The organism is Pedobacter sp. WC2501 (genome assembly GCF_052682415.1).
On sequence record NZ_JBQZFI010000001.1, the window covers coordinates 2823338 to 2938680 of the forward strand.

The 115343-nt window shown below is 38.5% G+C and carries 89 protein-coding genes, 1 tRNA gene and 1 pseudogene (1 of these 91 cut by a window edge); 60 read left to right on the plus strand and 31 right to left on the minus strand.

The features are described 5' to 3' along the window. The first annotated feature begins 1218 nt into the window (after positions 1-1218). From ACUN24_RS12205 to ACUN24_RS12215, 3 genes are all read left to right on the plus strand, one after another. On the plus strand, positions 1219-1797 hold the full coding sequence (locus tag ACUN24_RS12205; RefSeq protein WP_445562725.1) for an Imm43 family immunity protein: 579 nt from the start codon (positions 1219-1221) through the stop codon (positions 1795-1797). A 595-nt stretch (positions 1798-2392) separates the two neighbouring features. Then, a complete protein-coding gene (locus ACUN24_RS12210) occupies positions 2393-2881 on the plus strand; it encodes a hypothetical protein (protein WP_445562726.1) in 489 nt (162 codons plus the stop codon). 431 nt (positions 2882-3312) lie between these two features. Further along, the gene (locus tag ACUN24_RS12215) at positions 3313-4320 is read left to right on the plus strand and encodes a hypothetical protein (RefSeq protein WP_445562727.1); all 1008 of its coding nucleotides are present in this window, start codon (positions 3313-3315) and stop codon (positions 4318-4320) included. A 220-nt stretch (positions 4321-4540) separates the two neighbouring features. Here the strand turns inward: ACUN24_RS12215 and ACUN24_RS12220 are convergent, their stop codons facing one another. Together ACUN24_RS12220 and ACUN24_RS12225 are read right to left on the minus strand one after the other, a co-directional pair. Next, on the minus strand, positions 4541-4822 hold the full coding sequence (locus ACUN24_RS12220) for a hypothetical protein (RefSeq protein ID WP_445562728.1): 282 nt from the start codon (positions 4820-4822) through the stop codon (positions 4541-4543). A gap of 25 nt (positions 4823-4847) precedes the next feature. Beyond that, positions 4848-5516 (minus strand): suppressor of fused domain protein, encoded by a 669-nt coding sequence (locus ACUN24_RS12225; protein ID WP_445562729.1) that lies wholly within the window; start codon positions 5514-5516, stop codon positions 4848-4850. A 175-nt stretch (positions 5517-5691) separates the two neighbouring features. On the opposite strand from ACUN24_RS12225, the pseudogene ACUN24_RS12230 reads away from it, so the two are divergent. The 8 genes and pseudogenes from ACUN24_RS12230 to ACUN24_RS12265 form a co-directional block, all read left to right on the plus strand. Continuing rightward, positions 5692-5851 (plus strand): annotated as a pseudogene (locus ACUN24_RS12230) (IS982 family transposase); the annotation flags it as partial. Positions 5852-6058: 207 nt separating this feature from the next. Beyond that, positions 6059-6601 (plus strand): hypothetical protein, encoded by a 543-nt coding sequence (locus ACUN24_RS12235; protein WP_445562730.1) that lies wholly within the window; start codon positions 6059-6061, stop codon positions 6599-6601. 217 nt (positions 6602-6818) lie between these two features. Next, complete coding sequence (locus ACUN24_RS12240; protein WP_445562731.1) at positions 6819-7028, plus strand: hypothetical protein; 210 nt, start codon at positions 6819-6821, stop codon at positions 7026-7028. A gap of 62 nt (positions 7029-7090) precedes the next feature. Then, a tRNA-Ile gene (locus ACUN24_RS12245) sits at positions 7091-7198 on the plus strand. 405 nt (positions 7199-7603) lie between these two features. Beyond that, on the plus strand, positions 7604-8077 hold the full coding sequence (locus ACUN24_RS12250) for an RNA polymerase sigma factor (protein WP_445562732.1): 474 nt from the start codon (positions 7604-7606) through the stop codon (positions 8075-8077). Then, positions 8061-8651, plus strand: a complete 591-nt coding sequence (locus tag ACUN24_RS12255; protein WP_445562733.1) for a hypothetical protein — start codon at positions 8061-8063, stop codon at positions 8649-8651. Before ACUN24_RS12250 ends, ACUN24_RS12255 begins: the two co-directional genes overlap by 17 nt. Before the next feature lie 2 nt (positions 8652-8653). Then, positions 8654-8875 carry a hypothetical protein gene (locus tag ACUN24_RS12260; protein ID WP_445562734.1) on the plus strand — a complete coding sequence of 74 codons (222 nt, stop codon included), beginning with the start codon at positions 8654-8656 and terminating at the stop codon, positions 8873-8875. Positions 8876-9375: 500 nt separating this feature from the next. Further along, positions 9376-10590 (plus strand): alpha/beta hydrolase-fold protein, encoded by a 1215-nt coding sequence (locus tag ACUN24_RS12265; RefSeq protein WP_445562735.1) that lies wholly within the window; start codon positions 9376-9378, stop codon positions 10588-10590. A gap of 720 nt (positions 10591-11310) precedes the next feature. Here the strand turns inward: ACUN24_RS12265 and ACUN24_RS12270 are convergent. The 4 genes from ACUN24_RS12270 to ACUN24_RS12285 form a co-directional block, all read right to left on the minus strand. Continuing rightward, positions 11311-12804, minus strand: coding sequence for a S41 family peptidase (locus ACUN24_RS12270; RefSeq protein WP_445562736.1), 1494 nt, complete (start codon positions 12802-12804; stop codon positions 11311-11313). A gap of 63 nt (positions 12805-12867) precedes the next feature. Then, positions 12868-14052, minus strand: a complete 1185-nt coding sequence (locus ACUN24_RS12275) for an AraC family transcriptional regulator (protein ID WP_315422074.1) — start codon at positions 14050-14052, stop codon at positions 12868-12870. Positions 14053-14444: 392 nt separating this feature from the next. After that, positions 14445-14855 carry a DUF1348 family protein gene (locus ACUN24_RS12280; protein ID WP_445562737.1) on the minus strand — a complete coding sequence of 137 codons (411 nt, stop codon included), beginning with the start codon at positions 14853-14855 and terminating at the stop codon, positions 14445-14447. Positions 14856-15329: 474 nt separating this feature from the next. Further along, the gene (locus ACUN24_RS12285; RefSeq protein ID WP_445562738.1) at positions 15330-16298 is read right to left on the minus strand and encodes an alpha/beta fold hydrolase; all 969 of its coding nucleotides are present in this window, start codon (positions 16296-16298) and stop codon (positions 15330-15332) included. A 48-nt stretch (positions 16299-16346) separates the two neighbouring features. On the opposite strand from ACUN24_RS12285, the gene ACUN24_RS12290 reads away from it, so the two are divergent. Genes ACUN24_RS12290 through ACUN24_RS12300 form a run of 3 tightly spaced genes read left to right on the plus strand, consistent with a single transcriptional unit; the run spans position 16347 to position 18273 of the window. Further along, positions 16347-17270 carry a LysR family transcriptional regulator gene (locus ACUN24_RS12290; RefSeq protein ID WP_445562739.1) on the plus strand — a complete coding sequence of 308 codons (924 nt, stop codon included), beginning with the start codon at positions 16347-16349 and terminating at the stop codon, positions 17268-17270. A 49-nt stretch (positions 17271-17319) separates the two neighbouring features. Continuing rightward, the gene (locus ACUN24_RS12295; RefSeq protein WP_445562740.1) at positions 17320-17493 is read left to right on the plus strand and encodes a hypothetical protein; all 174 of its coding nucleotides are present in this window, start codon (positions 17320-17322) and stop codon (positions 17491-17493) included. 60 nt (positions 17494-17553) lie between these two features. Continuing rightward, the gene (locus tag ACUN24_RS12300) at positions 17554-18273 is read left to right on the plus strand and encodes a DKNYY domain-containing protein (RefSeq protein WP_445562741.1); all 720 of its coding nucleotides are present in this window, start codon (positions 17554-17556) and stop codon (positions 18271-18273) included. Positions 18274-18424: 151 nt separating this feature from the next. On the opposite strand, the gene ACUN24_RS12305 is transcribed toward ACUN24_RS12300, so the two are convergent. Then, positions 18425-18931 carry a GNAT family N-acetyltransferase gene (locus tag ACUN24_RS12305; protein ID WP_445562742.1) on the minus strand — a complete coding sequence of 169 codons (507 nt, stop codon included), beginning with the start codon at positions 18929-18931 and terminating at the stop codon, positions 18425-18427. Between the two features lie 204 nt (positions 18932-19135). On the opposite strand from ACUN24_RS12305, the gene ACUN24_RS12310 reads away from it, so the two are divergent. The 9 genes from ACUN24_RS12310 to ACUN24_RS12350 all read left to right on the plus strand — a co-directional run bounded on the left by ACUN24_RS12310 (position 19136) and on the right by ACUN24_RS12350 (position 31693). Continuing rightward, entirely contained in the window at positions 19136-20308 is a 1173-nt protein-coding gene (locus ACUN24_RS12310) for a serine hydrolase domain-containing protein (protein ID WP_445562743.1), read from the plus strand. A 313-nt stretch (positions 20309-20621) separates the two neighbouring features. After that, positions 20622-21248, plus strand: a complete 627-nt coding sequence (locus tag ACUN24_RS12315) for a hypothetical protein (RefSeq protein WP_445562744.1) — start codon at positions 20622-20624, stop codon at positions 21246-21248. Positions 21249-21477: 229 nt separating this feature from the next. After that, positions 21478-21915: a hypothetical protein gene (locus ACUN24_RS12320; protein ID WP_445562745.1), complete on the plus strand. Its 438-nt coding sequence runs from the start codon at positions 21478-21480 to the stop codon at positions 21913-21915. 150 nt (positions 21916-22065) lie between these two features. Then, complete coding sequence (locus ACUN24_RS12325; protein ID WP_445562746.1) at positions 22066-22626, plus strand: RNA polymerase sigma-70 factor; 561 nt, start codon at positions 22066-22068, stop codon at positions 22624-22626. A 77-nt stretch (positions 22627-22703) separates the two neighbouring features. Next, positions 22704-23879: a FecR family protein gene (locus ACUN24_RS12330; RefSeq protein WP_445562747.1), complete on the plus strand. Its 1176-nt coding sequence runs from the start codon at positions 22704-22706 to the stop codon at positions 23877-23879. A 258-nt stretch (positions 23880-24137) separates the two neighbouring features. Next, positions 24138-27650 (plus strand): SusC/RagA family TonB-linked outer membrane protein, encoded by a 3513-nt coding sequence (locus ACUN24_RS12335; RefSeq protein ID WP_445562748.1) that lies wholly within the window; start codon positions 24138-24140, stop codon positions 27648-27650. A gap of 52 nt (positions 27651-27702) precedes the next feature. Beyond that, positions 27703-29118: a RagB/SusD family nutrient uptake outer membrane protein gene (locus ACUN24_RS12340; protein WP_445562749.1), complete on the plus strand. Its 1416-nt coding sequence runs from the start codon at positions 27703-27705 to the stop codon at positions 29116-29118. A gap of 60 nt (positions 29119-29178) precedes the next feature. Beyond that, a complete protein-coding gene (locus ACUN24_RS12345; protein ID WP_445562750.1) occupies positions 29179-30297 on the plus strand; it encodes a redoxin domain-containing protein in 1119 nt (372 codons plus the stop codon). A 331-nt stretch (positions 30298-30628) separates the two neighbouring features. After that, complete coding sequence (locus ACUN24_RS12350; protein WP_445562751.1) at positions 30629-31693, plus strand: alpha/beta hydrolase family protein; 1065 nt, start codon at positions 30629-30631, stop codon at positions 31691-31693. A 683-nt stretch (positions 31694-32376) separates the two neighbouring features. On the opposite strand, the gene ACUN24_RS12355 is transcribed toward ACUN24_RS12350, so the two are convergent. Together ACUN24_RS12355 and ACUN24_RS12360 are read right to left on the minus strand one after the other, a co-directional pair. Beyond that, a complete protein-coding gene (locus ACUN24_RS12355; protein ID WP_445562752.1) occupies positions 32377-33354 on the minus strand; it encodes a S41 family peptidase in 978 nt (325 codons plus the stop codon). A gap of 798 nt (positions 33355-34152) precedes the next feature. Beyond that, positions 34153-34341, minus strand: a complete 189-nt coding sequence (locus ACUN24_RS12360; protein WP_315423258.1) for a hypothetical protein — start codon at positions 34339-34341, stop codon at positions 34153-34155. A 173-nt stretch (positions 34342-34514) separates the two neighbouring features. On the opposite strand from ACUN24_RS12360, the gene ACUN24_RS12365 reads away from it, so the two are divergent. Next, entirely contained in the window at positions 34515-35351 is an 837-nt protein-coding gene (locus ACUN24_RS12365; protein ID WP_445562753.1) for a helix-turn-helix domain-containing protein, read from the plus strand. Positions 35352-35585: 234 nt separating this feature from the next. After that, on the plus strand, positions 35586-36767 hold the full coding sequence (locus ACUN24_RS12370) for an IS4 family transposase (RefSeq protein WP_445565136.1): 1182 nt from the start codon (positions 35586-35588) through the stop codon (positions 36765-36767). 92 nt (positions 36768-36859) lie between these two features. On the opposite strand, the gene ACUN24_RS12375 is transcribed toward ACUN24_RS12370, so the two are convergent. From ACUN24_RS12375 to ACUN24_RS12385, 3 genes are all read right to left on the minus strand, one after another. Then, positions 36860-39556 carry an outer membrane beta-barrel protein gene (locus ACUN24_RS12375; RefSeq protein WP_445562754.1) on the minus strand — a complete coding sequence of 899 codons (2697 nt, stop codon included), beginning with the start codon at positions 39554-39556 and terminating at the stop codon, positions 36860-36862. Positions 39557-39566: 10 nt separating this feature from the next. Then, positions 39567-40592, minus strand: a complete 1026-nt coding sequence (locus ACUN24_RS12380) for a FecR family protein (RefSeq protein WP_445562755.1) — start codon at positions 40590-40592, stop codon at positions 39567-39569. Between the two features lie 92 nt (positions 40593-40684). Next, positions 40685-41299 carry an RNA polymerase sigma factor gene (locus tag ACUN24_RS12385; RefSeq protein ID WP_445562756.1) on the minus strand — a complete coding sequence of 205 codons (615 nt, stop codon included), beginning with the start codon at positions 41297-41299 and terminating at the stop codon, positions 40685-40687. Between the two features lie 450 nt (positions 41300-41749). Here ACUN24_RS12385 and ACUN24_RS12390 point away from each other — a divergent pair, with 450 nt between their 5' ends. Then, the gene (locus ACUN24_RS12390) at positions 41750-42286 is read left to right on the plus strand and encodes an RNA polymerase sigma-70 factor (protein ID WP_445562757.1); all 537 of its coding nucleotides are present in this window, start codon (positions 41750-41752) and stop codon (positions 42284-42286) included. A gap of 949 nt (positions 42287-43235) precedes the next feature. On the opposite strand, the gene ACUN24_RS12395 is transcribed toward ACUN24_RS12390, so the two are convergent. Further along, entirely contained in the window at positions 43236-43388 is a 153-nt protein-coding gene (locus ACUN24_RS12395) for a hypothetical protein (RefSeq protein WP_445562758.1), read from the minus strand. 287 nt (positions 43389-43675) lie between these two features. On the opposite strand from ACUN24_RS12395, the gene ACUN24_RS12400 reads away from it, so the two are divergent. The 4 genes from ACUN24_RS12400 (at position 43676) to ACUN24_RS12415 (ending at position 50638) form a co-directional block, all read left to right on the plus strand. Further along, positions 43676-44635, plus strand: a complete 960-nt coding sequence (locus tag ACUN24_RS12400; protein WP_445562759.1) for a FecR family protein — start codon at positions 43676-43678, stop codon at positions 44633-44635. Positions 44636-44734: 99 nt separating this feature from the next. Next, positions 44735-47326: a TonB-dependent siderophore receptor gene (locus ACUN24_RS12405; protein WP_445562760.1), complete on the plus strand. Its 2592-nt coding sequence runs from the start codon at positions 44735-44737 to the stop codon at positions 47324-47326. A gap of 50 nt (positions 47327-47376) precedes the next feature. Further along, a complete protein-coding gene (locus ACUN24_RS12410) occupies positions 47377-48516 on the plus strand; it encodes a PepSY-associated TM helix domain-containing protein (protein WP_445562761.1) in 1140 nt (379 codons plus the stop codon). Between the two features lie 178 nt (positions 48517-48694). Continuing rightward, positions 48695-50638: an ATP-binding protein gene (locus tag ACUN24_RS12415; protein ID WP_445562762.1), complete on the plus strand. Its 1944-nt coding sequence runs from the start codon at positions 48695-48697 to the stop codon at positions 50636-50638. A 439-nt stretch (positions 50639-51077) separates the two neighbouring features. On the opposite strand, the gene ACUN24_RS12420 is transcribed toward ACUN24_RS12415, so the two are convergent. The 8 genes from ACUN24_RS12420 to ACUN24_RS12455 form a co-directional block, all read right to left on the minus strand. Continuing rightward, positions 51078-52595 (minus strand): glycoside hydrolase family 32 protein, encoded by a 1518-nt coding sequence (locus ACUN24_RS12420; RefSeq protein ID WP_445562763.1) that lies wholly within the window; start codon positions 52593-52595, stop codon positions 51078-51080. A gap of 36 nt (positions 52596-52631) precedes the next feature. Beyond that, entirely contained in the window at positions 52632-54590 is a 1959-nt protein-coding gene (locus ACUN24_RS12425; RefSeq protein WP_445562764.1) for a glycoside hydrolase family 32 protein, read from the minus strand. An 11-nt stretch (positions 54591-54601) separates the two neighbouring features. Beyond that, a complete protein-coding gene (locus ACUN24_RS12430; RefSeq protein WP_445562765.1) occupies positions 54602-56161 on the minus strand; it encodes a glycoside hydrolase domain-containing protein in 1560 nt (519 codons plus the stop codon). A gap of 25 nt (positions 56162-56186) precedes the next feature. After that, positions 56187-57563, minus strand: a complete 1377-nt coding sequence (locus ACUN24_RS12435; RefSeq protein WP_445562766.1) for a DUF4960 domain-containing protein — start codon at positions 57561-57563, stop codon at positions 56187-56189. A 19-nt stretch (positions 57564-57582) separates the two neighbouring features. Next, positions 57583-59280 carry a RagB/SusD family nutrient uptake outer membrane protein gene (locus ACUN24_RS12440; protein ID WP_445562767.1) on the minus strand — a complete coding sequence of 566 codons (1698 nt, stop codon included), beginning with the start codon at positions 59278-59280 and terminating at the stop codon, positions 57583-57585. Between the two features lie 17 nt (positions 59281-59297). Continuing rightward, entirely contained in the window at positions 59298-62369 is a 3072-nt protein-coding gene (locus ACUN24_RS12445; protein WP_445562768.1) for a SusC/RagA family TonB-linked outer membrane protein, read from the minus strand. 78 nt (positions 62370-62447) lie between these two features. Beyond that, positions 62448-63398, minus strand: coding sequence for a carbohydrate kinase family protein (locus tag ACUN24_RS12450; protein WP_445562769.1), 951 nt, complete (start codon positions 63396-63398; stop codon positions 62448-62450). A gap of 16 nt (positions 63399-63414) precedes the next feature. Continuing rightward, a complete protein-coding gene (locus tag ACUN24_RS12455) occupies positions 63415-64749 on the minus strand; it encodes a sugar porter family MFS transporter (protein WP_445562770.1) in 1335 nt (444 codons plus the stop codon). A 253-nt stretch (positions 64750-65002) separates the two neighbouring features. Between ACUN24_RS12455 and ACUN24_RS12460 the strand changes: the two genes are divergently transcribed. Together ACUN24_RS12460 and ACUN24_RS12465 are read left to right on the plus strand one after the other, a co-directional pair. Continuing rightward, entirely contained in the window at positions 65003-67798 is a 2796-nt protein-coding gene (locus ACUN24_RS12460; RefSeq protein ID WP_445562771.1) for a substrate-binding domain-containing protein, read from the plus strand. A gap of 185 nt (positions 67799-67983) precedes the next feature. Continuing rightward, a complete protein-coding gene (locus ACUN24_RS12465) occupies positions 67984-69960 on the plus strand; it encodes a PAS domain S-box protein (RefSeq protein WP_445562772.1) in 1977 nt (658 codons plus the stop codon). A 697-nt stretch (positions 69961-70657) separates the two neighbouring features. Here the strand turns inward: ACUN24_RS12465 and ACUN24_RS12470 are convergent. Then, positions 70658-71545, minus strand: a complete 888-nt coding sequence (locus ACUN24_RS12470) for a helix-turn-helix domain-containing protein (RefSeq protein ID WP_445562773.1) — start codon at positions 71543-71545, stop codon at positions 70658-70660. A 211-nt stretch (positions 71546-71756) separates the two neighbouring features. Between ACUN24_RS12470 and ACUN24_RS12475 the strand changes: the two genes are divergently transcribed. Together ACUN24_RS12475 and ACUN24_RS12480 are read left to right on the plus strand one after the other, a co-directional pair. Beyond that, entirely contained in the window at positions 71757-73274 is a 1518-nt protein-coding gene (locus ACUN24_RS12475) for an alpha-L-fucosidase (protein WP_445562774.1), read from the plus strand. A 113-nt stretch (positions 73275-73387) separates the two neighbouring features. After that, complete coding sequence (locus ACUN24_RS12480) at positions 73388-73723, plus strand: L-rhamnose mutarotase (protein ID WP_132394810.1); 336 nt, start codon at positions 73388-73390, stop codon at positions 73721-73723. 161 nt (positions 73724-73884) lie between these two features. On the opposite strand, the gene ACUN24_RS12485 is transcribed toward ACUN24_RS12480, so the two are convergent. Beyond that, the gene (locus ACUN24_RS12485) at positions 73885-74778 is read right to left on the minus strand and encodes a winged helix-turn-helix domain-containing protein (RefSeq protein WP_445562775.1); all 894 of its coding nucleotides are present in this window, start codon (positions 74776-74778) and stop codon (positions 73885-73887) included. A gap of 181 nt (positions 74779-74959) precedes the next feature. Here ACUN24_RS12485 and ACUN24_RS12490 point away from each other — a divergent pair, with 181 nt between their 5' ends. The 5 genes from ACUN24_RS12490 (at position 74960) to ACUN24_RS12510 (ending at position 77810) form a co-directional block, all read left to right on the plus strand. Continuing rightward, complete coding sequence (locus ACUN24_RS12490) at positions 74960-75499, plus strand: hypothetical protein (protein ID WP_445562776.1); 540 nt, start codon at positions 74960-74962, stop codon at positions 75497-75499. Positions 75500-75893: 394 nt separating this feature from the next. Continuing rightward, complete coding sequence (locus tag ACUN24_RS12495) at positions 75894-76157, plus strand: hypothetical protein (RefSeq protein WP_445562777.1); 264 nt, start codon at positions 75894-75896, stop codon at positions 76155-76157. Continuing rightward, entirely contained in the window at positions 76157-76897 is a 741-nt protein-coding gene (locus tag ACUN24_RS12500) for a DUF3667 domain-containing protein (protein ID WP_445562778.1), read from the plus strand. Before ACUN24_RS12495 ends, ACUN24_RS12500 begins: the two co-directional genes overlap by 1 nt. Positions 76898-76976: 79 nt before the next feature. Next, positions 76977-77444: a ribosomal protein L7/L12 gene (locus ACUN24_RS12505; protein ID WP_445562779.1), complete on the plus strand. Its 468-nt coding sequence runs from the start codon at positions 76977-76979 to the stop codon at positions 77442-77444. 90 nt (positions 77445-77534) lie between these two features. Then, the gene (locus ACUN24_RS12510) at positions 77535-77810 is read left to right on the plus strand and encodes a hypothetical protein (RefSeq protein WP_445562780.1); all 276 of its coding nucleotides are present in this window, start codon (positions 77535-77537) and stop codon (positions 77808-77810) included. A 475-nt stretch (positions 77811-78285) separates the two neighbouring features. Here the strand turns inward: ACUN24_RS12510 and ACUN24_RS12515 are convergent, their stop codons facing one another. Further along, a complete protein-coding gene (locus ACUN24_RS12515; protein WP_445562781.1) occupies positions 78286-78753 on the minus strand; it encodes an Lrp/AsnC family transcriptional regulator in 468 nt (155 codons plus the stop codon). A 322-nt stretch (positions 78754-79075) separates the two neighbouring features. On the opposite strand from ACUN24_RS12515, the gene serC reads away from it, so the two are divergent. The 4 genes from serC to ACUN24_RS12535 all read left to right on the plus strand — a co-directional run bounded on the left by serC (position 79076) and on the right by ACUN24_RS12535 (position 82449). Then, positions 79076-80173, plus strand: coding sequence for a 3-phosphoserine/phosphohydroxythreonine transaminase (gene serC, locus ACUN24_RS12520; protein ID WP_445562782.1), 1098 nt, complete (start codon positions 79076-79078; stop codon positions 80171-80173). A gap of 11 nt (positions 80174-80184) precedes the next feature. Beyond that, a complete protein-coding gene (locus ACUN24_RS12525) occupies positions 80185-81306 on the plus strand; it encodes a DUF1015 family protein (protein ID WP_445562783.1) in 1122 nt (373 codons plus the stop codon). Positions 81307-81331: 25 nt separating this feature from the next. Further along, positions 81332-81478, plus strand: coding sequence for a hypothetical protein (locus tag ACUN24_RS12530; RefSeq protein WP_445562784.1), 147 nt, complete (start codon positions 81332-81334; stop codon positions 81476-81478). Between the two features lie 179 nt (positions 81479-81657). Beyond that, the gene (locus tag ACUN24_RS12535; protein WP_445562785.1) at positions 81658-82449 is read left to right on the plus strand and encodes a lacto-N-biose phosphorylase central domain-containing protein; all 792 of its coding nucleotides are present in this window, start codon (positions 81658-81660) and stop codon (positions 82447-82449) included. 4 nt (positions 82450-82453) lie between these two features. On the opposite strand, the gene ACUN24_RS12540 is transcribed toward ACUN24_RS12535, so the two are convergent. Then, a complete protein-coding gene (locus ACUN24_RS12540; RefSeq protein WP_445562786.1) occupies positions 82454-83014 on the minus strand; it encodes a DUF1543 domain-containing protein in 561 nt (186 codons plus the stop codon). Positions 83015-83498: 484 nt separating this feature from the next. Here ACUN24_RS12540 and ACUN24_RS12545 point away from each other — a divergent pair, with 484 nt between their 5' ends. Beyond that, positions 83499-85202: an FAD/NAD(P)-binding protein gene (locus tag ACUN24_RS12545; protein ID WP_445562787.1), complete on the plus strand. Its 1704-nt coding sequence runs from the start codon at positions 83499-83501 to the stop codon at positions 85200-85202. A gap of 10 nt (positions 85203-85212) precedes the next feature. Here ACUN24_RS12545 and ACUN24_RS12550 read toward each other — a convergent pair whose 3' ends face one another. The 5 genes from ACUN24_RS12550 to ACUN24_RS12570 form a co-directional block, all read right to left on the minus strand. Continuing rightward, positions 85213-85839, minus strand: a complete 627-nt coding sequence (locus ACUN24_RS12550) for a M23 family metallopeptidase (protein WP_445562788.1) — start codon at positions 85837-85839, stop codon at positions 85213-85215. 261 nt (positions 85840-86100) lie between these two features. Further along, a complete protein-coding gene (locus ACUN24_RS12555; protein ID WP_445562789.1) occupies positions 86101-87912 on the minus strand; it encodes an IucA/IucC family protein in 1812 nt (603 codons plus the stop codon). A gap of 205 nt (positions 87913-88117) precedes the next feature. After that, positions 88118-89458: a lysine N(6)-hydroxylase/L-ornithine N(5)-oxygenase family protein gene (locus ACUN24_RS12560; protein WP_445562790.1), complete on the minus strand. Its 1341-nt coding sequence runs from the start codon at positions 89456-89458 to the stop codon at positions 88118-88120. Further along, positions 89458-91917, minus strand: coding sequence for a GNAT family N-acetyltransferase (locus tag ACUN24_RS12565; RefSeq protein ID WP_445562791.1), 2460 nt, complete (start codon positions 91915-91917; stop codon positions 89458-89460). The genes ACUN24_RS12560 and ACUN24_RS12565 overlap by 1 nt, the downstream gene beginning before the upstream one ends. Then, positions 91862-93403: a pyridoxal phosphate-dependent decarboxylase family protein gene (locus ACUN24_RS12570; RefSeq protein WP_445562792.1), complete on the minus strand. Its 1542-nt coding sequence runs from the start codon at positions 93401-93403 to the stop codon at positions 91862-91864. Before ACUN24_RS12570 ends, ACUN24_RS12565 begins: the two co-directional genes overlap by 56 nt. A gap of 340 nt (positions 93404-93743) precedes the next feature. Here ACUN24_RS12570 and ACUN24_RS12575 point away from each other — a divergent pair, with 340 nt between their 5' ends. After that, positions 93744-96179, plus strand: coding sequence for a TonB-dependent receptor (locus tag ACUN24_RS12575; RefSeq protein ID WP_445562793.1), 2436 nt, complete (start codon positions 93744-93746; stop codon positions 96177-96179). Positions 96180-96322: 143 nt separating this feature from the next. On the opposite strand, the gene ACUN24_RS12580 is transcribed toward ACUN24_RS12575, so the two are convergent. Then, a complete protein-coding gene (locus ACUN24_RS12580; protein WP_445562794.1) occupies positions 96323-97543 on the minus strand; it encodes a metallophosphoesterase in 1221 nt (406 codons plus the stop codon). Between the two features lie 268 nt (positions 97544-97811). Here ACUN24_RS12580 and ACUN24_RS12585 point away from each other — a divergent pair, with 268 nt between their 5' ends. The 15 genes from ACUN24_RS12585 to ACUN24_RS12655 form a co-directional block, all read left to right on the plus strand. After that, entirely contained in the window at positions 97812-98258 is a 447-nt protein-coding gene (locus ACUN24_RS12585) for an RrF2 family transcriptional regulator (protein ID WP_029275042.1), read from the plus strand. A 1181-nt stretch (positions 98259-99439) separates the two neighbouring features. Then, a complete protein-coding gene (locus ACUN24_RS12590) occupies positions 99440-101530 on the plus strand; it encodes a nitrite reductase (RefSeq protein ID WP_445562795.1) in 2091 nt (696 codons plus the stop codon). 103 nt (positions 101531-101633) lie between these two features. Next, on the plus strand, positions 101634-102404 hold the full coding sequence (cobA, locus tag ACUN24_RS12595) for a uroporphyrinogen-III C-methyltransferase (protein WP_445562796.1): 771 nt from the start codon (positions 101634-101636) through the stop codon (positions 102402-102404). Then, positions 102388-103899, plus strand: a complete 1512-nt coding sequence (locus ACUN24_RS12600; protein ID WP_445562797.1) for a TSUP family transporter — start codon at positions 102388-102390, stop codon at positions 103897-103899. Before cobA (ACUN24_RS12595) ends, ACUN24_RS12600 begins: the two co-directional genes overlap by 17 nt. 2 nt (positions 103900-103901) lie before the next feature. After that, on the plus strand, positions 103902-104600 hold the full coding sequence (locus tag ACUN24_RS12605) for a phosphoadenylyl-sulfate reductase (protein ID WP_445562798.1): 699 nt from the start codon (positions 103902-103904) through the stop codon (positions 104598-104600). Positions 104601-104765: 165 nt separating this feature from the next. Next, positions 104766-105671, plus strand: a complete 906-nt coding sequence (gene cysD / locus ACUN24_RS12610; protein ID WP_132401205.1) for a sulfate adenylyltransferase subunit CysD — start codon at positions 104766-104768, stop codon at positions 105669-105671. 185 nt (positions 105672-105856) lie between these two features. After that, positions 105857-107107, plus strand: a complete 1251-nt coding sequence (locus tag ACUN24_RS12615; protein WP_445562799.1) for a sulfate adenylyltransferase subunit 1 — start codon at positions 105857-105859, stop codon at positions 107105-107107. A 284-nt stretch (positions 107108-107391) separates the two neighbouring features. Continuing rightward, positions 107392-107811, plus strand: coding sequence for an SRPBCC family protein (locus ACUN24_RS12620; protein WP_445562800.1), 420 nt, complete (start codon positions 107392-107394; stop codon positions 107809-107811). 1 nt (position 107812) lies between these two features. Next, on the plus strand, positions 107813-108250 hold the full coding sequence (locus tag ACUN24_RS12625; RefSeq protein WP_445562801.1) for an EVE domain-containing protein: 438 nt from the start codon (positions 107813-107815) through the stop codon (positions 108248-108250). Then, on the plus strand, positions 108240-108692 hold the full coding sequence (locus ACUN24_RS12630) for a MarR family transcriptional regulator (RefSeq protein WP_132401193.1): 453 nt from the start codon (positions 108240-108242) through the stop codon (positions 108690-108692). The genes ACUN24_RS12625 and ACUN24_RS12630 overlap by 11 nt, the downstream gene beginning before the upstream one ends. 77 nt (positions 108693-108769) lie before the next feature. Beyond that, positions 108770-109234: a hypothetical protein gene (locus ACUN24_RS12635; RefSeq protein WP_445562802.1), complete on the plus strand. Its 465-nt coding sequence runs from the start codon at positions 108770-108772 to the stop codon at positions 109232-109234. Between the two features lie 204 nt (positions 109235-109438). Further along, a complete protein-coding gene (gene cobA / locus ACUN24_RS12640) occupies positions 109439-110233 on the plus strand; it encodes a uroporphyrinogen-III C-methyltransferase (protein ID WP_193422344.1) in 795 nt (264 codons plus the stop codon). Between the two features lie 591 nt (positions 110234-110824). After that, positions 110825-112237 (plus strand): glycogen synthase, encoded by a 1413-nt coding sequence (locus ACUN24_RS12645; RefSeq protein WP_445562803.1) that lies wholly within the window; start codon positions 110825-110827, stop codon positions 112235-112237. A gap of 8 nt (positions 112238-112245) precedes the next feature. Then, complete coding sequence (locus tag ACUN24_RS12650; protein WP_445562804.1) at positions 112246-113514, plus strand: glucose-1-phosphate adenylyltransferase; 1269 nt, start codon at positions 112246-112248, stop codon at positions 113512-113514. Between the two features lie 542 nt (positions 113515-114056). Beyond that, positions 114057-115343, plus strand: the 5' portion of a protein-coding gene (locus ACUN24_RS12655; protein ID WP_445562805.1) for a glycoside hydrolase family 15 protein. The gene runs 498 nt beyond the window's last position; 1287 of the gene's 1785 nt are visible here — the first part of the coding sequence; it begins with the start codon at positions 114057-114059; its stop codon lies beyond the right edge, outside the window.

Genomic DNA, 115343 nt, shown 5'->3' on the forward strand with positions numbered 1-115343 from the left:
ATAGATCTAATTATTTGTTTATTAGGGTTTTGTATGATGCTCATTCTGATAGAGCGCACCAAACAATCTTTCTCACTATTCCCTCGTTATTTAATAAGTTTCTGGGAGGTAGGACTTAGGAATTTTATAGTTTGCAAAGTCGCTTACTTTTATTCTGCTGACCTTCGCCTTTTTCCTAGATTCTCATAAACTCATTCCATTAATCAAATGAAATATTTAATTTTTGATATTGAGTTTTTGATAATTTGAATTACAGAAAATTTGGGCATTAAATTACTATCAATTAAAATGTCAAGTTTTTCGGTTCAAAGTTTCCCGCTGAAGGTTTTTTTTTAACTATTACTTCTAGAATTTTAGGCTCATTCATATGAATCCTTTCAGCTTTAAATCATTTACTATCGGTTCTATAAGTAATAAAACGCTTTTAAATATTGAAAGTACTCCCGCTGATCGGTACTAACCGGGCTCAAGCCCAAAACGTTAAAGGGTTGCTCATTAAAAAGCAACCCTTTTTTTGATTTTCAGTATGTTATCGTTACACGTTGCGTCAATAAAAGCGGTTCTAAACATATCATCACCCCATACCAGATTATCTTTGAACACCCCTCTAATTAGCATATGCTTCTGTGTGATGTTGCTCTTCTCATAGATTTCATAAAGATTAAGCTTCATAAAAGCAGTGTTGGATTATGATGGTCGTTTCGCCTAGAGAAAACCGAAAAGGAGATGTTCTAATACCTTAAAATCAAAAATTATATTTCTTATTCTGATGTGTTTTTTAAAGTGGGCTGATTTGCTGTAAATCGTGTGCTGGAAGGCCATTTTTCTTGCAAAACCATCTTCTGTGCAGGATTGGCTGATCAGATGCAGGAAAGATTGATTGGAAAATGAAGGGAAGGAATCTGGGAAGATTGATATATTTGACTCAGTCTTTACGATTCCATCAAGACCGGATGGTAAAAGCCGGGTGCACAGTTTGGAATGAAATCTGGCGCACACTTTTAGCGAAATCTCCATATTTACCAAAAGATGCAGGTGGATATCCTACTAGAAGCCAACATAATGGTTGGAATAAACCTATAATGCTGATATGAGGTAAAAATTGAACGACATCCACGATATAGGACAAGCTGAAGGTTGGAATAAAAAGCAATACTCTGATGCAATAGAAAATTTAAGAGCAGGAACACGGCAAGATTTAAGAAAACGAAAAATTAAATGTCATTAAATATTATGTATTATGAATTAAGTGAATTTTATAAAAGAGATGTATATTTCTTATATGATGAAGAAAACAATATTCAGATTCGAGAGTTTGAAAAAGGAATTAAAATTGATGTTGAAAAAGAATTACTTTATCGAGTCGATAAAATAGATGAATATCTTTCTGAATATGATATTTTGCCCACTTTCAATGCACCTTTAGTCAGTTTGAAGTTTATTAGTTTATTTAAGGATTTAGAAAATCACGAAATTCAATTCATAAATGTTACAATTATTGATGATAAAGGAAATATAAATAAAGACTTTTATTTACTAAATGTTTTAAGGGTTTTACCTTGTATGGATACGGAAAAATCAATTGTTGAGGAAAAAAAATATGGTTCAGCAAGTGTTATGACTATAAAAAAACTATATCTAATACCAAATTCGTTAAATAATTTTTTAATAGTTAGAATGGAAGAAAAAAAATCTTACATAATAGTAACAGAAGAATTTAAAAAACGATGCGAAGAAGCAGGTTTAAAAGGAGTTGACTTTATAGAAGAAGGACACAGTATTTATACAGATATTTAATCCTAAAAATTTCTCAGTTCAACTTTAATGTGTGTACTAGACTTGTTCCGGGCAGAGCTGGAGCTATTGCTTTGATCACACAGGCAGAATTCGATTTTCCATCTAATGACCTTCAAAATATCCTTGGCAGAAAAATTAAAACAGTGAGAGCGTTTTGGATTAGCATACGGGCTTTAAATTAATGATCTCAATTTAAAAGCCTTCAAGGCAGGTATTACGGAGGTAATTCAAATATGCTGGTTTCCTATAAAAGATTTCTAAGAAGCAGGCGAACCATGACCCGTATTGTTACCGAGGATGGTCAAACAAAAGAGAAGACTATTGACGGCCTGTCAGATAGCGGTCTCCATAATCACATGCGTGACCTGCGTACGCTCTTCAATGCCGCCTGTAATAAGTATAATAACAAGACTTGGGCATTTAAAAAATCAAACATTATCCGTTTAAAAAGTATAAAGTCGGCTCCGCTCCACTTACCAGAAAAAGAAACAGTAGTTTGGAGGAAGTCAGAGCGATAAGGGATTGCGTAACTAAAGCAGGAAGCCGGGCTGAATTAGCAAAAGAAATTTATATGCTTTCATTCTATTTATGAGGAATGAATGCAATAGACTTTTATCATTTAACAAGAAAAGATATTAGGAACGGACGAAATGACTACAACCGGGTCAAAACACAAGGGCGAAGAAAGGACAATGCGTTTATCAGTATCAAGATTATTGAAGAAGCTGGGCCTTTGTTAGAAAAGTATATTGAAAAGCTATCGGTACGTTATTCAACCTACGGTGTTTTGGATACAGCTTTAAGCCAAGGCATGAAGCAGCTGAGAAAGCTTACAGGTATTACCGGAGCTACAATTTACTGGGCCAGGCATACATTTGCAACTGTGGCACGGAATGCATGCCGTATAAGTAAGGATGATGTTGCATTAGCTCTGAACCATGTGGATGATGAACACCGCACAACGGACATCTATATTGAAAAAGATTGGAGTATCGTTGATGAAGTACAGATTAAAGTCATCGGCCTATTAAGAAGATTCGATATGAAGACGGCTTCAAAAAAAGAAGGAAGCATCACTAAATAAAGCTGCGTAAAATTGAAACCCGCATGGTTTAGTTTTTGGACCATGCAGGTTTATCAACTATTGAAACCTTAAATTTGATTATCATGAAAAATCTGATCTTATTTTTCCTGACTTGCATTATTGCTACCGGAGCATTTCTGTCGGGTACCACTATGAAAAATCCCCTGCCAGCTTTTATTGTCGGATTCAGAGTTTGGATGTTATTTCTTTACCGGCTCGGACGAAACAAAAAAGGCTGAGTTCAATGTAGCGTTTTCAGCAATTTAATCGTATAAATAGTGGCCGGGAGGATGTTCTCAAGGACACCTTTTTCATGCGCGACAAATAAATTTTAACAAAATTAATTATTTCATAGTAGTGACAGACACCAAATGCCGATGAGTGGGAGTCAACTTAAAATATTAAATACTTTTACCTAAGCTCAATATAATATGCAAGCAAAAACAGTATTGACAGTTTTATTAATAACGGTTGGAATAGCAGTCCAATCATGTAAACGTAATAACCCAGTTGTTCCAAAAGGCGAGCAAACCGTTCCGAAAATTGAAGATATTTTGAACGGAAATGATCAAAATCTGATCAACCTACTGAATAAGGTACGGGGAAGCGTTGGAAGACGTGGCCCCGGATCAAAAACAATTTGGAGTAGAAAAAACGATTATGGCTTGGGACTTTATATAAGCGCCAACCATGTTTATAACATATCCGGATGGAATTCCCGAAACGCCAAATTCTTTGACTTATCGTCCGAAAACATGGGCATTTTTGAAACATCGCAACTTCCTCCGACTAATGGAGGTATCGATTTAGGTAATACACTGGTGGCAGATTTCCCCTTCATTCATTTTGATATTTCTTCCGGTGCCACTAATACGACCATACTGCCGGCAGAAGATTTTTATCTAGGAATAATTGATAATCAACGAACTCCGCAAGGTCCTTTTCCGAAATACCCTGAACTTGTTAAAACGTCTGAACCATTGCAACTATACGATCCCGAGCATAGGACAACAGCAACCCAAACATGGAATACCGCTATGGCAGGCGAAAAAGTCATTGCAGTTGGTTATCCTCAGGATGATATCAACTACCCTAACGGAGCAGTAGCTTATGGAAAAATATTATCCGATAAAGAAGCAGCGGAAGCAATCCAAAAATTGAAGATTGCAGGCGATGTCGAAGGAGATATCCCGTATAATGCGAGTGCCGAATTCTTTATAGAAGCGCAATCGATCGCTGGAATGAGCGGAGGGGGCATATTTAATTCTGAGGGGCAATTATTGGGAATTATGGTGAGAGGAAGCGATAAGGAAGGTGCCCCCAAAATCATAAGAGGAGTAAAAATATCTTATATTAAAGCTGTCTTAACAGAGTTTTATAATGGTTTATCCCAAGTAGACAAGATCAAAGTAAGCCCATTTATAAGGGGCGAATTATGATAAATCGGCAGATTTAACCAAGGTAAGCTGCAACCTCCTAAATACAGGGTATTTCAGATGTCTGCCAAAATTGACATCTTTGAATACCAAGGAAAAACATACGCTATAAAGTGCATAACAAAATAGAATGGCTACTATGCCAATGATTACAAATCCTTTAAGATTGCCATAATCTGGATAAAGAATTAAGTTTCCGTTTAGTTGTTCAAATTTATTGCGTTTAGACATTGGCATTTCTATTGAAATTTTTAATTAATTTAAAAACGGTATAACTTCCTGCAAAAGCAAATGCAACATCTGCCAGAAGTGCTAAAAAGTCGAAATCTGTACTTGTACCGCCTTGTTGTGTTGCCAAATTGTATCCACTAACTTTAGTGTAAAATTTTAAAGGAAAACCGTATTGGTCTGCGCCGTCGGCATCATAACTTAAGCTTAAAGTGAACCAAGTGATTATGCCAAAAAGTGATATTCCTCCTAATAAAATTTTATAGCTATTTTTCATGTTTTCATGCTGAACAATGTGGTAATTAAGCTAACAAGTTTCCTCTTTTATTATCAAAAACCTCCTTGCCATTTTTCTCAATCAATTTATCTAGTAAAGCATTATATCCATTTGCAATTTTATACTCAAGCTCGTCTTTATAAAGAGGAAAAACGCTGTAAATATTTATAGTTTCTTCGGCTGTTTTAATTTCGGTAAATTCTTCATCAAAAGTTACGGAAGGCAAAATAACCAAACCTACATAATCAGTATCTCCGCTATAGGGTTCCATGTCAGTAGTGGCTTGTAAAGTATGGCCAATAGCCAGCCATGTATCGTAATGATGCGGAAAACGAGCGGTTTCTTTAAGCATTCCTATTATCCAATCATTCTCGTTTTCGCCCGGAAATATTTTACCAAACTCAATGGCTTTAGGTAATAAAATCATCAACTCGGCAAATGTGTAAATTTCAGGGTTTTCTACGCCGTCTGGAACAGTCATTTCCAACAAACTCATGCCCGAAGTTAAAAGGATGTTAAAGCTATGTTTTGCTGAATTGATCAAATAAACATCCAAATGAAAATCTGGCGATACCATTTCATGAAAAACAGTAATTTCATCTGATTTATAAAATTTGTCTAAGTGATTTGCAATTGCTTCTCCGTGGTTGTCAAAATATGTTCTGTTGCGAAACTTTTCGTAAAATTCGTTCATATCAGTTCATTTGAATAAGCTGTTTTATTAAATAAATATATTAAATTTTAAGCTCACAATTGAGGATTTCCAGAATTCGCTGGGAATAATTAACTCAGGTTGCGTATTAAAAAAGGTGAAAAGTAAGCATCAAAAAAGGGAAATTTGGTTTACCACAACTAAAAAACTCATGATGATGATGACCAAAGATAAAATTAGTAGGAATATTTTGTTTTATAGATGATTTGTTGAAAACGAGTAGCCATCATGGAGATAGCCGAAGGCAGGTAAGTGACAGCGAGATCATCACAACGGCGCTTGTGTCATCTTTGTACTTTGGGACCCATCAGGTTAGAAAGCTCCATGCGGTGACTTTCGAAGGTTGGCTGTTGAGACTCTGTTTATATTCGCTTTTACTTTAAATAAGATAACACCTAACTAACAACTTGAGTTAATTAAATATTTGTGGCGAATTACTTTTTATTCGCCACCTTAAAATTTATAGATTTTAATATTGAACATGATTAGGTAATTGCCAAATAAATAATTCTTAAATTGACCCTATGAAAAAAGTATTTCAAAGTATTGCTGTACTTGTATTTTTATTCACATCCTGTAATTATTCGCCTAGTAAAAAGCAGGAAAGCGTTTTATATGAAAAAGACGGCTTAACTTTTCAATTTCCAGCACATTGGAAAGTAGAAAAAGATAAGCCAATAGATGGTGTTGCCAAAAGTAGATTCATCACTATCATTAATCATAAAATTATAAGAGGTCAAGAATTCATTATAATTACTGCATCGGATAGTACTGGAACTTTAAAAGAAACATTGGATAATCTCATCAAGCAATCAGAAATTAGTTATACCAGCGGAAATATTGAGTTTGGGGTATTAGATGAAGCCAAAGAATTTAAAATTGGTTCGCAAAAAGTACTTCGTCAAAATTTCGAAACCAATCAAAATAATACTTCAAATAGGGGGATTTTTAGTGTTTTTAATTCTGCTGGCAAAACATTTTCTTTTACAAGTATGGCTGAGGCAACTAATATAATAGCGCATACTGCCATTGTAGATTCTGTGATTAAATCGCTGAAAATCAAATAGCTATTCGCCCTGTTTAAAGTCTTTGTAATAAAAATCTTTGTCGGCTTCCAAGTCTGGCGCAAGCATCCCGCTTTTGACTAATTTTTTAAAAAAAACAAACAATCATATAAATATTGATTTCCGGAGCAGAAGATTTAACTAATGGAAATCAGTTTGCAGAAATATCTACGGAATTACTATTTTACATTTGTAATTTATTTAACAATCACCAAATGCCATGAGGCTTAATCTAAATTTCATTCTTCTTTTTATTATTACCTGCTTTACCGCCTACGGCCAAAGACCTGCAGATGATAAAATTGCTGGGTATTATATGTCGAAAAAAACGGGCAATATGGTGTTTACCAATAGTAAAGATGAAGCTAAATACTACCTCTTTAATAACAAAGGAAAGTTAATTAAAACCCGTAAATCAGCAGTGCTTTAATAGTACGGAAATATTTACTATTCCTAAAAGCATAACGGAGCAAAATTGTGGTTTCAAAAACAGTCCGTAATTGCGTTGTTAGGTCATAAAAGAATATTTATTCCTAATAAGGACGGTAAGTTAGAAGACTCATAATCTTTTGGTCCCTGGTTCGAGCCCAGGTGGGCCCACAAACCCTCTTTACAGCCCGTAAAGAGGGTTTTTTTTTCTACTTGAAAATTAATCGGCCTAAATATTAGTTTAAAAGCTGTTTTTTGATTCGAGCCCATTGAGGTTTTTTAGTTTTAGATCCATTCAATTGCTGATTATTTATTGTAGATAGGTTTATTACTAGACGTTCAGAAGAGAACAATGCTATATAAGCAATTCTATTTAAAAGGTGTATTCGAACGGATATAAAATTGAATTTCTTAAAACGACCGTTTTTTGATAGAGCAGTACTTTTGTAAAATTCCTTTTTGATAACTATCGAAACGATTAACCTGCACTCATTATATTGATTGTAACATTCCATATAGTGTCGTATCTAACCCGACATAAAATGAAGGCAATTGTATTAGCCAGGAAGTAAAACAATGTTTGAGGAAATATATAACCGCTACGCTTCGCAAATATTCCGGGTGTGTCTAGGGTATACAAATGACGCTGATCAGGCTAAAGATTTGGTACAGGAGACTTTTATCTCCGTGTGGAAAAATCTACCTAGTTTCCGTTACCATTCAGAGATCAGTACTTGGATATTCAGGATCGCTACCAATAACTGCCTTCGTGCTCTGGAAGTTGCGAAGCGGATGCCTACTGCAGAACTTCCTTATAATTTAGCAGAAACATTGGAGGAGTCGCCAGAGGAAAAACTTAAACTGTTATATAGGTGTATTTCGGAACTGGAAGAAACAGACCGTATTATCATCTCTCTGGAATTGGAGGGGTTGCCACAGACAGGAATTGCTGCCGTTGTAGGCCTGAGCCACGGAAATGTAAGAGTAAAAATTCATAGGATAAAAGAAAAATTAACTCAAAAATTTCATGAATATGGACAATTTAGATGATTTGAAAACTGTGTGGCACACCGCAAAAACGGATAAATTACCTACTTCAAAGGAAATGCTAAAATTAATTGGCACTTTTCGGAATCAGAAGTTGAGGAATAAGTGGTTAATGATTATTTCATGTTTACTATTCTCAAGTTTAATAATTGCTGTACTATTTTTTGTCAGTTTTAAGGAGATTACGACTTATATTGGTGGTGGATTAATGGTTATCTCAGGACTTTTGGTAGCTGCCACGAATATAAGATCCATCAAACGGTTTAAACACCTTGATAACTGTAGTAATCTGGAATTTATTGAGTTCATAGAGCAAACCCGTCAGAACCAGATTTATTATTATAAGAAAACAATGGTTAGAGTAGTTTTGCTGTGCTCGGTTGGTTGGCTGATGTACTTATACGAGTTTATTTCAAAGTATCCTATTTGGCTTTTTGCTATATATAGTATAGCGATTATCTATCTGGCTTTTTTATGGTTTATAATACGCCCACGGTCGTTTAATAAAGATGCTGCTAAGTTAGTGGCCACTCGTGAAAAAATGGAAACTATATTACAACAACTTAAAAATAAATAAATATGAAACGTAACACTATTCCCAAATCTGCAATGGTTTATCTTATCATAGGTTTAATGTTCACAAGCCTTACTCCAATCATCAGCCGATATTATCCAATACCTGATCTATATAAAGGATTTATCACGGGCTTAGGACTCATGATTGAGGTTATTGGAATAATTAAACTTCAGCGCTATAAGAAAGATCGTATTTGCTTAGCATCTAATACTAAAGATTCTTAATAAGATTTCTTTAAATAAATAGTGAGGTAGACTATATCAATATCGCCTCTTATTTAAGACCTTAAAGTTAGTCAACGATATTATTAGCTTTTGCTGAATAGAATGCCTTTAGAATTTATAGCTAAAAGAAAAATAACGATCTGGATTGATTCCTTTGTTTTTTGAGACAAGATTATATAATTGCTATCCCAAATAGCCTATTATAAAACCACCGTGGCTGTTGCATAAGGGGGATGTTCATTATACAACTTCTTAAAATATGTTTTTTTATGAATGATTATGATAAACTCATTCCATTGTTCAAATCAGATTTTTAGTTTTTGATAATTTGCGTTACATATAAACGAAGGTATTCGTGTAAACTATTTTCATTATTCCACCGTTTTAAAAATCACTTAATTTAAAGCTGAAGTTAACATTACGACAAAATAGATGGTATTGGATATATTTGCATTTTAAAGGTCTTAACGCATAAATTTAAATACCACATATTCTACAACATGAAATCATTCTACTGTTCTTTTATTTTTCTCTTATTTTCTTTTTATGTTCAAGGCCAAGAAGACAATCGCTTTACTACCGGATTTTCGGAAACAATATCTTCTAAAATATTAGGGGAAAATCGTGAAATCTTAATACACATTCCTAAAAGTAACGGAGGAAATAAAATCAAAGACAGAGGTAATTACCCCGTGATATATTTGTTGGATGGAGCTGAAAATTTCAACAGTGTTGTAAGTATTACCGAGCACATGGAAGAATCAAGCCTCTGTCCTCCGATGATTGTAGTTGGAATCGTGAATTCAAATAGAATGAGCGATTTAACAACTGGTACCGATAAAGATATGCCTAAGCAATTTCTTGGTAATGGTGAAAAGTTCATGTCTTTTGTCGAGAAAGAACTTATTCCTCATATCAATTCAAATTATCCAACTACAACATATAAAACATTTATTGGCCATTCAGTGGGAGGCTTAACGGTAATCAATACGTTACTTCATAACCCTGATCTATTTAATTCATATGTTTGCCTTGATGGAGCGTTGTGGTGGAATAATGCTAAAATTGTAAAAGAAGCGACAACAAATTTAACCACTAATAATTACCAAGGAAAAACGTTGTTTATGGCTATGGCCAATCGTTTGGAAAGAGGGATTGATACGCTAAGTGTACAAAAAGACACAAGCGAGAATACAGATCTTATTCGTGCCAATTTAAAATTCATTAAAGAACTTCAAAAAGCTCAAAGGAACCAGTTGCGATACAGGTACAAATTTTATGAAGATGACAACCATCCTTCGGTTAGATTGATTGGAGAATATGATGCGCTTCGATTTATCTTTGACTTTTACAAGCTCAAGATTTACGACAGTGAATTAGAAAATCCAAATTTTAGATTAGATTCTTTATTAGTTACGCATTATAGCAAAGTTTCCAAGCAAATGGGTTATGTTGTGAAACCCGCTGAAAGCCAGGTTAATAATTTTGGATACCAGATGATGGCTGGTAAACAATTTAAGAAAGCGGAGTCTTTATTTAAACTCAATATTATCAACAATCCTAACAGTGGTAATTGTTACGATTCTATTGGTGATTTCTATCTTGGAACCGGAAATAAAGCAAAAGCGATCGAATCTTTCAAAAAGGCTTTAACGCTAAAAGATATTCCCGAAAGCAAAGCAAAACTTGAAAAATTATTGAATAACAAGAATTAAATAAAATAACAGGGTCAATTAAAAAGTTGACCCTGTTATTTCGGTACTCTTCTGAAGCTCTTAAAGTAATAGGATAGATAAAAACATGCTTGTAATCGTCATCGAAATTGATTTGGCAAGAAGAAACAAGTATCTATCATTAACCCTCATTATTTGATAATCAAGTTGGCTTTAAAATATTAGGGTTATATTCTTTATATGACATCTTGAAACATATTTTTTATGACTGATTATCATGAACTCATTCCATTATTCAAATCAGAATTTTAATTTTTGATAATGAGTTTCTGATAATTTGCGTTACACAAAAACGAGGGATTAAATTTAATCCGAAAATCCTAATCAGAAATCTTAGCTATACATTTGAAATAGCTAAGGTTTTCTGAATAATCTTATTAATTTCGATGTTAGGTTTCTATATTAAATATAGGAATAAGGGCGATTGTAGCAACTCCACTATGGCGGGCGGGCCTTTTTATTGATTTACCCTGACCAGGGTTTAGTGATTGCTGTAACCACCAATCTGGGTAATGCGCAGTTTGGTGAAAAGAAACTTGAAAAATTGGCAGATCTTTTTATCAAATAATAAAAATCACCTATTTATAACGATATTGATTTATCTGGGGCGTGCTCAAAATTTCACCAGGCGCCATAGATGCAGTTTTTGACCATTTGGGTGGATCAAGCTTTGCCAGATTTTTTGGCCTGCTTGCAATCTGTTTATTTTAACAATGAAAGGCGACGTATAATATAATTTAATTGTGGATCTACTCCATTTGCAATATCACTTACCTTGGTTTTGACTGTTATCTCGGGTTTTATGCCTTCATCTTTTCTTTGTTTAGTGGGCGATTGATAGATTATTGGAATATCTACTTCAATACCAGAAGATGGTAGATACAAGAAAAAAAATTGCCCTCCATTGATTCCTTGTTTAGTTCCTCCGGTAGCCTCGCCAACCAACTTCGCATATTTGTTTTCCTGTAAAATATCTGCCATAAAAAAAGAGCTCGAACTGTTAGTTGCATTTATTAATAGATATACCTGACCAGCAAAATGGTTTTGATTTGGTATAATGGATTCGGTTGAACCAGTGTTTTTTTTGTAGTACAAGCTTGCTTTGGTTCTATTATAATCAGAAGCTAGTTTAGGCCTTTTAAAAGACGGATCCCAAGTTTGCAGGTATGGCATTAAGCTATCTGAAACTTTCAGGAACCTAAAATAACGCCTTATTGTATGATGAGCGGGATGGGTTATTAGATAGCTAATCACCTTATTGCGCACATCATCGTCCCCGCCTTCATTATCTCTAATGTCTACAATTAATTTGGATGCTCTTATATTTTTCAATTTAATAAAAATGCTATCCAGACAGTATTCATAATTTTTATCCCATCCCTTAGTTGTGAAGTCGCGAATTTTCAAATAGCCACATTGCGGTGAGAGCACCGAAAAGCTAGCAGTTGGTTGCATGGATTCTGTTTCAAAACGAGCCTGGTATCTTTCTTGCCTCACTTGTTTACTAATCATGTGTAAAGAATACTTAATCACTTCATCCTTGTTAAAAGGTTTCACCGCCACTTCATCATAGTCAGACGATGAATGCTTAGCAAAGAACAGTGGGAAATAAATATCGAATAATGCGTATCTATCTTTATTAGCTAAATAGGGAGATATGCCAATATTATCCAGTTTTTTGTTCAATCCGTGCTTTCCATCTGAACGGCTAACGGTTAACAATGAATCAATAATTTCTGCGGTTGGTCGGCCATTTATGCTAATTACCTCATCCCCGGCCTTTATCTTGCCATGTTCTGATAGATTGTGAGTCACGATTATTTTTTTATTGATAACTTTAAAGAGTAGGGGTATTACAAGTTCAGAGTTTAACTGGGAGGATAGAGCCTTTTTTTGGTTATATGGATTCAAATAAGTATGACCACACTTCAGTTTGGCAGTCAGTTGAGAAAGTTTTATATAGTATTCGCTGACACTGAGTGGCTTGTTAGTTTGTATTTTAATTTCTTTAAAATATCGATCCAGTTGTAATTTCTTAAGGTAGCGGTAAGTTCCAGGATGAAGTGATGTGAGCGCAGAGTTTAATATTGCTAAGTCTGAATGCATTTGACTTATGGTAAGCAGCATCTGCTTTTCCTGGCTGTATGATATAGTTGTCCACATCAGACATAGGATAAGTGTATATGTTTTAATCATAGAAGCAAAAGTTGTTTAAAAAGTTTAACTCATCGCTTCAAATCATATATTGATACTAATTAACTAAGATTTTTCCAGGCTTTTAATATATTCCAAGGGTGTTTTTCCCATTTGTTTTTTGAAGGCACGGTTAAATGTCGCCTTGGAATTAAATCCACTATCCAATGCAATCCCCAGTAGTGTGATTTTTTTGTGCTCCTGGTCGTCAATCTTAGAGAGAACTTCTTTTATCCGATACCCGTTTATAAAATCATTGAAGTTAAGGTTATAGCCCGCATTGATCACCCTGGAAAGAATACCGGAATTCAACGTCATCATGGATGCAAGCTGATTTAAAGTGAGTTCTGATATCAGGTAGGGCTTCTGCTGATCCAGCAGCTTGGTGAGTTCGCTCATACGTACAGGTAAATCTAAAAACACCTTGGGCTCATATGACTGATCATCTTCAATCTTTGCTCTTTGGGTAAAATACAAAGCTGGTTTAGTTGCTACCTGAAACATGTAACCTTTTATTCCCAGATAGTAGACCAATACCCCTAAGAACATATAACTGTACCAATCTGCCTTGTAAGATAGAGGAGTAACCCAATTTATCAATTGATATATAAACATCAAAACCAGCCCTGTACCTAATGCCAAAAGTATATTCCTAAGCCAAACAAAATCCAGGTTTTCCAATGAAGAAAGGTTTTGAACTGCGTATTGCTTATACGCGTAGAAAGATTTGAAGGTTAGTAATAGATAATATACAAACGAGCCGTAGCTTATTAGATTAAAAAGCATCGTTTTGTCAATCTCAGCCAATGGTCCCTTGGTACCGAATTGAGTATAGAGGTTTTTTGGAAATGGGAAATACAGGATATAATCTATTGATAATTTACCAAGAATAACTGCCGCCCAGATTATAGGGAGCCAGATATGATTGGCATGTTTCTTTTTAAACTTAAAATTTTGGTTGGTAGCAGATAAAAAATAAAAGTAAATCAATGGGCCTATTAGACAGATTGTATTAAAAGGGAAATAGAACATGAAACTGGTATAGGTATCATGCGAATCGTACCAACCAGCAAAACCAAGCATCCAAAAAGCTATCTTTATGCCTATCATCAAAAGGATAATGCCCAAAAGTAGATTGGATATCTTGAATTTATCTCCCGTTTTACAAATCAACAGTATTCCGAACAAAACAGCTTGCGAAAAGGGCAATAACAAAAATGCGCTGTAGATGTTGAATTCAAATGCCATCATAAACTTTCTCTTGTAAAGATATATATATGAAACTGATCTTTAAAAAGTGTAAACGTATTTATTCTTTTCCTCATTATTTGATAATCAATTAGGTCTGAAGATCTCAGGGGTATATCCCTTATACGACTTCTTAGAGCATATTTTTTATAACTGATTATCATAAACCCATTCCATTATTGAAATCTGAATTTTACTTTTTGATAATGAATCTTTGATAATTTGCGCTATATCAAAAACGAAGGATTGAATGTAATCCAAAACTCTAATCAGAAATCTTAGTTATATCATTTGAAATAGCTCAAAAATGGTTATCTCAGATCATTAGTTTGATATGAAACTGGCAAGGCGCTAACAATATACCAGCGCCTTTTAAACATTGGTGTTTATCTATTTTATAGCATTCGATCTTTTTCATCAATGGCCAGATCATTGATGCTTGCGAACCGTTTCTCCATTAGCCCGAATTTATCAAATTCCCAAAGCTCATTACCAAAGCTGCGGAACCATTGCCCTTGATGGTTATGCCATTCATATTCAAAGCGAACTGCTATACGGCTGTCGGTAAATGCCCAAAGTTCTTTTTTAAGCTTGTATCCAAGTTCATTCTTCCATTTTTTTGCTAAAAATACTTTGACTTCTTCACGGCCCGAAATAAATTCCGACCGATTGCGCCATTCTGTATCGAGGGTATAAGCCGTGCATACTACTTCAGGATTGCGGCTATTCCATGCTTGCTCTGCAAGCATAACTTTCTTCACCGCGGAATCGTAGTTAAACGGTGGTACTGGGTTTTTAATTTCCATCAATTATTTGATTTATTTGTTATTTGAAAAAAAGAGGCCGTCTCATAAATACGAATGTCATCCTGAGGAGTAATTATTTCATAAAATCAATATAAAAGACAGATTAGGCTGCGCGAGATCGTCATTCCCAACTCGATTGGGAACCACGGAGTGCTCATGAATGCCTTTGAAATAAGGGAAACTTATGAATAATCGTAATGCAAGCGCTTTAAGATTCCCGCATGCGCGGGAATGACGGCCGTGCTAATGGATTCTGTCTATGGTACCTTGTCGAAGGATTTGTAAAACTACCTTAAGGGAGCGTTTCGATGCTTCGGCAAGCTTAGCACAGGCTAAGCTCAACGTGACAACATCCAGGATAAATTGATTTATGAGACAGCCTCTTGCTTTATGGATTATACATAACCATGCTCTTCAACCTGCCAACTCCAGGTACAAATCCTTCACATTTAGGCCGTATTATATCCGAAAAACTTATTTTGGAAGGGTGGAGAGAAACTTCAGTATTTCATTTCCTATCTCCTGTGCATGGGTTTCTAACGCAAAGTGGCCAGTATCATAAAATTTTACTATTGCGTTAGGAATATCTTTTTTATAGGCCTCAGCTCCTGCTGGAAGAAAAAATGGATCTTTATTTCCCCACACAGCAAACAATTTTGGTTTATTGGTTCTAAAATACTTTTGAAACGATGGATACAGATCAACATTTGTTTTATAGTCTTTCAGCAGGTCAAGCTGAATTTCTGCAGATTCTGGTCTATCCAGAAAATACTGATCCAAAATGTAGGCTTCGGGAGCTACAAGCGATGAATCGGTAACACCAGTAAAATACTGGAATTTCGTTCCCTCCTTGCTATAAAAAGACCTTAGCGCATCTCTATTTTCCTGGGTGTCATTTTCCCAATATTTCTGAATTGGATTCCACCCCGTACTCAATCCTTCTACATAGGCATTGCCATTCTGCGAAATAATGCCCGTAATTTTCTCTGGATTTGCAAGTGCCAGACGAAATCCGGTTGGTGCACCATAATCGAATACATAAATTGCAAACCTTTTTAAACCTAATTCATCTATAAAACCCTGCATTGTTTTGGCCAGATTTTCAAAAGTATAGGTATAAGTTGTACGATCTGGCAAATCAGTATTTCCAAATCCAGGAAGATCAGGGGCTATAACGTGATATTTTTTGTTTAAAATCGGTATCAGATTGCGGAACATATGTGATGATGTTGGGTAACCATGCAATAATAATACTGTGGGTGCTCCTGCCGGGCCTGACTCTCTATAAGCTACTCCGAGTCCGTTTACATTTACTTTGCGGTAATGAACAAGCCCAACTTCTAAAGCAGGACTTGTTTTAACTGTGTTTGATTGTGCCATAATTTCTGTTCTTCCTAATAAGCCAGTCAGGATGATCGTGAAGGCTATTTTTAGTTTTTTCATTTTTCCTTTTTTTTATTCAAAAGTAAACCTGATATTTAATCTTTCAAAATGATTTATAAAGATACTGTGTATCTCAATTTAAGATTTATGAACACAAATGACCTTAATTTATTTGAAGCCGTTGCGCATTATGGCAGTTTTACAAAGGCTGCTGAAGCAATGTTTACAGTTCAGTCAAATGTAACTACCCGTATAAAAAATCTGGAAGAGGAGTTTGGTGCGCTGCTTTTTACCAGAAACAACCGTAAAGTCGAATTAACTCCGGAAGGCGAAAAACTTATTCGTTATACTAAGCAAATTAACCATATTTTGGATGAGGCAAAAAGGTCGATTGGTAAAAGTGACATCGTAAAGGGCCAGATTAAAATTGGATTTTTGGAAACCATGATGACCCTGAAAGGGCCTGAACTTGTTAATGAACTTGCCGCTAAATTCCCTTTTGTTGACCTGGATTTTAGATCCGCGATGAGGGCCAGCTTAATTACTGATGTGTTGAATTATAGACTGGATGCAGCATTTATCCCTGCTCCACTTGACATTCCTGAGCTTGAACAAATTAAAATAAAGGACGAGCAGGTCGTAATTGTTGCTCCGGCAGATTGTGAAAACCTGGATGTTCTACTTAAAAAAAATCCGCTTAAAACAATAGTTTTCGATCAGGGTTGCGTATTTAGAGCTAAACTTGACTCCTGGCTTGTAAGCAAAGGTATTGCCGAATATCATAAAACAGTAATGAATTCTATTGAAGGCGTTGTAAATTTCATTGAATCCGGTATTGGATTTAGTGTTATGCCGGAAGAAATCATAAGTACGTTTTATAGTAATAGAAATATAAAAACATTCCCTCTGCCAAAGGAGTTGGGCCTTATGACAACGATTTTGGTCTACAGAAAAGATGTGCCACTTTCCCCTGCTTTAAAAGCCTTTATCAGTATCAGTAGCGGAACAAAAACTAACAATATTGATAAATAAAGATTTCACATTCAAGTCTCAAACTGTTTTAAATAAAATACTTGATCTTATGGAAGCAGAGGAAAAACTTAAGCAACATTTTTTAGCAAATACAACAATTACCAATGAACAATTTGAATATGTATCTGCGCATTTTAAATTGAAGACTTTCAAAAAAGGCCAGTCTCTGATTCAGACTGGTGATGTGGTAGATTGTGAATTTTTGTCATCAAAGGTTGTTTGAAAAGCTTTTTTATAAATTTAACCTTGCAACTTGTATGCGCTTAACTTAAATGACTGATATATGAAAGATCTGGGACACGGCTTCACGCTTGTAGACAGGAGCATTTATCTGTATGATTCGGAAAACTTTACTAGCCTCAAAAAGATAATCGATTACGATGCGTTTGAGATGGTTGAAGCTTTTGAGGACAAGACTTTTTACTTTAGGGATAAAAATAGGGTGTATGTTACCAGTTATATGTGCAATGCTTCTGTTATTGAGGGAGCAAAGCCTGAAACATTTAAAGTTATAAATGCCGAAGATGGCATTGGTTATGACGGGAACAATTATTATTGGTACGACACATGCTTGCCGTATGATTACAGGAAGGCAGAAAAATATAATGAGTTTTATCTTCGGGCAGGTGATAAAGTTTATTTTCTTAAAGATGTTGTGGAAGGAGCTGATACAAAGACCTTCAGCATTATCTGGCAGAATGTTGCCCGGGATAGGGAAAGCCTGTTTTTTAGAGGCAGGTGTGTACCTGATGTGGATGTTGATACTTTTAAGAAAGTGCCTGGCTGTTTTGATGCTGATCATCTTGACCAAAGCCACACTTATTATGCAGCCGACCGGAACAATGTTTATTTTGTGAATACCATAAGCAAATCCCTAAAGAGGCTGACTGGTGTAAAGCCTTTGGACTTTTCGGTAAAGATTGTCGATAACAGGCTTTACGGGATAAGCGGAAAGGACATTTACTTTTTTGGCATTAAAAAGAAAGGCTTAGTGCTAGGATAAGGATGTTTAAGATGATTTATGGAGGGTTAAACATAACAAAGCATGTAGGGAAATTATGAATGAATTACAGACAAAACATTTTGCCTCATAATAGGGCGGTTGGGATCAATTTATTTATTTGTAAAGCAATAGGCTATAAGCTGTGAAAAGGTTACTTCATCAATTTCCAATAGAACATCTCTTGATCTTCCCCAAATTTCTTAAAATTAAGGAAGGTTAATATTTGTTTTGAAGCCAAATTTTCCTTTGAACAACCCGCAGTAATGGCTTTAATCCCGGTCTGCTTAAATGCCCACTCTATTAGCCCTGAAGCTGCTTCTTTTGCATATCCTTTTTGAGTTTCGCTTTTAATAATCCCATACCCAAGATCAATTTCACCATATTCATTAGGAAGCCCCTTAAATCCAATGTCTCCAATTAATGTATTTGTGCTTTTATTGAGCACCATCCAGGACTCAAATCCAGAAGGATATTTTACTTTATTCAAATGATTTAAAATTCTGGGTAAAGTATCCAAAGTCTCCAAATCTGGCCATCCGTACCCAGGTGTAATACCTAAATCTGCAAGAAATGAAGTTGAACAAGACAGTGCTTCCTCGCAAATCTGTATAGTAAAAGGCAGTAATTTTAATCTATCTGTTTGGATCTGAAGTGACATAAACCTAAATACCGTGTGAATGTTGATTAAATTTTATTGAAGCACAATGTTAATCAATTATTCCTGATCGACTGTATGTCAGCATATCTTGTTAAGATATTGAAGGAAAAATATTTTATAGAATAGATAACTATCGATTATCGTTAATGAGATTCTTTTATGTAACAAGGCACTATGTTATGCATCATAATATAAATATTTACCATGAAAAAATGCTTTTTTATATTTAGCGCTTTAATCCTTTGTTTAATTTCTATTCCTTGCTGGTCACAAACAGAAAAATTGCTTACAGATAATCCCCTCAGAAACAAATTAGATAGGGCTGTCCAGGTAGCTGCAGCAGATTATATGGCTAATCCAGGCACGGTTGGTCTTTCAATTGCTATTTATCAAGATGGACGCAGTTCAATGTACAACTATGGTGAATCAAAAAAAGGGACAGGTGAACTAATTAAAGCAAATCAATTATTTAATTTAGGTTCTGTAGCAAAGACATTTATTGGAATTATGCTTGCACAAGCTGTAATAGATAAAAGAGCAAACTTACAAGACGATATTCGTAAATATCTCCCAGGAAAGTATCCTAACTTGCAATACCAAGGTCGCCCGGTAAGATTGGTTGACATAGCCAATCATACGTCTGGTTTACCGAAGTCATCCAGAAATTTTCCTGCAAAAATTATGGATAGCATAAAGAATATAAGTCTTCCTAAACAGCTTGATTTCTTTGCGAAGTATAATCAAGATACTTTAATGAAGGATATGCATAAATTCAAGCTTGACACCTTGCCTGGTACTAAGTACGAATATAACGGCAACGCCATGACAATCCTTATTCTTTTACTTGAACGCATATATCATCAACCGTATGAGCTGTTAGTGACAAATTACCTTAAAAATCACCTTGGTCTTTACGATACAAGAACGAAAATTCCTGTGAACCAGTTAAGCCGTTTTATTCAGGGATATAAAGATGCACCACGTCCTGTACAATGGTACGATCTCACAAATAAAAAAACTAATGAGATTAATACTAACCTTTTTTACCCTGGTGGGCCAAGTATGAATTCAACCATGGCAGATATGCTTAAATATGTAATCGCTAATGTTGAAGAAACCGATCCTGCTATAAAATTATCACACAAGGAAACTTACCACCAAACAGACGGTACGGGTGTGGGTTTAGGTTGGATGATTGGCAATGATGATGGGAAACGCTTTCTTTACCACAGTGGCCGAACTGGTATTGGATTTAGCACACTTTGTATCGCCTATCCCGAAGACAAAATGGGGATCATGATACTTGTTAATGATAACCTCAATCAAGACAACATATCCATTTTAAGCGACAAGATTAAAGTTGCGCTAATGGAATGATGACTTATTCTCATTATTCCCTTCATTAATTGATCACAGAATAGGTGCTTTCGAAGTTAAATTTAGTTATACAGTAAATAGCGTAGCTAAGCATGCATGCCCGGTTATATACTAAACTGTAGAAAAAGAAACGACACTTAAGATCTAGCAGAGGCATATTTTATGATGGGCAATTGTATATATTTACGAATTGCCTGTTATATTAAGAACCACCGTAATCCAACAGAATTGAAATATGAAGTTAAATCCGTTAATAATAATTAAATCAATTCTTATACTTTTTATAAGTGTTGGCTTAGGGTTAACACTTTTTATGATGAAACAAGACGTGAAAATTATTGGAGCATATATCGTATCAATAAGTTTTATTTTAGGTCCGGGAATTATTTTATATGGATTGATTTTTGGTTTTAGCATTTCTGAAAAAACGATCAAGAAACAAGCCGAAACGCAAGGAAGTCTATCATTTGACAATAACGGAATAACATATAAACTACCACTTTTTGATACAACCGAATTTATTGATTGGAAAACAATTGAAACAGTAATTTACACAAACTATCAATCTGACGACAATGCACAATTTATTTTCTATTTGACAAAACCCCCAATTCAATCGATGACAGAAAACCCGTTATGGATAAATAGAATATTTCCTTTTGCGTTAAGAAATAAGCAACAAGTTACCATAACGGAAGATTGTAAGAATTTTCAGGAACTTCCAGAGAAGTTGCAAACATATTTAGCAAATACAAATCCAGTCAACCTGACGGAAGATTATAGAAAAGCAAGATTGATACGTTCAAAAACTACAGTTAAAAACAATACAATTAAGACAGAAGAATATTGGAAACCAAATAATAATTATGAAAGAGAGAAAGTCATTTACGATAAATACAATCGGACTTTTGAAGAAATAAAGCAAGCAAAAAAGGCATAAGAAAGGCGAACGGCCAGTGGGTTTGGCAATAGCGGTCCGAAGTGCAAAATCCCAAGCTCAGTATTCTAATTTAGTCTTCAATTCCCAAAAATATGCAGATTATTGGCATTAACTTTAACTGATGATATAGAAATTTAAACAGTCAATTTGGGGAAAAATAATAATTTAACATCAGTTTGGCGGTTTTAGAAAAATCTAATAAATAGGCCGAAATAAATAGCTTCTTTTAATGAAAATAAAATTTAAAAAAGTATTGCTAATAGCAGTGCTTACAACATTAACGGCTTTAATTGCTTCTTTTGTGGCATTGCCAAATAATTCGGGATATGCAGGGTTGTTTTTCATTGCTGCAAGCCCAATATTTATTTGTGTTTTTATTATTTGGACCTATGTTTTATTAGCTGCTATTAGCAGAAATGATATTTTTAGAAAATTAATTGTGATTATTCTGATAACTATGGTGTTTCAATATTTTGTAGCTGTGCTTACGATGGTTACAATTAGTAGCGACAGTCGCGATTATAATCTAAACACTTTTCTATCTGATTCTGCCAGTCTTTTTTTTGACAAAGAAATATTTTTTTGTACGGTGACGATCGCTACGGTGTACGCTTTATTATTAAAGTACATGGCTATTCAATCAAAAGATCGTCCCAACGATAAATAAGACAAGCTTTTTTTGACGATACATTCATTTCGTAAATTCATTGTTTTTAACTAATTATGCCATTCAATAAATGCTTTATTTGCTTTACTGAATATTTTTCCCTTACCCTATGCTGAGTTCACTATCAAAGCGCATTTTTGATTTTAATTAATGGAAGGAGAAGATAGTAAAACACTCAATATCGACCAATTCGAGACGATGTTTCGCAGAAACCATCAATTTCTGTGTGCAGTGGCTATGCAATATGTTCATGATCAGTTTGCAGCGGAAGATATGGTGCAGGACTTTTTCATTGACTTCTGGCAGAGGCGCCATACCATTCAACTGACCACAGGTTTCGAAGCTTACGCGCGCAGGGCAGTAAAATATAAATGCATTGACTTTCTGCGTAAAAGTGCCGTGACTGAGAAGAGGAATTCGATGCTCGCCGCTCTGGAAGAGGAACAAGAACATCATGATGAGCAGGAATATAACGAAATCAGACATCAGCGATATCTCAAAATTGTAGAATTGATTCAAAAATTGCCTGAAAACAGGCAAAATATATTTATTATGCATGCGGTTGATAAAATGAGCTATGCAGAAATCGCTAAAAAGCAAAATATTTCAATCAATACGGTAAAAACACAATTAAGCAGGGCTTATTCAGCGCTTCGTAATCATGCAATTCTTATTTTTATTGCCTTTTCTTCATTGTCAGCGCGTTTTTAAATTTATTCTGAAAAAAAGTAGAGATTTTATCGGTTTGCTGTCACCCATTTTTGATATAGCTACGACAGTGTATTGATATGGATAAAAATCTCAGCCCTTTTACTCCTGACTGGAATAAGCTTTTAGATAAACTGGAAGCAGGTGAACAGTCGTCAAATTCCCTGAGTGCCGATGAACAGGTACTTTTAGCGGAACTACGTGCCATCAGGGATGAATCTGCTGATGCATTGAAAGCCTACTCTTCTTTTCATACTAATAAAAAGTGGGAGGAATTAAAAGCGCAGATTGAGGTAACATCTGCTGTGCGGAGCAGGGGCAAGCTGCGTAAACTTTGGTTTAGCATTGCAGCAGCAGCGGCGGTTTTGCTCGTTATAGGGGGCAGCCTTATTTATCACAGCAATCAGCCACAGCCACAAAATATGGTTAATATCATCAGGAACGATATACCTCCTGGTAAAAACACGGCAACACTTACCCTTGATAACGGCAAAAAAATAGTATTGTCTGCCGCCAATGAGGGGCAGCTGGCCAGCGAAGCGGGGATAGTGATCAGTAAAACTGCTGATGGACAGGTTGTTTATACCGTAAAAGATGATCAAATGGCTACAGGTACACACATCCATACCTTATCGACTGCCATGGGTGAAACTTACCGCCTCCGCCTGCCCGATCAAAGTGAAGTATGGCTGAATGCATCTTCTTCTATCAAATTTCCTGCATCATTTGCATCGGCGAAATTGCGTGAGGTTGAACTTACAGGTGAAGCCTATTTTCAAATTGCAAAAGACAAAACACACCCTTTTATCGTAAAAACCAACCTTCAGGAGGTACAGGTGCTGGGTACACATTTCAATATCAACAGCTACGGTGATCAACACACAACCGTAACTACGTTGCTTGAAGGAAGCGTGCAGGTGTCAAATCGTGCGGAACAGGGGAAAATCATCAAACCGGGAGAGCAATCGATAGTACAGGATGGGCAACCTATTACTGTTGCGCCTGCAGACATTAAAAATGTGATGGCCTGGAAAAATGGTTATTTCCGTTTCAGAAATGAGTCGATTAAGGAGGTAATGGCAAAAATCATCCGCTGGTACAATATTGACGTAGTATATACAGGTAAAGTATCAGATGAGAAATTTAATGGTAATATTTCAAGTCAAAAAAATATAAGCGAAGTACTAAATATGCTGAGCTATTCCAATGATGTTAAATTTAAAGTTGAGGGAAGGAGGGTGACAGTCATACAATAAAAATCTACTATATCTACTCTATAGGAAATTCAAAGTACACCCTGGAACCACAGGAGGATGTGCTCCAGAATAAAATACCAGTCCGACGTCAATCGAACTGGCAAAAAAGGCTGGGAATTAACAAAATTGTCAACTAACCGCTAAAAGCCGCGATCTCGAAAATACAAGGCTTGAAGCAACAACCTAACTTACCAAATGTACCAAATTTGCACTAAACCGGTGCGCTTTTTCAGCGCGCAAAATAACCTATGGAGAGTTATGAAGCTAACCACTTTACTCATGCTTGCTTTTTTCATGCAAGTAAGTGCGGGCACCTACGCACAAAAAATTACTTTGTCAGCCAGAAATGCTGAATTGTTTACCATTTTCGATCAGATCAGCGACCAGAGCGGTTACGATTTTGTGATTACGAATTCTATATTAAAGAATTCTAAAAAAGTGACGATCGATGTTAAAAATGCAGAATTAAGTGATGTTCTGGATCAGATATTTAAAAACCAGTCGCTGGAGTTCACCATCGCTAACAAATCTGTACTGGTTAGAAAAAAAGAGCCTGCATTCCTGGAAAAAATCATCAAAAAATTTCAATCAATTGATGTAACCGGAAAAGTGCTGGATGAAAATAATCTGCCGCTTCCCGGCGCTACTGTAAGTGTAAAGGGACTGAAAAAACAGGTAGTGACTAATAAAGATGGCGAGTTTACATTGAAGGATGTTGATGAAGATGCTGTGCTAACGATTACATTTTTAGGCTATCAGACCAGAGAAATCAAGGCTTCGGAAAACCTGGGCAATATTATCCTGACCATTCAAACAGGTCAGCTGGATGAAGTGACCGTTTCTACAGGATATCAAACCCTGTCTAAAGAGCGTGTAACAGGATCATTTTCAACGGTATCGTCCAAACAACTGGATCAACAGCGTTTGAGCAGTATGCAATCGCTGCTGGAAGGCAGGATACCAGGTTACAATAACGGTCTGATCAGGGGAACAACTTCAATGAACAACGACTTGGTACAGCCTTTATACGTGATCGATGGCTTTCCTGTGGAAAACCGGAGCTTAAATGGTAATGACAAAACTGTAGCAGTAGGCATACCGGGATTGAACCTTGAAGATATCGAGAGTATTACGGTATTAAAAGATGCTGCTGCTGCCTCTATTTATGGGGCACGTGCCTCTAATGGTGTCATTGTTATTGTTACCAAGAAAGCCAAAAAAGGCAAGCCACAAATTTCTGCTTCCAGTACATTTACGCTTTCTCCTTACAGGCAATACACGGATAACCTTACCAATTCTGCAGATGTTGTTGAACTGGAGAAGGAGTGGGCTGCCAATAACCCTAATTTACGCGGTGCAAATGCTAGCACCTATGCGGTTAATTTATTGCGGAATGTGGCCTACCCAAGCCAGGGCATCAATGCCATTCTGAGAAATGCTGCGGGCATACTTTCACAGGCAGATCTCAATACAAAATTAGGCCAGCTGGCAGCCGGCGGATACCAGTATTATGATGATGTTGAAAAATATAGCAAGCGCAGTCCTTTTTATCAGCAATATAACATGAGTATTGGGAGCGCGACCGAAAAAAATGCGTTGTACACTTCCGCAACCTATCGCAATAACAAAACACAGGATAAATATGCGGGAGATGAATCGCTAGGCATCAACATCAACAATACCACTCAGATCAATAAATGGCTGACTATGGAGTTGAGCACATTCCTTTCTTATAACGAAGGCAAAACCCAACCTTACAACACCTTGTCGCCAGGTTATACATTTTTACCTTATGACAGGTTGGTGAATGCAGACGGAAGCAACTTTATCTCGACTGCTGCATCACGTTTATCAACCAATAACATGGTACTGATCAATAATAACCGGCTATACAATATGGACATTACGCCATTGGATGAACAGGCAATGAACATTGGTAAAACAAAGAACTTTACCAGCAGGTCGTTTGTCCGCCTTGGCGCAAAAATAACCGATTGGTTATCTTACAAATCAAGTTTTCAATATGAGTATGCCACCAGCAGGCTTGATCAGTTGTATGATAAAAACTCCTATTTTGTTCGCAACAAGGTAAATAGTTTTGCTTCTTTCAATCCTGTGAGTGGCGGACAGGCAATTTTTAATCTGCCTTACGGAAATATCAATTACAAGGAAAATCAGTTCAATAATGCCTATAACTTTCGCCAGCAGTTAAACGTAGACAAAACTTTTGGGGAGAAACATAGCCTTACCGCAATTTTAGGTTCTGAGATCATGAACCGAAAAATTGAATATGATAATCAGTCGCTTTACAACTATAATCCAAATACATTAACCTATAGCCTGGTCAACCAGCCTTTATTGGGCAGCTACCCCGGTAATATTCTCGGCGGAGGAAATTTCACCGACAGGGATGCGGCGGTTAACAGGATCAGTACACAGCGTTTTGTCTCTTTCTACAGTAATGTTGGCTATGCCTATGATGAAAAGTATCTTTTTACAAGTAGTATCCGCTGGGACAGGTCGAACCTTTGGGGTACGAGCTCCAAATACCAGAATACACCAATCTGGTCATTTGGTGCCGGCTGGAATATCAATAAGGAATCTTTCTTTAATGCAGACTGGGTAGACAGGTTGAAATTACGTGCTTCGCATGGTATCGGCGGTAATGTTTACACCAACAGTGCACCGTTTACTACTTTCAATTTCAACCCCAACTATAACGTAGGCGGTTTGCAGGCTACTATAGGCAGCAGGCCAAACCCATTGTTATCATGGGAAAAAACTACGACCACCAATGCCGGTCTGGATTTCGCAATTTTCAAAAACCGTCTCTCAGGATCGGTTGATTACTACCATAAAAGTGGCAAGGATCTGCTGGCCAACACGCAGGGTGTGCCAACTGAAGGGTTTGGTTATTCAACCTATGTGATCAATAACGGAGAGATGCTGAACCGGGGAGTTGAACTGGCCTTGTCTGGTGATATCATCCGTGGCAAAGACCTGACCTGGAATTTGGGGATGCAGTACGCCTTTAATAAAAACAAAGTTACTTATGTCAACGTAGAGGCACCTTTTTATGTCCTTCAGCTTGATTATCCGCAATCATTCCCACGTATCGGAAATCCATACAATGCCATTTACAGTTATCAATGGGCTGGTTTGAGTAATACAGGGTTGCCTCAGGTTTACAATGAAAAGGGAGAGAAGGTAATGGCTTCACCTGCCACGCTGCAATCTATTGTGTACAGCGGATCGACCGTTCCAAAATACAGCGGATCATTAAACAGTACGCTTTCCTATCAAAACTTCAGCCTGTCTTTCCTATTGACTTTCGAGGGCGGTCATAAAATGAGAGATACATTTTTACCTACACTGGGGGCCAGCTACAACAGTGCCCTGAACGGATACGTAACTCAAATTTCATCGGTAAATAAAGATATCGTAAACAGGTGGAGAAATCCCGGAGACGAGTTGAAGACCAATATTCCTAAAGTTGTTTTTGCTGAGGACCCTACTTACAACAGCCAAAGCGCCGATATCTACAAGTATGCAGACATCAACGTACTGGATGCGACAAATATGCGCCTGAGAAATATTTCACTGGCGTATAACGTACCACAGCAGGTGGCTAAAAAAGCAGGATTAAGCAATATCCGTTTCCAGTTTAATGTGGAGAACGCATTTACATTGGCCAAATCCAAAACTGCAAAATACCTGCTCAACGGATACCTTACTCCTAATTATGTATGGGGTGCTTATCTTAATTTCTAGGAAACCATTTTATACTGCATTTAGCAGCAAACAATATTTAAAGACATAAGTGATGAAAAATATATTTTCAAACACCATAAAATTAGCCGCTCTTGCTTCAGTACTGAGCTTTAGCAGCTGCAAAAAATTTATTGATATCCTTCCTGTAGGAAATGGCCAGATTCCAACTACACTGTCAGATTATGAAGCCCTGATCCGCGATGAATATGGAAACCACCGTGCAGATATCACCCAGGCCGTACTTTTGCTCAATGATAAATTTGAAACCAGCAGCAACCTGAATTACTATCCGCTGTACAAGGCGAATTACAACTGGAACGAATCGGCTGACAGGATCGCATTTAACAATTCAGATGAAGGCAATTACTATAACAATTACAAAGGAATCAATACCAGCAACCTGATTATCGAAAAGGCAGCAGGAACAACAGAGGGGACTGAGGCACAAAAAGCGGAACTGATTGGACAGGCAAAAGTGCTGAGGGCAATGGATTATGATATCCTGGTCAATTATTATGCAGACACTTATGAAGAAGCAAATGCAGCCACCAAATTATCGGTACCACTGATCCTCAGTGCTGATATTGGCGCGGCTTATACCCAGGTATCGATCAAAGAACTGTATGATTTCATGCTGAAGGATATTAATGAGGCCATTCCTGCTTTGGGTGCCACCAGTGCAACAGTACTGCATCCCAATCTCGGATCTGCGAATGCGCTGAAAGCAAGGATACTCCTGCAAATGGGAAAATATGCTGATGCGCTTGCTGCTGCAAATGAAGCCCTGAAGTATAACGATAAACTGTTTGACTGGACAACATTTTATAATACCTACAAAACGCAGATAGAGGCTGTTGATATTTATAACAATGCTCCTTCTCCAATGGGATTTAATTACGTGGAAAATTATTATTTCCGTCACGGTGTATCAAGCAATGCCGGACGGGAACAGGCGATCCGCGTTGACCGTGCAGCACGTTTTGAACAGGGGGATGCAAGGTTTGCTTCCCGCTGGAAACTCAGGACAGTAGGCGCAGATACCTATTATACCAGCATCACCACGGGTTTTTTCAACGTGGGTGGTTTAACAACTACTGAAGTGTACCTGATTAAAGCAGAATGCCAGGCACGTCTTAACGATGTTCCCGGTGCAATGTCTACATTGAACGCTGTGCGGGTGAAAAGAATCTTTGCTGCGAAATATGTACCGCTGAGCGCAGCTAACACCATAGAGGCGGTAAAGCTTATCCAGCGAACCAAAGGAAACGAGCTTATTTTAGGGATTACACCTTTTGCTGATGCACGCCGACTGAACAAGGATCCGAACTACGCCGTTACACTGAGCAAAACAGAGGCCGGACAGGCCTTAACGCTTGCCCCGAATTCCCATCTCTGGACGATGCCATTTCCACAGGGCGCCTCTAAAAATCCGGGTAATGGTAGCATTAAACAAAATGTAGATAAGTAGGGAAAGTAGTACATGAAATAAGCCTTGAAAATGTAATCACCAAGTTAAAAATAATATAATATGAACATTTTATTTAAGAGAATATTAACCATAGTACCGGTGGCACTGGTATGTTACGCAGGCCCGCTATTGGCGCAAAACGGAAAATATGTGTTGACCGGTAATCTTCCTACCGTCAAAGACAAGATCTATCTTGGTCACGAAGTTGGGGATAAATATGTAGTTACAGATTCAGCCAAAGTTGTAAATGGTAGCTTTATGTTTAAAGGAGTGGTTAAACAACCAGGATTTTATAAATTGGAAAGTAAGGGCCTGAAAAACCCAGTACTTTTTATATTGGAGAATTCTGCTATCCATGTGGCCAAACCTGATAGTTTGTCTCAGGTAGTTATTAATGGATCTGCTGCGCAGGATGTATATATGGGCTTTTATAATGGTCCCTGGAAAGCAATCAGAGATAAAGCAGGAGATATTTACGGTCGGCTTGATCAGGCTGAGAAAGCGGGTAAAAAAGATACCGCTACCCGTGCAGGTTTCGACCGGGAATTCAGGATCCTGGATACACTGAACATTGCAGCCGTAAAGGAGTATATTCTCAAAAATCCCGCTTCGGCCGGATCTGCAGCAGTTATTTATGACCGTTTTATCAGTTATCCGAATTTCCCGGTAGCCGAAGCGTTTTTCGGGCTGCTCACTAAAGATGCGCAGCAATCAGAAATTGGTGAACAAATCAACACCGCATTAAAAACTAATGCGAAAACCGCCAAAGGGAAAGTAGCCCCGGCCATTGCGATGCCTGATAAGGATGGTAAGATAGTGAAGCTCTCTGATTTTAAAGGTAAATATGTACTGGTTGATTTCTGGGCAAGCTGGTGCGGTCCCTGCCGGAGAGAAAACCCCAATGTAGTTGCCGCTTACAAAAAATACCATGATAAAGGCTTTGAAATTTTGGGTGTATCCCTTGACTCTAAAAAGGAGGCCTGGTTAAAAGCCATTGCAGCTGATGGCCTCACCTGGACGCATGTGTCTGATCTGCAGGCCTGGTCGAACTCGGCCGTTAAAGCTTATGGCGTAAAATCTGTGCCGGCAAGCTTTCTGCTTGATCCGGAAGGTAAGGTAGTAGGTAAAGATTTAAGAGGAGAGGAACTGAATAAAACCCTGGCAGGCATCTTCAAATAGTAAAAATACACACACCAATATATAAATAGCTGCGGCCCCTGGGTTTGCAGCTATTTTTGTTTTAGGAAGGTTACTGGCCTGTGCAAACTTCAGCGCGTCATCGTTATTTCTAAGCCCAAGGTTATTGCGCAGATTTCTCTATGTGTATCGGCTGTAGTTGTGGAAATAAAGAGCCATACGGCATGAGATGCTCTTTTATATTCCATTTAGTAACTATTCGCACTTAACAATCAAATTGTTATCTGTTTAAAAGGGCGAATCTAAGTCCTTGTTTCTTCATCTGGTGTAACCTAATTGATTTATAAGTTGTCTAAATTATCAAAACTTAAATATGAAAAGCATTCTAGCTATATTTCTTCTGATTATCAGTCTTTCCTGCTTTGGACAGAAAAACAAAAATACCCTGATTAGTTTATTAGGCACAATGCCTAAACCACCAGAATTGTTTGTTGATACATTAGAGAAAATAAATATTGAAAATGGCTGGCGGTATAAAATTCGTTATTTATCGGAAGATAGCAGTGCGGTTTTTCATACACCCAAAGACTACATTACAGCTTATCTATTTATTCCAAATCATAGTTTTGGTACCAAATTACCGGCTCTGATTGCGATACATCAAGACGGCAGTCGTAATTACCTTGGTAAAGCTGAACCGGCTGGCCTTGCAGGTGACGACGACCAACATTACGGCATAGAACTGTATAAACAAGGGTATGTGGTTATATGTCCTGATAGGTTTTATCACGGTAACCGAAGAAGAATTAGTAAGCCGGATACCTTGACTAATTTGTGGTATGAAGAGTCGCTGCAAGCAACAGAACATTGGGCTGGACAGCTTATGTCTGTAGGAAGATCTACAATTGGAAAGGAAGTATATGATTTAGAAAGAGCAATGGATGTGTTGTATGCCATGCCTGTGGTTGATAAAAATAAGGTTGGAGCTATCGGCCATTCTGCAGGTGGCAATGCTTTGGCATACTTCATGTTTGCCGATACTCGCGTCAAAATAGGTGTTTCATCCTGTGGCGTATTTGAGATGGCTGACTGGTTTGATGAGAAGGCGCCCAGCAAACGGTATGCGTATACGGCAATTCCCGGATTTCTAAATACAGCACGAACCTCTGATTTTGTGGGCCTGATTGCACCAAGACCTTTTTTAATGACCCGAGGACTTTGGGAATGGGACAAAGATACTGAGCAGAATAAAGCAAACAGTACGGACCACGTAAAATCTACCGAGAAACTCTATCATGAAGCATTATTTTATTACAAAAAACTTAAATCTGCTAATAATTTAAAAGTGATATATTTTGACGAAGATGGCGGACGCCACGCTTTTCCACCCAAGGTTAAAAAGCAAGTTTATACATGGATTGCTTCTTATTTAAAGTAATTTGTCATAATATCATTATTCCAATGATTGATTTTTGATGGTCTAACGGATACTTAATTTTAGGTATTTTGAAATTTTGCCCCGACAGGCCTTTTATGCAGAAAAAGAAATGATTAATTTGACGTATCCATTTTCCGCAGGATGGTAATCTATGATTCCGCGGAAAGGCTAATAGACCTAATAATACCACGCAATGCCTAGAATAGCGAAGTAAAAATCGAGTATCACCGATCAGAATACACCAAAAGGTGATAATAAGGCGGAGGCTGAAAGTCATTCCGCTTTCAAAAAGGAGCGTTTCAAGAGAATGGAGTCAATGGCCATCGGAAAAATGGACTTTAATGGTAACCAGATAAGTAAGATACATTGTAGGTATGAACATTTCGTTATCTACGAGATTCATAACGTAGTTGGGTTGGATGGACTGAAATTCCACCTTGATATTGACGAGCTTGATACCCGCAATAATCTGGTTGATTTTAATAGGATAATGACCAAATATTCAGAGCTAAAATCGGTAATCTATAAGATCCAGAACGAAGGCTATATAAAAGGTAGGATGCCAACATCGTGTCTATAGGTGTTGTGTGTTTTAAACAAAGTTACAGGGCTGTGCAAATTTAATTACACCATAGGCCTGCTATGGCCTCCAGAAAAACCTGGAATGCAATATATTTCGGATATTATTCTAATAACCATTTTTTTGCCGTTAGCACCACTCCATCGCTTTTTGTGTTAGACAAATCATTCACATTTACATCCGGTATTACTTTAACTTTATAAGTTTTACCGGTTCTGTCAGCCGCGAATCTTTCTGCGAGTAAAAGTTGAGATCCATCGGAGAAAGCATATTTGTTATTAACAGTAGTATAGCCAGCAGAGGGTTGTCCAAACACTTTTACGTTCGGTAGTCCCATGAAAGAAATCGCCGTCATTTCTCCACTGCTTCCTGTTAGTGAGTCAATAAGAACAGCAATTTTAGTTTTCGTGTTCTTAATTTTGTAGCTGATGATCGTTGAGGAAAATAATTTTCCATTTTGAATGATCCATGGCTGTTGTTTCTTTGATTTGGGATCCACAAAGTAGCCTACCGTTCCATCTTCACTAAGCGCATTTAGTCCGGCAAGCATCGGCCACATATTTCCTCCACCATTATGACGTAGATCCACTATCCATCCTAAAATATTATGGGCAGAATCAATTCTTTTTATTTCAGAACGGATCCTGTTTGCAAAAGATATATCTTTTTTTGCGTCGAATGTTAGGCATTCTGGAACTTTAATCCATCCAATCCCTTCACCTAGATAATCAGCTTCGGGATTTAGGGATACTGGTGTTCCGACGATTTTGGATATAGAATTCTTAGATATAAAAAAAGAATGTTTATCTCCTGCTTCCCTTAGTTTTTTTGTGAAAAAATCATATAAAATACGCTTGCTTGTACTATCATTTTCTGTAAACTTTAATGCCTTTAACTCTTGGGTAACCCCGTGCCAATCTACGGAATCACGATACATGGAGCTACTTTTAATTATCGAAAAAACTTCATTCTTTAATTTGATTATTTCTTTGCCAGGCGAATATTTATCCTGCTGTGAATAGGTGCAGAGCGGATACATAAAAAACAAAAATAATAGATATTTAATCCTATTTTTTTCCATAGGTAATAATTTTAGTTATTCATTTTATTTTGCCTTTTATAATTCAATATATCATAAAATATTAAGAATATAACATGTACCAAGCCTATGTAAAAAAAAAATATTGCATTTTATAAGGGCTTCATGATCGTAATAATGAATAATTATCCAGGCAGCTATTGTCAACAACTTCTTGATGAAAGATCAAGTAAATCTAATAGAAAATAAGACGATGATAAATTAAATAGGTTGCAAAAGACTTTAAAATTATTACCCATGGTTATTTAACCTCTCTATTTATCGTCTTGTGTGTTTTGTATTGAGCGCAGGCTTACTACGTATAAAACAGGATTGTTTTACCTGAAAAGGTAAAAAGACCGTTTTTACTTACCCTTTCTTTACCTGTTGTTTACCCTTTCTTGCTACCAGGTTAACCCCAGGGTTACCCTTTGCTTACCCTGGGGTTACCTTTTGCTTACCTAAAAGGTAACCCCAGGGTCTGTTTTGGGTAAGCGATTCCTCTATTTAGGGTTACGCTGCCCTTAAGCTGGGCGCCACAAGAGGTAGGGGTTTGTGCGCCAAGAACCAGCTGTATTTGTTTCGATAAAATATAACCCATCTGGCGCAAGCATACCCGCCTGGGCTTTAAGTTTTTATTATTTTTTTGGCATAAACAAATCGTTATATTAGATATGAAAGCTTGATAAATATTTATTTGATATTTTAAATATTACTAGTCACAAAGGAGAATGCTGGCGCCACTGGGGCAATAATTTAAGAAAATGCATCGAAGAAAATAATTTATATTGCGTCTGGTGTTTAATGTTTCAGTTCAATGTTGAAAACATCGATGTCTGCTTCTTCAAGTATCCTGTAAATAGAAGGAACCTGATCAACATTTTCGTATTCAATAAATATCCGGCCGTTGGCTGGTGATACAGCTATTTTAAAGAAATTTAACAGACTGGCAGCTCGTTCATTTTCGCTTGTATGTATTTCAATTAACACTTATTTTCTTTTAAATTTCTATTCAATATTTCTTGAAAAAGATGATTTTAGACAAGAACTCCTGAGCAAAAATATTTAAAAGCGCCCTTGAAAACTTGGAGAAATGCGAACGGTTAGCGACTATTTCGGGAAGAAAATAAACCTGTGTTATAACCAAATAATTTTAATTACTATTGCCAATCAACACAATAATTTTACCGGGGGGGAAAGAAAATATGTTCAATTATAGTGAATATCGTGTGCCTTTAAGTATGTCCTTATTTGTGAAAAAAATCTGGACACTTGATAATTTAGAAAATTTGTCGATGCTGGTTGATAAATATGCGCTTCCCAATGGTTGCTTCAATATTGCGATTATTCGTGGAAATGGATTGACTGTCAATCATAAGAATAAGGTTATCTCACTGCAGAAAGGAACATACTTCTGTGGCCAGATGACCGAGTTCATCGGAATAGAAATACGCCCTAACAGCAGGGCGACTATGGTACAGCTCTTTCCCTGGACCCCTATGTATTTTACGGATGAGGATATGGATCGCTATACGGACCAATTCTTTCGGACTGATGTTATCATGCCGGAGGTAACTGAGGATTTACTATTGAGCAATGCTGATATCTGCAGGATGATTTCGGAAAAATGGAGACCATTTGTAAGACAAGATTTAACGGCAAGAAACCTCCACCTGGCAGCTTCAATGATCATGAAAGTTGCTGGTGAGATAGAAATTAAACATATCTCCGCAATAATGGGATGTTCGCCAAGGTACCTCCAAAAACTATTTAAGAAGGGTCTGGGAATAAGCCCAAAGAAATTTGCAAACATCATCCGGCTCAGAGGGGTCGTTGACAAACTGGCTTTTGGGATGCAGAGAGCGACCAATCTTACCGATTTGGCCGTCTCAAATAAATTTTACGATCAGGCTCATTTTACAAATGCCTTTCAAAATATGTTTGGAACTACACCAAAGCAATTCAGCGGCAAGGACTATTTCCTGTCTTACATTAAATAATCAATAGTAAACCGGACCCCTACTGGTCTTAGCGTCTCCAATGCTATTAAGTTAAGGGTTTTGGGATTTTCAGATAGTTTTTTTGTATATTTATATACAATCAAAAAAGATACATGAGTTTAATTTCCAGCAATATTTCCAAGGAGAAACATATCGTTTCTCCTAAAAAAAACATGTGATTTTATTCAAAAAAATCCGACCCCTGAGAAGTATATTACCAAAGCAAAGTTTTTCATCAGAAAGCGCTCACTTACCTTTCCTATCGTAGTTACCTCAATTTTGAATCTATTCAAGGAATCTGTTGAATACAATATTTCAACTCTATTGCCCAAATTCAAAGTCAAAACAGTTACTGGGGCAGCTTTCTCACTGGCTCGTTATAAGGTCGAAATTTCATTTTTTAAGGATCTGAACAGCATACTTGTGGATTTTCATCAACGACACTATGTTAGACGTTGGAAAGGCTTTCAGTTGATCGCCGGCGATGGCTCAACGGTCTCGCTGCCTGCATCACCGGGTATAAAAAAACACTTTGGCGTTTATTCTGAAAATGAAAATGGTGCCAAAAGTTGTCTTGCCCAATTGTTTATGCTTTTTGACATCAACACAAAGACAGTATTGGCGAGTCGGATAAGCGAGATGAAGAACTCAGAGAGAACTCTTTTCAAGGATTGCCTAAACAACCTGGCGGTCGATAAGGCTATTTTTATCTTAGACAGGGGATTTGGTTACTTCAATATATTCAAGAGGCTTATCGAACAGAAAAGTGACTTTTGTATCAGGGTTAGCTCATCGAATTCTACCTTTGCCAAACAGGTAATGAATAATCCATCTGAGGATTTTATTACGGAGTGGCAACCAAGTTTAAGGGAAAAAAGGACCTGTGCCGAGCATGGGCAAGATTGCGAACCCATAAAAGTAAGAGTTTCGAAAATCAAACTAACAACAGGTGAGATCGAACTATTGATATCCTCACTTGAGCCTAAGAATATCAGCTTAGCAGATATTAACCAGCTTTATACTTTCAGGTGGGGGATTGAAGAGGGTTTTAAAAAGCTCAAGCCCAAAATGAAACTCGAGCAGTTTGGTAGCCGTAAGCCAGAAGGCATACACCAGGAATTTGAGGCCCATATTTTCATGATGAATCTCGTTGCTTTACTGGGGATTACCGCACAGGACACGATTGAAAAAAACACGGATAAAAGAAGATACGATTATATCTTCAACTGGCAAAATGCATTCAGATTTGTTAGGAACAGCCTAATTGAGTTAGTCATGGGATCAAAACTGAAAACAATAATTAAACGGCTAATAGAGCAAATTTCTAAAACTGTAGTTGCGGTAAAGCCAACAAGAAGCTTTCCCAGAATTAAAGTTCGGCAAAATAAAAGCAGGTTGCACCAGACATATAAATAGCTTAACTTAATAGCATTGGAGACGCTAAGACCCTTCTAGTTATCGTTAGTTTTTGCATATTTCAGATATGATTTGATTAAGAGTCCGCAATTTTATAACCTTTTCAACGCATCTTCGTTACCCAGTTTGGTATTCGATTTCTGAATCTTTGATTTGCCGAATTTATAAGTAAAACCTACAAAAACACGTTTGCTATCGTTACTAACCCGTTCTGCGGAATTAAAAGTGCCATAATTACGTTCGATAAGGTAATCGTTCCGCTTAAAAACCAATTCATTTCCACCCAACCGGAGCTGCCCTTTACCTTCCCAAAGGTTGAGTAAAAACGACGCATCGATGTTTTTATAACCACTATTTTTCGAAAGATCCTGCACATAGCTGGTCCAGTAATAGGCATCTATCTGTAGTTTCAGGTTCTTCGAAATTTTAAAAACCTGCGAACTTTTAAAGTCAGAATGAAAAGCAGCCAGCTTGTAGTTGGTGCCTAAAACTGGTCCTTCGGCTGTGTTATAGCCAATCGGTGTACCACTATTGAGGGTTTCCCACCAATCGTTTATCTTAATTGGGTAAAACAAATAAAGCGAAACATCTGATGCCCGGTTAAGATTCTGGCGCGTAAAATAAGTAACTTTTGTTGTAAGGTCCTGTTTGTAAGGGAAGAGTCCGATAGTACCTTTTGTATGGGTATAACTTAATGAAAGATTAAGCTTGTGGATATTCGCACTTAAAGTATAGGTATCATTAAACTGTGGTGTGAGCGATGGGTTGCCCTGTTCAATTGTATATCGGTTAAGCAGTACGGTATAGGGTACAAGTTCATAATAAGGTGCGCGGTTAATGGTTGGCTTATACGAAATGGAAATATTGTTATCCTGGTTAAAATTATGCTGATAAAGAAATGTCGGAAAGAAATTGCTGTAATCTTGTTTGAAGTTACCCACAAAATCAGCCCGGGTATTTTCAATCCTTAAACCCATTTGTACCTTATCTTTCTTCCAGTCCTTGCTCAATATTCCGTAAACGGAAGCAATTGATTCCTTTAAATTGCTCTGATTGGAAAATATGGGGTTGGATTCGAACTGTCCGTTGCGGTTATCCTGATAATCGACACTAGTATTGGAATTGGTGTACTGAAATTTGAAACCGGCTTCGAGCTTCCATTGCTTTTTAAACTCATGGATATAATCAGTCTGAGCGATGTAAACATCTATAGCGGCTTTGTTCCTGTTTTGGTAGTGGGTGGGAATTCTGATGATATTGCCTGCTCCATCATAAATTACCGAAGGGAAATCCTGGAAGAGGTTACGTTGCCATGGGGTAAAAGTCGCCAGTACCAGGAGTTCATTTTTTCCTGAATCGGCCAGAAGATGATAGTTAAAGTTATAGGTATAAGAACTGGCGCGTTGGTTAAAGGTAGCATCAGTATACGATACCGAATCGATGAGGGTGTTTTTACGGCCAAAGGCATTCGTTGTTGCCCATGGGCCTTTAAAATAAAAGATTCCCCCATTTGCAAGAAGCCCAATACTTTGGTTTTTATCCAGTTGCAGTTCCGCGCTTGCCTGGAAATTATAGAGGTTATTATCTGTTATCCGGGACCAGTTGTTGGTTAAATAGTATAGCGGATCGGTAGGGTCCTGAGACCTTTCCGAACTTATACTGAAAATGTCGGTTCCTTTGGTAACACCGCCACTCGCATAAAGTGTTAGGTTTTTGCGTTTGTAAGTGGCCGAAGTATTCAGATTAGCAGAAGCATATTTTCCGGTTGATCCATCAGCGCGGACATCGCCCGTAAAACCTTCAATCTGACTTTTTTTAGTGATGATATTGATTACAGCGCCAAAAGCAGCATCATATTTAGCCGAAGGTTGTGTAATTAATTCGATTTTAAGGATATTTCCCGCCGGCATGGTTTGCAGGATATTTTCCAATGCCGTATCTGGCACGGGTTTGCCGTCGATTAAAATCATGGTCCGTTTTCCCTGCAAACTCACTGTGTTATCTGCTGAGATCCGCACAAAAGGTGCCGATTTTAATACCTGGAGCGAATTTCCCACCGCCATGGCACTGTTGTCTACATTAAAAATCAACCTGTCGCTTTTGGCTTCTACCAGCGGTTTGCTGGCCGTAATTTTAACTTCTTTTAAATTTTCTCCTGATGATTGAATCGAAATAGGGGCGATGCTTACCGGTGCATTACCGCCAACCGTAAAAGGCTTGGTGGTATAGGAGCTATAGCCCATAGGCGAAACCCTGATTTTATAAATGCCCGGTTTAACTGATGGAAAGGTGAATTTCCCATCAAGATCCGTTAACGAGTTGATCACAAAAGATGAATCGGCTGCTACGAGCAGGGTTACAGTGGTATACTCCAATGGCCTGGCATGTTCATCCAGCAACCGGCCGCTTACCTGGTCTTTTGCAACAGAATCTGCAATGCCAGGGTTAACGTTTTGCTTTACCGGTGCTGCGGTGTTGGAAACTGCTGGGAAAATGGAGTAATTTTTATCATCCACCTTATACCATGACAAATTAAGTGGTAAAATAACAGCATCTAAAATCTGTTTTAATGGTTTGCCCGAAAAATTATTGGCCTGATAAACTAACTGTTTGTCCTTAAGCTGACTTTCTTCGTATAAAAAATTGACTTTAAATGCTACGCTCAATTTAGCGAGGACCTGTGTTAAAGCTTGTGTTTCTTCTTGTTTTACCTGCTGGCCAAAAGTAAATGGCTTAAAAAACAGGACGCACATCAAGGTAATAAAGCTGACTTTTAAGTTCTTTTTCATGATCTATGCCTTATTTAGATGTAACAATCAGTTCGTGTGTAGCCGCTTTCGGGGTAATATTGATGTTCAGGGTAACGCCAATGGCTTTAAATAACACATCCCGGTCCTTTGTGCTTAAAGCACCTGATAATCTCTTTTCCAGAATCTTCGGATCGTCTACCACCACCTTGTAGCCATAAATATCTTCGATATAATCGAATATTTTAACCAGCGGAACATTGCGGAAATACAATTTTCCATCTTTCCAGGAAGCATATTCGGCAACATTAATTGATTTTTTAAGGAGTTTACCGTTTGCATATTCAGCGATATCACCAGGCGCTAAAATAAGCGGTTTCGTTTCTCCGGTTTTTAAATCCAGACTGATTTTGCCTTCTAAAAGGGCAACTTCAGTACGGCCCCTTCTGTCGTTTACGTTAAAGGAAGTTCCCAAAACTTCTACATTAACCGCTCCGGTATGTACAATGAAACGTTCGTGGTTTTGTATTTCACCAGTTTTATGGAGGTGATTTACTTTTAAAAAGGCTTCGCCCGAGATCCAAACCTCGCGGATTTCGCTCTTATTCCAGTTTTTATCATATTTAATCTGCGAGTTGGCATTCAGGGTTACCATTGATCCATCAGGTAAAGTGATATTTCTCAATTGGCCATAAGGCGTTTCGATATTTACTTTTTGGTTAACCGAATATAATAAGCCGATGCAGAACAGGATACCTACTACAACCGCTGCTGCGGCATAACGGTACCACATTGGGAAGATTTTGCCTGTTTTTTTAACCGAAATGGTTTTGGTAGCAATGTTTTGCCAAAGTTGTTTTTCCTCATTTGTATCGAGTGCATCGGTTTCGAATTGCATCGATAATATGATTGCTCTTGCATCTGCAATTATCGGGCCTAGCGTTGGATAAGTATTCCTGACATTCTGCCAGAATAGTTCCGCTGTTTTATCAGGCTGAAGTACCCAGAGGATAAAGGTCTCATCATTGATCAGGTCTGCTAAAGTATAAGCTTTGTAATCGCTTAGCTGTTTCTTCATTGTTATTGATTTTGATCCTATTAGCAGCAGCAGCCTTCTTTTACCCCATCAAAATGGATGAAAAATCTTAATTTGTTTTATCTGTTTGATTATCAGTTTAATAATTTTAAATGAAGCAGTGCGTAAAGCAATAATAAATCATCTTTAGAAAGGTTATTACGCAGGTAATCTAAAGAACGGGCCATGATTTTATAACCCGCCTTTACCGTAATCCCCATCACTTCGGCAATTTCTTCGTAACTCAGTTGCTCATGAAATTTAAGGAAGATGGCTTCTCTTTGCCTTGCCGTAAGTTTAGCAAGGGCGTTTTGAAGCTGCCCGCTCACCTGCAACTGCCTTTCATTATCAATGATAGTTTCCTCTATATTTAAAACCGCATGGAACTGATAGTTTTCTGTTTCCTCGTAAGTTTCATTTTTGCTTAGCTGAAAGGTTTTTTTGAAAATGGCATGCCTGAAAGATTTGTAGAGGTAATTTTTTATATGCCCGGGATTTCCGACAGACTGTCTTCTCGTCCACAGCCCTACAAAAAGATCCTGAATACATTCCTTGATAAGGTCTTTATCTTTGGTAAACTTCGATCCATAATTATACAAACCTGCCGAATAGGTTTTGTAGAGGGATTCGAAAGCCGCCTCATTACCATTTTTGAAATTTTTCCAGTTTAGGGATTCGTTGTTCGGATTATGGTTGTTGTGAATTTGCAAAATATCGGTCTGAATAGATTTAAGGTCCGGGAATGAACAAGTTTAGTCTGCGTCACACAAATTAAGACAGCCAAACATAAGTAAATTCTTTCAAACGTATATTCTTGTTTAATACGATTTTCAGGCTGAGATGCCATTTTGGAGGGGATAAAGTGACCCGATTAGAACACCTTCAAGGAATTTTGGCAATTAAAAAGATATAATTAAATACAAATAGCTGCACTGTATATGTTCGATAACTCATTTAATAGACCCAATAGCTAACTTTTTAAGTAAAAAAGATATTGAAAACTACAAGTAAAAAGGCATGCTTTGGATGATGAATGCAGAAGCAAGCTAATTGCAGGTTAAAATTTTAAAAGCGATTTCCCTGATTAATCACTGAACTATTTAGACTTATTAAATATAATGGTTTATATTTGCCATTCTGTATAAGCAACAAACGCATTTGTGAAAATTTTTAAGGGTAATAAAGATGATAAATTACTGAATCAAATTGATGATTCAAGTTTTCGCACCTTATTTGAACAGTTCTGGAAGCCCTTATTTGCTTTTTGTCAATACCATATCAATGATGATGAAGTTGCTATGGATATTGTTCAGGATATTTTTTGTTCTCTTTGGAGGCGTAAAGATTCGCTTCATATTGAAACCCGAATGGAATACTATTTATTTCGGGCAGCGCGGATTAAAATCAGTGACTATTACCGTGAAAAATTTAAAAGGGAAAGCCAGAACCAGTGTCTGCTAGAAAATTTCTGCGAAAGTATTAACAATACAGAAGAAACTATTCTTTTTAAGGATCTGGATCATTTTGTCGACGGACTTGTGAACAGGCTACCATGTAGGTGCAAACAGGTGTACACGCTAAGCCGCAACAGTGGTTTAACAATACCCGAAATTGCAGAGCAGCTTGAGCTTTCAGAAAAAACAGTAGAAGCACATTTAACTAAAGCATTGCGTTTTCTCAAAACTTATTTACATTAAGAGCGGTTTAAATTTTTATAACAAAAATAAATGGCCTTTTGCTGTTATATTGAGGAGTAATTATTTATAAAAATCAAGATAAATGATGGTAGAATTTAATGGAAATATCTCCTAGACGGATCGTCATTGCGAGAAGACTTTTTCAGCTGACGAAGCAATCTTTATAGCAAGGATTACTAGCATGATAGATTGCTTCGTCGTTACTCCTTATAATGACGTTTATGTAAATAATTTATATTTAGTGTTATTTTTTTTGACCATATAAGACATTTAAGGACCATATAAGCTTACATGTTCTTATATGGTGTGAAAGCCTGAAGGATTATTTAATGAATTAGATGTTCTTAGGTGTCTAAGGTGGTTAATTAAACTGTGTAATCTTTAATTTTTACGACCAGCTTAGACATCTTAGCTCAATGAGTTTTGCAGGATGCAAAATCTTAAACCTAATACGTTAAAAAGCGAATATAGGACGTTATTCCTGTTTTTTTCATGCCACAGATCTGATGGTTACTTATAATGACATTTATGTAAATAATTTATATTTAGTGTTATTTTTTTTGACCATATAAGGCATTTAAGGACCATATAAGCTTACATGTTCTTATATGGTGTGAAAGCCTGAAGGATTATTTAATGAATTAGATGTTCTTAGGTGTCTAAGGTGGTTAATTAAACTGTGTAATCTTTAATTTTTACGACCAGCTTAGACATCTTAGCTCAATGAGTTTTGCAGGATGCAAAATCTTAAACCTAATACGTTAAAAAGCGAATATAGGACGTTATTCCTATTTTTTTCAGGCCACAGATCTGATGGTTACTCGCAATGACGACCTTTTTTTGGAGTCTGTCATTGATAGCTTAATCGAATTTACTTTATTAATGCGTTGAAATGGTCTTCGACTACGCTACATTTGACGTTATTTATGAATCATTATTAATCAGCATTTTAATTACTTTCGTATTTCCATCCAGCTAGGCCAAAGTACGGTATCCCCGTTCTACTTAAATCCGGCCTAACAAATTTTTCGGGCTGAACTGTTCTGACCTCACAACTGGCTTCAAAAGAAAAATTTTCAGCCGGCAGTTTTTGTTTTTTCATATGTGTTTATATTTTTAATGGCATTCAAGCTAGCTTCGCTGGTCTTTTTGATGCCAAAAAGAAAGAGCCGTTCGGCGGCGGCGAGCCGAGGCAAGACCGTGGTGTATGGCAAAAGAAATAAATTGTACGTCACTCATATTGATTTTAAACAATTAATTAACCCTCAGACTGACATACGAAATAAATTTTATTTAATTTTAAACAGGCGCAAACCCATAGCAAAAAAATATTTTTTTTTGACTAAGGGTAAATCTCCCGATCTCCGACTTGTATTCTAAAAGGAGTTCATGTCGGTAGATCATCATTTGTTAGAAAAGTATTGGGCGGGTTTATGCACCCCTGTGGAAAGGAAGATCGTAGAACAATGGATGTTGGATGGAAGCCCCGAAAAGCCTTATGAACTTCGTTCTTCCGAAGCAGAATCAAAGCTAAAGGAGCAGTTATGGCAACGTATTTCAGGAACGCATCCGGAAGTAAAAGCCTATGATGAACCGGCCAGGGTTATTCGGATGCCGGTATGGTATAAAAGAATATCTATCGCGGCAATATTTCTTTTGCTGGCGGGCTTGGGCTTATATCTATCAAACAAGCAATCACCTGCTGGCACTTCATTAACCTATAAGGAGGTAATGCTTCCATACGGAAAAAAAGCAAAAATCACTTTAGCTGATGGAACCCTGGTGTACCTTAATGCAGGAAGCAGGTTGAAATATCCCGATCATTTTTCAAAAACGGAACGGAGGGTATTTCTGAAAGGAGAAGCCTTTTTTGAAGTGACTAAAAATCCAAACAAACCGTTTTACGTTCAAACTAAATATACCACAACACGCGTATTGGGCACCCGCTTCAATCTTCAGAGCTGGGAAGGCCCTTTTGATCAATTGGCTGTGGAAGAGGGCAGGGTGCAGTTTACAGCTGCCGGATGTATCGATACGCTGATCTTATATCCCAATATGCAGGGTACATTTAATGGTCATTCACTAAAGCAAACCACGATTAACAGTGCGCATATTGTTGCCTGGACTAAAGGTGTCATGATTTTTAATGATCGTAAATTAAGTGAAGTTGCGGCAGAGCTGGAACGCTGGTATGGCGTTAAAGTTCATCTCAATGATCCTGCTTTGTTTAATTACCGGGTAAAGGCCCGATTTGATAATCCCTCACTGACTGATGTACTTCAGGATATCAGTTTTGCACTTAATATAAAATACAAAATGAAAGATAAGGAGGTCACATTGTCCAGATAAGTAAATTTTAACATGAATACCCGGTGTACGCGTCGCTAAAGTTGTTCACCGGGTATGAGCAATGCACTATAATCAATCACATTACTTCAAATCAAAAATATGAACTTTTTGCTATTTAGCACAAGATTGTTTTCGCGTATGGGGAAAACAATCGTTTTAATTTTACTCACCATTTTCATTACCAATTCAGCTATGGCACAAACCACAGCTTTGAAAAAAAGAATCAGTATTCAGCTTAACAATGTCTCTATCGCCCAGGCTTTGGCAGAAATAGAAACCAAGGCAGGTTGCAGTTTTATTTATAGTCCGGATTTGTTGAATGTGAATAGGAAAGTCAATTTGTCTTATCAAAATGCCACTTTAGAATATATTCTCCATGGAATTTTTGGAGAAGAGATCAGGAGAATAGAGGTAAAAGGAAACCAGATTAACCTTCAGCCTTCAAATGGTAAAGGAATGATTAAAGGTCGGGTAATCACAAGCGACGGCCTGGCTGCGGCATACGTTAACATAGATCTGGGCGGCAGCAAAATTCAGGCAGATGAAAATGGTCTTTTTAGTTTTACCAATGTAGAAGTGGGAAGTTATCCCATCACAGCCAGATATGTAGGGTTAAAGGGGCAGGAGCAGCGCGTTCAGGTTACTGCAAATGCTACGGTGGAAGTTTTATTCACTTTATATGAGGATATGAGGGCACTGCAGGAAGTAGTTGTTAATGGTGAGCGCGTAAATAAATTTGCAAACAAAACGACGGAATATGTTTCACGTTTACCTTTAACGAATCTGGAAAATCCACAGGTGTATAGTGTAATAACCAAGCAGCTGATGCAGGAACAGGTTGCAGTAACCGTGGCAGATGCCATACGCAATGCCGGGGGTGCCGTTTCTATAACAAACCCTTCTGGTGGCGTAAGTGCATATTTCAGGGGATTTGGAACTGGAATTAATGCACGTAATGGTATGGAATCTACTTCAGACCGTTCTGCTGTAGATTTAGCAAACATCGAACGCATTGAAGTGATGAAAGGCCCTTCAGGTACTTTATTTGGTGCTTCGGTTTCTTCCTTTGGCGGGGTAGTGAATGTGGTGACAAAAAAACCGATAGAAGCAAAACGTACGGAGTTTAATTATACTACCGGGAGTTTTGGCTTAAACCGCCTTACTTTAGATATTAATACACCGCTTGATCAGGAAAAAAAGGTGCTGTTCCGGGTAAATTCTGCCCTGAATCGGGAAAGGAGTTTTCTGGATTATGGTTTCAATAATACTTTTTTACTGGCACCAAGTATTACCTATCATGTAAATGAACGGTTATCATTAAATGTAGATGCAGAGTTGTTGCAGGTACATAACACGCAGCCTATGAACTACGTATTTAGAACTGCAGCGATTAAACAACCAAGCGATTTATTACTGGACTACCGGAAAACATTGTTTCATGATAATGTTGATGTTGAAAATTATGCAACACGTTTATTTGCTGAAGGGGTGTATAAGCTGTCGGATAACTTTAAGTCAACTACACTTTTTTCTTTTGTTTCTGAAAATGTAGACCACAGTTATCAGCGTTTGGTAATCTGGTCGTCTCCCAGCAATGTAACCCGGGCTTCGTATGTGTATGGTCCGGTTTATAATGGATACACAAATATTCAGCAGAATTTTAATGGCAAGTTTAAAACAGGTAGTTTTACCCATAACCTTTTAGTTGGTGCAAATTACCGTCATTATACCTCAAGTTTTCTATTTGCAGATATACAGCCCATTGATCAGATCGATGTAACCAAATCTTTCAAGCCAATTGTTAGCCAGCAAATTGATAAACTGGTAAGCTTTGAACCTTTTCCTTCCCCAACGCAGCAAACGGCCAGTGTTTATGCTTCAGATATGATTAATGTGTTACCTCGCCTTTCGGCCATGTTATCACTACGTTTGGATCGTTATAAAAGACAGGCTGTTGAAGGTGATGAAGATGGCTATAATCAAACTTCTTATGCACCTAAATTTGGCCTGGTTTATGAATTGCTACCTAAATCGGTTTCACTTTTTGCCAATTACATGAGTGGTTTCCAGAATGTTTCTCCAGTATCACAGCCGAATGGAAGCAGGCAGGTTTTAGATCCTTTATTCGCTACCCAGGCAGAGGGTGGTATCAAAACAGAACTTTTTGAAAAGAAACTCAGTTTTACCGCCAGTTATTACCGGATCAATATTGACAATGCCACCCGTTTGAACGAGGAGTTATTTACTATACAGGATGGTAAACAATTGAGTAAGGGCTTAGATTTGGAACTAATTACGCAACCCGTTGCCGGTCTGAATATTTTGGCAGGTTATGCTTATAACGATAATCGTATAGTAAAAGCAGCTTTGGATGCCAATATTGATGGAAATAAAGCTGCAAATGCCCCTGAAAATGTAGCGAATTTCTGGGCTTCATACGCTTTCCAGAATCAATTTAAAGGATTGGGATTTGGTGCAGGAATGAATTATGTAGATAAAATGTACAAGGCATCGGATAACAAATTTTTTATTCCATCATATACACTGGTTAATGCTGTGGTATTTTACAATAGGCAGGCCTGGGGAATACAGGTTAAAGCCAACAACATTTTTAATAAAAAATATTGGGACAGTTGGGCAAATGCACAGGCGCCAGCAAATTTAGCGGCTAACCTCTCCTTCCGATTTTAAATGCGTGAATAGGCAACTAAGGTTTAATCCCTTGGTTGCCTGATTAGTATATGGACTTAAGAAAAAGATTAATTGCCATCCACTTATGGATCGGGCTGCTATCAGGGCTGGTTGTGATGATATTGGGATTAACCGGTTGTATCCTTGTTTTTGTCGATGAAATCAAACCCTTGGTTTATGCAGACCGAATGCATGTCTCCTCAACATCTGGCGAAACATTATCCATGAATGTAATGATGCAAAAGGCACAGGGGATATGGGGCAAAGATAAGCCGGTATCGGCCTTAGAGATCGATAATGATCCCATACAAACATGGCATTTCAGGGCTTACCGGGAAAATGATAGCAAGGCTGGAAATTGGTATTGGCATGAGAAAAAGTTCTATGAATCCTTGTTTATGAACCCTTATACCGGTGAATTGGTTTTTCATGAACAGTCTGAATTTGAATTTTTCAGGGTTATCCTGTATTTACACTGGAGTTTATTATTAAAAACAGAACTGGGACAGCCTGTTGTTGGTGTCGTCACCCTGCTGTATGTTATTTCTTTGCTCACCGGTCTTTATTTGTGGTGGCCAAAAAATAAAAAAGCCCGGCGGGTTCGGTTTTGGTTTAAGTGGAAAAAGAATACTGGTTTAAAACGCAGGAACTATGATCTCCATAATATTCTTGGTTTCTACGTGATGAGCCTGGGGTTGATCATTGCCCTAACCGGAATGATGTGGGCATTTCCGATGCTGGATAGGGGTGTGCAGAATGTACTCAATCTGAGTGAAAGTCCCAAGAAGACAAAAGTAGCCATGGTACATTCTTTGCCTGAACCTAAAAGTTCGGGTTTGGATTTTATTTTTAAGGAGATCAAAAAGAAATATCCCACAGCAAAAGCCTACCATTTTTATTTTCCGGCTAAGCAGATGTCAACAGTAACGGTGCTTGCAAGCTATGATCAAACTTTTAAAACGGTTACGAACCGTTACGATGTGCTTTCCGGACAATTGTTAGAAACCAGCAGATTTGAAGACGGACGTATTGGAGAGAAATTCAGTGCAATGAATTATGATATCCATACCGGAAATATTCTGGGTTTACCCGGTAAAATACTTGCTTTCCTTGGATCAATGATTTCTGCATCTTTACCCTTAACAGGTTTTTTAATCTGGTACAATAGAAAGAAAGGCAAAAGAATTTAGCCTTCTGTTTTCAGATAATGGCGACTATTTCAATTCCAATATTGTTTAATCAAGTCGAAACGTACGTTTGAACCTTAAGCTGGCAGGATGTGCCGGAGATTCTTCTTATTTGTTATAAAGTGAATGGAAAAAAATGTAGATTAACAGCTGGATAAGATTTATATTTATCCTTCCAGATATGAGAGCCGGATGTTTATTTCTATTTTTCTTTTTTTGGTCCTTTTTCAGCTTTGCTGCTAAGCATGAAAAAAAGCCTGATATCTCACCTGCGGATACGATAAAAGTTACTGAACTGCTCAAAAAGGGCAAAAAGTATGAGCAGTCTGCTCCTTCGATCTCGTTCAGTTTTGTTTCCAGGGCTTTTGTTATTTCTAAAAATTCTGGCTATGTTCTGGGAGAAGCAAGGGCAAGTGCTCAGTTAGCTTCCATAAATCTTGTTTATCATTCGTTAGTCCAGGCTACAGCCTATGCCAAACAGGCACTTGCGCTTTACAAAACATTGGGCAATGGTTACAAATTGGAACTTGCAGCTGCTTACCTGAATCTGGGTATTTATCAGGGTAAGGAGAAACTGTATGCATCAGCGCTTAAAGACATCCATGCAGGTTTGTCAATTTATCAGAGCATGAATGATAAGAAAGGCATTTTTTTATGTTATAAAAATTTAGGGTTCATTTATCAACTTGCCGGGCGGCCTCATGTGGCACTTACTTATTATTTAAAGGCTAAAACACTCAATAAAAAGGCATCAGTAGACACTTCCTACTTATCTCTTCTTGAACATTTAGGCAATACCTATGCCTTGCTGGATAGTGATGAGCGGGCTTTACAGGTGTTTCAGGAAGGGATTGATAAGAGCGCGGCGGAGTCTTCCCATGTTAACCATCATTTAAGTTTGCTCCGGGCTACGGGGCGTTTACACGAAAAGCTGGGCAATGAAGATAAAGCAATTGGTTACCACAAACTTGCCTTGTCCAAATCCATTGCTTCGGGAAAGCCTGAAGAGCAGGCGCGTTCCCTGATAGCCCTTGCAGACCTGTTCAGGAATAAAAATTCAGAACAAAGTATTATCCATTTGAATAAGGCATTGGGTATTGCCCGCCAACTTGGTAATAAAGCACTGGCGGCAGAGATTTATCAAACACTTACTGAAATTTACAGGCAGCAAAATCGCTTTGAAGAGGCTTTAATGGCCTTGAAGGCCCATCATGGCTTGCTTGATACTTTGATCCAGATAAATAAAATTAATCAGAACGAAATTGCGCACAGTAATTTATCCCTTCAAACTTTTAAAATTGAAAATGAGCGCTTGCTGCTTGAAAATAAGAAAAAAACGCTCGAAAGGAATGCGGGTGGGGTCGCGCTGATTGTGATTTTTCTGGTGCTGATCTTCATAGGGTATCATTTTTACCTGATGCGGAAACTCAATCGTAAGCTTTATGTTTCTAACCGGATTAAAGATAAGCTATTTTCTATTATTGGTCACGATCTTAGAAATCCTATTGGTGGGATCAGTACAATGCTGAGTCTTTTAGAAAAAAAAGATTTGGATCCTAAAATATTACATCGGATTTCAGGGATGAAGAAGAAAAGTGATTTGGCACTTGAAATTCTTTCTTCACTCTTACAGTGGGGACAAGCGCAGCTTCAGGGAATTAAGGTAAAGACGAGTAGTTTTGAGGCGAACAAAATTATTAAGAAAAACCTGGAACTTTTAAGTTATCTATTTACTGAAAAGGAAATCGTTGTTGTAAATAATGTTTCTGATGAAATAACTGTTTCTGCAGATGCGGATCATTTTGACTTCATCATTCGCAATCTCTTGAGTAATGCGGTTAAATTTAGTTATCCGGCTAGTCGTCTGATAATAAATGTGAAAGATTTGGATGCAAGACTGCTGTTATTTTCCGTTGAGGACGATGGGGTAGGGATGTCTGAAAAGCAGCTTTTGGATTTCAAGGATGGGAGACTTGAATCGAGTTATGGCACAAATGGCGAAAAGGGTACGGGTCTTGGATTGATGTTGGTTAAGGAGTATGTGAAGGCGAATGGCGGGGAGATCCGGATTGAAAGCCAGCAAGAGCGGGGGAGCAAGTTTTATTTTTGCCTGAACAGGGCCTAAATACCTGGAGTAAGCGTCCTTAAACTACATTACCATTGCAGATTCCAATATAAAAATCGTCAGCAATGACGATTCCTCGCCGGAACATAGCAATAGAACTCTCTGTCAATCATTTTTTTTATAAAATAATTAACCCTCAGGATGACAATTCTATATTTATGATATAGCCTCAATGCGGTTGAAAGGACGATTTATCTTAAACTGTCATTTCTATTCCTTTATTTTTTTTAAAAAAACGGACTAATCATAATTCGGCTACAATTAAACCTGTTTTGGTCACATTCTACTGATATATTACAAGGAGCTTTGTAAATACAAAGGTCTGCCCGGCTAAATTGCCAGGCAGACCCTGTGTTAAGGTATTAACCTTGCTAATGGAAAAGCTGCATCACTTTCATAGAAGCTTTAGTAATATTGTACTACTTCATTTGTGGCCAATTTAGTTAATACGTGCAATCGTAGAAACCTTTACCATTGGAACATCAATTTTCTGCGGACTTTTTATTTCCAGTAAGGTGTTTTTTTGAATTGGAAAAAATACCTCAGTCATTGCGGTAAGTCCATTGTCTGCAAATAGCTCTACAGATGCTGCGTCAATGTATATCACTACCTTTTTGGTGGCCCCATTTGAAATTCTTGGTGAACTATATTTTTTTGCGAAATCTTTCTCGAAACTACTATTTCCTGCATTACTGCGGTCAATAAAATAGCCTTTGTTCTGTTCGAAACCGATAATAAGCTTCTGGTTTTTCCCGTCTCCAAGTTCAATGCTGAAGTCGCCCGGACTATTAACCTGCATCTCAATCTTAGTGCCTTTTCCTTCTTTTAAACCTGCTGAGAGGTCTAATGAATTAATTCCAGTCGATCCATTAAGTTCAAACACTACCTTTTCCAGCTTAGATAGCTCAGTAACAGGAGCTGAAGCAAGATAAATCTCTTCACCAACGTTTTTAAGTGTCAAATCGCGGGGTAGGGTGGTTGCGCCTCGCCAGGTTCCGGTAGGTACTACATTGGCATAGTTCCAATTGTTCATCCAACCCATCAGCACTTTTCTTGCACCGGTATTGGAAAAAGTAACACCCGCATAATTGTCGGTGCCGTAATCCATCCATTTTTGCTTTTCAGAATCTGGTTTAAAAGTTTTTCCGTCAAAATCACCGGTAAAATACTGGGTGGCTGAACCACCATTAGGCCCGCCCGGATTGATGCTCACTAAGAGAACCCAATGTGTTTTACCATCAAGTTCGAGTGGAAATAAGTCAGGACATTCCCAAACGCCACCATGAGCACCCAGCTTTTCGCCAAATTCACTTTCCTTGCTCCATTTCTTTAAGTCAGGAGAGGAATAAAATGTGATCCTGTCTTTTGTGGCCAAGGTCATGATCCATTTTCCGGTAGCCGCATGCCACATTACTTTTGGATCCCTGAAATCCCAGATGCCGGGATTGGGAAGAACCGGATTGCCTTTGTACTTCGTCCAGGTTTTACCTTCATCAAGACTATAAGCGAGACTTTGGTATTGGTGAAGTCCTGTCTTCTGATCTTCAATTTTCTTGTTGTGATGAGTAAAGATTGCGACCATCGCATTTTTACCAAATCCCGCCGTATTATCTTTATCTATGACCGCGCTGCCAGAGAATATCGTTCCAAGGCTATCCGGATAGAGTGCTATCGGCTGCTCTTCCCAGTGGATCATATCCTTACTTATTGCATGCGCCCAGTGCATAGGCCCCCAAATAGTGGAATCGGGATTGTACTGAAAAAACAAATGGTATTTTCCATTCAAATAAACCATTCCATTTGGATCGTTCATCCAATGGGCTTTAGGTGTAAAATGGTATTTTGGGCGATAGGGTTCCGTATCTGAACTTTTTTGTTGTACCATCCTCGTCGACGTGCATCCATAAAAAAAAGATGCAAGGAGTAAACCAAAGTATAAATTTCTTTTTATTTCCATTTCTGTAAGTTTAAAATGTAATTAAATTATTAGTGCTTACCATATGCTTTTGAGTTGCCAGGCCCGGATATTTAATTTTGTATTTCCACCCTCGGAAAAAGTTTCAAGACCAAGTTGAGTGTCAGCGGCAAATGTTGTGGCACTCACCACCTTTTCTCCATCATTCGCGAATATTTCAATCGAAGAACGATCGATAAAGATATGTAAACGAAGGCTACCATTATTCAAAGCTAAGGGTACAGCATACTTTTTTGCAAACGATTTTGTAAAAGCGGTATCCGTAATAAAGTTGGTACAGTTGCGCCGGTCTAAAGTAAGTTCACCAAGCTGCGGATCATACCTCAATTCTAATTTTCTGCCTTCACCAACCAGCAAGTTCAATCCAAATGCCTTAGCGGTTCCTGCAGTGAAAGTGGCATCAAGTTCATAAGAATTAACACCAGGCTTAAAGTTTTTGATAGATTGAACACCTTTTAGCTGTAACTGTTGACGAATACCACTATCACGAAGTTGAGCGAGCTGCGGTATCGGCTGCTGAAAAACCCTCAGTCCGGATGGCGTTTCCTTTAAAGTCATTACCCTGGGAATGGATTGAAAGCCCTTTCCCCATTTTGATGGTGCCTTGCGTGCATAATCCCAGTTTCCCATCCAGCCTATGGCATGAACGGTATCGGCCAGGCCGTTTTTGTTGTCATAATCCCTCCAGGTTCTGGTGGCATAATAATCAGGTCCGTAATCCAGCCATAAGGCATGTTCGAGATGTTGATTGCTTAATTGATCAGAAAATAGGATATGATCTACCGCGATGAACCCGGTAGTCGTATCTTTGCTCAAATCTACAAGCTCCAGTTGTGCTTTTTTGCCTATCCAGGGGCGTACATCCCATCCGTTCCATTTAAATACCTTTGTATTATCACCACCCGTTGTCCTCACTATCTTACCATCCACTAAAAGATTTATACAAGTGCTATCCTGGTGATTTCCACCCGTAAGCAAAAAATTAATGGCTTTAGTGTTTATGGTGAAAGTCTGGGATTTTGACCGGACCACTACCTCAGTAACATTTGCTGTACTGAGGTAGTGATTACCTAAATAGTCGCTGGTTTCAGATAACTTGTTCTTATGCTCTTCCGGAAACTTTGGCCATTTTGAATTTTTACCCTCAAAATCCTCAAAAACAGCCCCTTTGATGCCTTTTCCAACACTAAGGTAATCAGCGAGATTTTCATCGGCCACAAAAGTTTTTCCATTAAAATCACCCACAAAATACTGCACTCTATTCGGACCTCGTCCGATGATCAGTACCCATTTCTTCTTATTGCTTCCTTCAATCGGAAGTTCGAAAAGGTCAGGGCATTCCCAGAATGAGTTTTTGGCGCCCAGGCCTTTAAAGCTGCTGCAAAAAGTCCAGTTTTTGAGATCCGATGACTGATAAATATGAATCTGCTGGACATCAGGTCTGGAAACGACCATCTTCCAGCTTTTATCCTGTTCATACCAGAAAACCTGTGGATCTCTGAAAAACACTTTATTGATATCCAGAATCGGATTCCCCTGGTAGTAATCAAAACTTTGTCCCTCATTATTACTGATGGAAATGGCTTGTGTTTCAGGAAGTGAATCACCGGGAAGGTGTTTGGTATAAAAAGCAATCATACTATTCTTTCCAAATCCTCCGGTGTTCATTTTGTCTACGACCACCGACCCGCTGAAGTAAGAAAATCCCATTCCCTCTTTCATAGGTCTGGGCATTTCCTGCCAGTGAACCAGATCCTTTGAAACGGCATGTCCCCACCAAAAAAGATGGTAAGTATTGTTATAATGAACAAGTCCATCCGGGTCGCCCATCCATCCTTTTGCCGGACTGAAATGATACATAGGTCGATATTCCTGTGCTTTTCTATCGATTTCCTGGGCATGTACACATCCGCCCACCAATAAAAACAGTCCGAGGATATACCTCAAATCAAACCTATAATCAAATTTAATGCTCATCATCCTGACGATTAATGGGTTGATACTTTCAAATTAGTAACTTTTACCTCTAAACCATTAGCAGTTAGCGACCATGGTGTACCTTTGGCACTATAACTTCTGTTTGTTAGTGCAACCTGATCGTTAAGATAGAGTACGATGATCGATCCATCCACGATAATGCTAAAGTCGTATGTTTTTCCCTGTTCGAAAACAAATGGAACGCGGGTAACTTCCTGGCCATTATTATAGGCGGCAATACGATTTGATGCCGGTTCGAACCTGATCTGGTAGGATCCGCTAAGATCAGTTTTAGCATTAAAGTTTAAGGAGGCTGTTCCGTTAAGATTGCTTAAAGATAGTTTTCCTTTAACCATAGTTGTTCCGTTAAGCGCTGCAAACCTGTATCCTGAAGCTGAAGAGGTTCCGGTCAGGGTATAGTTGCCAGCCGATCCGCTAACGGTGCCGACCTGAGCGTTTACTATAGCATCTGCATCTTTACTGAAATAACTTTTTACGCTACTTGGGGCTTTCACCGCAAGCTTATCGTTGCCTAGTTTAGTAATTTGCTGGCTGATGAGGTTTCCTCCCCAGGTGCGAACACCATTGTCGTTTTCCGGATTGCGGCGGTGTGCCCAACCGAAAGCATAACGTTCAGTACCATTACTTGCTGTTTTACCGGCATAAAACTGATGCCCGTCAAACATATCCATTCCATCTGCTGGTTTAAACCAAGGTCCTGCTGAAGACGATGCAACCCTGTAATGCGTTCCCGGGCTTGTGCTCCAGTCTTCTGCAAAAAGCATAAAATATTTGTCATCAATTTTGAAAACATCTGCACATTCAAGCATCAGGTAATCGCCTTCAACTGAGAGAGGTCCTCTTAATTGCCAGTTATCACTTGCCGGATCGCTACTGGTGTAAACGAGAATTACACCTTTGTTGTCTTTTTGAGCACTTACCATCATCCAGTAGGTAGAAAACTCTGTATTATAGAATACATACGGATCTCTAAAGTCTGTTGTTGCATAACCGTCTGGCGCTTTAAGGGCAAAACCAGGTTTCTTTGTCCAGCCTGTAGTTGTGCTGCTGGTGGCATACATAATCGCTTCGCGGGTGTTGCCTGAAACTAATGCGCTGTTTGTATTCTGCAACCAGCTGTTGTTTGCATTAAAACCAGTATAATAAAAGTAATTGGTGTTTCCTGCTTTTACCATAGAGCCTGTGCCAATGAGGTTATCTTGGGTAGATTTATTGCCATAAGGAATCATCTCGCCATCATAGCTGAAATCAAGCAGGTTTTTAGAGCTCAGCTTGTGGATAGCATGCTGACCAGTGCTACTTTGCTTCACCTGATCCGGATCATCGTGCAGAAAAAACAGTTCGAACTGTCCGTTCACGTAGGAAGGCATCACATCGCCAACCCAACCTGTTGACTGGCCTGTAGTGGAATTCGGGCTTATTTGTGGTTTCGGGAAGATGTTAAATTTCTCTTCGCTAAAAGGTTCAGCCGGGGCGTAGGTTTTTTCTTTGGTGCAAGACAGGAAAAGCGAAATCGCCATTCCTGCTAATAATATTCTTTTCAATGCCATATTAAATCACTATTTGATTGTGAAATTATTTTTTTAGATAGTCAATCGCATTTTTGGTAAGTCTGCGAATGTTCGTGATGAATCTATTACTGGTAGGCGCACCATTTTGAGGTTCTGAATACCAGTCATAAGCACCAAAGGTAATTACGACTACATTTCCCGGGCCATTGGTCTGAGGCCATTCAGCAATGCCAACGCGACCGTCGAGGTTATCGTCCCATGCTTCAGATGCCAGGTTTATTCCACCTGTCTGCTGACGCCATCCTGCACCATTCATGTAACCTCCCCAGTCTGGAAGAAACCACCAGGCTGTATGGTTAAGTCTGAATGTTTCCTTTTGCAAAAGATTAGCCTTACCAGTTTCATAGGTCTCCAGACCCTGAAAGAGGGGATGAGATTCCTTGCCCTTGAAAGAGATCCCCCAATCGCTACCATTTTCGATAAAGCCATTTGGAAGAAAGTCGCCAAAAACATTATTTGGACCTTTACCTGCTGGTACTATGCCCAATGCTTCAACATATCTGCCGGCAAAAGATGTTAATAGTAAACTTCCACCTGCGTTACGGTAAGCTTTCAGTGCATTCAAACTGGCAGTACTGGTTGCCTGAGCAGGGAGATCCTGTGCAGAATCGAAATGCCACCAGATCACTTTGTAATTAGAAAGACGTTTTCCGGTTTCCAATCCACCAAATGAAATATAGTCTGCAGTAGGGTAGGTGGCAAAAAACCAGTCACTTGCTGCTTTTTCATCCGGGTTAGTTATTGCCGATCTTGAACTTGCTGTACCTAAAAACGCATACTCGCTTACAGAATTGCTGATAAAGGTGACCTGGTAACTTGTTGTAAAATTACCTTTGGTGAAAGTGTAGGTTACCGGTTGACTGAAATCCTGTGCTGTACCACTTAGCGGGCTAACCACAACGTCTGGCTCTGCTTCTATGATAGGTTTAATTCCAGCTAAATCTGTTCCGTCGGGAAGAATTAACGTTGCTGTACGGTTATCGTGATTTATCGATGCCTTTAAGCTGCCCACAGAGACGCTTTTGAGTGGTGGCGTAATTTTCACCGTTGTTGAATAATCTTTAAAAAGATTTCCATTCACTACCCTGAAATCTACGGCACCGGTAAAATTAATGGGCTTATTAAAATTCATGGAACTTGTTGCGCCATCTGGCATTTCCACCTTAGGTGTCAAATTTGAAATATCTGTACCAAAAGGAACATTAACGCTTATCGCACCTGTTTTTTGGTCGATAGTAGCAGCAATACCATTAATCGAATAAGACACGAGCTGTACCTGGCTGTCAAGTTTAAAATCATTGTTCTTATCCTTTTTGCAGCCTATGAATGGTAAGACCATTACAAAGACTAAAAATGCTTTCAATATTTGCTTTAATTTCATTTTCTAATCATTTAGAGGTTTAGTAACCTGGATTTTGAACATAGTTGTTTTCACTGAAGAAGATTTGGTTTTGAGGAATTGGTAAGTATTCGTCTCTGCCTTTTGTAAATCTTGCATTAGTATAAATACTTCTGAAGCTTTTTTCCGAATCAAAAAACGAGTTGATGACCTGATCGGCCACTCCCCATCGGATGAGATCAAAAAACCTTTCTCCTTCCAGTGCCATTTCTAAACGGCGTTCAAATCGCAAAGCTTTTCTGGCGTTTGCCTGATCCCAGACAATGTTTGTTCCCGGAACATATTGCTGAACATTGTATTTGGAGGTCGGCTGTCCGTTGGCCATCACCAGTTTTGCCGTACTTTTAGATGCCCGGTCTCTTATTGCATTAATAATCGGTAAAGCCTCAGTTTGTCTGCCCAGTTCAATCAGCGCCTCTGCTTTAAATAACATCACATCAGCTAACCTGATCATAATTCTGGCTTTTGTATTGCCAAAAAAGGGAGCAACATTTATAAAACAGTCACAATCAGGTGATACATTTTCTTTCATAGAATTATAAGTTCCGTATAGCGGAATATTTCTGCTCCAGCTTGCTGTAACCACTCTTGCCGGATCATATTTCCATGGAGCGCCAGGGCGGGATATGGTATGATCTACCCTTGGATCGACTGTATTTACAGCAAAATCTACATTTTGTTGGTTGAAAGTATCGAATAAAGGTACGCCTGTAGTTGTTGTTCTGAAAGCGTTCATCAGGGTTTGTGACGGTTTTTGGAAATCGCAACATCCGATACCCTGTGGTACCGTAAGCATATCTCCGAAGTTTACCCGGCCTCTTCCTGCACCATCATTACTGGAAAACTGAACAGACATAATCGCTTCAGTACCATTCTCGAATGTTCCGGAGGTGAAATTATTTGCAAAATCTGCCTGTAACTTATAGGATGAAGCTAGTACCTGGTCGGATGCATCAATAACCTGTTGTAACCTGTTCTGGTCGATTCCTGTTACGGCATGTGATGCATTCTGAGTGTAAGCCTGAAACAAACGTGTTTTCGCTAAAAAAGCATAAGCAGCAAATTTGTTGGCTCTTCCGATCTGTGGTTGGGTTTCCGGTAATGCTTCGGCAGCAGCCTGGAAGTCGCCAGCAATCTTTTCCAGAATCTGATCTCTGCTTAGTGCATTGTTCTTTATATTTTTGTATTCTTCTGAAGGTACTGTATCGTCAATATACGGGATATTCTTAAACAGGTTTTCTACCATCAGGTACCAGTATCCGCGTAAGAAACGGAGCTCGGCTAAACGGGTTTTAACCATAGGGTATTCCGCTTCGCTAAATTTGCTTAATACCCTGATGCCTTCATTTGCGCGCCTGATGCCTACATAGATATTAAACCAGATGCCATCATAGTTCCATTGGTCAGGTCTGGAGGCAATAAAAGTCTCCATATTATGGAAAACATCTCCATCATTGATACCGCCACCGCCTTTATAGGCATCATCAGCGCGGATATTTCCATACTGGTACATGCTAAATGCCCTGTTAATTTCATCGTTTCCTAATTGTGAATAAGCGGCGGTTACAAAACCCTCGGCCTGTGCCGGAGTTGCAACCTGGCTTTCGTTAAGCGAACCTCTAGGTCCAACTTCAAGTGCTTTTTTGCAGCCTGCGGCTAATATCAGCGAGACAGCAAGGGTGATTATATATTTTTTCATAATAAAATCTTCAATTATTAAAATCTTACGTTAATTCCGGCTGTAACAACCAGCGGGTTAGGGTAGCCAAACCCTGGGGTCTCCGGATCAAGACCGGTGAAGGATTTTGACTTCATTAAAATGGCTAAATTGTCTCCTCCGATGTAAACACGAAGATTCTGCATTTTTAATTTGCTGATCAGCTGTTTGTTAAATGTATAGCCGATCTGAGCGTTTCTGAGTTTCAGATAAGATCCATTTTCTATAAAATAGGTTGAAAGGCGAGACTCGGAATTATCATCTGTAAGCGCAACTGCCGGAATATCGGAGTTCGGATTGGAAGGTGACCATGCGTTTAATAATCTCGCTCCTTTATTTGAAGAAGATTCGACGGCACTCCAGAAATCCGTATAAAATTTGGCATCATTTCGTACGGCTACATCACCTATACCCTGCAGAAGAAAAGAGAAATCAAAATTTTTGTAATTGATGTTCGCATTAAAGCCATAAGTATATTTTGGTACCGGATTTCCAATCCAGGTACGGTCATTTATATCGACAACACCATCATGGTTTAAATCAGCGTAACGGATTCTTCCAAGTCCCTTGTTGGGTTGCGCAGCAGAATTATCTACTTCAGCATGAGTCCTGAAAAGACCATCGGCAACATAACCAAAGAAAGATCCAATAGATCTCCCCAGGATATTTTGTCCTTTGCCATCACCTCCGTAGGCGTTTACTACTGCCGAAGGCAAATAGGTAACTTTATTTCTAACCATATCGAAATTCCCGTTCAAATCGATGCTTAAATCATCCGTTAAGCGGCTTTTGTGGCCCAGGGATAGTTCAAATCCACGGTTTTCCGTTGATGGACCATTTACAACGGTATTTCCGCCTTCTCCAAGCACGCCAATGTATGGAGGAGTCAACAATATACCGGTGGTTTTCTTAATGTAATAGCCAACGCTACCATAGAGTTTTTGTTTCCAAAGCGAAAAGTCAAGAGCGGCATTGCTCATTTCTGTTGCTTCCCAACGCAGGTTAGGATTAGCATTCTGGAATAGATAAAACCCGGAAGGAAGTACGCCGCTTTTGTTTCCATTGATATCATAAGAAGTGATATTGTAATTGGAGAGGTAAATATTATAAATCGCATCATTGTTAATCTCCTGGTTACCGGTTTTTCCCCATCCTGCATGAAGTTTCAAATCGTCAACAATTGAGGTATTATTCTTTACGAAAGATTCTTCGCTAATTCTCCAGGCACCTGAGAATGCAGGGAACCAACCATATTTATTATTTGCTCCAAACCTGGAAGAACCGTCTCTTCTGATGGTTGCAGATACTAGGTAACGATCCATATAAGAATAATTCGCCCTACCTATATAAGACAAGAGCACGTTTTTTGCACCACTGCCACTGTTGTCTTTTATGCCCGTACCGGCATTTAAATAAAGGTAGTCAGGATCTTCTAATACAAATCCTTCCCTTGAGGCCATAAAAGTGTTGGAGTTCTCTACATAGTGTTCCGTTCCTGCAAAGGCATTAAGGCGGTGATTGCCTGACTCCAGGCTGTAATTCAGGGTATTGGTCCAGGTGGTTTTCACATTGTGTGTCTGGGTATTGGTTACTTTGTTCACATCGTTAACCAGGTAACCGCTCTGGTATTTTTTTTGCCAGTTCCGGCTGGTATAGTCACTATAATCAATCCCGAAATTGGATTTAAAAACCAAACCCTTTGCGATTTTAACATCTGCAAAGAAATTACCGAACAACCTCATGAAGTCATAACCATTCTGTTGATTGTCTTCCAGCACCCGGACAGGGTTCTGGCGATCGTTCATCCCGTCTACAGGACCGCCCCAGCCTATGCCGTCTACGGTATGCACGGGTATGATAGGCAATGCCTGTAGTGCGGAATTGATAATATCAGCCGCAACCTCTTTTGTTTTAGTCAAACTCAGGTTTTGACCTATCGTCAAGCCACCATTGAATAACTTATAGTCTGAATTTATTCTCGCTGAAATACGGTTGAATCCGGTGGTTCTTACAATGCCTTTGTTGTCAAAGTAGCCGAGGGAAAGTAAATAGTGTCCGTTTTCAGTTCCGCTTGAAACCTGGGCATCATAATTTTGGATGATACCAAGCTGTGATATTTCTTTAAACCAATCTGTATTTGAGGTGCGAAGGGTTTGTGTAGAGTTTAGAAATTCGGGTAAAAGTACCTTATTTAATACGGGCTGATTGGTGTTTGGGTCAACCTTCCAGTCGAATTGATAACGTAACCCATTCAAATTAGGGTCGATTTTTTGGTTGACATAAGCCTGCCACAAAATTTTACCATAACCTTCCGCATCCAGCATATCTAACTTATTTACATAGCTTGAAAGCGATGAATATGCGTTCCCACTTAACTGCGGTTTACCCGTTTTCCCCTTTTTAGTGGTAATAACGATTACTCCGTTTGCTGCCCTGGCGCCATAGATACTGGCAGATGAAGCATCTTTAAGAATCTGCATCGATTCGATATCAGCCTGATTGAGCTCATGCATGCCTGACTTGGTAGGTACGCCATCTATAATGTAAAGGGGATCATTGTCATTGAAAGTTCCAATACCCCTGATTCGGATGGTTGCCGGAGCGCTGGGCGATCCGTTTCCTGTGATGTATACACCTGCTACCTGCCCCTGCAATGCTTTCATTGGGTTGGCTACAGATTGCTTTTTAAGTTCATCTACATCCACAATGGCCACATCACCTGTCAGATCTTTTTTTCTTTCCGTCTGGTAGCCCGTTACCACCACATCGTTCAGGTTGGTGGCGGAAACTTCCAGCTGTGCGTCTACTACTGAAGTAGGGCCAACCTTTGAACTGACAGTCTGAGCACCCATGTAAATAAAGCGGAGGGTTTGCCCTGCGGCGGCCTGGATTAAAAATTTCCCCTTTTCGTCTGTTTGTGTGGATTTACCCGTCTCTACATTATAGACGGAAGCCCCCGGAACAGGTTTTGAGGATTTATCGGTAACCGTCCCGGTAATGTTTCGGATTTGTGCATATGTACTTGCCATAAAGCAAAACACAAGAACACAGCAAAGTATTACTTTTCTCATAAAATATGGTTTATAATGGTTAGTTTTTCTATATAATCAGCATTTGCCAGTTATGTAGTTTATTTGTCTTCTTAACCTCTAAGCAGCAGTATGCGCACTGTTACGGTCAGGTTTTGTCGTAAATAATTCGTTATAAAAGGCCTGGTATTCGTCAAAATTGTATTCAGGGCATCCGCCCTTCTTGGTAGCAATAAATGCACCCATGGCAATCGCTTTTTTAAGTATTTGCAATGGTTGGTCCCGGCGATTATGGGCAGCAATAAAGGCAGCCAAAAAGGAATCGCCACTGCCAATCGTATCCTTTACTTTAACCTCATTTCCCCAAACATTATAGGTTTTATCTAGATTATAGTATGAGGCACCGAACTCACCTTTGGTTACAATAACCTCGGGGATTTTAAACCGGTCTTGTATGAACCGTACCTGATCAGCTTCCCCTTTTAAAGAACCACCGAACATGATTTGTACAATACCCAGCTCTGCTTCATTAAACTTGACAATGTCTGCCTTTGATAATAAATGACCTAATTGAGCCTGGTTGATAAAGGGCGCACGAAGATTGATATCGAACACTTTAATCGCTTCATTATCCAAAAGATTATAAAGGGTATTCCTTGAGGTTTCATTTCTGGACGCTAAACTTCCGAAAATAAAGTAAGTTGATGGTTTTATGTGCTTTAGGAGTTGTTGACCCTGATCAATAAAATCCCAGGCCACCGGAAACACGATTTCATAACTTACTTCATTGCCATTGTTCATTTTGGCGAGAACCTGGCTGGTTTCATATTGCTCATCAACTTGTAGAAGTCCTGTATTTATTCCCCAGTTTTCCATCAATCCAAGGAGTTTCCGGCCATTTTCATCGTTCCCGATCCGGGTGATCAGGCTTGAGCCCATGCCTAGCTTATTGAGGTGATAAGCAACATTTAATGGTGCTCCTCCAGGCTGTGGCCCGTCTGGCAGTACGTCCCACAGAATTTCTCCATAACATGTGGCTGGAGTAGAACTATAGTTTGGGTTATTTATCATATTATTCATGTATCATTTAATGCATCAAAACAACATTCTCTCCGATCTGCTCAAGTGATCTTCCTTTAGTTTCCGGCATCATTTTCCATACAAAAATTAGTTGTAAGACCATCATCCCAGAGAAAAAGAAAAATATATTTGCACCTCCAAATGATTCTGCCAGATAGGGAAAGCAGAATGCAATCAGTGCTGCCATTACCCAATGGGTAGAACTGCCAAGTGTTTGTCCCTTTGCCCTAACCTGATTTGGGAAGATCTCGGAAATGAATACCCAGATCACCGCGCCCTGAGAAAAAGCAAAGAAAGCAATGAAGAGCATTACATAAATCGGGATTTCGAAACCGCTGGATGAACCACCCAGAAAAGCAAATGCAACAAGTCCAAGGGATACGATAAGGCCTACAGAACCAATAAGCATCAAGGTTTTCCGACCCACTTTATCAATGATGTTGATAGCCAATAGTGTAAATATAAAATTAACCATTCCGATACCGACCGTGGATAAAAGCGAAGAATGCGCACCAAGTCCTGCCATCTCAAAAATTCTTGGCGCATAATAAATGATGGCGTTTATTCCGGATACCTGGTTGAAAAATGCAAACAGCACGGCCAGGATAACAGGTGTCTTGTACTTGCCTGAAAAAAGTCCGTCGGTAGATTTATCTCGTTGCATATCCTCACCTGACTTTTTGATATTGGCAAGCTCTTCATTACAGTTTAGCGGATTGATGATGCGCAGGATTTCCAGTGCTTTATCGTAAGCGCCACGTTTGAGAATAAGCCATCTTGGGCTTTCAGGAATAAAGTAGATTAGTACCAGGAATATCATTGAAGGAAATGCCTGAACGCCAAGCATCCATCTCCAGGATGCCTCGCCTCCCTGGCTTAGCAAATAGTTTGATAGATAGGATATCAATATTCCCAGTACAACATTGAACTGGAAAAGCCCTACAAGCCGGCCCCTTCTGTGTGCCGGAGATACTTCGGAAATATAAATAGGTGCGGTTACAGACGATATACCCACGCCTAGGCCACCTAAAAAGCGGAATACTAAAAAGATATACCAGTTATCTGCCAGGGCGGTACCCAATGAAGAGAGTAAATATGCAGCAGCCACGAAATAAAGTGTGTTTTTTCTTCCGAAATAATCAGATGGACGGGATCCTACAAGAGAGCCGATTACCGTACCGATAAGTGCAATGGAGATGGTAAGGCCATGCGAGAAAGCAGAGAGATTCCAAAACTGCTGTATCGATTTTTCAGCACCTGAAATTACTGCCGTATCAAAGCCAAACAAAAAGCCGCCTAGGGCCACAACCATGGACCACGCCAGGACAGAATGTTTTTTCATAAAAAGTTTATTATTGGTTAACGATCGCAAATTAGGTTAAATGGTTTCGTGGTACTATTAAAAATCTTTCAAAAACGTTAAAAAATTAAATCAACTTAAAGTGTTGTATATGAGTATGTTGTTTTTTATCGGCTTCGTTTGTTAAGTTCAACTTTAAATATTGTAACATCGGATGTTAAATTTGGTTACATGATGCTGTGCTACGATTTATTCCTCATTTCCAATATTGAAAAGTAATCTATAGCTTTATTAAATGAATAATCAAATATTCCGGAAAATAGCTGCTGTTCAGGAATTCAAAGTTTGGCTTTTGGGTCTGATCACTACGCTGTTTTTCTTTAGTTCCTGTTCGGAAAAGAAGGAAGAAAAAAAGTTCACTATCGGTTTTTCGCAATGTGTTGGTTCTGATTTGTGGAGGAAAACGATGCTGGAAGAAATGAAAATGGAACTTTCCCTTCGGTCAGGAACCAACTTCATTTATATGGATGCTAACAATAGCAGCAAGAAACAGATTGAACAGGTAGAAGAATTAGTCGATAATCATATTGATCTTTTAATCATATCACCAAATGAAGCATCTCCGTTAACAGATATTGTTGAAAAAGTATATAATAAAGGAATTCCTGTAATTGTTCTTGACCGGAAAACTTCCTCCTCCCAATACACTGCTTATGTAGGCGCCGAAAACCATCAGGTAGGCAAAATGGCTGGCCAATACATCACTAAGCTACTCAAGGGAAATGGCAAAGTAGTGGAGATATTGGGGCTACCGGGATCTTCTCCGGCCATGGAGCGTGATAAAGGATTTTCTGAAGAGTTAAGTAAATCACCGGGCGTAAAATTGGTCGCTCAGGTTTATGGTAACTGGGTTGCCCGCAGTACTCTTCTGGAGCTTGAAAAGAATAAAGAAAAGATCCTGCAATCTGATGCTATTTTTGCACACAATGATGTTATGGCCGCGAGTGCAAAAGATTTTCTTCGCCATCACAAAGCTTCAGAACACATTAAGGTAATAGGAGTAGATGCACTTCCTGGTTCGGGTGGTGGACTCCAGTTAATCAGTGAAGGAAAAATATCCGCCAGCGTATTATATCCCACAGGAGGCAAAGAAGCCATTAGCATTGCTTTCAAAGTTTTAAATAAAGAAGCTTTTTCAAAAGAAAATATCCTGCAGAGCTTAGTGATCGACAGTTCTTCAGTTCAGCTGATGAAACTTCAGTGGGCAAAGGTATCCAGCCAGCAAAGAGATATTGAACGCCAGCAAACAATGTTATCCGATCAGCTTCGGATCTACGATAATCAAAAGCTGGTGCTCAATTTTATTGTGATCACACTGGTATTGGCCGTGATATTTGGGGGACTGGCATTTTTCTCCTTATTGGAGAACCGGAAAATTAACAAAAGCCTTGAGCAGAAAAATGTCCAGATTCTGGATCAACGAAATAAGTTAATCGATGCTTCGGCCAAAATAGAGGCTGCAACTGAGGCCAAGCTTAATTTTTTTACCAATATATCCCATGAGTTCAGAACCCCGCTAACGTTGATCTTATCGCCATTGGAAGATCTCCTTAAAAGCGATAAAATCCAAAGCGGTGAAAAGCGGGAACTAACAATGATTCAAAAGAATGCGTATCGGTTATTGAAGCTGATTAACGAACTTATTGATTACAGAAAGATAGAACACCAGAAATTTCATGTGCAACCAACCAGGAACAGCGTTCAGTCTTTCCTGAATGAAATCATAGAAAGCTTCAGATACGGCGCCCTGAAAAAAGATATTGCTTTGAAATTTTCCTTTCCACAGCTTGATATCGTAGCCAATTTTGATGTAAATATTCTTGAAAAAGTCATCCTGAATTTGTTGAGTAACGCATTGAAGTTTACCCCGGCGCATGGAAGAATACATGTGGACTTAACCACTGATGATAATAATTTCATCATTTCAGTTGCTGACAATGGCAGCGGGATGAATCAAGAGGAACTGCAGCAGGTTTGGGACCAATTTTATCAATCCAATACCAGCGAATCAAGGGGGTCTGGCCTTGGCCTTTCCCTTACCCGTGAACTGGTACATTTGCACGGTGGTACTATTGAGGTGCAGAGCAGAAAATGGCAAGGAAGTACATTCACGGTTACCATACCATACGGAGAATCCACAGATTCAAAGCTTTCCCCTGTAAGCGCAGATGACAGAAGTGTTTCATTAACCGAACAAGTAAAAGTTTATATCACAGAAGAGTTGCCGGCTGAGGATAGACAGTTCGATCCGATTGGTGAGTATATCAAAGAATATTCCGTCCTGATCATTGAGGATAACCTCGACCTGTTAAATTATCTTCATGAAAAATTTTCAGTCAATTATGAAGTATTCACCGCCACAACCGGTAACCAGGGGCTTCATGAAGCTTTCGAAAAAATTCCTGATATCATTGTTTCAGATGTGATTATCCCCGGTATGTCGGGCAAAGAAATTGCAAATAGAATTAAAACCGATCTTCGAACTTCCCATATTCCGCTTATCCTGCTCACCGCGCAGGCTAGTCCTGAACAGCAGATCGAGGGCATAAACAGTATGGCCGATCTTTATATGACCAAACCTTTTCATTTTGACTTCCTCCAGGCAAATGTACGAAACCTGCTTGCCAACCGTATGTTACTAAAGGAACATTACATCAGCGATATCAGCTCTGGCGTGGAGAAAAAATCTACACTAAGCGCACTTGATAAAAAGTTCCTCAATGATTTTGCAGGCATTGTAGAGCACCACCTGGGTAATGAAACACTAAATGTGGAGGACATTGCCAAAATGATCGGTATTTCCCGTATTCAGCTATACAGAAAGGTTAAAGCATTACTCGATTGCAGTATTACGGACTACATTTTAACCCGCAGGCTAAAAAAGGCCAGTTACCTGCTCATGAATGAAGATTATTCCATTTCCGAAATTGCCTTCAAAATAGGCATTGCCTCACCAACCTACTTTTCAACCTTATTTAAGGGGAAATATGGAATGAGCCCCAGCGAGTTTAAGAAAAAACAGAATAATTGATGATGAACAGTTCGAGTGTTATAGATTCCGTACCTTTTCAAATCATTGGCGAAGAATAATAATGATATACTTTTCTCTTTGTCAAGGTACTTAAACATGCAAAAAACATTTAGGAAAAATGATTTTTTGAAATATCTTCAATAAATTTGATGGGTTTTTTCGATGGATCTTAATCCACAATTATTATGATAAAATCAGCGCATCTACCTGACCTCTTCACATTACAATCCATTTTTGAAGGCATTCAGGATGCCATATATTGTCATGACCTTGAATTCAGGATCACCAATTGGAGTCCGGCTGCAGAACGTATGTTTGGTTATACCGCACAAGAGATACTGGGCCAATCTGTTTTGATGCTGATTCCAGATGACAAGTATTCAGAGAAGGAATGGCTGATGAAGGAGGTTTTAAGCGATAAGCGTATCAGCCAATACAGAACAATGCGTGTTAGCCGTTCGGGGACACAAATACCTGTCACCTTATCCCTTTCGCCGATTAAAGATGATCAGGGGCAAATTATTGGCATGTCTCAAATTGCCCATGACGCTTCCTTCGAACGCCAGGCAGAGGAAAAACAATCCATGCTTGCTGCTATTATAGAAAGTTCTGAAGACGCCATTATCAGTAAAACGCTTGATGGAATCATAACGACCTGGAATAAAGGAGCAGAGTATATTTTTGGTTATACCGAAGACGAGGCCGTTGGCCAGCCGATCACAATACTTCTCCCTGCTGATCGTTTGATCGAAGAAGAAACTATCATTGCAAGCCTGCGACGTGGCGAAAAGGTAGACCATATACAGACCATCAGAAAAACAAAAGATGGGCACTTGTTAAATATTTCACTCGCCGTATCTCCTATTAAAAATCACGATGGAGTTGTTATTGGGGCATCTAAGGTCGCCCGTAATATTACTTCCCAAAAGGAGTCTGAAAAATTAATTGCCAAGCACATGGAACGCCTGGAATTGTTGAATGTAGTGGGCAGGAGCATTAACGAATCGCTAGACCTTCAGCAAATATTACAGCAGGTAACCGATTCTACTACAAAGCTAACCGGTGCAGCATTTGGTGCGTTTTTTTATCATCAAGTTAACCAGGAAGGGGAATCTCACTGGTTATACACCATGTCGGGTGTTCCAAGAGAGGCCTTCGTTAATTTACCGACGCCAGATGATACTGCCTTATTTCATTCTACTTTCAGAGAAGGAGTAGTTCGCTCAGACGACATCACCCAGGATGCCCGATACGGTAAAAATTCGCCGTTTTTTGGAAAACTTTCCGAACCTCTACCTGTGATCAGTTATCTGACGGTTCCGGTTAAAAACAAATCAGGTGAGGTGATAGGCGGGCTGTTTTTTGGTCATCAGGAAAAGGCAATTTTCAAAAAAGAGCATGAGGAACTTGTCCTTACTGTGGCTTCCCAGGCGGCCATTGCTATAGAAAATTCGATGCTTTTTAAAGAGGTACAGGAACTCAGTGCGAAAAAGGACGAATTCATTGCAATGGCTTCACATGAACTAAAAACACCGATGACTTCTCTTTTTGGTTTTTTGCAGTTGGCCAATCGCAACACGGGAGAAGGTATAGCGAAAAATCTCCTTGAACGGGCGATCAAACAACTGGAAAAAATGATCGTTCTGGTTAGTGACCTTTTTGATGTCTCCAAAATCCAGTCAGGAAAACTACAACTGAATATGGAATACCTTAACCTGGCCATGCTTATTCAGGAAATGAAAGAATCTTTTTTGCAAGCCCATCCGGCGCATATTTTAAATATTGAAATGCCGGAAGAAAGCTTTGTTAATGCTGACCGTATGCGCCTTGAACAGGTACTCACTAATTTATTGAACAATGCAGTTAAATATGGACCTCAGGAAAAAACAATTGAATTGAAGGTTCAACATTTGGATAACGTGGTACTTACTTCGGTTAAAGATTTTGGCCCTGGTATTAGCGAAGAAAACCAGCGTCATATATTCAGCCAGTTTTACCAGGCCAAAGAAAATAAAGACGGTTCATCAGGATTAGGCCTGGGGCTTTTTATATCGAAAGATATTGTTGAACGCCATGGTGGCCTGATTTGGGTGGAAAGCAAACCCGGTAAAGGTGCAACCTTTAATTTCTCTTTACCATTAGCGCAAACAATTTGGGCTTAAATAAATGGGGGGCTTAGCGCCTGTTTAAAATTAAATAAAATTTATTCCATATGTCATTCTGAGGGATAATTTATTATATAAAAATCAATATAAGTGACGTAGAATTGTTTTCTCTTGTCCTAAGGCTCAGTCTTGCCTCGGCTCGCCGCCGCCGAAGGGCTCTTTCTTTTTGGCATCAAAAAGAAACAAAAACTGCCGGCTGAAAATTTTTCTTTCGAAGCTAGTATGTTGGCTTAGGCAGTGCAGCCCGAAAAATTTGTTAGGCCGGATTTAAGTAGAACGGGGATACCGTGCTATGGCCTAGCTGGATGGAAATGCAAAAATAATTAAAATGCTGTTAATAATAATTTATAAAATAACGTCATTGATAGCGTAATCGAGGGCCATTTCAACTCCAAAAAAAGCTCGTCATTGCGAGGAGGAACGACGAAGCAATCTATCATGCTAGTAATCCTTGCTGTAAAGATTGCTTCGTCGGCTGAAAAAGCCCTCTCGCATCCGATAGCTATAGGATGACGATCCCTCGGAGAGATTTATTTCCATTATAAAAATTTAAACAGCATAAAGATAGCGCAATAATAACCAGTGTAAGTGTAACTAATCACTCGTATTTTTTGTTTTTATTCATTGTAAATCAGTTTTTTATTCGAATTCTGGGTCGAAGCTAATGAAGCCTTAATCACTTAAGATGTAATTATTATAAAGTGAAACCTACAATATAGACCTGTTTTTTATAGACACTGGGAGACATGCCTGTAAGTTTTTTAAAGGATTTTGAAAAGTAGGAGAGATTATCAAATCCGGTTTGTGTCGCGATATCCGAATAGGCAAGCCTGCTGGTGGCTAATAAATACTGCGCCCGTTCAATCCTTTTTTCAAGAATATAGGTAACTGGCCGCTGGCCGGTAAAAGTTTTGAATAAACGAGAGAAATAATCAGGGTGCTGATTTACACGTGAAGCCAGACTGGTTACGGATAGTTCCTGCTGCAAATTTACAAGGATATAACCTACTGTTTCAGCTATTTTGACTGGCGCATGTCGTTCCTCATGTTTTCGATGTAACTGTGGTTGGAGTAAACGTCCCATCAACTGAAGTAGTATGCCCTGCGTTTCAAGGTAACTAGCTAAGCCTTGCATATTGTTCAATTCCTGGTATTCTTTATAGAAAATATTTTTCTCGTAAATTTTTGGGTCATCAGACCGGTTAATGCCACGACCAGGATTTATTTCGAGCAGCCGCTTAAAAAGATCAATGTCCATCTGTGTTGCCTTAATTTTTGAAACATTACGGCTTCGTGCAAATAGGGAAGTGCCGTTTGCAGATTCTTCAAAAAACTGTACAAAATATTGGCTCAAATATCCGTTACAATGCAGATTACAAAGTGTGAAACTGGGTATTATATATAGATATCCGGGTTCGAGTTTTAAAGATCCCGACGTGTCAGATACCTCACCATTTCCATCATCTATATAATAAATCCGGAAATACGGACTGATTACGTTCAGGTAATTCCATTTTTCAGTTAATTTCACATAATCTACATTGAGCAGCGAAAAGGTATTTTGCAGGACTCTTTTGATCATTTTCTAAATGTCGGATTTTTACAATAAAAAGTCTAATTTATTCAAAAATAGGTCGGATAAGATGTTTATTTTTGATCATAGTACCAAGTATAAACCGTTCGGGAGACAGGGAGTCTTGCAATTATCATCATCTGATTATTGCTGCCGGATATTTAGCATTCCGATCTTCACTATATTGAAACCGGAATAGTAGCTTTTAAATGATCACACAATGAAAAAAAAAATATTCTTAAGCATCATTACAATTTCCATGTTGTTAAATGCACAAGCTCAGCAAAAGACCACTACTACTGAGCAAGGTAAATTCAGCCCTACCGATGAATCCTTACAAGAGTATAAATATCCTGACTGGTTCCGTGATGCTAAATTTGGTATCTGGTCGCATTGGGGTCCTCAGGCAGTTCCTCGTCAGGGCGATTGGTATGCCAAAAACATGTATTTACAAGGGAATAATCAGAATAAATATCATGTAGAGCATTATGGAACACCATCCAAATTTGGTTACAAAGACATTATTCCACTTTGGAAGGCAGAAAAATGGAATCCTGAACAATTAATGGCGCTTTATAAAAAAGCGGGTGCCAAATATTTTGTAAGCATGGGTTCGCACCATGATATGTTCTTTTTGTGGAATTCGAAGATACATAAATGGAATTCGGTAAATATGGGGCCGCATAAAGATGTAGTTGGGCTTTGGCAGAAAGCAGCAAAAAAAGAAGGGCTCCGTTTTGGGGTTTCTGAGCATCTTGCTGCAAGTTTCAACTGGTTCCAGCCCAGCCATGGGTCGGATACAACCGGCCAGTTTGCCGGTGTTCCGTATGATGGCCGTGATCCTAAATATTCAGACTTGTATCATTTACCTGCCGACTCGAGCGACATCAAAGAATGGTTGACCAATAATCCTGCATGGCATAAAAAATGGTTAGAATATGTAACTGAACTTATTGATCTCTATCACCCTGATCTGCTTTATTCTGATAGCAAAGTTCCTTTTGAAGAATATGGACGTAAAATGGTTGCACATTATTACAATCAGGATATGGCTAAAAATAAAGGTAAACTGGAAGCCGTTTACACGCCTAAAGAAGCTTCAGGGGGTAAGTGGGCCCAGGATGTAGAACGTGGTGTGCTGGATTCGATCAGCCCTTTTCCGTGGCAGACCGATACCTCAATTGGCGATTGGTATTACAGAACAGGACAACGCTACAAGAGTGCAAATGGAATTGCCCAGCTTTTAATTGATGTGGTGAGTAAAAATGGAAATTTACTGATTAATGTTGTACAAACACCGGAAGGAGATTTAGAGCCTGATGTAATTAAAATAGTAACGGAAATAGGCGAATGGACCAAGACTTATGGCGAAGGAATTTATGCTACAAGGCCTTGGAAAGTCTACGGTGAAGGACCATCTACAATTAAATCGAACCAGAAAAAAGGCGTTTTCGGCGGATTGACAGACACCGGTGAATACGAGGCTACAGATATCCGTTATACAACAAAGGGACGCGATCTTTTTGCATTCTGTTTAGCTGTTCCCAAAACAGATATAAAAATGGAATTGTTGGGAAAAAATTCTAAATATCTGGATAAACCGATCAGTTCGGTTACCCTTTTAGGTAGTAAAGAAAAACTGGACTGGACACAAACAGATGGTTCACTGGTGATCAAAAAGCCGAAAAATTACCCAACCTGGGCGGTAACAGGATATAAAATAGAATTTAAGAAATAACACTATCCTATTAAATCCGCTTTGGTGGAAACCGAACGCTGCATACTGTTGAGCTTGGAAGTAGTTTAATTAGCATGTCAATAATCAACCTAATGAAAATTTTATAATTACAAATGAAAAGATACTGTTTGGCACTTGATCTGGTTGATGATGAAAAACTTATCGCAGAATATGAAGCGTACCATGTTAATGGATGGCCTGAAATTAAACGCAGCATAACTGACTCCGGAATACTGGATATGGAAATTTACCGCATTTCTAACCGCTTGTTTATGGTGATGGAAACGCAAGACGATTTCAGTTTCGAAAAAAAGGCACTTATGGATGCTTCCAACCCACGGGTTGAGGAATGGGAAATGTTGATGTGGAAATATCAGCAGGCACTGCCTTTTGCAAAACCTGGAGAGAAATGGGTGTTGATGAAAAATATATTCCAGCTAAAAGGCTAACGATAATCAAAACGAACCGAGGGGCCTAAGTTGCCCCCGGTTATCTTTGGAACCAGTAGTTTAAGATCTCTATCAGGCGGTAGATTACGGTGCTAAACCTTTAAGGCATTCGTAAATGCCAAATCATCCAATAAACTTTAATTTGGAGTAGGAAGAGGGGTTTAAGCATTAATTTCAAGCCTGTAGCCTTTAGATCGTATCACAACAATGTTGATCGCAGGATCGGCCTCCAGTTTTTTTCTAAGTTTTGATATAAACATATCCAGGCTACGCCCTACAATAACACCTTCATCTTCCCATATTTCTTTTTGCAACCGGCTTCTCTCTATAAGTTCATTAGGAGACCGAGCGAAGATAAGCAGTAACCTGGTTTCAGTTACGGTTAATTCTATCATCTTTTCGTTTATGGTGAGTTTACGATTTCTTGCATCAAACAAAACTGAACCCAATGTAATCAAGTCTGGATGCTGATCATTACTGGGTAAAACTCTTCGAGGTTTAACAGATCTGAAAAAAATAAAACCAACAAACGCTAAAAATGGCAGGCTGCCCAAAAGATATCCATTCTTTGCGGTATTTATGCCTGTCGGTTTCAGTTTAATGTCGATCATGTAACGTGCTTTTGGCTGTTTTCTTCCTATGCAAGCTATAATTTCATCTTTTTTATTTTTGGATATCGCGTACGCATAGGCTACGCTGGAGTCGCTAAAGTTTAAAACTTTAACAACATAATCATCCGCCAGCGGGTCATTGGCCAACAACCGTTTAGTGGTATTCACCAGAGAAATGGGGTCGAAAGTAAACTCCTTCTCAAATCTGATCAGGTACTCATTCTCAGTAACTTTTTTTATCGGAAGCACTCTCGATGTGCTGTCGCCTGACTGTAAAAGTAGTTCATGTCCGATCCGGCGGAGCAAAACTTCTCTTCTGGCGAAATCAAAGTCCTCGCTGCCGGTCATACTGAAAGCTGCACAGGTGACAGCGATAAACAAAACCAGCATGAATCCAAATAGATATTTACCTTTCGAGTAGAAGTGATTTCGGCTATCAAGCATAGTGTCAGCTTTTTATTTACAAAGTTTACATTTTTATTTACAATTCAAATGTCTTAAGCCGGAAAATGTCAAAGTAATTTTGCTGCATCAACTTTGATAGCACATAAAAAAAATAAAAGAATGTCTATCTGATTTGACTTATTAAAAGAATCTATATGTTATTTAGTAAACCCCAAAAATCATGAAAAAATTAATTTACGCACTGATGTTACCACTGGTTGTGGTGAGCGGACTAGTATTTGCTAATTGTGAAATCAAGACTGACACGGCTAAAAAGCCTTCATCAAAGCCACTTTCTGTTGCGGAAAGGAAAGCCGAAAGGAAAAGATGGGAGGCTACAGCCGACGGCATAAATTACAAAAAATGGGAGTCTTCTCCAGCAGGTAAAAAAGTGCTTACCGGTACCGCTAAAATAAGGAAGCATATAAATGCTTTCACCAATATGGAGGCAGTTGTAACTTCTCTTTCTCTTCCGCCAGGATCAAGATTAGGTTTCGGTGTTATGGCCAGGATTAATGGTGACGATTATATTGTAAAATTTGAGCCGGAAAAGTCTCAACTTGAGCAATTGCATAGCCTGAAAGTTAACGACAAAATAATGTTAAGGAGCCATAGCGTATCGCATGCGCCTAAGTATTCATATCCAATAATATCTTGCGAATATGTAGAACGTAATGGTAAAGTGATTTTTAAAAGTGTTCCCCGAAAAGGAGGTTGCTGAGTAAAATATATACATTGTTGTTAATGCTTGCTTTTAACATTTCTTCCAGGAGACAATCGGAGCAAAAATTAATATCAGAGTCCATAGTAGGTAAAGTCCATAAGATTTTGAACGGAATTGTTTTGGATTAAAGTAACATCGGGTACATACCAGGGAGAAAGTTTTTCAAAACATTCTTTCTGGTTAACCTATAGAATGGACACATCTGTGCATTTTGGAGCGCCAATTATCCAATACGCTTTGCTGTTTTCTCTTTCGTGGATGAAAAATACTCGTGCTGAAAAAACAGACAATCAATTTTAAATATTTTTATCTCATTTTAGTGATATATTGTATATTTGTTTAGCCACATCAAAACATTGCTTAACAGATTATTAACCAGACAATAAACAATATGAAGAAAGTAATTCCACTTACCGAATTATCTACTGAAGAATTATACAAGAAAAAACAGAGCATAAAGGGGGCATTAATTGGGCTTGGTTTGGTAATGCTTGCCGCATTTCTTGTTTTAATTTATCTTGTTATTACGGCTAAAACGCCAAAAGTTATGGCAGCTATTCCCATATCCTGCATGCTGGCGTTGTTACCAGCGTTTATTAGCCTTGGTGAGATTAATACTGAAATTAAAAACCGCAACTCAAAAGAACGAATTTAATGTCATCAGATTGCCTAAATTGTACCGCTCCGGTAACACAGAATTTTTGCCCTAACTGTGGGCAAAAATCTTCTACGCACCGCTATTCCATCAAACATTTCCTGGCCCACGATTTTGTTCATGGTATATGGCATGTTGATAAAGGTATTTTATTTACCCTTAAAGCACTTTTTACCCGGCCTGGCCATAGTGTGCGCGAGTTTATCCAGGGCAAAAGAGTTCCTTATTTTAGTTTTGTTACGCTCATCCTGCTTATCTTGACGGTATCAAGTCTCATTGCGCCGTATACCCACTTTAATATGTCTGATCTGATGCCGAAGGGAGGCAAGGCCGTGATGAGTAGTACTGAAAAATTTATCTCCGAACATCCAAAGCTGATATTGATCATAACCATTCCCATTTATTCCCTTTTATCTTTTTTAGGGTTCAGGAAAGCGAAGCTTAATTATTCCGAACACCTGGTGCTAAATTCAAACCGTGTTATCGTAGAACTGATTATGGGCTTACTTATTTCGGTGGTTACTATTTTTTATACCGATACCAAAGTGATTGTTTTTTTTACTTATGGCATGGGTTTGTTTTTAGGTTTTTTTTATAGCATCTGGTTTTATTACCAGTTTTTTTCTGCTTTTAACTATAGCAAAACAGCCTTGATTTTAAGAAGTATCCTTGTTCCGGTATCGTACAACTTATTAACCTTTATAATTGGAATCGTTTTAGCCATCATTTCAAAGCATTGAATTTATTTCAGCATCTTTCCTGCTAATAGAAACCTCTTCTCGGGGTAATAATTGGTTCATATTTTGATAGCTTAAAGTTATGATTAATGTTAGCCCCGAAGTAAAGCAACAAGCGCTGTTATTTCTCTCACGGAACCAGAAAATAGCGGCTGTTAAGGTAGTTAAAGATCACAGTGGCTTTGGTTTAAAAGAAGCAAAAGATTATGTAGATGCTCTGGAAGAAGGAGTACAGCAACCTATAAACAATCCGGCAAATCTGGATGCAGAGTTATTGGTTATTTTACGTCAGGGCAATAAGTTAAATGCTATTAAACATTATAAGGATGCAACGGGCGCAGGCTTGACCGAAAGCAAAGATTATGTTGAAAAGCTAATGCAGTTTAAGCCTGGCAGCACTATGGTGCTACAAAGCAGGGACACCGATATTAAAAATATCATCTCTGAGAATTCCGGGAATAACCAAAATCCACTCAGAAATTTTTTGATAAAACTGTTGCTCGTTATTTTGATTGCAGCGGCTTTAACCTATCTCATGTTTAAAATTTAACATCACATATTGCAATATTTCTGATAGAATTAAAATGTGGTGTTCAGAAATCTTATCTTGATTTCACACACATAAATAAATCTTAAGAATATGAAAATCACATTAGACACAAAATCCCTTTTGCTGGGGTTCTTGGGCGCTGGCTTAATGTTTACGGCCATCAGTTTTAAAAATGGACAAGATCAAACCGGTGGAAGGTACCACACTGAAGTAAATGCCAATAATATGGTCGTGATCCTGGATAGCGAAACCGGAAATTACATTATTGCCCCTCCGATACAGCAAACTGGAAAAACGACTTGGATAAAAGGCGAGTTTAATAAAACATTTAGTACGGCGGTAGACAATAAAAGAGAGCCGAAATAATCAACTGTATTATAATCAAGATGATCCATGGTGCTGAATCATAAATTATAATTCAATCGAATTTTGTCACGTTGAGCCTGTCGAAACGCCTTGTAAGAGATTTAAAGCAGGGCCTTCGACAAGCTCAGGATGACAATTCTATATATGAGACAGCCTCATTTTTACTATATATGAAACATAAGTTCATTTGAGCTTATATTTTCTTAAATGTCTTATATGGTTAGTTTGTATTTGTTTTTTAGTAGATATTCGCTAAGGCGATCGTCATGCTGAATTTATTTCAGCATTTTTCCTGCTAAATAACCAGCTTTGATATCTAAAAACTATAGTTTAGAGATAAATGTTGATTTTTTTTAATGCTGTCAGATGTTACCATCTGACAGATTTAGATCATTCATTAATTAAACCTGGGAAGCAGCAGATGGTAACATCTACCGCCACGCTTAATAAACCAATGACAATTGAACCAATGTAACTACAGTGCATAAGCTGTTTCAGCCTTTGATTGATTCAGTACCAAAAAGCTCTGGATATTTCCTACGTAAGCTAATGCACCTATATTGTCTCTGAGGAAATTGTTATAAGAAACCATATCGGGCATGGCCACTTTTAGCATAAAGTCAAAATGACCAGTAAGGTGGTAACATTCCATTACCTCTGGGTATTTCTCCATTTCAGTCTTGAATGCTTTTACAATATCCTCCGAATGCACGGTAAGTTGAATATGTGGAAAAGCAATAAAATGCGACCTCAGTTTATCAATATCTACAATGGCAACCGTTGATTTGATGTAGCCATTTGCCCTCAGTTTTTTAATACGTTCTACAATATGGGTCATGCTTTTTCTAAGCTTGCCTGAAACTTCTTTATAAGTTAATAATCCGTCGCGTTGTAAAAGATTTAAGATTTCGATATCAGTCTGATCAACTTTTTGAGGTTGCATGTAAATACTTAGTGTATAATTGTTTCTCTTTTAATTGCTTTTGTAAAGTTTAAAAATAGTTAAAATAAGGTATTTTTATTTAATTTATTGTGTTTTTTTAAAAACATACTTAGTGTATAAATTACAATAATAGGGGGAATTTTGGGGCGCCAATAAAAATTATATTCTGTTATGTTATTTTCCCTATAGGTTAAACCAAATTTTAGGATGTTAAGGGGTTAATAAAAAATAATTTTTACCAAAAAAAAAGGTTGTTGCGGTATAATATGCTTAACTACTGATCTTTACATTGTAATTAATCTAACCGAATATTATTTTTCTCATGCATAAAAAACACAACTTCGGTGCCGGACCATGTATATTGCCGTCATCTGTAATGGAACAAGCTGCCCAGGCCGTAATTAATTGGGGAGGGATGGGTTTATCTATTCTGGAAGTTTCTCATCGGTCGCCAGAATTTGAAGATGTGGTACTTAAAACCCAGCTTTTGGTTCGTGAGTTATTGTCTGTTCCCGATCACTACTCCGTACTTTTTTTACAGGGCGGGGCCAGTACACAATTTGCTATGGTTCCGATGAATTTTTTAGGCGCAGGAAAAAAAGCAGCTTATCTTGATACCGGGTATTTTGCACAGAAAGCCATTAAAGAAGCCAGGTTATTTGGTGAAGTAGCGGTTTTGGCTTCTTCGAAAGATAGAGATTATGCTTATATTCCAGCTGAATTTTACAACGATAAGCAAGCTGCTTACCTGCACTGTACTTCGAATAATACGATTGAGGGTACAGAAATATTTGATTTCTCTACTACAAGTGCGCCGTTGATCTGCGATATGTCATCAGATATTTTTTCCAGGAAAATTAATATAGCTGATTTTGATCTTATTTATGCAGGTGCACAAAAGAATATGGGGCCTGCAGGGATGACACTCGTGATTGCTAAAAACGAATTTCTTGACCAAGCCAAAAAAGAAATTCCATCAATGATGGACTATCGCATATTTCGCGATAATATGAGCATGTACAATACTCCGCCAGTTTTTTCTATTTATGTAGCCATGCTCAATTTATTATGGCTTAAAGATCAGGGTGGCGTAAGTGGAATAGAACAAAGAAATATAGCAAAGGCAAAATTATTATATGCCGAAATAGACCGAAATTCGTTATTCTATGGTACGGCCGATGTAGAGCATCGCTCTCGAATGAACGTTACTTTCTTAGCCGTTAACAAAGAAGTAGAGGCCGGGTTCTTAAAATATGCAGCAGACCAAGGAATTGTAGGCATAAAAGGTTATAGAACAGTTGGCGGATTTAGGGCTTCGCTTTACAATGCGCTCCCATTATCGAGTGTTGAGGTTCTGGTAAATGCTATGGCCAGTTTTGAAAAAATATACAGCGATAAAACAGTTCTTGAACTCGAATAATCCGTTAAACGATGATAAAAATTTCACCATTGAAGGCACTACAGCCGGGCAAAGACATATTTGAGCTGATGATTTCTGATCAGGTAAACGGTAAGGTGCATAAAAATGAGGAACTTTCTTTTGAAGACCTGCTCAACTTGTTTGGATGCCCTTTGGATGATCGGCCTGCTATTTATGTTTACGAGTTCCGTAGCGAATTAGGTATCATTAGGGGGATTTGGACGGATATCGATCTCTCTCAAACACCAGCAAATGCAATTAAAAGGCACGAAGAAACTGTATCATCAAAAGTAGAATCGCTTAAAATAGAGCGGAAAAGTAAGGCAATGCAAAAATCGCCAATCTTATTGGCCCACAAAAAAGATAAAACCTTAGATGCGCTTATTGATTTTGTGGTGCGTACGCGTAAGCCTTTGGCAAGCGAATGGTCGCAAATGGACCATTTTCTTTATCAGGTATTGGAAGAAGATGTGATTGAAAAATTTGTTGAAGAATTTATGAAGCTTGATGCCGTTTACCTTGCCGATGGTCATCATCGTTTAGAAGCAGCGTATTCACTACAGAAAAGTAGGCCTCAGCAGATCAGTTCGCTACTTGTTTCAGCCGATGTAATTTCTATAGGCGCCTTTCATAGAATGGTTTCGGGTGTAGATATTTCTGAAGCGCTGTTGATGGAAAAACTGAAACAGTATTATTATATCTCAAAAATCCCCAATAAAAAGGCTTATAAACCTGATCAGAAGAATAGGTTGGGCTTTTGTTTTAAAGGTGAATGGTATCAGCTGGATTTAAATAGCGCTTCTGTTGAATTGTCAGCAGTACCTGATACAGTGATTTTGCAGGATAAAATCCTTTCAGCTGTGCTGGGAATTCATAAACCAAAGGAAGATGAAAGGCTGATCTGCTTTCCGGATTGCGAATGGACTCAATTTCTCACTGAGCTGGATCGTGATGAAACTTCGATTGGCTTTTCGCTTTTTCCAATGACAGCCGATGCATTTATGACAGTTGCAGAAAAGGGTGAATTTTTGCCACCCAAATCTACCTGGATAGCACCAAAGATTCCGAAAGGATTTATGGCAAGTAGCTCGGTAGCCATATTGGCGAAAGGTGAACAGGTGAGGATAAATTAATGGTTAAACTTATAAAACAAACGATATGTTCGATCTCGACTTAGAAAATATAGCCCAGATAGGCACCACCATCCTGATAATTACGTTCTTTTTAGTAGCCTTGTACAAAAAGCGGCTTAAGGTAAACAAGAGAAAAAATGACGCCGAGCAGGATTATATGCATTGGCTGTAAAGCTGTTATATTGATTTTAACCATGGCGGTATTTCTTTGTTCTGGTCAATCAATTTACCTGTATGTAGAGCAAGTTTTATCTTTAATGATGTCTTTGTTGGTTGATTATAACAATTTCATTATCGTTAAATTTTATACTTTTGGGTTATTAACCAATTACAATATAACCCGATATGTTTATGAAAATGCTTTTTAAAGCTTGCATACTTTCTGTTTTAATCTGTTCATCTATTCTGGCAAGTGCACAGACTGTTACTTTAGATTATTTTTTTAATCGTGAAACCCGTAAAGATAAAGAGGGTAAAGAAGTTCGTTTTCATTACCTGTGGAATGAGCAGGCAATGAGTGGTTTTTCCGTTTTTGGTAATGTATTTAAAAAAGAAGGATTTAAATTGGATTCGCTTGAAACAGCACCAATAATAGCTAATTTAAAAGGAAGTGATGTTTACTTAATTGTCGATCCCGATCGTCCGAAAGAAAATCCTAAGCCAAACTACATTGAAGCTGACCACATTGCTGCAATTTCTGCCTGGGTTAAGCTGGGTGGGGTATTGGTGATGTTTGCTAACGATAGCGCAAACGTAGAGTTGCCACACTTTAATAAATTGGCTGATGTTTTCGGCATGCACTTTACCAATGAAATGCAAAATCATGTAATTGATGATGCACATTTTGAAGATGGTGGCATCGTGATCAAAAATAATCCGGTGTTTAAAACGGCAAAAAAAATATTTATGAAAGATGTATGCTCAATCGGCACCAAAAACGGGGCAAAACCGGTTTTGAAAAATGCGGCTGGTGCAACGGTTATTGCCACTACCAGATTTGGTAAAGGTAATGTAATTGCCATTGCTGATCCATGGCTGTATGATGAATATGTTAATGGCCGTTTACCAAAAGAAATGGGCTTCGAAAACGATAAAGCTGCCTACGATCTGGTGGTTTGGTTAAAAAGCCTCGTTAAAAAATAATTGCTTAAAGTTTATCCAGTTTAAAATAGCCTAAATGAATCTCATCTTCTGGTAATCCTGAAGATGGTTTTATTTCGATGTGGTATTTCTGTTTGGCCTCTTCACTTAAAATGTCCTCAATTTTGTAAATATCATCTACATCGATTCCATATTTTTCGTCGATGTGCGAATTGGCTCCTTTGATTGAATTGGTTTTAAAAAACACCGTTTTCTTAGCATCCTGAATGGCTTTGGCTCTTTCATCATGCACTGAAAGTACAATATGGTGCTGTTCGTATAATTTGTTGGATAAATAGCCCCCCAGGTTGATAAAGAATAATTTATGTAGCGACGGTAGCGTATGCTTATCCCTTAATTTAATATTGATTCCGTAATCATCAACTTTGGTTACTTCGCGCCAGCCATCGATATGCAGGCTGGTACCTGTTCCTGGCCAAAATGCTTTAATTTCGGGCACAAGATCTTTTAGTGAATGGGCGATGCCGAAGAAATAGTCGTGCTGCTCTACGTTTCTTTTTGGGGCTTTTGAGCCCAGTAAAATCATATATAGTTTTAAATCGTTCATAAGTTTAATTGTTCACTGGTACATTAGCTCGATTAGTCATTCATTTAACACTGGTTGATTGACTCCAAACTCCTAATTCACTCATCTTTTAACAGCATTAATCAAAATAGGTTCTTAGAATTTTGTGATTTCCTTTATTTTTTCACCACCGAGAACACAAAGAAAGGCACAGAGGGCTAAGGGTTGAGGGCGAACTCCAATAGAATGGTCGTCATCTCGACTGTAGCACAGCGAAATGGAGAGATCTATCTAGGCAGATTTAGCTTCGCTGAGCACTCCGTGGTTCTCGACTGCGCTACACTCCGCTCGAAATGACGGTAACCCGAGGGGATCTTATAAGGAGAAAATAAATTACTCCTCAGGATGACAACCGAGAAAGAGTATTCCTCGTTTCGTGCCTCCACGGCAATCAATTCCATCATTCCTCTTACATTTTCCATCGATTTAAAACAATTTCCTTTTTTTAGGATTGTATAAATTATAAATGGATACGAAAACAGCAAAAAAGAAAATTGCCATCATTGGTGGCGGCCCGAGTGGTCTGTTCATGTATAAAAGATTAATTGAATCTAAAGCTCCCAACTTCGAAATAGAGATATTCGAACGTAAAGATTATTTAGGAGCGGGTATGCCCTATAGTGCTGAAGGAGCAAATGTAGAACACATTACTAACGTGTCTGACAATGAAATTCCAGTCATATATAACTCAATTGAAGAGTGGGTGAAAATTGCACCGAAAGAAATTTTAGAAAAATTTGATATTAATGCCGATAAATTTAACGAGTATAAGGTCTTGCCCAGATTGTTTTTTGGCGAATATCTTTCCGCTCAGTTTAAGTTATTAAAAGAGGTTGCAGAAAATAACGGGATTAAGACCAATGTGCATTTAAATTGTATTGTGGAGGATATTATCGATTTACCTGCAGATAATCAGGTAGCGGTAAGTGTTAAAGGGCGTGATCAAGCTCATTTCGACCAGGTAATCATCTGTACCGGTCATAATTGGCCAAAAAAATATGAAGGTAAAATTCCTCATTATTTCGATTCTCCATATCCGCCCAAAAAAATTGCATTAGAACTGAACCACGCCGTTGGCATTATGGGCTCTTCGTTAACTGCCATTGATGCCTTAAGAACCTTGGCGCGACAAAACGGAGATTTTGCCGATAATGAAGATGGTACCTATTCGTACCACTTAAAGAATAAAGGTTTTAAAATCGTTATGCACTCCAGGAGTGGGCTATTACCAGCGATCAGGTTTCACCTGGAAGATTCGCATTTAGGGAAGGACGAAACGCTAAGTAAAACCGAAATCCAAAAAAGCATTAAGGTAAATGAGGGCTTTTTGCCTTTAGATTTTGTATTTGAAAAGAATTTTAAAGAGATGTTCATTGAAAAAGATCCTGTTTTTTATGAAAAGATTAAAGACATGAATCTTGAGCAGTTCGTAAGTGCAATGATGGACTACCGCGAAAAGATGGAACCATTTGCTCTCTTCAAAAAGGAATATGAAGAAGCAGAAAAATCGATCGAGAAGAGAAAATCAATCTATTGGAAAGAGGCCCTTGCCATTTTAAGTTTTGCGATGAACTATCCGGCAAAATACCTTTCTGCTGAGGATATGGAACGCTTGCAAAAAGTGTTAATGCCACTTATATCCATTGTAATTGCATTTGTACCCCAAAGTTCGTGCAGGGAACTGTTGGCCCTGCATGATGCTGGAGTATTAAGTATTGTAGCTGTTGGCGATGATGCCGAAGTAGAACCCTTAAAAACCGGGGGTGCAGATTACCATTACAAGGTAGATGATAAAAAAGTTACTGTCCATTTCGATACCTTTATTGATTGTATTGGTCAACCGCATCTTTCTTTTGATGATTTTCCTTTTAAAAGTTTAATTAAAAATGGCACCATAAGCCCGGCAAGATTAAAATTCCAGTCGGCTGCTATTGGAAAGGAAGAAATGAAGCATAATGATTTAGTGACCAAAAAAGGCGATAATTACCTTTTAACTGTTCCAGGTATCACCATCAACGATTATTTTCAGGTGGTTGATGAGGCTGGGCAGGCGAATAAAAGAATCTATATCATGGCTGTTCCATACATTGGTGGTTATAATCCGGATTATTCGGGTATTGATTTCTCTGAAGCAGCATCTGGAGCGGTGCTGGATCGTATTTTGAGCTAAAAGCCCTTATCTATTTGATGTGTTCTTTTATAAATGCCTGAGGATTATAAAACCTTTCGTTCAGTTGTTTAGTATTAAAAGTTAGCCAGCTTGCACAACCATAATCATCAAATTTTTTCCTGATTTCTAAATGAAGATGGTGGTAATCGCCACCATACTTTTTACTTTCCTGCGGTGTAAATAACCTGGCGAGTTTAGTGTTTTGATCAACATTTTGTCCGTTGCTAACATAAACCTCTTTAAGGTGTTTATAGGAGGTAAACATCGTTTGGCCATTAGGGAGTTTATGCTTAACGACCACAGTACGTTGATTTTCGCCTAAATGTACAGAGCAAACTATTCCATTAGCCATCGCGTAAACATTAACCAGTTTCGCTTTTGGTTGGGCAGGATTAATATCAATAGCCGTATGGATATGACCTTTAACATAACTATCCCGATGATCGCCAAAAATGCTGATGATTTTAATGTTATTTGCTTTTTTTCGGTTAGCCACATCAAAGGGTAGAAACCATTGATCTGCTGTTTTTGAAGGAGCAGTATCGGTATAATAAGGTTTCCAGCGATCGCGATCTTTTTCAATGGTCGGTGTTTCGAATAAAAAGGTTGATAAAAATAGAAATAATAATGTTTTCATACCAGGGAGTAATTTAAGGCAAGATAATGATTTTATTAAAATAAACTATTTTTATAGTTTAAAAATAAGTTCGTCATTATAAGGAGGAACGGCGAAGCAATCTTAATGCGGTCGCTAATAGCGATCGTTGTAAGATTGCTTCGTCGGCTGAAAAAGCCTTCTCGCAATGACGAACTTTTGTAGTGGTGGCAGATGTTACCATCTGCCACTGATTCAAATATCTTAGGTGGATACAGTCAGGTGGTAACATCTGACTGCACATTACGCCAAAACATTCTCTTTCAAAGCTTCTGCCGCCGGGTTAACTAACGTACCAATCAATTCCGGAACCGGAACATCGGTGCTTTCGCTATAACCGTGGGTGAGTAACCTTACGCGGTTAATGCACACCCTGATAAATTCGGGTACAAACAAATCGAATTTTTGAAATTTAGGAACAAGCTCCGGGTTTTCCTCTTGAAATGCTAAAATTACATCTGCCACCTGTCGCCAGAATTGCTTTTCATCCAGGCCAACATAACTGTGGAAGATATTGCTTAGGTATCTGAAAAGAGCATCAAATATCCCCGATAGGATAAATAAAGGCGCCAACTCATCGTTAATTTCCCTTAAAACATCTACCAGATCATTCGGTAATTTTGCTTTCGATTCTTCTGTTAACACAATTTCTTCTACAAAATCTTTAATGATAATCCGCTCCGGTACACCGTTTTTCATTACCAAAATGGTGTTTTCGCCATGTGGACTGAAGAAAAAAGCATGTTTGTAAAAAATCCTTAACACTGGTTTAAGATAAGCCGATAAATAAGCGTTTAACCAGGTTTCGGCAGTTAAACCCGATTTTTCGATCAGTGCCTCAACCATGCTTTTTCCATTATCATCTACATAAAGCAGGCTCGCCATAGTCATGATGTTTTCGCCTTCTAACAAGTAGTTTTCAGCACTCTCTCGCCAGATTGCACCTAAAAATTCCTGGTATTGATATGGTGAACCGGGTATTTCGCTATATTGAGGATGGGTATAAGCAACTGTAGCCACTTCGCCTAAGAGTACAACGCGGGTTTGTTTTAAGTATTCATCACCCTGTAACATGTCTTTTGCCCACTGTGTTACCTTTGGAGCAATGGCCAGTTTTTTCGGCGAAAGTCCTCTGAAAATGGAGGTGTTTAAAATAGAAATGGCCGTTTTTACATAATGTTTTTTAGGTTCACTTACATTAAAGAAAGTACGGATACTGTTTTGACACATGTATTCATCCTTCCCGACACCAACTGGAATAATCAATTGATGGGCAATATCATGTGCAAGCTGCAATACGATTTTATTATTCCATTGCCATTCGTGAACGGGGATAAAGAAATAATCTTCAGGATTTAATTCCTGCTGGATCAGGACCTGGTTAAAGTCGTGAACCTGTTTTAAACTCAGTTCTTCATTGTAAAAGGAAAACGGAGAAATGCTTTCGATGCTTTTAAACTGTGCCCTTGATTTGTGGACTGCCAGCCAGGCCAATTGTGTTTTCTGTCCTGCTTCTGGCGCATATTTACCTTGATCGCTGTGGTTAAAACCGATGCGTCCTTTATTAATAGTAGCCCATGGGTGACCGTCCATCTGGTGTTCGATGGTCTGGTAATCAGCATTAGCCAATTCATCAGCGGTTAAACGACCTTTTTCGTGGATATAAGCATCCGCATATAACGTATTTAAGGTCTCTTCCACAAAATGCGCCAAGGTAAAAGGTTTAATTCCAAAAGTTTGCTGTAGTTCTGTATAAAATGCCGGGGCGTTGTTAACGATTACACTTTCTCCGTTTACAAATTTTTTGATGCTTTGTTTGTCGATGTGCAAATAATCTAAAGCACGTTGCTGACCTGAAAAAGTATAATAGATCTCATTAGAATCTGTTGCAAGACGGAAATCAGAATTTCCTTGCTCGTCTATATTGATCAGCGTTGGTTCTGCTAATTTTTCGTGCATCAACTCCACGATTGATTTTGCAATATAGTTTAGGTTTACCTTATCCCAAACTTCTTTTTTTAAAGGTTTTATGTGATTGAAATTGTTGTAATTCATGGTATTTAATTTTTTATTTGTGTTAGTCCAGATTTGTAATCTGGACTTTTCGTACTCCGGATTTTAAATCCGGTTCTCTATGGTCGGGATTACAAATCCTGACCAACCAGTAGTATTGTAATTGATTGTCATCCTGAGCCTGTCGAAGGACAGATTAAATATTTTTAAGCGTTTCGACAGGCTCAACGTGACAGACGTGATTAATTTAATCTTCAGATAATTGCAGCGCTACGTGAGATAATTCATTTTTCTGTATTCCATCTGCTACGCTAAACTGTTGAAAAGCAATCCTTTTTTCTACTTTGTAGATTTCGAAACCTAATATTGCATTAATAATAGATGCATTGCGATAGGCACCCATACCCAAATCGGGGGTTACAAATCCATGCGTATGCAATTCGGCATTTTGAACAAAAATTTCGTTTCCATTTACATCAATGGCGTAGTTGCGGTGTACCTGAAACAGTCTTTCTGCATTACGTGCGATGCGATCGTTTATTCCGGATAAGAAGGCTGGCTCGTTGTACTTGTAACCGGTTGCCAATACCACAAAATCCGTTTCAACAGTAAAATCCTTTTCGCTTTCGGTATGAAAAAAATCAAGCTCGTATTTGCCATCTGCTTTTACCATTAAATTGTTCAGCTGACAATTGGGCATCAATTCTGCATTGATTTTCTCACCATCAACACTCAATTCGTACAGTTTATCGAAAATCTGGTTAATGAGTTCGAAGTTTATGCCTTTAAACAGCGAATTTTGTTTTCCTAAAAGCTGTTTGCGTTTGGCATCGCTGAGGTTGTAAAAATGGTCTACATACTCTGGAGAAGTAAGTTCCAGTGTCAATTTCGAATACTCCATCGGGAAAAAGCGATCTGGACGTGTAAACCATTTCAGTTTTAAGCCATTTTCTGTTTCAGGCAAAAGATCGTAGAAAATTTCGGCAGCACTTTGTCCTGAACCAATAATTGTTACCGTTTTTTGATTCAACAGCGTGGGTTTGAACTTTAAATATTCTGAAGAGTGTATCGCATTTTTTTCTTCAGCCGGATTGATAAAATCAGGCACTTTCGGTGTTGTGCCTGTTCCAAGTACGATTTTTTTAGTCAAAATGGTCTCTCTGGATCCTGTTACCTGATCAATTTTTTCTACCTGATAGACACCATCAACGTAATTTATACCGATTACTTTCTGTCCGAATTGGCAGTTTTGAAGGTGATTAATCGCCCATTTACAATAGGCATTATATTCCTTGCGTAATACAAAAAAATCCTCTCTGATATAGAATTTATACAGACGATCTGTTTGTTTAAGATAGTTTAAAAAGCTGTACGGACTGGTTGGATCGGCCATGGTAACCAGGTCAGCCATAAATGGAACCTGTAAGGTTGCATCGCTCAGCATCATGCCTGGGTGCCAGTTAAATTCGTTCGCCTGATCCAAAAACAAGGTAGATAAGCTATTGATCGGGGCACATAAAGCCGCCAGACCTAAATTAAAAGGACCGATTCCGATCCCAACAATATCGTATATTTTCTGTTCCTGCATTATATTTCCTCCGTTTCGAATTGTGCTGTTTTCATCATCGCATAAGTTTTGGCTTCAGGAAATTTATCCCAGTACCAATCGCGGTAACAGAAAGTTAGGTTGGCCATTTTATAAGGCATTTGGATCACTTTTTCTAATTTAAAACCTAGTCTGGTTACAAAAATGTGCATCGCACGACTTTCTACTGCAGCTTCACCAATGCATTTACCTACTTCGGGTTGTTCAAAAATGAAATCCATTAAGGCCTGGCCTGTCTCGAAGCTGAATTTTTTATCCTTATCGGTTGGGGCAATCAATAAATGTGCTCCGTAATCGGTAGTTAACGCTTCGTAGCAGGCACCTACACCGTCCCGCATTGGCCAATATGGTTCTATGGTAAAGGTGGGTTCGCCATTTATCTCGCCAATAAAACTGTGCGATGAATCGTTTGGCAACAAAGTTCTATAGAATAGTTCCAAACCGCTAATCGGTCCATCCATTTTCCAGATCGGTTTCGCATGCTCCTGGTTAAACCAATCGTGAACCATTTCCAGATCGCGGTCGATATTAAAGGGACGGATGTTGATCGTCACATTTTCCTTTGGAAAAAACCTGCTGTACAATATCTCATTGGTTTTTGGTTTGATCAGATTTTCGGAGAAGAAATATTTAGAGAGTGGATTTGGAAACTCACGGTAAATAGCCGGATTATCGATTGGCGCACTGGCTTCATCAATATTGCAAAGATTGGTCAGCAGGTTACCTTTTACTTCCCAGCTGCGGCGGTTGATGATATAATCAACTAAACCTGTAGTATCGCTGTTTTCGAATTGTTTAAACTCCAGATAAACGAGATCGATTAAGGTTTTTTCATCGGCGAGGTTGTTGCTTGCAAGGGCATTTACTACACCTAATATATTGTTGATGAGTAGATAATAGGTGAGTTTAGGGATAATATATTCGTTTGGCACAATCGAACCACTTTCTGCGGCTATACCTGGATAAACCGCTTTTAGTTCCTCCGCTTTGGCTTCACTAAAGAAATAACCCTGGTTATCCCTGAAATAAAGTTTCGCAGGATAATAATCTTTATCCAGTTCTACCATTACATTTTGCTGGTGGAACTCAAAAGCCATCCCGAAATTGTTATAAAGGCCAACAATCGGAGTTACACAAAGGTGGAGGTACTGTTTAAACCAGTTTACGGCTGTATGGGCAAGCGCTTTATTTTTGCTGATGGATGCCTCCTCGATTACATGGACAATCCTCGGTTTTTGCCCCAATAAACCATCCTGACAAAGCGCCGCTAATAAACTTACATTTTTGCCAGCATCTTCTCCTTTGAATGGATTATGCCTGATGCTGATGTTGAAACCATCAATGGTTTCACCTTTATATTTTACGGTGATAAAAGCAGGGTCGGTAATGAATTCAATTTCAGGGAATTCGGCTTTGGCTGCTTTACCGTATTCGGTTTTTAACAATTTGCTTACATCGTAACCACGGTGAAGTTCCCGGACGAGGTTAACCCTTTCTGAGTTGGTTATTTTTACATGCAATGAAAATTTAAGCATCCAATCACTTGCTGCGTTGTAAACTGTTCTCACTGATGATGTTGGTGTATAGAGTTCTCCAAAATGTCCGAGATAGAAAAGGAGCTTTTCTTCCTGCATCGCTGTTACCTTAGGGAGAGTAAGCAAATATTCGGCTTCCCAAGGGTGCATGGGCACTACTTTATGATTTGGGTGTTTATCCAATAAAGCTATGACCTCAGTATTTCCGCTATCTAAAAGCTCAATCCTGAAAAGATCGGTCATATCGAAACCTTCTGCATTTTTCTCATTAATGTTATCTGCTGCGATTAAAAAATACGCCAGCTGGAAATTTCCCTGTGTTTCTGGTGAATATTTAAAAAGTTCATCCTTTTTGTTAAACCCAGATCTTCCTTTGGGTAGGGGATGAGCGTTGTGACCTAAAATTAAAGATTGCTCGGCCTCAATAAAGTTCATTTTTGCAAAATTTACAGGTTTTCCATTTTGTTTAAAAAACGATAAAAATGCTTCAAGGTTTTCTATGCTATTGGCTAAACGTTGATTTATGATATCAGCATCTGCATGCGGAAACTCCTCTGCACTGAATTGAATGGCCAGTTCCATAAACCTGTAAATACTGATTGTGCTGATCACATCGGTAGTAAAATTCCGCTCAATTACCGGAAAATTAAACATATGGCGGCCACTATCGGCATAAAATTTTAAAGGTGCGTATACTTCGAAGCCAATGGCCATAAAGTCAAACCTGATGTGTAAACGATCATTTGTGGTAACCAGGTAACTGGCTAAAGATTCGTCGTATTTAGGGATACCTACATAACGGCTCCAGTTGGTAAATTCTCTGCAGTAACTATTTAGAAGCGCATTAAAATTAGTTTCTTCTGAAATCTGCTGAAGCTTGATTGAGTCTAACGTATTCGTTTCCATGTTTTTTAATGATTTTAATAATGTTTTCAATATCGCTGATGGTAGTTAGCGGGTTAAGTAGGGTAAATTTGAGGTAGAACTGTTGGTTAATCTTGGTGCCGGCAACTAAGGCCTTTCCTTCGTTAAACATTGCTTTTTTAATGTACTGGTTCATGGCACACACATCTAAACGCAGGTTTTTTGGGCGGTAACGGAAAACCAGGGCGCTGATGTCCGATTCGTTCATCAACTCGAAATCGCTATCTGAATGTAACAGACCGGCAATTTCGGCTGCGGTTTCTATAATCGTATCAAAATAGCCACCCAGTTTGTTTCTGCCCATCATTCTGAGTGTAAACCAGAGTTTTAAAGCATCAAATCTGCGGGTGGTTTGTATCGATTTATTCACCTGGTTCGGCAAACCATCTTCATCATGGTCTTTTGGGTTTAAGTAATCAGCGTGGTGCGTAATCAGGTTGAAAAAGTTTTTATCGCGTACCAGAAAACCACTGCTGCTTACGGGCTGAAAGAAGGATTTATGATAATCAACTGTGACCGAATGGGCCAGTTCAATCCCGTTCAACAGGTTCCGGTATTTATCTGTTAACAGCAAGCCACAACCATAAGCCGCATCGATATGGAACCAGGTATTGTATTTTTTGCTTATCGATGCAAGTTCTTTAAGCGGATCAATATTGCCGAAGTCGGTGGTGCCTGCCGTGCCTACAATCGCAATCGGAATATTGCCCTGAGCAGTTTCCCGCTTAATGGCATCTTCCAGTAAAATGGTATTGATCCTGAAACTGCGGTCGGTTTTAATCCTGATCACCGATTTTTCACCCAGACCCAATAGTGAAGCGTTTTTCTGGATGCTGAAATGTGCCTTTTCTGAAACAAAAATCCTGAAGCGTGAGGCTTCCGGTGGCAAACCATTTAATTTAATATTGTGGTTCAGGGCGGTAATGGAATAATGATCCCTTGCCAATAAAAGCCCCATTAAATTGCTCTGCGTACCGCCGCTGGTAAAAATACCGTCGGCTTTTTTGCAGTAACCAATCTGATCGCAGGTCCATTCGATCAGTTTTTGCTCAATTAAGGTACCGCCGGCACTTTGGTCCCAGGTATCAATAGACGAATTGATGGCCGAAATCATTACTTCAGCAGCTACCGCCGGGATCACAATAGGGCAGTTTAAATGGGCAATATAAGCTGGGTGGTGAAAGGCAACCGCATGGCTGGTATAAAGCTGTTCAACTTCTTTAAGCAAAGCATCGTAGTTGTCGTGTGTTTTTTCAAATTCAATCGAATCAAACAGTGGTCTTAATTCCGACGGCGATATGCCACTAAAAGGTTGTTGATTATTGGTGAGGAATTTTTTTACCGCCTGGGTAACTTTTCCTACTGCATGCAGGTATTCTGCTTCATTTTCGTGGTGAAAGATTTCCTTGTTCGGACTTTCCGTCAGGAAATCAATCAGTTCATGTTTTTCTAGGTCTGATGTAAACATTAGTTTTTCAATTTTTCAAGGATTAAAGGTTTAAGTGGTAATAAACATCCGACCTTTTAAGCCGATATTATTCATTAATAACTCTGGTTAGGTGAGATTAAACATGAGCTGTTTTTATTAAAAAATCCGATTGCTAAGGTATATTTTTATTTAGATTGATTAAAAATAATATTATAAATATTTTCAACATGTTGTTAGTAAGTAGGTAATAGATAGTTTTTGCAATAATTTTAAAATCTATGCTGATAAATTTTTAATTAAGTTTATTTGGATTTGATCTAAATAAATGATTGCTTTGCGCAAAAAAATAATTACCCTTAATGAAACCAAATAAATAAAAATGAAAAATCTATACTTAATTGCAATCTTAATCTGTGGATTTATCTTTAGCGGTAAAGCACAAACGGTCACCGGAAAGGTAATGGGAGAAATGGCACCGCTTGCGGGAGCAAATATTAAAGTTGAAGGTAAAGATGCCTCAGCTACAACAGGTGCCGACGGTAGTTTCGAACTGAAATTAACCGAAGGATCTTACAAATTACAGGTAAGTTATGTAGGGTATACGACCATATTACAAAAGGTGAGTTTGGCTAAAAATCAAATAGTTAACTTAACACTTAACTTAAGTCCTACATCAAATATGCAGGAAGTAGTCGTGGTATCGTCACGTAAACCAACCAAAATCAGCGAAATACCGGGTACTGTTTGGGTAGTAGATGGCGCGAAAATCCAGGAACAGGCCAGGGCTGGAATCCCACTTAAACAAACTTTGGCGCAATTGATTCCGAGTTTGGATGCTGGTCCGGAGGGTCGTACTAACTACGGACAGAACCAACGCGGCAGAGATGCATTGGTGATGATTGATGGTGTATCGTTAAACAGTACCCGTGGCGTAAGTCGCCAGTTCGAATCGATAGATCCTTTCAATATCGAAAGAATTGAAGTTTTATCCGGAGCAAGTGCGGTTTATGGCGGTGGTGCAACAGGGGGTATCATCAATATCATTACCAAGAAAGGACAGGATAGTCAGCCAAGTTTTACCACACAGGTTGGTGTACGCAGTGGTTTGAAAGAAAAAAGCGATCACGATGTACGTGTGGCACAAGCTATTTCTGGCGGGAGCAAAGATTGGAATGGACGCATTGGTATGGCTTTCCAAAAAAATAATGCAGCCTATGGCGCCGATGGAAAACAGATTTTTACCGACATTACGCAAACCGATTTACAGTATAACCAATCGTTTGATTTTTTCGGAAGCACCGAATTTAAATTAACTGATTACCAAAAGTTATCGGTGAATGCCCAATATTACAATTCAGGTTATCGTGGTGATAAAGACCTGTTTTTAGGAGCCAATTATGCTGGATTGAGAACAACACCAGCCCTTTTGGAAATGAGAAATGGCTACTCATCAGATGTTGATCCAAAAACAAGCAGGGCGAATATCAATGCCAATTACCAGGCAAGCGAAATTTTAGGCGGTCAAACATTGTATGTACAGGCAGCTGCAAGAAATGAACAGTTCAGCTTTCACCCATTTCCAGGACAAGCGTTAATACCTGGCGCACTTTATAGTGGTTCATCTATCCAAAATACTAATTATAGTGCTTTAAAACTGGTATTGAATAAAGACTGGAACCGACTGAATCTTACTTACGGTATTGATGCAGATAACGAGAATTTTAACGCGCAGCAAGCCTTGTTTGATAGGGCAAAAGCTTTCGCTTCTGGTGGTTTAAACAATACTACCGTGGCTACTATTGCACGTTACCCAAACTTCAGGGTAAATGGTTTATCTGGTTTTTTACAGGCTCAGGTTAAAGTAACCGACTTCTTAAGTTTGTCAGGAGGGGTGCGTCAGCAACGTATGTTTGTTAAAGTTGGCGATTTTGTAGGTACCACTGCTTCTGTGCCTTTGGCTTATGGTGTTGGCAGAACTGCTACGGCCATTGCTGGTGGTGAAAACCATTACGATGTAAACTTACTAAATGGTGGTTTAGTATTTAAAATCAATACAGCCCAACAGGCATGGGTTAATTTCTCTCAAGGATTTAACCTGGCAGATCCGGCTAAATATTATGGACAGGGTACTTATACCTTAGTAGGTACCAACTATAATTTAGGCAACTCAATTAATGTTGGAAGTTCTCCTTTAACCGGTATCAAAACAGAACAGTATGAAGCTGGTTACCGTTACCGCACAGGTGTATTTAATGCACAGGTAGCTGGTTTTTATGCCTTATCTGATAAAAACGTAAAAACTAATAGTACATTCAATATTGAAGTTTTCGATGAAAATGTAAGAAATTTAGGTGTTGAAGGTTCATTATCATTAAACCTGAAAAATGGTTTTGAAGCTGGCGTAAATGGTTTGTACATCAAAACACAAAAACAAAATGCCGATGGTACATGGTCATTACAGGATGTAACTGTTGCAAGTCCATCAAAAATTGCAGGTTATCTGGGTTATAACGGAAAAGTTTTTGGTATAAAAGCCCAGGTTTTCCACTCATTTGATTCGAAAGGTTATGCTACAGTTGGAAATGTTGTGGTGCAAAATGAGTTAAAAGGCTTTACTACCGTTGATTTATTGGGATCTGTAAAGTTATTTACCGGAAGTTTATCATTCGGTGTGCAAAACCTGTTGAACAAAAATTATCAGACCATTTGGAGTCAACGTTCAGTATTTTTGTACCAGGCTTTGGCTAGACCGGAAACATTTAATTATGCAGGCCGAGGCCGTACGTATAATTTAACGTATACGCTTAATTACTAGATTCGATTTTTTTCGGTCGTCATTTCGAGCGAAGTGCAACGAAGTCGAGAAATCTATCTATATAGATCTCTCCATTCCGCTGGCGCTTCAGTCGAGATGACGGCCTTTTTGTTGGAAAGAATTGTAGGCAATGACGACCTTTTTTATTTCCTCTTCAATTCAATCACCGTAATCTCCGGCCAGATCCCAATCCGCCCTGAAAAGCCCAGGAAACCGAAACCTCTGTTTACATTCAAATATCTTCCATTTTCAGTTTTGATGCCCGCCCAATGTTTATAACGGTATTTCACAGGGCTCCATTTAATGCCAAAAGCTTCAATACCGAACTGCATGCCATGTGTATGTCCGGCGAGCGACAGTTGAATTTTTGAAGGGTAATTTTTTACCTGTGCATCCCAATGTGAAGGATCATGTGATAACAGGATTTTAAAATCGTCGACATTTGTGTTTTGCAAAGCTTTGTTTAGGTCTCCACGCTCTCCAAAACCGACCCCCCAGTTTTCTATTCCGGCCAATATGATTTTTTCGCCGTTTTTATGCAATTCAATATGCTCATCCAGCAAAAGTTTAAAACCAAGTTCTTTGTGATAAGCTTTCAATTGGTTCAAATTTTTGATTTTATCCGCTTCGCTTGGCCATTTAATGTAATCACCATAATCGTGGTTCCCTAAAACAGAAAACTGTCCGAAAGGCGCTTTAATCTGCGAGAAATGCACAATATAAGGCACAATTTCTGAAGAAGCATTATTTACCAAATCCCCGGTGAAAACAAACAGGTCGCTTTTTTGGGCATTAATCATGTCGATACCTTTTTGCACCGCTTTAGGGTTGGTAAAACTTCCGGCATGTACATCAGAAATTTGTGTTAAGGTAAAACCATCAAAGCTGGCAGGCAGATCATCAAAATACAAAGTATGTTTTATGACGCGGTAAGCATATTTTCCCTGGGTAATACCATAAGCAAATAAGGCAATGGTTAAACAGAACATCACAAAGGCAAAATCTACCCAGTAATTGCTACGGCCTAACAGGTGGAAACCTCCTGGCTGAAAATCAGTAGCCAGCGCGATCAATAAGCGGTAAACATCGCCTAGCAGCAGAAAAAAAGCAAAGACAATTTCTGCAGCAAAAATGATCAAAAATGCGTGACTGACGATCTGGATAAACTTATTGATGCCCTGAATCCGCATCTGCTGAATGGCGAAAAATAAGGCGAAAGTTAAACCGATAATAAATACCCAAAAAATTGGACTCAGTAAACTTGATTGATTGATGGTGCCCAGGCCCGATAATACGTACGCATTTAAGGCGAAAAATATAATTGCAACTATTAGGAGTGGCAATAAATTGAGTTTTCTTTTCATTATTAAATATCTGTAAAGAATAGAGGGTAAAAATAGAATTTAAACACCTATAATTGCCTACTGTTACAGCTTGCGGTTATTTTTACGCTCGTTTGATTAATGTCGATAGTTCAGCGCCGCGTCCTGCTGAACTTGTTTCAGCATCTTTTATGAGTAGGGAAGATCCTGAAATAAATTCAGGATGACGACCGTTTATACAATTTATTGTGTAATCAACTTCCTGTTGCATATTTTATAATTTACTTTCTTTTATTAGCTTTGTGCGAATATGCTGTCCAAAAAAACAAAATATGCCATTAAAGCGCTTGTTGCGCTTGGTAAAAATTTAGATAAACCACCAATGCAGATTTCGAAGATTGCAGAGGAGGAGCATATTCCGAAAAAATTCTTAGAACAAATTCTGCTTGATCTGCGTAATGCTGGTTTTTTATACAGCAAAAAAGGTGCAGGCGGTGGTTATAGCCTAAATAAAAAACCCGAAGAGATTTTATTGGTACATGTAATGCGTGTAACGGATGGTCCTATCGCTATGGTTCCATGCGCAAGTTTAAACTTTTACCACAAATGTGATGAATGTGTAGATGAGAAAACCTGTGGAATACGAAGTGCCTTTATTGATGTAAGGGATGCTACACTTAAGGTTTTAACCGAAACGAGCATTGCAGATGTAATCGGTCGTGAGGATAACCTGAAGATCGGTATCGTTAATTTATAATTTTTTTAAACTTTCTGCTTACGATCCGTCATCCTGACCTGTAGCGTAGCGGAAAGCTAGGACCTAAATTATTTCAGGGTCTTTGTTGTTAAATCAAACTTGGGAGGTCTTAAACCAATAATACTTTTTGTAAAGCAGGGTTCTGTGCGCATCGGTTACGATAGTCCTGCTATCGCTGCAAGTCCTCGCTCGTGCCTCGCTGTGGGCTTTCCGCTATATCAGGTTTAATCAGCAAAGACTTCCGAAGTTTCAAAGGAGTAGAGTGTAGGCAACTTCGGAAGTCTGGTCACTTTTTGCGATAATTCCGCGTTAGGGATTGTAAGGGTTCGATACCGATCCTTCATCGGTACCGGAGCTGTTATTGTCCTCGTTTGTAACGAGGATAACTGGGAAAGGCGATTTTATCGCCATCATTGTTTCTATAATTGCATTAAAAATGCAAATCTCAATAATCCTCGTTACAAACGAGGACTATTTTCAGGATCTTAAGTTTACCACTTAGCTGTTCTAAGGTGACTTACCTTGCCAATATTATTTTGGAAAGCAGGGTTCTGTGCGTTTCGGTTGTGATAGTCCTGCTATCGCTGCAAGTCCTCGCTCGTGCCTCGCTGTGGGCTTTCCGCTATATCAGGTTTAATTGGCAAAGACTTTCGAAGTCTCAAAGGAGTAGAGTGTAGGTAACTTCGGAAGGCTGGTCACTTTTGCTATAATTCCGCGTTAGGGATTGTAAGGGTTCAGTGCCGATTCTTCATCGGTACCGTAGCGAAGCGCAGCCCTGCAAAGCCCGACCCTTGCGCCAGCTTGGGGAACGCCCAAATCAGTTAGGTGTTAATAGTTTTCAGTTGGCGGTTTTCGATTAACAACTTTCAGTTATTAATTGGCGGTTTATTAATCAGCCATGGGAAATAGATCCTGAAACAAGTTCAGGATGACGCTTAAAGCTAAACCTGCGAGGTTTAACAAGATATCGTAAATTTTTTCAAAATAAATTACTACTATTCCTATATACTTTATATATTTGACGTATGAACTTCATTTTTATACCTAACAAGTTAATCGCTATGCAAATGATGTATTGTTGTAAAATGCAATAACAGGAGCCTACAGATAATTTTAAGTATAAAATATGGAATGCTTCTCGGTTACAGGGAAGCATTTTTTGAATAAAGCTAACAACACATATGCAAAGTTTCAGAACAGAACTCGAAAATCCGATTGTCGAGCAGGACATTATCGATTTGGAGAATAAGATTAAAGCTTTCAGAGATGGAACCATCCACGACGAAAAGTTTAGGAGCCTCCGCTTGGCCCGCGGTGTTTACGGACAAAGGCAGCCAGGTGTGCAAATGGTGCGCATTAAACTACCATTTGGTAAGGTAACTTTTAAACAGTTATTGCGCATTGCCGATATTGCCGATGAATACGGAAGTGGCAATTTACATTTAACCACCCGTCAGGATATCCAGATTCATTACGTGAGTTTAGACCGTACACCAGAACTTTGGGCAAAATTAGAGCAGGATGATATCACGCTTCGCGAGGCTTGTGGAAATACGGTACGTAATGTAACCGCTTCTCCAAATTCGGGCATCGATGCGGAAGAGCCTTTTGATGTTTCGCCTTATGCGCAGGCCGTATTTGCTTACTTTTTGCGTAACCCGATCTGTCAGGAAATGGGCAGGAAGATTAAAATCTCCTTTTCATCTAGCGATAGAGATACTGCATTTAGCTACATTCACGATTTAGGTTTTATACCAAAAATTAACGAAAATGGGGAACGTGGATTTAAGGTTTTATTTGCTGGTGGTTTAGGTGCACAACCTTTTCTCGCAAATGCCGTTCATGAATTTTTACCTGAGGATCAGTTAATTCCTTTTACCGAATCTGTGCTTCGTGTATTTGATCGTTATGGCGAACGTACCAACCGTAACAAAGCACGTTTAAAATACTTAGTTCAAAAACTAGGTTTAGAAGAGGTGTTGCGTCTGGTTGCCGAAGAGCGCATTGCCAATAAAGTAAAAACCTTTAAAATAGATATTAATACAATATCTCAGCCAACGTTACCTTTAGAACAAGAATATCCTGCGGTAGAAATATTAAATGAAGCCCATTATAAACATTGGTTAGCCACCAACGTAATTGAACAAAAACAGGCCGGATTTTATGGCGTGTATGTAAAAGTTCAGGTGGGCGATATCAAAACCGATAAAGCAAGAGCTTTTGTTGATGCCATCAGGTTATATGTGGCTGATGAAATCAGGATTACCCAAAACCAGGGATTGCTGTTAAAGTTTGTACGCAAAGAAGCATTACCTTCATTATATGCTGCCTTAAATAAAATTGGTTTTACCACAGCTGGCTTTGATAGTTTAGCCGATATTACCACTTGCCCAGGTACCGATACCTGTAATTTGGGGATTTCCAATTCAATGACCTTGGCTGAAGTTTTGGAAGAGGTGATTTATACCGATTTCCCTGAGTTTATTTATGAGAAAAACATCAAGATTAAAATAAGCGGTTGTATGAACTCTTGCGGTCAGCATGGCTTGGCAGAGATTGGTTTCCACGGAAGTTCAGTAAAAGCTGAAGGGAAAGTGGTTCCGGCCGTTCAGGTAATGCTTGGTGGCGGTACTGTTGGTAATGGTGTTGGCCGCGTGGCAGAACGCGTAATCAAAGTGCCATCAAAAAGAGCAACAAGTGTTTTACATTTCATTTTAAATGATTTTAAAGCCAATAACCTGGAGGAGGAGAACTTTCACCAATATTATGATAGAAAAGGTAAAGATCATTTTTATCAGCTGTTAAAACCTTTGGCCGATTTAACCAACCTACAGACAGAAGAATTTGTAGACTGGGGACACGTAGAAGAGTTTGTAACTGCAATTGGTGTAGGCGAATGTGCGGGTGTAGTGATCGATTTAGTAGCTACTTTATTATTAGAGGCTGACGAAAAATTTGGTTGGGCAAAGCAAAACTTAGATAAAGGTGCTTATGCCGATGCCATATATCATACCTACAGCACTTTTGTAAGTGCCGCAAAATCTTTATTGTTGGATAAAGGCGTAAACAGCAGTACGCAGGTTGGCGTAATTCGCGAATTTGATAACCACTATGTAGAAACCGGCGAATTTAATTTATCGACCAATTTCTCAGACCTGGTTTTACAGATCAATAAAAACGAACCAACAGCTGAGTTTGCACAAAAATATTTTGAAGAAGCCAATCAATTTTTAAATCAGATTAAGGAAAAAAGAGCGGTATTAGCGAAATGAGATTTGAGACAATAGATATGAGATTTGAGAACTGCAGACGCTGAGCGCCATGCGCCAAACAACTCTTCATCCAGTCATTCAAATTCGATAATTAAAAAGAAACATGGTTAATCAAAATAAAGAATCAAAAATTACCCTTTTAGGCGCAGGTCCTGGCGATCCTGATTTGTTAACGTTGAAAGGTGTAAAAGCATTGCAAACTGCAGATGTGGTATTGTATGATGCCTTAACCAACGAAGCTTTATTGGAGCATGCTCCGGCAGAAGCCATTAAAGTTTATGTAGGAAAACGTTCAGGTGAGCATTCATATCCTCAGGATACCATTAATAAATTAATGATCGATTATGCCTTAAACTACGGTCACGTAGTACGATTAAAAGGTGGCGATCCATTTGTTTTTGGCAGGGGATATGAGGAGCTGGATTATGCAGCATCGTACAGCATTCCGGTAAGTGTAATTCCGGGTATTTCGAGTTCTATCGGTGTACCGGGTTTGCAGCAGATTCCGGTTACGCACCGAGGGATGAGCGAAAGCTTTTGGGTAATCACTGGTACTACCACTTCTGGAGAGGTTTCTGCCGATATTTACCAGGCAGCACAGTCAAAAGCTACAGTATTGGTACTGATGGGACTTAAAAAACTGTCAAAAATTGTAGAGATTTTTAAAGCGGCTGGCAAACATCATTTACCAACTGCAGTGGTGCAGAATGGATCGGCAAAAGATGAAAAATTAGTAGTGGGCGTGGTAGAAACCATTGAAAGTTTAGTGCAGCAAGAAAATATTAAAGCTCCTGCTTTATTAATTTTTGGAGAAGTTGTATCATTACATCCATCATTTAAGAAATTAATTAAACAATATGCAAGTATTGCCTAACCAACCTGATAATGCAGCGTCTTTTTCGGAAGAAGAAAAAGGTAACCAGCTCTTTCCAGTTTTTGTAAAGCTGAACAAGCTGCGTACATTATTAATTGGTGCAGGAAATATTGGGTTAGAGAAATTAACCGCGATTGTAAATAACAGCCATAGTGCTACCATTACTATTGTGGCAGAGCTAATATCTCCAGAAATTTATAAGCTGATCGCAAATTATCCGCTCATAAAAATTAAGCAGAAAAGTTTTGACATAGACGACTTAAACGATATTGATATCGTTTTTGCGGCAACCAATAACAATATTTTAAATGAAGAGATCAGAAAGGTTACGCATGAGCGTGGTTTGTTGATCAATGTGGCAGATAAGCCAGAACTCTGCGATTTCTATCTGGGATCAATCGTTCAAAAAGGCGATTTGAAGATTGCCATTTCTACAAATGGAAAATCGCCAACCATAGCAAAACGTTTAAAGCAGATTTTAAATGAGGGTTTACCCGCAGAACTGGACGAAACCTTACAGAATATGAGTGCCTTGCGCCAAACTTTAAATGGCGATTTTTCGGCAAAGGTTAAAAAACTGAATAAGGTTACCAAAAGTTTAATTAACCCTAGAAAAAGTTTTGCCGAGCGGAACATTAAATGGTTAATCTGGGTGGCATCAGTTTTACTGATTGGAACAATTGGTTTTTCTTTATGGAATACCGAACCAGAATTTCAGACTTTCCTGATCAATATTGATCCTTTATTCTATTGGTTTTTAGGCGCCGGATTTTTATTTGCATTAATTGATGGTGCAATCGGCATGTCGTACGGGGTTACCACGGCATCGTTCTCATTAGCGATGGGTTTACCTCCTGCATCAGCAAGTATGGCGATCCACATTTCTGAGGTAATGAGCAATGGAATTGCCGGCTGGATGCATTACAGGATGGGGAATGTAAATTGGAAACTATTCAAAATTTTAATTCTTCCTGCCATAATTGGGGCGGTTTTAGGTGCCTACATCCTTTCGTCATTAGAACATTATAGTGCTTATGTGAAGCCCATTGTGGCGGTTTATACCTTGTTTTTAGGCGGGGTTATTTTAATGAAAGCCTTTAATATTAAGCGTAAAAAAGCCGATCAAAAAATTAAAAAAATTGGTTTATTGGGCTTTGTTGGTGGTTTTATTGATGCTGCCTTTGGCGGCGGCTGGGGTTCAATCGTATTATCAAGCTTAATTGCAGGCGGCAGACACCCCTTATTTTCTTTGGGAACGGTAAAAATCAGCCGCTTTTTTATTGCCACTTTAAGTTCGCTTACATTTTTCACCATGTTAGGTGGCAAACATTGGGAAGCCGTTTTAGGCTTAATTATCGGTAGTGCAATCGCATCGCCGATTGCTGCAAAAGTATCAAACAAAATTTCGGCAAAAACCATTATGGTTGCTGTGGGGATTATTGTAATGATTGTGAGTTTGCGCAGTGTGATTATGTTTATTTTAAAATTAATTTAGTGATGGAGAACCTAGAGGAGATAAAAGCAGCACTGGCAGGTTTGAGTACAATTGATAAACTGAAATTTTTGGCAGATCAATATGCCGGCCGTATTATTTTTTCGACTAGTTTTGGTTGGGAAGACCAGGCAGTAACGCATTTAATTTTTGCCAATAATATTCCAATCAAGGTTTTTACTTTAGAAACCGGACGTTTGTTTCCAGAAACCTATTACGTTTGGAACCGTACCTTAGAAATTTATAACAAACCCATTCATGCCTATTATCCTCAAAACGAATTGTTGCAGGATATGGTCAATACAAAAGGTCCCAGCAGCTTTTATGAGTCGGTAGAAAATAGAAAAGAATGCTGTTACATCCGTAAAATCGAACCTTTAAAAAGAGCATTAAAAGGCAATGAAATCTGGATCACAGGCATCAGGGCCGATCAGAGTGCCAACCGTGAAGATATGCATGATTTAGAATGGGATGAAAGTAACCAGTTGATTAAATTTCACCCTATTTTCGATTGGACTTTAGATGATGTGAAAACATACATTAAAGAAAACAACATTGTTTACAATACGTTGCATGATAAAGGTTTCCCGAGCATAGGTTGTGCTCCATGTACAAGAGCAGTACAGCCAGGCGAAGATTTTAGGGCCGGAAGATGGTGGTGGGAAGACCAGAGCAAAAAGGAATGCGGTTTACACGCTAATTAAGGTATAAGGCTAAAAGGTAGAAGGTTTATTTCCTTACTAAATGAAACGTTGGAATATCCCAACATTCAAACATTTTAAACAAACAATAACAACAAATATAACAAATTGAATAATTGAGCGATTTAACATTCAATTATTCAACATTCAATCATTCAACATTTGATAATGAGTACATATAATTTTGATTATTTAGATGAACTGGAGGCCGAGGCCATTCACATTTTACGTGAAGTAGCAGGTCAGTTTGAAAAACCGGCTCTGTTATTTTCGGGTGGAAAGGATTCAATTACTTTAGTTCGTTTGGCAGAAAAAGCTTTCCGTCCGGGGAAATTTCCATTTCCTTTAGTACATATTGATACAGGTCATAATTTTGAAGAAACCATCACTTACCGCGATCAGATGGTAGAGCGAATTGGCGAAAGATTAATCATTGGTTCTGTGCAGGAATCAATAGATCAGGGTAAAGTTGTAGAGCAGACCGGTAAAAATGCCAGTAGAAATGCTTTACAGACCGTTACCTTACTCGATACCATTGCAAAATACCAGTTTGATGCCTGTATTGGTGGCGCGCGTAGAGACGAAGAAAAAGCAAGGGCTAAAGAACGTATTTTCTCTGTTCGTGATGAATTTGGTCAATGGGATCCAAAACGCCAGCGTCCTGAACTTTGGAACATTTATAATGGTAAAATCCACAAAGGAGAAAATATCCGTGTATTCCCAATCAGTAACTGGACAGAATTAGATGTTTGGAATTATATCCGCAGAGAGAAAATAGACCTTCCAAGTATTTATTTCTCTCACGAACGTGATTGTATCACCAGAAATGGACAGTTGATGGCTGCTTCTCCTTTTCTAAATATGGATAATGAAGATGTAGTAGAAAGAAAACAGGTGCGTTTCCGTACAGTGGGCGATATGTCCTGCACTGCTGCAGTAGAATCGGATGCTACTTTGATTGATGACATTATTTCTGAAATCAGTGCCTCTAAAATTTCAGAGCGCGGTGCCCGTATGGATGATAAAGTTTCTGAAGCCGCAATGGAAGACAGGAAAAAGGGAGGATATTTTTAAGGGAGATTTGAGTATTGAGATGTGAGATTTGAGAACTTTGCAACCGTTTAATATCTCAAATCCATTATCTCAAATCAAAAAATAAATATATTAAAGTTTTAAGAGCGATTTGAGCTTTGGAATGTAAGATTTGAGAATCTTGCATCTGTCTAATATCTCAAATCTATTATCTCATATCTAAAAAAATGAACATATTAAAATTTTTCACAGCAGGCAGCGTAGATGATGGTAAAAGTACCTTAATTGGCCGTTTGTTATATGATACAGATTCTATTTTGGCCGATCAGTTAGAAGCTTTACAGAGCTCGAACCGCAAAAATGATGATGGATCAATAGATTTAGCGATCTTAACCGATGGTTTAAGGGCAGAGCGCGAGCAAGGCATCACCATTGATGTAGCTTATAAATACTTTCAGACCGAAAAACGTAAATTTATTATTGCCGATACACCTGGGCATATTCAATATACCAGAAACATGGTCACAGGTGCTTCTACAGCCAACCTGGCGATCATCTTAATCGATGCCCGTAATGGTGTAGTTGAACAGACCATCCGCCACTCCTATATTGTTTCCTTACTGGGTATTAAACACGTAGTAGTTTGTATCAACAAAATGGATATGGTTGGCTATAACGAAACGGTTTATAGTGCAATTATAGAAAAGTACAAAGTTTTGGCTCAGCAATTAAAGCTGTCCGATGTAACCTATATTCCAGTAAGTGCATTAAAAGGAGATAACATTGTACAAAATTCCGGCAACATGGATTGGTATGAGGGCGAAAGTTTGCTGCATTTCTTAGAGAAAGTAGATACCGATAGCTTAGACAAATCGCAATTGGCCCGCATGCCAGTGCAATGGGTCGTTCGTCCGCAAACAGAAGAATTGCATGATTACCGCGGTTATGCCGGACGTGTATTGAGCGGAACCTTTAATTTAAATGATAAGGTTACTGTTCTTCCTTCAGGAGCCAGCTCTATTGTGGAGAAAATAGAGTTTTTCGACGAAGCACTTGATGCTGCACATGCTGGCCAATCAGTTATCATTCACTTAAAAGATGACGTAGACATTAGCCGTGGCGATACGATTGTAAATGCATCGGCTTTACCACAGGAAACAAAATTGATTGAGGCTGATCTTTGCTGGATGGATACCCGTGCGTTGGATACCTCAATAATGTACAACATTCAACATAATAGCAAAATTACTAAATGTAAAATCAGCGAAATTCTGCATAAGGTAGATATTAACTCACTAGAGAAACATGCTGCAGAAGAATTTAAACTAAATGATATTGGCCGTGTGATTGTTAAAACCGCCGATGCTTTGGCATTTGACCTATACGACGATAACCGTGCAAATGGTTCTGCTATTTTGGTCGATACGCGTACTAACTTAACTGTTGGTGCTTTAATGTTCAGGGCAGCAGTTGAGTAAGATGGAAGATGGAAAATGGAAGAGGTAGGATGGAAAATGGATAAGAGAAAATGAAAATCGACGAGATATTTATTTTATTCATTGATCCTACGATCCTGAAAATATCGATATAGAGAACCACAACCAAATATAATAATGGAAGCTTTAGGGAAAATCTGAAGTGAAAGCAATTTCGACGGGGTACCAGATGGTAGCCCCGTTTTTCTTTATAAAGTTTTAAATGTCAATTATATTTTTATTTAATAAGTTTACTTATTATATTTGTACTTATTAAATAGTTAATTATGATGCAGAAAACATTTTCAGTCACCACTAAAGCAATCAGTAAAGAACAGATTTGGAAACTCATGTCGAATGTAGATGAGTGGAAAAATTGGGACAGCTCCGTAGAAAACTCAAAACTTAAAGGTAATTTCGAATCGGGTTCGGGCTTTTTATTTAAACCAAAAGGCGGGCCAAATGTTAACATCAAACTTGTTGAAGTTAAACCTGATGTTTATTTTAAAGATGAAACCATTTTTCCGTTGGCAAAAATGAATGGAGAGCATTGGTATGAAGAAACCCCTGATGGTTTAAAGATTACCACCACAATGACCATGACAGGCGCATTAGCTTTTTTATGGAATAAAATAGTGATGAAAGATATTGTCGCAAACCTGGAAAGCGATATTCATCTGCAGATTAAAAATGCCTCGAAAAATTAAAATGGAAAACAACGAAAGATATTGGATCGTGGTAGCTTCCAAAGACCATGTAAAAAGAGGTGTAAGCGGAGGTTTTATGCAGGCTAACCATGGTAAGCTGCCGCCTCTAAAAAGGTTAAAGCCTAACGATTGGGTAATTTTTTATTCTTCAAAACAATCAATGGGTGGAGAAGAAAAGTGCCAGGCTTTTACAGCAATAGGCCAGGTTAAGGTAGGCGAACCTTATCAATTTGAGTTTTCTGAAGATTTTAAACCCTTCAGGAGAAATATAAATTTTATGAATTGTAACGAAGTTTCGATATTGCCACTGATTCCGGAACTTCAGTTTATAGAAAATAAGAAATCGTGGGGGTATCCTTTCCGTTTTGGATTTTTTGAAATAAAGAAAGCGGATTTCGAATTGATTAATAAAGAAATGTTAAGAAAAGATGCCGGATAAAAGTTTTAGTGTTAAAAGTGCCGATGATAGTTCGGGCTTTTTGTTATGGCAGGTAACGGCCTTATGGCAGCGGGGAATAAAAAAAGCGCTGGAGGTACACAACCTAACCCATTCTCAGTTTGTTTTATTGGCAAGTTTGCTGTGGTTATCTGGCGAGAAAGAAAATGTTACGCAGATAGATTTATCTGCACATAGTAAAATCGACCCAATGACAACCTCTACTGTGCTCCGTACCTTGCAGAGCAAGGGCTTTTTGGCGCGTAAAGAGCATAGTACAGATACAAGGGCAAAGATTGTTCAGCTTACCGATAATGGCGTTTCGGTAACAAGACTTGCGTTAAAAACGGTTGAAAAGTTCGATGTTGATTTTTTTTCGGTATTGAAAAGTAAGCGACTGGATTTTAATGCGCTTGTGATAGATCTTATTGCTGAAAATAAATAGTAGACTTTGATTATGGAAATAATTAAAACCTTTCATCTTCTTCATATATTGTATAATACAACCCAATTACAAACCACATGAAAAGAAATTTTTTATACCTCGTTTTTGCTACTGTTCCATTTGTTTTTGCCTGTAACCAATCAGAAAAGAAGGCTGATGCTGGAAAAAAGGATTCCGTAATTAATCAAACCTGTTATGCGGCTTTCTTTGAAAAAGACAGCGCGGCCATGATTGTGAAAACCATGGCATCTGGTAAGGTGACAGGATCCTTATTGGTGAAATATGCTGATAAACCTGAAAATAATGGTAAAATCGACGGCAAGTTTAATGGTGATACTTTATTGGTTGATTATCGCTTTAATACAGGTAAAGATTCCACCAAAGCTTTTACCAATCCATTGGCATTTTTAAAGAAAGATGGTAAACTCATTATGGGCGTTGCGCAGATTGAAACCACATTGGGACGATCGTATTTTGTTAAAGGCAAACCTATTAATTATGAAGCTGGCAAGTTTACTTTTGCCGAAGTGAACTGTAAATAAACTCCCGATTTGTCATCATGCGGTATCGTCATTTCGAGCGGAGTGCAACGCAGTCGAGAAATCTGTCTCATAGATCTCTCCGTTTCGCTATGCTTCAGTCGAGATGACGTTAATAAAATTATTTTAAATTAAATTACTACAATTCCCATAGACTTTATATATTTGTATAATTAACAAACGTATAACGAGCATAAATTTTCTGTTATGATTTTGAATAAAGTAGAAAAAGCGAACATTGAACCCAAAATTACTTTAATAGGTGCTGGTCCTGGCGATCCGGATTTATTTAGTTTAAAAGGTGTTAAAGCATTAAAAACAGCCGATGTTGTGTTGTATGATGCAAATGTGAACGAAGCTTTATTGTGTCATGCGCCAGATGGTATTCCGAAAGTTTATGTGGGCAAACGTTCTGATGATGAATCTTTTTCGCAGGACGCAGTAAACAAGCTGATTATTGATTATGCTTTAAATTACGGTCATGTGGTACGTTTAAAAAGTGGCGATCCGTTTTTCTTTGCAAAAGGATATGAAGAAATAGATGCTGCAGAATCGTACAGTATCCCAACTGAGATCATCCCAGGTATTTCGAGTGCAACCGGTGCGCCGAGTTTGCAAAAAATCCCAATGATTTATAAAGACCTGAGTGAAAGTTTCTGGGCAGTAACCGGAACAAATGCCAAAGGAGAAATTTCTGAGGATTTATTCATTGCGGCAAAAACCAAAGCCACCATCGTTGTTTTAAACGGAATTGAAAAAGTAAAGGAAATTGCAGCAATTTTCCAGGCAGAAAATAAAAATCAGTTGCCTGTAGCCGTCATCCAGAATGGATCTACCCCACAGGAAAAAATTGCGATTGGTATAGTAGATACCATTGCAGAAATTGTGGAAGATAAAAAAATTGATGCGCCTGCGCTATTGGTTTTTGGAGATGTGGTATCCTTACATCCTCAATTTCAACCCATCCGCGATTTTTACGAAATCATCGCCGAAGAATATTAGATATTTTTAAACCAAAAAAATATATTTGTTTTGTTGTTAAACCGCTTATGGATTTAAGCGGTTTTTTTATTTATATATAATCAAAAGCCAGATCATCTCATTCAAAAATGCCTCTGCGTGTATCTGCGAAATCAGTGGGAGACTATTGTCGTATTGTCCCGCAGATTTAAGAAGATTGCCGCAGACATCTATTTTAAAAAATCTTCTGCGTTTATCTGCGAAATCAGTGGGAGACTATTGTCGTATTGTCCCGCAGATCAAGACGATTACCGCTGATCAAAATTTAGGTTTGGATTTTTTAAAGCAGCCACTTGTTTTAAGCCTGATTGCAGCGAAAGCCCGGAGCGCAGTGAGGACTTATAGCGTAAAGCAGGGCTATCGCTCGCTACGAAGAACTGAACATCCACTTTCTCATAAAAAACTCTATGCATATAAAGTCGTCACCCTGAGTTCATTTCAGCATTTGTACTGCAGCTATGGGATTGAGATGAGGTTTTTTACTTTAAATAATCAACTAAAAATATAATTTACATTATTTGCAAAGCTCAAAACAATTAGTAACTTACTTGGGTTATCTACACCAAATAGTTGATGGAAATTATACATATAAGCGCCGAGTGTTACCCTGTTGCAAAAGTTGGCGGTTTGGCCGATGTGGTAGGGGCTTTACCAAAATATCAGAATAAGCTGGGCCATATTGCCAAAGTGGTTGTGCCTGCATACGATACCAAATTTATCCGTGAGAGCGAGTTCGAAGTAACTTATGATGCATGGGCAAATTACGGTAATCACCACTTTCAGTACCGCATTTTAAAAGAAAAAACCAATAAATTAGGCTTTGATTTATACGTGATCCATATCCAGGGTTTAACAGACCGCCCTAATGTTTATGGTTACAGCGATGATACGGAAAGGTTTGTTGCCTTTCAGATTGCCACCCTTGATTGGATTGTTCAATGGGAACACCGTCCGGATGTGATCCATTGTCATGATCACCATACCGGTTTAGTGCCGTTTATGGTTGCCAACTCCATAAAATATAAGCCGATTAGTAATGTTCCAACAGTTTTGACCATTCATAATGCACAATATCAGGGACAGTTTGGATGGGAAAAGCTTTATTATTTACCAGCCTTCGATTTATGGAAAGGTGGTTTGTTGGGTTGGGATGATGCCATTAACCCATTGGCATCGGCCATTAAATGTGCATGGAAAGTAACCACGGTATCGCCAAGTTACCTGGATGAGATGATGGATAATGCCCGTGGATTAGAAAGTTTGTTAAGGCAGGAGCGCTGGAAATCGGTAGGCATATTAAATGGGATCGACAGCGAGGTTTGGAATCCTGCAACAGATCCGATGCTGAGCAAAGGTTACAATTTAAAAACAGTTGAATCAGGGAAATTGGCAAACAAAACAGCACTCTGTGATGTTTTTCAATTAGATCCTTCTAAACCGCTGTTTACTTTTATTGGTAGATTGGTTGATGAAAAAGGCGCAGATTTATTGCCCGATATTTTTTATACAGCTTTACAACAGCATGGCGACAATATAAATATCCTGGTTTTGGGATCAGGCGATACCTGGGTTGAAAGCCGGTTAAATCAATTGAAAGACATTTTTACAGGTAAATACAATGCCTACATTGGTTATAATGAGCAGGTTTCGCATGAGATATATGCCGGAGCAGATTTTTTAATTATGCCATCAAGGGTAGAGCCTTGTGGTTTAAATCAGCTCTACGCACTAAGGTATGGAACTGTGCCGATTGTGCGCAGAATTGGAGGATTGAAAGATACGGTAATTGATATAGGCGACAAAGGTTTTGGGATTTGCCACGATCAGACCAGTATTTGGGATGTTACCCACGCCATTAATCGTGCTGTTGAATTATATCATGATAAAAAAGCTTTTAAAGCCGTTAGAAAAACGATGATGAATATAGACCATTCGTGGGATAACGCAGCATTAAATTATATAGAATTATACCAAATATTAAAATAAGCTTAAACATGACTGACAAAGTTTTAGGCGTTATCCTTGGCGGTGGCCAGGGCTCTAGATTATCGCCACTAACACAAACACGTTCTAAACCGGCAGTTCCAATTGCTGGTAAATACCGATTGGTAGATATTCCGATTTCGAATTGCTTAAATTCCGGTATCCACCGAATGTTTGTGTTAACCCAGTTTAATTCAGCATCGCTAAACAAACACATTAAAAACACCTATCACTTTAGCCATTTTAGTACGGCCTTTGTTGATATTTTGGCAGCTGAACAAACTGTACAAAACTCAGGTTGGTTCCAGGGTACAGCAGATGCCGTTCGTCAGTGTATGCATCACATTGTTTCGCACGAATTCGATTATATTTTAATTTTATCCGGAGATCAATTGTACCAGATGGACTTTAAAGACATGATCGAAAAACACATCGAAGCCAATGCTGAAGTTACCATTGCTACTATTCCGGTAACGGCAAAAGATGCGACAGATTTTGGTATTTTAAAGGCCGATGATGAAAACATGATTACCTCTTTTATTGAAAAGCCTAAAACAGGTTTAGAGGACTGGGTTTCGGACACCGGACAAGAAATGCAGGGCGAAGGACGGAACTTCTTAGCTTCGATGGGTATTTATGTTTTTAACCGCGAGTACCTGATCAATATTCTGAATGAGAATGAAGAGGAAAAAGATTTTGGTAAAGAAATTTTGCCAAGAGCGATTTCTCAGAGTAGGGTTTTAAGCTATCAGTACGAAGGTTATTGGACTGATATCGGAAATATTTCATCTTTCTTTGAAGCCAATTTAGGTCTAACAGATGAAATCCCTAAATTTAATATGTTCGATAGTAACCATGCTATTTTTACCAGGGCAAGGATGTTACCACCATCAAAAATTTCAGGAACCACTTTAGATAAAACCATTATCGCAGAAGGCTGTATTATTCAGGCCAGCAGGGTAGAGCATGCCGTTTTAGGGATTAGGTCGAGAATCGGAAAGGATACGATAGTTACCAATGCTTATATTATGGGCAGCGACCGGTATCAAACGCTTGAAGAAATTCAGGAAGAAACCAATAGAGGTAATTCATTAATTGGTATAGGAGATCGCTGTCATATCAATAACGCTATTATCGATAAAAACTGTCGCATAGGAAACGATGTTAAGATTAATGGCGGCGACCATTTAGAAGATGGTGACTTTGAACTTTATGCTGTTAAAGATGGTATTGTTGTGATCAAGAAAGGCGCTGTTGTACCAAGTGGCACGGTGATTTAAGATAATTATTACTCATTAACTACAAGCCAGTCGCGATTTTTCGTGACTGGTTTTTTTATTACCTGATTGTCATTCTGAGCGCAGCGAAGAATCTTTTATCAAACCTCTAAGGTTTTGAACATAATCCCAATTAAGGAAATTGCGAATATAAACCAGTAACTGATTTGGGCATTGATAAAAAGGATGTACACAGATATAAAAAATCCGTGTTTATCTGTGTACATCTGTGGTTAAAAACCTTTAACTTAATGACATTGCCCTAACGCGGAGTTATCGTGATTTGCACCAGACTTCCGATTTAGCCAGAGCTTTGTTCCTTTTAAACTTCGGAAGTCTTTCCCAAATAAACCTGATAAAGTGGAAAGCCCGGAGTGAGGAACGAGCGAGGACTTGGAACGATAGCAGGGCTGTAATAAGCGATTGAAGCAGAACCTTACATTTCCAAAAAAACAAACTCTAAATCATTTTAACGGCTTTTTTAAATTTTCTCCCTAACTTTTTTCCCATCGGCTTGTTAGTAAAATAAATAAAAAATATAGTCTATGGCCGAACAGCACCTTTATCAAACAGGAATTATAGGAAATTGCGCTTTCATTGCACACGTAAATAAAAATACTGATATCTCATGGCTTTGCTGGCCACGTTTCGATAGTCCGTTTGTTCTTGGGAGTTTATTGGACGAGAAAAAAGGAGGGGAATTTTCAATTTTACCACAGGGTGAATTTACTTCTGACCAATATTATATCGAAAATACGAATGTTTTAAGGACAGAAATCACAGCTGAAGATGGAAAATACCGCATTACCGATTTTGCGCCACGTTTTCGCCTATACGATCGCTATTTTAAACCACTAATGTTGATCAGAAAGATCGAACCTTTGGAGGGTAATCCACGCATTACCATTAAATTCGAGCCGGTTTGTGACTACGGAAAAGGTAAAATGAAATCGAGCCGGGGCAGTAATCACATTGATTATCTGGGCTGTGATGAAAATATTCGTTTAAGCACCAATGTGTCACTTACCTATATTATAGATGAAAAGGCATTTGTACTAAATGAGGCAAAATACCTCGTTATGACTTATGGACAAAACCTTGAAGCACCTGTAGTGAGTACGGCCGAAAATTTTCTTCGTGAAACCATTTCTTATTGGCGCTTATGGATTAAACACTCGTCAATAGCGGGTTTTTACCAACCGTTTGTCATCCGATCAGCTTTGGTTTTAAAAATTCACCAATATGAAGATACTGGGGCAATTATTGCCGCAAGTACAACCAGTTTACCAGAATCGCCTGGGAGTACAAGAAACTGGGATTATCGCTATTGCTGGTTAAGAGATTCACATTATGTATTAACTTCACTCAACCATATCGGTCATTTTGAAGAAATGGAGAAGTATTTTAATTACCTTTCTGATATTTCGCATGCTGAAGATACACGCTACCAACCTTTGTACGGTATTGCAGGAGAAAGGCAAATTACCGAACATACGCTAAGTCATTTAGAAGGCTACAAAGGCGAGCAACCAATCAGGATAGGAAACCAGGCTTACGAACATATTCAAAATGATATTTATGGACAGGTTTTAATTTCAATGTTGCCCCTTTATACCGACCACCGTTTTGTTTTTTCTGAACGCAGTGATTCGGTAAAATGGATTGAAAGTGTACTTTCTAAAATTGAACGTACCATTGACGAAAAAGATGCCGGAATTTGGGAATTCAGGAATATTGCCAATGTACATTGTTACAGTAACTTATTTCAATGGGCAGGAGCGCAGGCGGCTTTAAAAATGGCTAAAACTATAGGGAATGAAGATTTTGAAAAA

Excerpts from the sequence above, each read along its gene's own strand:
- ACUN24_RS12205 (WP_445562725.1), top strand. The coding sequence starts at position 1,219 with ATGTCATTAAATATTATGTATTATGAATTAAGTGAATTTTATAAAAGA.
- ACUN24_RS12210 (WP_445562726.1), top strand. The coding sequence starts at position 2,393 with ATGAATGCAATAGACTTTTATCATTTAACAAGAAAAGATATTAGGAAC.
- ACUN24_RS12215 (WP_445562727.1), top strand. The coding sequence starts at position 3,313 with ATGCAAGCAAAAACAGTATTGACAGTTTTATTAATAACGGTTGGAATA.
- ACUN24_RS12220 (WP_445562728.1), bottom strand. The coding sequence starts at position 4,822 with ATGAAAAATAGCTATAAAATTTTATTAGGAGGAATATCACTTTTTGGC.
- ACUN24_RS12225 (WP_445562729.1), bottom strand. The coding sequence starts at position 5,516 with ATGAACGAATTTTACGAAAAGTTTCGCAACAGAACATATTTTGACAAC.
- ACUN24_RS12235 (WP_445562730.1), top strand. The coding sequence starts at position 6,059 with ATGAAAAAAGTATTTCAAAGTATTGCTGTACTTGTATTTTTATTCACA.
- ACUN24_RS12240 (WP_445562731.1), top strand. The coding sequence starts at position 6,819 with ATGAGGCTTAATCTAAATTTCATTCTTCTTTTTATTATTACCTGCTTT.
- ACUN24_RS12250 (WP_445562732.1), top strand. The coding sequence starts at position 7,604 with ATGTTTGAGGAAATATATAACCGCTACGCTTCGCAAATATTCCGGGTG.
- ACUN24_RS12255 (WP_445562733.1), top strand. The coding sequence starts at position 8,061 with ATGGACAATTTAGATGATTTGAAAACTGTGTGGCACACCGCAAAAACG.
- ACUN24_RS12260 (WP_445562734.1), top strand. The coding sequence starts at position 8,654 with ATGAAACGTAACACTATTCCCAAATCTGCAATGGTTTATCTTATCATA.
- ACUN24_RS12265 (WP_445562735.1), top strand. The coding sequence starts at position 9,376 with ATGAAATCATTCTACTGTTCTTTTATTTTTCTCTTATTTTCTTTTTAT.
- ACUN24_RS12270 (WP_445562736.1), bottom strand. The coding sequence starts at position 12,804 with ATGATTAAAACATATACACTTATCCTATGTCTGATGTGGACAACTATA.
- ACUN24_RS12275 (WP_315422074.1), bottom strand. The coding sequence starts at position 14,052 with ATGATGGCATTTGAATTCAACATCTACAGCGCATTTTTGTTATTGCCC.
- ACUN24_RS12280 (WP_445562737.1), bottom strand. The coding sequence starts at position 14,855 with ATGGAAATTAAAAACCCAGTACCACCGTTTAACTACGATTCCGCGGTG.
- ACUN24_RS12285 (WP_445562738.1), bottom strand. The coding sequence starts at position 16,298 with ATGAAAAAACTAAAAATAGCCTTCACGATCATCCTGACTGGCTTATTA.
- ACUN24_RS12290 (WP_445562739.1), top strand. The coding sequence starts at position 16,347 with ATGATTTATAAAGATACTGTGTATCTCAATTTAAGATTTATGAACACA.
- ACUN24_RS12295 (WP_445562740.1), top strand. The coding sequence starts at position 17,320 with ATGGAAGCAGAGGAAAAACTTAAGCAACATTTTTTAGCAAATACAACA.
- ACUN24_RS12300 (WP_445562741.1), top strand. The coding sequence starts at position 17,554 with ATGAAAGATCTGGGACACGGCTTCACGCTTGTAGACAGGAGCATTTAT.
- ACUN24_RS12305 (WP_445562742.1), bottom strand. The coding sequence starts at position 18,931 with ATGTCACTTCAGATCCAAACAGATAGATTAAAATTACTGCCTTTTACT.
- ACUN24_RS12310 (WP_445562743.1), top strand. The coding sequence starts at position 19,136 with ATGAAAAAATGCTTTTTTATATTTAGCGCTTTAATCCTTTGTTTAATT.
- ACUN24_RS12315 (WP_445562744.1), top strand. The coding sequence starts at position 20,622 with ATGATGAAACAAGACGTGAAAATTATTGGAGCATATATCGTATCAATA.
- ACUN24_RS12320 (WP_445562745.1), top strand. The coding sequence starts at position 21,478 with ATGAAAATAAAATTTAAAAAAGTATTGCTAATAGCAGTGCTTACAACA.
- ACUN24_RS12325 (WP_445562746.1), top strand. The coding sequence starts at position 22,066 with ATGGAAGGAGAAGATAGTAAAACACTCAATATCGACCAATTCGAGACG.
- ACUN24_RS12330 (WP_445562747.1), top strand. The coding sequence starts at position 22,704 with ATGGATAAAAATCTCAGCCCTTTTACTCCTGACTGGAATAAGCTTTTA.
- ACUN24_RS12335 (WP_445562748.1), top strand. The coding sequence starts at position 24,138 with ATGAAGCTAACCACTTTACTCATGCTTGCTTTTTTCATGCAAGTAAGT.
- ACUN24_RS12340 (WP_445562749.1), top strand. The coding sequence starts at position 27,703 with ATGAAAAATATATTTTCAAACACCATAAAATTAGCCGCTCTTGCTTCA.
- ACUN24_RS12345 (WP_445562750.1), top strand. The coding sequence starts at position 29,179 with ATGAACATTTTATTTAAGAGAATATTAACCATAGTACCGGTGGCACTG.
- ACUN24_RS12350 (WP_445562751.1), top strand. The coding sequence starts at position 30,629 with ATGAAAAGCATTCTAGCTATATTTCTTCTGATTATCAGTCTTTCCTGC.
- ACUN24_RS12355 (WP_445562752.1), bottom strand. The coding sequence starts at position 33,354 with ATGGAAAAAAATAGGATTAAATATCTATTATTTTTGTTTTTTATGTAT.
- ACUN24_RS12375 (WP_445562754.1), bottom strand. The coding sequence starts at position 39,556 with ATGAAAAAGAACTTAAAAGTCAGCTTTATTACCTTGATGTGCGTCCTG.
- ACUN24_RS12380 (WP_445562755.1), bottom strand. The coding sequence starts at position 40,592 with ATGAAGAAACAGCTAAGCGATTACAAAGCTTATACTTTAGCAGACCTG.
- ACUN24_RS12395 (WP_445562758.1), bottom strand. The coding sequence starts at position 43,388 with ATGAAAAAACAAAAACTGCCGGCTGAAAATTTTTCTTTTGAAGCCAGT.
- ACUN24_RS12400 (WP_445562759.1), top strand. The coding sequence starts at position 43,676 with ATGTCGGTAGATCATCATTTGTTAGAAAAGTATTGGGCGGGTTTATGC.
- ACUN24_RS12405 (WP_445562760.1), top strand. The coding sequence starts at position 44,735 with ATGAACTTTTTGCTATTTAGCACAAGATTGTTTTCGCGTATGGGGAAA.
- ACUN24_RS12410 (WP_445562761.1), top strand. The coding sequence starts at position 47,377 with ATGGACTTAAGAAAAAGATTAATTGCCATCCACTTATGGATCGGGCTG.
- ACUN24_RS12415 (WP_445562762.1), top strand. The coding sequence starts at position 48,695 with ATGAGAGCCGGATGTTTATTTCTATTTTTCTTTTTTTGGTCCTTTTTC.
- ACUN24_RS12420 (WP_445562763.1), bottom strand. The coding sequence starts at position 52,595 with ATGGAAATAAAAAGAAATTTATACTTTGGTTTACTCCTTGCATCTTTT.
- ACUN24_RS12425 (WP_445562764.1), bottom strand. The coding sequence starts at position 54,590 with ATGAGCATTAAATTTGATTATAGGTTTGATTTGAGGTATATCCTCGGA.
- ACUN24_RS12430 (WP_445562765.1), bottom strand. The coding sequence starts at position 56,161 with ATGGCATTGAAAAGAATATTATTAGCAGGAATGGCGATTTCGCTTTTC.
- ACUN24_RS12435 (WP_445562766.1), bottom strand. The coding sequence starts at position 57,563 with ATGAAATTAAAGCAAATATTGAAAGCATTTTTAGTCTTTGTAATGGTC.
- ACUN24_RS12440 (WP_445562767.1), bottom strand. The coding sequence starts at position 59,280 with ATGAAAAAATATATAATCACCCTTGCTGTCTCGCTGATATTAGCCGCA.
- ACUN24_RS12445 (WP_445562768.1), bottom strand. The coding sequence starts at position 62,369 with ATGAGAAAAGTAATACTTTGCTGTGTTCTTGTGTTTTGCTTTATGGCA.
- ACUN24_RS12450 (WP_445562769.1), bottom strand. The coding sequence starts at position 63,398 with ATGATAAATAACCCAAACTATAGTTCTACTCCAGCCACATGTTATGGA.
- ACUN24_RS12455 (WP_445562770.1), bottom strand. The coding sequence starts at position 64,749 with ATGAAAAAACATTCTGTCCTGGCGTGGTCCATGGTTGTGGCCCTAGGC.
- ACUN24_RS12460 (WP_445562771.1), top strand. The coding sequence starts at position 65,003 with ATGAATAATCAAATATTCCGGAAAATAGCTGCTGTTCAGGAATTCAAA.
- ACUN24_RS12465 (WP_445562772.1), top strand. The coding sequence starts at position 67,984 with ATGATAAAATCAGCGCATCTACCTGACCTCTTCACATTACAATCCATT.
- ACUN24_RS12470 (WP_445562773.1), bottom strand. The coding sequence starts at position 71,545 with ATGATCAAAAGAGTCCTGCAAAATACCTTTTCGCTGCTCAATGTAGAT.
- ACUN24_RS12475 (WP_445562774.1), top strand. The coding sequence starts at position 71,757 with ATGAAAAAAAAAATATTCTTAAGCATCATTACAATTTCCATGTTGTTA.
- ACUN24_RS12480 (WP_132394810.1), top strand. The coding sequence starts at position 73,388 with ATGAAAAGATACTGTTTGGCACTTGATCTGGTTGATGATGAAAAACTT.
- ACUN24_RS12485 (WP_445562775.1), bottom strand. The coding sequence starts at position 74,778 with ATGCTTGATAGCCGAAATCACTTCTACTCGAAAGGTAAATATCTATTT.
- ACUN24_RS12490 (WP_445562776.1), top strand. The coding sequence starts at position 74,960 with ATGAAAAAATTAATTTACGCACTGATGTTACCACTGGTTGTGGTGAGC.
- ACUN24_RS12495 (WP_445562777.1), top strand. The coding sequence starts at position 75,894 with ATGAAGAAAGTAATTCCACTTACCGAATTATCTACTGAAGAATTATAC.
- ACUN24_RS12500 (WP_445562778.1), top strand. The coding sequence starts at position 76,157 with ATGTCATCAGATTGCCTAAATTGTACCGCTCCGGTAACACAGAATTTT.
- ACUN24_RS12505 (WP_445562779.1), top strand. The coding sequence starts at position 76,977 with ATGATTAATGTTAGCCCCGAAGTAAAGCAACAAGCGCTGTTATTTCTC.
- ACUN24_RS12510 (WP_445562780.1), top strand. The coding sequence starts at position 77,535 with ATGAAAATCACATTAGACACAAAATCCCTTTTGCTGGGGTTCTTGGGC.
- ACUN24_RS12515 (WP_445562781.1), bottom strand. The coding sequence starts at position 78,753 with ATGCAACCTCAAAAAGTTGATCAGACTGATATCGAAATCTTAAATCTT.
- serC (WP_445562782.1), top strand. The coding sequence starts at position 79,076 with ATGCATAAAAAACACAACTTCGGTGCCGGACCATGTATATTGCCGTCA.
- ACUN24_RS12525 (WP_445562783.1), top strand. The coding sequence starts at position 80,185 with ATGATAAAAATTTCACCATTGAAGGCACTACAGCCGGGCAAAGACATA.
- ACUN24_RS12530 (WP_445562784.1), top strand. The coding sequence starts at position 81,332 with ATGTTCGATCTCGACTTAGAAAATATAGCCCAGATAGGCACCACCATC.
- ACUN24_RS12535 (WP_445562785.1), top strand. The coding sequence starts at position 81,658 with ATGAAAATGCTTTTTAAAGCTTGCATACTTTCTGTTTTAATCTGTTCA.
- ACUN24_RS12540 (WP_445562786.1), bottom strand. The coding sequence starts at position 83,014 with ATGAACGATTTAAAACTATATATGATTTTACTGGGCTCAAAAGCCCCA.
- ACUN24_RS12545 (WP_445562787.1), top strand. The coding sequence starts at position 83,499 with ATGGATACGAAAACAGCAAAAAAGAAAATTGCCATCATTGGTGGCGGC.
- ACUN24_RS12550 (WP_445562788.1), bottom strand. The coding sequence starts at position 85,839 with ATGAAAACATTATTATTTCTATTTTTATCAACCTTTTTATTCGAAACA.
- ACUN24_RS12555 (WP_445562789.1), bottom strand. The coding sequence starts at position 87,912 with ATGAATTACAACAATTTCAATCACATAAAACCTTTAAAAAAAGAAGTT.
- ACUN24_RS12560 (WP_445562790.1), bottom strand. The coding sequence starts at position 89,458 with ATGCAGGAACAGAAAATATACGATATTGTTGGGATCGGAATCGGTCCT.
- ACUN24_RS12565 (WP_445562791.1), bottom strand. The coding sequence starts at position 91,917 with ATGGAAACGAATACGTTAGACTCAATCAAGCTTCAGCAGATTTCAGAA.
- ACUN24_RS12570 (WP_445562792.1), bottom strand. The coding sequence starts at position 93,403 with ATGTTTACATCAGACCTAGAAAAACATGAACTGATTGATTTCCTGACG.
- ACUN24_RS12575 (WP_445562793.1), top strand. The coding sequence starts at position 93,744 with ATGAAAAATCTATACTTAATTGCAATCTTAATCTGTGGATTTATCTTT.
- ACUN24_RS12580 (WP_445562794.1), bottom strand. The coding sequence starts at position 97,543 with ATGAAAAGAAAACTCAATTTATTGCCACTCCTAATAGTTGCAATTATA.
- ACUN24_RS12585 (WP_029275042.1), top strand. The coding sequence starts at position 97,812 with ATGCTGTCCAAAAAAACAAAATATGCCATTAAAGCGCTTGTTGCGCTT.
- ACUN24_RS12590 (WP_445562795.1), top strand. The coding sequence starts at position 99,440 with ATGCAAAGTTTCAGAACAGAACTCGAAAATCCGATTGTCGAGCAGGAC.
- cobA (WP_445562796.1), top strand. The coding sequence starts at position 101,634 with ATGGTTAATCAAAATAAAGAATCAAAAATTACCCTTTTAGGCGCAGGT.
- ACUN24_RS12600 (WP_445562797.1), top strand. The coding sequence starts at position 102,388 with ATGCAAGTATTGCCTAACCAACCTGATAATGCAGCGTCTTTTTCGGAA.
- ACUN24_RS12605 (WP_445562798.1), top strand. The coding sequence starts at position 103,902 with ATGGAGAACCTAGAGGAGATAAAAGCAGCACTGGCAGGTTTGAGTACA.
- cysD (WP_132401205.1), top strand. The coding sequence starts at position 104,766 with ATGAGTACATATAATTTTGATTATTTAGATGAACTGGAGGCCGAGGCC.
- ACUN24_RS12615 (WP_445562799.1), top strand. The coding sequence starts at position 105,857 with ATGAACATATTAAAATTTTTCACAGCAGGCAGCGTAGATGATGGTAAA.
- ACUN24_RS12620 (WP_445562800.1), top strand. The coding sequence starts at position 107,392 with ATGATGCAGAAAACATTTTCAGTCACCACTAAAGCAATCAGTAAAGAA.
- ACUN24_RS12625 (WP_445562801.1), top strand. The coding sequence starts at position 107,813 with ATGGAAAACAACGAAAGATATTGGATCGTGGTAGCTTCCAAAGACCAT.
- ACUN24_RS12630 (WP_132401193.1), top strand. The coding sequence starts at position 108,240 with ATGCCGGATAAAAGTTTTAGTGTTAAAAGTGCCGATGATAGTTCGGGC.
- ACUN24_RS12635 (WP_445562802.1), top strand. The coding sequence starts at position 108,770 with ATGAAAAGAAATTTTTTATACCTCGTTTTTGCTACTGTTCCATTTGTT.
- cobA (WP_193422344.1), top strand. The coding sequence starts at position 109,439 with ATGATTTTGAATAAAGTAGAAAAAGCGAACATTGAACCCAAAATTACT.
- ACUN24_RS12645 (WP_445562803.1), top strand. The coding sequence starts at position 110,825 with ATGGAAATTATACATATAAGCGCCGAGTGTTACCCTGTTGCAAAAGTT.
- ACUN24_RS12650 (WP_445562804.1), top strand. The coding sequence starts at position 112,246 with ATGACTGACAAAGTTTTAGGCGTTATCCTTGGCGGTGGCCAGGGCTCT.